This is a genomic window from Nocardia sienata NBRC 100364 (assembly GCF_001613205.1).
GTDB classification, from domain to species: domain Bacteria; phylum Actinomycetota; class Actinomycetes; order Mycobacteriales; family Mycobacteriaceae; genus Nocardia; species Nocardia sienata.
The window spans coordinates 1-83,044 of sequence record NZ_BDBX01000027.1 but is presented as its reverse complement, the minus strand read 5'-3'; the positions used below and the strand labels follow the sequence as shown (position 1 = coordinate 83,044).

Sequence of the window (83,044 nt, the reverse complement as noted above, 5' to 3'; positions counted from 1 at the left end):
GAGGCCGAAACGGCGAGACACCGGGGGGCCTCAACCCCGCGGCGCCGGAGGCGCCGCCAAAAAACACGGTAATGTGCGCACATGGGTTATCCGGAGGATGCGCTGGCGCCCGACGAAGAGTTGATCCTGCACACCCATCCGCATTGGAAGATGCTGTTCTGGCCCATCGTCACATTGATCGTGGTGACCGCGGTGGCCGGCTTCCTGGGCGGTCTGGTGTGGCGTACCGCCGACGAGTCGTGGCGGTCGATCCTGCTGCTGGTGGTGCTGGTGGTCTGGCTGTTGCTGCTGGCGTGGCGCAGTATCGCACCTATCGTGACCTGGAAATCCACTCATTTCATCGTCACCGATCGCCGGGTGCTGGCCCGCGAAGGTGTGCTGACCCACACCGGTATCGATATACCGATGAGCAGAATCTCGAGTGTCCAGTTCCGGCACGGCCTCGTCGACCGGCTGTTCGGCACCGGGGAACTGATCATCGGATCCTCGTCCGAGGAACCGCTGGAATACAGCGATATACCGGATGTGGAACAGGTGCACGCGCTGCTCTATCACCAGGTCTTCGAGGCGGCCCCCCGGTACGGCGGCTTCTGATCCCGGCGCCGCGGGCCGCTGCCCGGGCGTGAGGAGGCGGGTGCCGGGCCGGTGGACCGTAATCTTGTCGCATGACCGCCGTATTGCTGGGCGAAGACGACGAGGCCATCGCGGCGCCGCTCTCGCGGGCGCTGGGCCGCGAGGGATATTCGGTGACCGTGGAGAGCTTCGGTCCCGCGGTTTTGGACCGGGCGCTGGAAGGGCACCATGATCTGCTGATCCTCGATCTCGGGTTGCCGGGAATGGATGGGCTGGAGGTGTGCCGGCAGGTGCGGGCCCGCGGCGCCGAGATGGCGGTGCTGATGCTGACCGCCCGCACCGACGAAGTCGATTTCGTGGTGGGGCTGGACGCAGGCGCCGACGACTATGTCGGGAAACCCTTCCGCTTGGCCGAACTGCTGGCCCGGGTCCGCGCGCTGCTGCGACGCAGCGGTATCGGCGACGACACCGTGGAGGTCGGCGGGATCCGCCTGGAACCGGCGGCACGGCGGGTGCTGGTCAACGGGGTGGAGGTCGGGCTGGCGAACAAGGAGTACGAGCTGCTCAAGGTACTGATCGATCGGGCCGGTCAGGTGGTGCCCCGGGAGACGATCCTGCGCGAGGTCTGGGGTGATGCCGAACTGCGCGGATCCAAGACCTTGGATATGCATATGTCCTGGTTACGGCGCAAGATCGGCGACGAGGGCCCGATGGCGGAACGGCGGATCGTCACTGTGCGCGGTGTCGGTTTCCGGCTGAACACCGACTGACGTGCGGCGGCGGATCCTACGGTCGATGCTGACCGTACTGATGCTGACCACTGTCGTGCTCGGGGTGCCGCTCACGTACACGGCGTGGCTGTGGGTGGAGGACATCACCCGCAACGAACTGCGCAGCCGGCTGGAACTGATCTCCGCGGAGGTCATCGGCCAGGAGCACGGCAGCGGGGTGATCCGGGGCGGATTGGAGCTGGACACTGTTCAGCCGCTGGTGCCCGAGGGCGGACGGCTCACCGTCGTATATCCGGCGCCGGAGGATACGGCGGTGAAGGTCGAGATCGGGGCCGAGACGGTGACCGACCCGCTGGTGGAGTCGCTGTCTATGGGTACCGATGTCTCGCTGCGACTAGAGGTGCCCGCGACCCCGATGGAGGCCCGGCAGCGGCAGGCGGTGGCCGGGGTGGCGCTGGCCGTGGCGGTCTCGCTGGGCGCGGCGATCACGGTCGCCATCGTCACCGCGCGACGCGTCGCCGACCCCATACGTGATGTGGCCGCCCGGGCCGCCCGGCTCGCCATGGGTGATTTCCGCCCGGATCCGCGCCGCCACGGTATCGCCGAACTGGACCGGGTCTCCGATGTGCTCGATTCGGCGACCGTCGAGATCGCGGGCCGGCTGCAACGCGAGCACGCGCTGGTCGCCGATGTGTCCCATCAGCTGCGCAGCCGGCTGACCGCGGTCCGGTTGCGGCTGGACGAACTGTCCGCGCACACCGATCCGGCGGTGGTGCACGAGGCGGAGGAGGCCATGGCCCAGGTCGACCGGCTGACCGAGGCCATCGACGATCTGGTCCGGGCCTCGCGCGACGAGGACGCCACCGACCGCGATCCGGTACCGGTGATGGACGAACTGCGCGGCATCGTGACCGAGTGGACGCATCCGTTCCGGGAGGCCGGCCGCACCCTGTACCTGACCGGTGACGAATCGCTGCGCGCGCCCATGTCCGGGTCCCGGCTGCGGGAGGCGGTGACAGTGCTGGTCGACAACGCGCTGATGCACGGTGGCGGCACCTGCACGGTGTCGGTGCGCACCGTGCGCCCGGGACAGGATCGCGAACCGCTGGTATGTGTGCAGGTCGCCGACGAAGGCGAGGGGGTCAGCGACGAGCTGGCGCCGCATATCTTCGATCGTGGTTTCTCCGGGGCGGGATCCACCGGTGTGGGACTGGCGCTGGCGCGGGCCCTGATAGAGGCCGACGGCGGCCGGTTGGAGTTGCAGCGGCGGCGGCCCGCGCTGTTCGCGGTGTTCCTCGGCAAACCGCTGGCCGCGCGAGTGGAGACCCGGGTGGTGGGGGAGCCGCGCTGATCGGTCGCGGCGGTGAACTCAGCGTCCGAGAGTGCGCCGGTCGTGCTCCTCTTCCACATACTCTTCGAGCTGTTCGAGCATCTCGTCGACCTCGTCGGGGAAGACCCAGCGCCGCATCGCCCAGTACCGGAACGCCATCTGCAGCAGATTGCCGATGAGGTAGGCGCTGATGAAGTCGGCGATATTCTCCACCATGAAGCTGACCGTGGGCTGGTGCAGCTGGAAGACGTAGCGGGAGATGTACAGCGGCGCCATGCTCAGCACCACACCCACGCCGCTGACCGCGAAGAACAGCAGTGCCTCGTGATGACGTTCCCGGCCGCCGCGGTTCTTGAACGACCACTCCCGGTTCAGGATGTAGGAGGCGATGACCGCGACGACACCCGCGATGATCTTCGCGGTGACCGGCTTCTCCTCCAGCACCGTCCACTTCAGGATGTAGAAGATGCCGCTGTCGATAACGAACGTGGTCGCCCCGACAATGGCGAACTTGATGAGCTCGCGCTGGCGGTAGGCGATCTCCTGAAGAGATTGCGGCAGGACGCTGACCACGTCGTCGACGAATGACACAAGTCCGGAGCATACCGCCAGCTGCCGTTCGCGCAGGACGTGACAGTATTGACCGACGTGAACGCACGTAGTTTCGACCCTGCCGCGATGCCGACCGTCGCCATGATCGGTGGCGGGCAGCTGGCGCGGATGACGCATCAGGCGGCCATCGAGCTGGGCCAGCGGCTCCGGGTGCTCGCCGAACGGCCGGACGACCCGGCGGCCCAGGTGAGCCCCGATGTGGTGCTCGGCAGCCATTCCGACCTCGGCGCGTTGCGCCGGGCCGCGACCGGCGCGCACGCGCTCACCTTCGATCACGAGCATGTGCCCACCGAGCACCTCGAGGCGCTGGTCGCGGAGGGGGTGAATGTGCTCCCGCCGCCGCACGCGTTGCGTTTCGCCCAGGACAAACTGGCCATGCGCACGGAACTGTCCGCACGCGGGTTGCCCGTGCCCGCCTTCACCGTGGTCGAGTCCGAGGCCGCGGCGGTGGGCTTCGGCGAAGAACACGGCTGGCCGATCGTGCTCAAGGCGATTCGTGGCGGTTACGACGGGCGCGGCGTGTGGATGCCCGAGGACGCCGATGCCGCGGCGAAGATCACCGCCGAGCAGCTCGGCGCGGGGGTGCAACTGCTGGCCGAGGTGCGGGTCCCGCTGAAACGTGAGCTGTCGGCCATGGTGGCGCGCTCGCCGTACGGTCAGGCCGCGACCTGGCCGGTGGTGGAGACGGTGCAGCGGCACGGTCAGTGCGCCGTGGTGATCGCTCCGGCGCCCGATCTCGACGAGGAGCTGGCCGCCGAGGCCGAGGAGCTCGCGCTGCGGCTGGCCGCGGATCTCGGGGTGGTGGGCGCGATGGCGGTCGAACTGTTCGAGACCACCGACGGAACCCTGCTGATCAACGAGCTGGCCATGCGCCCGCACAACTCCGGGCACTGGGGGATGGACGGCGCCCGCACCGGCCAGTTCGAACAGCATCTGCGCGCCGTACTCGACTACCCGCTCGGCGATACCCGCCCGCTCGCGCCGGTGACGGTGATGGCGAATATCCTCGGGGCGCCCGAGGCGCCGGCCATGTCGATGGACGAACGCCTGCACCACCTCTTCGCCCGGATGCCGGACGCCAAGGTGCACCTGTACGGCAAGGGCGAACGCCCGGACCGCAAGATCGGGCATGTGAACGTGCTCGGCGACGATGTCGCGGTGGTACGGGAACGAGCCGAGCGCGCGGCGCACTGGATGTCGCACGCGGTATGGACCGATGGATGGGACCCGCATGAGTGACGTGGTGGAAGGCAGTGTTCCGGGCTCCCCGGCGGTCGGATTGATCATGGGCAGCGATTCCGACTGGCCCACGATGGAGGCCGCCGCCGAGGCGCTGGCCGAGTTCGGGATCCGGTTCGAGGTGGGTGTGGTGTCCGCGCACCGGACCCCGCAACGCATGCTCGACTACGCCCGCGGCGCGGCCGGCCGGGGTCTGCGGGTGCTCATCGCCGGGGCCGGCGGTGCCGCGCACCTCCCGGGCATGGTCGCCTCGGCGACCCCACTGCCGGTGATCGGCGTGCCGGTCGCGCTGAAGTACCTCGACGGTATGGATTCGCTGCTCTCGATCGTTCAGATGCCCGCCGGAGTTCCGGTGGCCACCGTGTCGATCGGTGGCGCCCGCAACGCGGGCCTGCTGGCCGCCCGGATTCTCGGCGCGCACGATACGGCGCTGCGCGAGCGTATGGAACAGTTCCAGGCCGGTCTCGAGACGATGGTGCTGGAGAAGGACGAGGCGCTGCGCGCGCGTCTGCTGGGCTGATCGCGCTTCCCGGGGACGGCCGCGGTCTCACCGTTCCCGGGAAGTGCCGTCCATCTGCTCGGCCTACGATCCTTGCCGGTGTACAGGGTCGACAATCAGGCGGTTTCCGTGGCGGAGTTCCCGTTCGCCGCGGTGACCGCGAACGAACTGTTCTTCGCCGAGCGTGACGAGCGCTACCGCCGGTTGCACGAATGGCCGCAGGCTTCCTACGCGCACCGGTCGGGTCTGCGGATGATCTGGAAGTACGACGACGTCCGCGAGGTCCTCGCCGCCGGGAAACCGGGAATATCCCGGGGCAATTCGCTGGAGCCGCTGGTCGGGTATCCGCGCATCGCCGCGACGCCGCGAGCGCTACCGCATCTGTTCCGGCATCTCATCCCGTTGCCCGCGAAGGCGACCGCCGATCTGGCCGACGAGCCCCTGCACGACCGGGTGTGGAACACCATGGCCGGTCCGGCCGGTCATTTCACGATCCGGGCCGCCGACCGGCCGCAGCACCTCGCGGCGATGACCGAGCATTTCCATGCCGCCCTCGCCGCCACCACGCCGTCCGGGCCGACGCTGGACGTGACCGCGCTGTCCATCGCCTATGCCACGCGGGTGACCGGTTCCGCGGTGGGCCTGCCGCCCGAAGTGTGGCCGCGGGTCGCCGTGTGGAGCGGGGCCCAGTCGGGGTTGCTGGGCCGATCGATGCGCGGCCGGGAACTCGCCGGCGCGGTGGCGGCGCTCGGGCAGTTGTTCACCGTCAGCGGGCGCGCTGTCGACCACGGTCTGCGCGGCGACACGGCCGGTTTCGCGACCCGCCTGCGCGATGCGGGGATCCCGCGCCGGGTGGCGGTTTCGGCGGTGGCGAATTCGCTGGCGGCCGGCGTACACACGGTGAGCGGCAGTATCCAGCAGGGCCTCCAGCGACTACTGCACGACCCGGACAGGGAATGGTGGCAGCTGCTGGCCGAACCGCGGACCGCCGCCGATGTGGCGGTCAAGGTACTCCAGCTGGATCCGGGGCTGGTGGCCTGGAAGCGGCGTATCGAGCGTCCGGTCGTGCTGACCAGTGGCACCGAATTACCCGCGGGACCGGTGCTGGCCATGTTCGCGGCGGCCAATCGCGATCCGGCGGCTTTCCCGGACTGCACGAGTCTGCGAAGGGGTGGGAAACTACCACTGACCTTCGGATTCGGCGCGCATATCTGTCCCGGTAAGCAACTCGCGACGCTCGCGGTGGAGGTCTTCCTTCACCAGCTGTACCTTCTGGCTCCACGGACGCGGCCGGTCGAGAGCGACCCGCCATCACCGCGCAGTGCGGACCTGCTGTTCAGCGGAGCCGACCTCCATATCGCACTCGACGGACGACTCTGAGGCCGTCGCCGCCCCGCTCGCTACGGTGTGGCCATGGACAACGAGGAAACCGCCCGCCGAGTCGGTGGCGCCGAGCTCGTCCGTTTCCGGCTCGGTGTCGTGGACGAGGCATTGCGTCTGTTCGCGGATCAGGGTTACGAGGCGACCTCGGTGGACGAGATCGCCGAGGCCGCCGGGATATCGCGGCGTACGTTCTTCCGGCAGTTCCGGTCCAAGGAAGATGTGATCTTCGCCGACCACGAGGCCCAACTGGCCGCTGCGCAGGAATACCTGCAGCAGGCGCGGCTCGATCCGTGGGACGCGGTCTGTGAGGCGGCGGTCGGGGTTTTCGAGCGGTTCACCCGCTGGCGTGATATCGCCGAGCGGCGGTATCGGGTGGTGCGCCGGGTCCCGGCACTGCGGGACAGAGAGATCGTGACCGTCTTCCGGTACGAGCGCCTGTTCACCGATTACCTGCGCGAGCAGCTGCCCGATTCCCCCGACCTCGCGCGCGTACAGTTCGCGGCCGCGGTGACCGCCACCCACAACTATCTGCTGCGTCGGATGATCCGCGGCGAATCGGCGGCGGGTCCGGGTGATCTGCGGACCGCGCTCGGCGAGATCCCCCGGGGGGGCCGGCGGCCCGGCGGTGAGGACGATCTCGTCCTCGCCGTGTTCCGCCGGGACCTACCCGTACGGCATGTCGCCGAACTGCTGCGGCAGCGGCTGGGTACTTTGGCGGAAGCGCCCATCGACTGACACTGAGTGCCATGATGGGGCGAGAGGGTTTGAGTTAGCTCGCGCTATACTGGGCCGAGTAGTTGACACTGAGTGCCGATTATTGGCACAACCCCGTACGCAACAGGAGTGAACCCAATGGCGGGAAACCCGGATTTCGATCTGTTCAAGCTGGCGGACTTCCACGATGAGCTGCGTTCGGCCATCCGTGCCCTGTGCGAGAAGGAGATCGCCCCGTACGCCAAGGACGTCGACGAGCACGCCCGGTTCCCCGAGGAAGCCCTCTCCGCGCTCAACGCCGCCGGCTTCAACGCCGTGCACGTCCCCGAGGCCTACGGCGGCCAGGGCGCCGATTCCGTGGCCACCTGCATCGTCATCGAAGAGGTCGCCCGCGTCTGCGGTTCCTCTTCGCTGATCCCGGCCGTGAACAAGCTCGGCACCATGGGCATGATCCTCAACGGCTCCGAGGAACTCAAGCAGAAGGTGCTCGCCGATATCGTCGAGGGCGAAATGGCCTCCTACGCGCTGTCCGAGCGGGAGGCCGGCTCGGACGCGGGCAGTATGCGCACCCGCGCCCGCCAGGAGGGCGACGATTGGATCATCAACGGATCCAAGTGCTGGATCACCAACGGTGGCAAATCCTCCTGGTACACCGTCATGGCCGTCACCGACCCCGACAAGGGCGCCAACGGCATCTCCGCGTTCCTGGTGCACAAGGACGATGAAGGCTTCGTCGTGGGCCCGCTCGAGCACAAGCTCGGCATCAAGGGCTCCCCGACCGCCGAACTGTACTTCGAGAACTGCAGGATCCCCGGCGACCGCATCATCGGCGAACCCGGCACCGGCTTCAAGACCGCCCTGCAGACCCTCGACCACACCCGCCCCACCATCGGCGCGCAGGCGGTCGGCCTGGCCCAGGGCGCCCTGGACGCCGCACTGGCCTACACCAAGGACCGCAAACAGTTCGGCAAGTCCATCGCCGACTTCCAGAACACCCAGTTCATGCTGGCCGATATGGCGATGAAGATCGAAGCCGCCCGGCTGATGGTCTACACCTCCGCGGCCCGGGCCGAGCGCGGCGAATCGAACCTGGGCTTCATCTCGGCCGCCGCCAAATGCTTTGCCTCCGACGTGGCGATGGAGGTGACCACCAACGCGGTGCAGCTGTTCGGTGGGGCCGGCTACACCACCGATTTCCCGGTGGAGCGCATGATGCGCGACGCCAAGATCACCCAGATCTACGAGGGCACCAACCAGATCCAGCGGGTGGTCATGTCCCGCGCCCTGCTCAAGGGGTAATTCTCTCCGGACCACCGTGACCGACCGGCGGCCTGAGAGCGATTCTCAGGCCGCCGGTCGGCCGTTGGACGGTCCATACCGTACGAACACGTCGAGCGCGCCTACCCACGGAATAAGCTTCGCTCACACTTGGCTCCGACGCCCCTACGCGAGCAGTCCGGCGCATTGCCCGGATTCGCGCAGTCCAGGGCTGGACCGCGTCAAAGTGTCGAAACCGTAGATCGGCCGATCCAGTGTTGCTCGCCCGCACTAGGCCGTACGCTCTCGAGACAGAAACCGACTGTGGAGGGGGCGGATGGCATCGTGGTTGCGGCATAGCGACAGGACAGGTTCAGGTCGGCAGGTTGGGATCGTGGTTCGTGAATATCGTCTGGCGAAAGGGCTGAACCAGGCTGCGGTTGCCGACGCTTTGGGCATCACCCAGCAGTTTCTCAGCCAAGTTGAAACCGGTGTCCGGAAAGTTACTCTCGATCAGCGCCGGGAATTCATGCGTGTGCTTGGAATACCTGCGGAAGAACTCGGTCTGGCCGGACGATGTCGCAGTGGTTCCGCGCTGAACGAGATGAGCACGGCGGTTTCGTCGAGCCGGGGCCGGTGGCGAATGCAGCGCCATTGGCTCAACCGTCATCGGGCTGAGCTTGGAAGCCTTGCTGCGCAGTGGCATGTCGACGAGAACCGGGTGCTCAGGACGACGCTCATTACGGGTGACGGCTGGCTGGCCGACCATCCCTCGGAGTTGCAGTCGTTGCGGCTGCGGCTGGACGAACGCCCGCAGGCCGTGCAGATCACCGGCGAGGAGCCGGAGACTCTGCCGGTCCGGCCGCTTCGCATCCCGACCATGTCATTCGAGACCTATTCCTCGGCGGTGAAGCACCTCGACCCACCTCAGCTGTTCGAATCACGGCCCAGTTATCGGTACCTCGGCGGTTCGATGTCCTCTCGGACAATGGACTTCGGGCTGGCTGCATACTTCGACAAGCTCGATGTATCCGAAGCGCTCGCACACGAAATCGCTGCAGCGACGATGAACGATCCCGACCTGACAACCGCCGAGCTCCGCGGGAAGCTGCCGTTTCGTGAGTTGATCGGCGATCCTTTCGATACGGCCCGCCGGGCGATCATTCCAGCGATCACGACATTGACGCTGCGTCTGCGGCGGTACCCGGCCGAGCCCACGTTTCTGCTGCACTGGCGTGACCCTGCACGCGTGGCTACTGCTGCCGGGGTGTACGACCTCATACCCGCCGGCGAATTCCAGCCTTCAGGGGTCGCCCTGTGGGACAGGACCAACGACTTCTCACTGTGGCGCAATATTGTCCGTGAGTTCTCGGAGGAGTTGTTGGGGCGACCCGAACACGACGGTAGCCGTAGTTCACCGATCGACTACCTTCGCTGGCCCCTGTACGAGCAACTCAGCGACGCCAGGCAGCGAGGCAGACTGAGCGCGTTCGTGCTCGGGCTGGGACTGGATGCCCTCACCTTGGCTGCGACGATCTTGACGGTGGTCGTCATCGACGACGACCTCTTCGAAGATGTTTTCGGCGCAACCGTGCGATTCAACGAGGAAGGGGAAGTGGTCGCAATTGGCGAGAGTTCTGCGGCCGAGGGCCTCCCATTCAATGAATCGACAATCGATCGGCTGCTCGACACCGAACCGCTCGCCGCGCCGGGAGCCGCCTGTCTGGCGCTCGCGTGGGAGCATCGGCACAGTCTGATCGGCTGAGATCGAACATCAGGAGTACGAGATGGGCGGCGATCCACGCACACTGACAACTAGCGAATGCGCGTGGATGGATACACGCAACTACCTCCGCGAACATCGGGCCGACCTGGACGCCGCAGCCGCGCGCACCTACCCCGCACTGCACCGTGTCGCCGACTCGGCGCTCCTGGCACGGGAGGACTGGGTTCCTGCCGCTCCGATTCGCCTGGAAGACGTGAGGACGGTGCTGGAAGTATCGACGATATCGGAGGCTGCGGGTATCGAGCCGTCACTGAGCGCCGCCCTGCCGGTGCGCGAGACAGGCGATCCGTACACCAGTTATGCCGAGGCTGTCGGTGAGCTGGTCGCGCCGGCGGTGTTCGAGAATCGGCCGACGTTTCGGCTCGTCCACGCCGACCTCGTCGCCGAGACCCCCTCGATGCGATTCGGCCTGGGTTCGTATTTCGATAGCATCAATATCGGGGAGGCCGCGGCGCACGAATTCGCCCTGGCTGCGCACGGCCATGGTGAGCTATCCGGGGTCCGAGCGGCGATCACCGACCCCTGCGATCCGACACAACGGCCGATCAACCTGGCCGTCAGCACTGTCACCATCCGTCGCGACCCGGACACAGGCGGTAAATCGTTCTTGCTGCATTGGCGCGATCCCCGCAAGGTCGGTCACGCAGGCGGGATGTACCAGGTTGTCCCGGTAGGAATCTTCCAACCGTCCGGTTACGCCGAGTGGAATATCGGCAATGATTTCTCACTGTGGCACAACATGGTTCGTGAGTATGCCGAAGAGTTGGGCGGCGCCGACGAAGACCACGGCAGCGAAATTGCTCCGATAGATTATGAGACCTGGGAGTTCGCGACACGCTTCGATGAGGCTCGGCGGGACGGCTCCGTCGCGGCATACTGCCTCGGCCTCGGTGTCGACCCGCTGAGCTTCGCGACCGATCTGCTCACCGCTGTCATCATCGAGGCGCCTGTTTTCGACGACCTCTTCGGTAGTGCTCTGGGTAGCAACGCCGAGGGGCGCATCCTCGAATGGCAGCCGTTCACTGCTGAACATGTGCAGAGCGTCGTCGACGGGCATCCAGTGCAGGCCGCCGGTATTGCCGCGCTGCGGCAGGCTGTCTCGCTGCTGGGCTGACCGGTACAACTGCCTGTTGTACAGCAGGCAGTTGTTAGCGCCGGCGTCCGTCCCGGCGCGACGCTACGGGCGTGAAATCCAGCGACGATTTGCGATTGGTCAGTGGCGCCTCCGATGTCGGCAAAGGTGCGCGCTCGCGGCCACGGTCCGACCGCGCGACCTCGGCGCCCGGTGTTTATTTGAGCAGCTCAGAGGTGCCGGAGTTGAGTCCGGTCGGTGAGTTGCCCAAGGCGATCGGAGTGATTCGGCGTCAGGTGATCGGCCGCGGTGCCGATATCCGCGCGCTCGCCGGGCGCCACGGCCATCGGCTGGTGCACAGCGTGGTTCTCGACACCGGGCCGCTGGTTTCGGCTTTGGTGATCGCGCAGCATGTTTACGAGCACAACGCCCTCGCCGTGGTTGTGCCCGGGTTCGAGCATGCCGACCCGGTGCGACATGTCATCACCGACCTGGCTGCGCTCATCACTCCTGTGTGTGTCTACCCGCGCGGCTACCGGTGGGAGCTGCCCCAGCTGGGAGATCAACAATGAGCTGGGCCGATACCGCCTTGGTGCTACTGGCGCTCGGTCTTATAGCGCTGACCATCGTCTGGTACCGACCATAGCCGGACGAGCTGTCCGCGGGAACGTGCGTCGTCACCGGCTTTGATCCGGCCTCGACTCGGCTCGAACTCACGACGACTCTCCTCGGTCTCGATCGGTTCGGGCTCGCGCCGCCAGGAGGTCCGCGGTGAGCCGGGCGAGGCGGCGGGCATTGCCGGGATCGAGTGAGGGAAGCGAGAGGTCCAGGGTGCGGCCACGGTCCACGGCGGTGATTGGTGCCGCGGGCGGGTTGTCGATGAAGCCGTGTAGGGGGCGGATTGATTCACGTACAGGGCGTGCGGCGAGTACGGAGAGGGAACGGATGGCGGTTCTGGTGAGGAAACCGAGCGGGGAGAGGTCGCCGCTCCTGGTGAAACCCGGGTGGTAGAGGACGACCTTGATCTTGTCGCCGTGCTCCTCGGCAAATGACACACCGAGGAGATCGTTGGCCCGCCCGGCTTGTAACTGGGCGCCGACCACGCTGTAGCCGCGAGTGAGGTGGGGATCGTCCCAATGGACCGCCCCCTTCTGCACACCGACCCCGGCAATACTGACGATCACCGGTCGAGCCGCGCGTGCCAGCAGCGGAACCAGTTCGTGCGAGAACAGATACCGGCTGAGGTAATACAGCGCGAAGGTGTGCTCGAAACCCTCAGCGGTCTGGACACGTTTCCGTGAGGTGCGGTTCGCGAAGAGCAGGAGCGCGTCCAGGGTGTCGTAGGCCGCGCCGATCTCGCCGACCACCCGTTCCACCTCCGTGACCGAACTCAGGTCGGCGCGGATGAAGCGGAGGCGGTCCGCGTCCGCACCGGCCGAGGCGGTGAGTTGTTTGCCTTTGGCCGGGTTGCTGCCGATCGCCACGACCCGGTCTCCTCGGGCGAGGCGTTCCAGGGCGATCGCGCGACCCATGCCGTCTGTGCCGCCGCTGATAAGAATGGTTCTGGACATCACACCTCCGTGGACCCGACTGCTGTACTCATCCTCGGCAGCGGCCACCGGATGCGAAAGAAGGCACTTTTATGTCCGGTCCGCACACGGATGTGCCCTCCATCGTCGCCGCCGCGCTCCCCGCGCCGGTGCCGGTGGCGGAGTACGAGGCCTGCCCGGTGTCGGGGCTGATCAGTCGGATCGGCGACAAATGGGTTCTGCTGGTGATCACGCTGCTGGCCGAACGCCGCTACCGCTACAACGAACTGCACCGATCGATCGAGGGCATCAGTCAGCGCATGCTGACCCGGACCCTGCGCGCGCTGGAGGACGACGGGCTGATCGATCGCGTGGTGTACCCGACGGTTCCGCCGGCCGTGGAGTACGGGCTCACTCAGCTGGGTGAAACGCTGCTGGTCCCGCTTTCGGCGCTCGCCGATTGGGCCGTGGACCATGCCGCCGATATCACCGCCGCGCGCTCGGACCGTCCCGGAGGACGTACGGCCGGCACGCCCGGGAAAGGGTGATCGCGCCCGGCCCGGCCCGGCTCGCGGCAGGCCGTGACGGTAGCTCCGGGTATGAACTACGCGAACACTCGGACATGCGCGTGGGAACGGGATCCTGATTTGTCCGCCGGGCGACCGGAACGGGTGGGGTGGAGATCCCACTCCGAGTCGGATTCGCGAGGGGCACAGGGGCTGCGCGCTCGGCCTCACCAGCCGGTTCGGTACGGCGGTCTACATCAGGTGCGGCGCATGAACGCCACCAAGCAGCACTCCTTCGTGTCCGTGCTGCCGACGCTCCGTTCGACCACGCTGACCAGCTCCCACCCCTGAGATTCGAGCAGTTCGATGCCATCGAGCAGTTGGACGATCGGATCGAAGATGGCGGGCATGTTGTCCCCCAGCTTGCGGAACTCCACACGCGGAGGCGAACTCAGTGCCAGGTTCCGGCGCGGATAGGACCGCAGGTCCACCGCGCCGTTCAGTACGGCGATCACGCTGAAAATCGGCCCAGGTGCTGGAGCATTCACGCCTCCATCATCCTGAACGCCAGGCAGTTTCGACGCCATCCGGACCCGCGGTGCGCTCGACCGCCTCATAACCGTGAACAGGGAACACCGCGCGAGTCCGCTGGGAGCGTAGCCGAATCGGCTCCGGTTCGGCGGACAACCGCCACCGACCGGGTGACTCCCCAGGTGATGAACCCGGCCAGCGCGTAGAGCGCACCGGTCAGGCAGGAAGCCTGCCATCCCCACGTCGTGTAGGCCCAGGTCGTCGTGAGCGCGCCCAGGGCCGAGCCGAGGGAGTAGAACGCCATATAGGCGCCGATGACGCTGCCGGTGCGGTCCGGGTGCGCTGTGGTCAGCAGGTGCTGGCTGCTGACGTGTACGGCCTGAACGGCGAAGTCGAGCGCGACGATGCCGATGACGAGCAGCCACAATGTCGGTTCGGTCCGGGCGATCAGGAGCCAGGAAGCGGCCAGTAGTACGAGTGACCAGCCGGTGACCGATTGTGCGCGACCGGAATCGGCCCAGCGGCCGGCCCGGGCGGCTCCGGCGGCTCCGGCGAGCCCGGCCAGGCCGAAGAGTCCGATCTCGGTAGTGCCGAACGCCCAGGGTTGCGCCCCGAGCGGTAAAGCCAGGCCGTTCCACAGGGTTCCGAACGAGGCGAAGGCGAAGAAGGCGATGACGCCCCGGCCGAGGAGTAGCGGGTCTTCCGCGGCCGACCGACCCATGGATTTCAGTACCTGCGGGTAGCGGCCGCCGGATGGCCTGGGGTCGGACCGGAGTGTCGTCCGAACCGTGACCGCGAGTGCGGCGCAGGCCGCGGCGAGCAGGATATAGACGGCGCGCCAGCCGATGGTGTCGCCCAGGAGCCCGGCCAGTACGCGGACTCCGAGAATACCGATCACCACGCCCGAGGTGACCGCGCCGATGTTGCGCCCCCGCTCGTGTGGTGCGGAGATCGCCGCGACGTAGGCGACGGTGACCTGGACGACGACCGCGAACAGGCCGGCCGTCGCCAGCCCTGCCACGGCGATGATCCCGTTCGGCGCGACCGCCGCGGTCGCGGCTCCGGCGCCGGTGAGCAGCAGGTGGCCGGTGATGAGCCGCCGGCGATCCAGTATGTCGCCGAGCGGTACCAGCAGGACCAGGCCCACGAAGTATCCGATCTGCCCGGCCGCGACCAGCCGGCCCAGCGACTCCGGCGCCAGTCCCAGTTCGGCACCGGCCTTTTCGAGAACCGGCTGGATCGCGTAGATCGTGGACACCGCCATGGCGCACACCATGGCCAGGACGAGCCGCTGTGTCTTCGCGACCACCATAACCGCCTCCAATTGGTAGCAATATGCAACCATTCAACGGTATGGCAAAATGGTTTCGAAATGCAACCGAAGGGGCGAGGTGGAGCGATGGATCTCGGCACCGACCGCGAGTGGACCGACCCCACCTGTCCGGTGGCCCGGACGGTCGACCTGGTCGGCGATCGATGGAGCCTGCTCATCGTCCGGGACGCCATGGACGGCGCGGCGTCGTTCACCGAGTTCCGGCAGCGGCTCGGAATCGCCCGCAATATCCTCGCCGACCGGCTTCGCCGGCTCGTCGACAACGGAATCCTGGCCACCAGCACGGCCCCCGGCGGAAAGCGGCACGTCTACGAGCTGACCGCCGCGGGTAAAGATCTGTTCACGACCATCGTGGCGCTGCGGCAGTGGGGTGAGCGCTACGCGTTCACCGCCGGTGAGGCCCGGTCGACACTGACCGACCTCGCCGGGAACGAACTCGCCGAACTCGCCCCGCGCACCCGGGCCGGCCACGAGATCGGTGCGGACACTTCGCGGGTGCGACACCCGGTGACCTGAGCGGGGCCGGCCGGCCTCGACGCGGTGATCACCCGCAACCCGGGATCCGGTTCAGCGCGAAGGTCGACGGCAATCACGGCGCCATCCTGTACAAGGACTTCCGTGCCGTCGCCCGCGCAGTGTGCGGGACCCGGGAGGGAACGGTTCGCGGACCCGGTGACTGCCGCGATGTTCAGGGAACCGGTGCGGTGCGGAGGGCTTCGAGGATCCGGCGCAGGGAGGCCAGGGTGTCGGACAAGGCGCCGGGGTCGGGGGAGGTGGCGAGCCAGAGGGCGGCTTCGTTCATGGCGCCGGACAGCAGGTGGGTGAGCGGCGGTATGGGCTGGGCCGGGATGACACCAGCGGCAACCAGCGTGGTGAGAGCTTCTTCGAGGTGGCGGGCGGAGGCGGATTCGTCCATGGCGCGCCATTCCTGCCAGCCGAGGACCGCGGGGCCGTCGATCAGCATGATGCGCTGGATCTCGGGGGTGGTGCAGATGGTCAGGAAGGTTTCGCAGCCGGTGACGAGCTGGGGCCACGGGTCCGATTCGGTGTCCGCGGCGGCGGCGACGCGGTCGCCGACCTCGGCTTGCACGTCCTGCAGGACCGCACGGAACAGTGTGAGTTTGCTGTCGAAGTTGTGGTAGAGCGCGCCTTTGGTTACGCCTGCCGCGGTGACGATCTCCGAAAGCCCAACGGCGGCATAGCCTTTAGCGGCAAAGAGCTTCCTGCTCTGGTGTAGCAGCGTCGCGCGGGTCTGTTCCCGCTGCTGGGTGCGCAGCGATCCGGTCATCGCGAACCTTCCGTTGACATACCGACGGTATGCGACCTAGCCTAGTTCGCATACCGTTGGTATGCGAAATTCGGCGCGAAAGAGGCAGGTATGGCACTCGGCAGCTTCTACCCGGTCATCGGCACCACCCGGATCGCGCAGTCGCGCGATTTCTACACCCGCTGGTTCGGATTCGAGATCACTTTCGCGGCGGACTGGTACGTCAGCCTGCGGCGGACCGAAGGCGAGCGGTACTACGAGCTGGCACTGCTCGACCCCACCCACCCGACCGTCCCCGCGGGCTACCGCAAACCGGTTCAGGGCCTGCTGCTGAACTTCGAGGTCGCCGATGTCGACGCGGAATGGGAACGCCTGGTCGTGCGGGGCGGATTGCGGGCCGAACTCGATATCCGCTCGGAGGATTTCGGGCAGCGGCATTTCCTCGTCGCGGACCCGAGCGGCGTACTGATCGATGTGATCACCGAGATACCGCCCACCGGCGAATACGCCGGGCAGTTCGCCGTCGGGTCGGTGCCGGTCTGATGCTCGGTTCCTGTCGCGATCCGGGCGCGGCTCGGCGGAATCGGCCCGCCGGTGTTGCCGGATGGGCGCACAATGGACCGGATGACATTCGGTGGTGCGCAGTTCGACGACCCGGACGAGCTCCGGTCGCGGCTGCGGCACGTCTATTGGATCGGCGGGGGGAGCGGCGCCGGGAAGTCGGCCGTCGCGACCGCTGTCGCTGCCCGGCACGGTCTGCGGGTGTACTCGACCGATGACGCCATGGCCGATCACGCGCGGCGCAGCACGCCCGGCGATGCGCCGTATCTGTTGGAGTTCCTGGCCATGAGCATGGACGAGCGCTGGGTGCACCGGACCCCGGAGACAATGTTCGAGACGTTCCACTGGTTCCGGGGTGAGGGTTTCGGTGCCATCGTCGACGACCTGCTCGGCATCCCCGAACGTACCGTCGCCGAAGGGTTTCGCCTGCTGCCGCACCTGGTCGCGCCGCTGCTGACCGAGCCCACCCGGGCGGTCTGGCTGCTGCCGTCCCCACGATTCCGCCGCAACGTCTTCGCCGGTCGCGGCTGGGATATCCCACGCCGGACGAGCGACCCCGCCCGCGCCCGACGCAACCTCCTGCGCCGCGACGAAATGTTCACCGACCACGTGCGTACGGAAGCGGCTCGGCTCGGCCTGCCCGTGCTCGAGGTCGACGGATCGATGACGGAGCGGGACGCGGCGAACCGGGTGGCACATGCGTTCGGCCTGTGACCCGCTGCGGCGTTTTCAGATCCGGCCGAGATCGATCTCCACAGGGAACGGGGCGGAAACCTCGATCACTCCGGTGAACATCTCGCCGGTCCGGTACGACCCGGTCGCCGGATCGAGAATGTAGGTGTAGATCAGCGGGACTCCGGGGGCGGCCTGTTCGATCCGCCAGTAGAACGCGATACCCGCACGGGCATACTGTTCGACTTTCACTATGCGGTCAGTGGTTTCGGAACCGGGCGAGACGACTTCGGCCACCAGCAGCACGTGTTCGGGTCGGGTCGGCGTGATATCGATCGTGTTCGCGCGGTACACCACCACATCCGGGCGTCGATTGTTGAGCGGTACGTCCCGGAGCCGGACATCGAAATCGGTATCAGCGTTCCAGTCGGGTCCGGCCGCCTCGTCCAGCGCGTTCGCCAGGACGCGGGCCAAGCGGTTGTGCCGCTTGGACGCGCTCGGGGCTCACGGCAACCATCCCGTCCACGATCTCGATCCCGGCGCACTGCTCCTCGGTCCAGGAGTCGTACTCCTCCGGTGTGATCTGCTCGTGCATCCACGCGGGGGCTATCGTCTCGGTGATCATGACGCTGTTCCTCCCGGACACTTGTCGAGCGGGTTCGATACCGCTGAATGGAGTTTACTTCGTCGACCCGTGCCGGAGCCTGTTCGTTCCGTTGGTGTAACCGGTAAGAGTGCTCTCCTCCCCCATCGGATCACCTGACACACTAGTATCTTATTATGTTAAGTATGGGATCTCGGGTGGTGAAGCGGGCGTACAAGTACCGCTTCTACCCGACCCCTGGACAGGCCGAGCAGTTGGCGAAAACGTTCGGATGCGTCCGTTTCGTCTACAACCGGGCACTCGCAGAACGGTCCCAGGCGTGGACGCTCGAAAAGCGTCGTGTCACATACGTGGATACCGCGAGAGCGCTCACCACCTGGAAGCGGCATGCCGAGACCGAATGGTTGGGCGAAGTTTCCAACGTCGCGCTTCAGCAGTCGCTTCGCCACTTGCAGGGCGCGTTCGACAGATTCTGGCGCAAGCAAACTGCCTACCCGAAGTTCAAAAAGAAGGGCCGCTCGAAAGATTCGGCCACCTACATGGCCAACGCGTTCTCATACCGGGATGGGCGGATCAAGCTCGCCAAACAAGCCGAACCGTTGGATATCCGATGGTCCCGCCCGTTGCCGGAGGACGCGCAGCCCTCGCAGGTGACAGTGTCGAAGGATTCGTCGGGCCGCTACCATATTTCGATCCTGGTAGAGGTGACAATCAGTGAGCACGCCCCTGCAGACGCCACGGTGGGTGTGGACGCGGGTATCACTTCTCTGTACACCTTCTCGACTGGGGAAAAGGTTTCCAATCCTCGACACGAAAAGAAAGATCGCGCCCGGTTGGCGAAAGCGCAGAGGGTGCTGGCGAAGAAACAGAAAGGCTCGGCGAACCGCGCCAAAGCACGTTTGAAGGTCGCGCGGGTTCACGCCCGTATCGCAGATCGGCGCCGTGACCACCTGCACAAGCTCTCGACTCGACTGGTGCGCGAAAACCAAGTGATCGCCATCGAGGACCTGAGCGTGCGGAACATGGTCCGCAACCGGACACTGGCGCGTGCGATCTCGGACGCATCATGGTCGGAGTTCCGGTCGATGCTGGAGTACAAGGCCGACTGGTACGGGAGGACGGTCGTCGCGATCGACCGGTTCTATCCGTCATCCAAGACGTGCTCGGTCTGCGGCCGGGTCAATGATTCGATGCCGCTACATGTCCGCGACTGGCACTGCCCATGTGGCGCTGTCCACGATCGGGACACGAACGCCGCGAAGAACATACTGGCCGCCGGGCTGGCGGTCTCAGCCTGCGGAGATGGTGTGAGACCGCCTCGCAGCTGATGCGAGGAGGCAACCGTCACTGAAACAGGAAAACCCAACCGTGAGGTTGGAATCCCCCGCCTTCAGGCGTGGGGAGGAAGTCAAGGATCATGTACGCCGTGAGCGATACCGATCTTGTGGACGTGACGATCAGCGGACCCGACGAAGAATGGCTGGCGGAATTCACCCACCGGCTCGTCACGGATCGGTTGGCGGCGTGCGGAAACATCTTCCCGGATGTGCGATCGATCTACCGGTGGGAGGGCGCGGTGGAGGACGCCTCCGAGGCCGTTGTCGTACTGCACACCAGGGCCTCGCTGGTGCCCGCGATCGTCGAACGCGCCAACTCCGAACACCCCGACGAGGTCCCCCAGGTCGTCGCGGTGCCGGTGGCGGGGGTGAACCCCGCCTACGGTCAGTGGATCCTGGACGAGACCGCGAGCTGACCACCGCTGTACCCGCGCCCGGTACCCCGGGCGCGGTCTCCGGCATCCGGGCTCAGCGGTACACCAGGTCGGCGTATTCCGGATGAGCGCCGATGTAATCGTCGACGTACCAGCAGGTGGCCGCGACCGCGAAGCCGGCGTCGCGGGTCTCGTCCAGTGCGTACTTCACCACCTGCGCGGCCACACCCCGCCCCCGGAACTCGGGGAAGGTGATGGTGTGGTGGAAGTTGCGGACCTTCGGCGACTCCGTTTCCGCGTAGTCGGCATAGCCCGCGAGGGTCCCGTCCAGGTAGATCTCGAAGCGGGTGTCGTCGGCGTTGTGTCGCAGTTCGGTACTCACCTTCGGTGAAACGGCGGGCCCGGTCCGGTTTGTTCCGGTGTTCACAGGACAGCGCCGGGGTTGAGGATGCCGTGTGGGTCGAGGGCCGTTTTGATCCGCCTGGTCAGGTCCATCACCTCGGGGCCCAGCTGATCCGGGAGCCAGGCCTTCTTGAGGCGGCCCACACCGTGTTCGCCGGTGATGGTGCCGCCGAGGGCGATGGCCAATTCCATGATCTCGCCGAAGGCGCGGTGCGCGCGTTCGGTCTCGTCCGGATCGGACGGATCGTGCACGATCAGCGGATGGGTGTTGCCGTCACCGGCGTGCGCGATCACCGACACCGTGACGGCGTTGCGCCCGGCGATCTCGGAGATACCGGTCACCAGATCGCCGAGCCGGGGCAGTGGTACCCCGACATCCTCGAGCAGTAGCGGGCCGAGCCGTTCGACCGCGGGGATCGCATAACGGCGGGCGGCGGTGAACGCTTCGCCCTCCTCCGGGTCGGCGGTGTGGAACGCCTCGGTGGCCCCGGCGGCCCGGCAGGCCTCGAGCATGATCCGGGCCTCCTGCGCGGCGTGGTCGCCGGGTGCGTCGGAGCGGGCCACCAGCAGGGCGGCGGCGTCGCGGTCCAGGCCCATGCGCAGCTCGTCCTCCACCGCGTTGATGGCGACGGAGTCCATGAACTCCAGCATGGCCGGGCGCAGTGCGCCGGTGACGGCGAGGATCGCCTCGGTGGCCGCGGTGAGTGTGGCGAAGGAGGCGACCACGGTGCTCTGCACCGGCTGAGCGGGCAGCAGCCGCAGGGTGAGTTCGGTGATGACGCCGAGAGTGCCCTCGCTGCCGACGAACATCTTGGTCAGCGACAGCCCGGCCGAATCCTTCAGCCGCGGACCGCCCAGCCGGACCGCGGTGCCGTCGGCGAGCACGACCTCCATACCCAGGACGTAGTCGGTGGTCACGCCGTATTTCACACAGCACAGACCACCTGCGTTGGTGGCGGCGTTACCGCCGATCGAGCACATCTCGAACGACGAGGGGTCGGGGGGATACCACAGCCCGTGTTCGGCGACCGCCCGCTTGACCTCGGCGTTGAGCAATCCGGGGCCGACGACTGCTGTCCGGGTGACCGGGTCGATGGCGATTTCGCGCATCCGCTCGGTGCTCAGCACGATGCCCCCGTCCACCGCGGTGGCCCCGCCGGACAGACCGGAACCGGCGCCGCGCGGGACCACCGGGATCCGGTGCTCGTCGGCCCAGCGCAGCGTCGCGCACACATCGGCGGTTGCGGTGGCGCGGACCACGGCAAGCGGGGTTCCCGCCGCCGGGTCCTTCGCCCAGTCCTGCCGGTATCCGGCGAGGACATCTGCATCGGTGAGCACCGTGCCGGCGGGTAGGAGATCGATAAGTTCACGCAGGTCCACGCCCCAACGCTAACCGCTCGCGGCCCGGATGGGGTCCCGTCCGGGCAGACGGGACCCCGGCGATCACAGTCCGTGGCCGCGGGCGCCGTTCACCGACTGCGCGAGCTCGGCCTCCGCGGCTCCCGCGAAACCGTCGCGCGCGGCGGCGACCGCGGTATCGAATTCCTCCTCCACCAGATCGGCATTGATCTGCGCACCGGCCATCGCGCCGGCCGCGGAGGCCGCGCCCACCTGTGCGGACAGATCGGTGACGTTCCCGGCGGCCCAGACCCCCGGTACCTCGGTGCGGCCGGTGGTATCGCACGGGATGTACCGGCCGAATCCGGCCGGATGCTCGGTGTCCGCCAGACCCAGGCCGGCCAGGAATCCGGAGCGGGCGACCATCCGCGTACCCACGGCGACGACCTCCCGGGCGACGACGGTGCCGTCGGCGAGCCGGATGCCGGTGATCCGGTCGTCGGTGATCTCGATTCCGGCCACCTCGCCCGGCACTACGCGGACCCCGCGCGCGGCGAGCCGCTGCGCCACTTCCGGTGTGGGGTCGGGCTGATCGTGGGTGAAGTAGACGACATCGTCGCTGAGCTGGCGGAACAACTGAACCTGGTGCACGGAGATCGGCCCGCGGCTCAGCACGGCGATCGCCCGGTCGCGCACCTCCCAGCCGTGGCAGTACGGGCAGTGCAGTACATCGCGACCCCAGCGTTCCCGCAGGCCCGGGATTGCGGGCAGTTCGTCGGTCAACCCCGTGGTCACCAGCAGCCGCCGCGCCCGGACCGCTCGGCCGTCGGCGAGCGTGATCGTGAAACGGTCACCGTCGCGGACCGCGCCGGTGATCTCCCCGGACACCACCCGGCCGCCGTAGCGGCGGACTTCGGCGCGGCCGGTCGCGAGTAGTTCGGCCGGCGGCATACCGTCGCGCGCCAGCAGTCCGTGCACACCTTCGGCGGGAGCGTTGCGCGGATGTCCCGCGTCGATCACCACCACGCTGCGCCGCGACCGGGCCAGCATGAGCGCCCCGTTCAGTCCGGCCGCCCCGCCGCCTGCCACCACCACGTCGTAGTCGTTGCCCAATTCATCGGTCACCGTGACCACCTCCTCGGCGCCGACTATCCGCACCTTCGGATTGATTGGCAAACAATTTTGCTGCAATAGCAACTCGGTGCAGTGGGGCCGGATTGCGGCATCCATCCGGAAAACCGTGTCCGGACTGCACGTTTGCCGTGCGCACACCTGCCGGACACCTGGTCCTGGGAGGCTGGCGGCGTGCAGGACCTCGCGACGAACGCCGATATGTGGGAGATCCGCTTCGCCCGCTGGTGCCGGGCGGTGGTCGCGCGCCTGCCGTGGGGCCTGGACCGCTGCGTCGCCCCCACCTTCCTCGGTTTCGCGCTGATCAACGGTTTCACCTTCGGGGTCGACCTGCTGATCCTCACCGGGATGCGCAGCGGACTCGGGTTACCGGGATGGTTGTCGGTCTCGGTCGGCTACGTCTGTGCGTTCGCGCTGGCGTTCTATCTCAACCGGCGGCTGAACTTCCGCTCCCACGCGCCGGCGGGACGGCAGGCGGTGTTCTACACGGTCGTCGTGGTGTTCAACTACCTCGCCTTCATCTTGGGCGTCGGCGCCGGGCTGGCCGCACTGGGCGTGCAGTACCACCTGTCGCGGGTGCTGGCCGGGGCGTGCGAGGCGGTGTACATGTACTCGGCCATGCGCTGGGTGGTCTTCCGGCGCCGCTGACCGCCGGTCAACCCGTGTACACCCGGGTTTCGTCCCCGTCGCGGACCACGACATCGGCATCGGTGAGCGCCCAGTGCGGGGTGCCGGCCGCCCGGAGGCGGTCGGCGAGGGCATTGCCCGTCCGTTCGGGATCGGTGGGAGAGTCCAGATGCGGCACTATCGGACGATCTATCACGCCGAGCCCCGTCCAGATCGGGTCGATACCACAGGTCGGCCGTACCTCGGCGGGGTCGTCGGCGGTCTCCAGACCGTGCAGGTCCGGGCTCAGTACACAGGCGCCCGCGCTGTAACCCGCGTAGACGACCGAATCCGCCGCCAGCATTTCCGGGATCACCAGGTCCGCACCGCTGCGTGCGAACTGGGCGCGCAGGACGAAGGTGTTGCCCCCGCGGACCCAGAGGACGGGGAACCGCGCCAGCCGCCGGCGCAACTCCTCCGGGCGCCCGGCGTATTCGCGCAGATCGACCTCCTCGGGCCGGAAGCCGAGTGCGCGCAATGGGGCCAGTTCGCTGGTCAGCGCGGCGGCACGGCCCCGGGGCCAGGAGTCGAAGGCATTGGCGATCACCGCGATCGGGCCCGGCTCCCCGGCCAGCGCGGCGAAGAGGTCGTAATGAGCGCCGAACCGGTAGCTCGCCAGGAACAGCCGCATCTCAGATGGTGAACGCCAGATTCCGGACCACCTGCCGGCCCAGATCCGCGTCCCCGTGGAAGGTGATCCGGTCCAGTGCCGAGTCGGCGTCCACCCGGCCGCCACCGAGCCGAACCAGCAGACCGGAGTCCAGTTCCAGTGTCACGGTGGGTTCGGAGGCGGGTGTGTCCACATAGCGGGCCCGATCGCCGACCTCGATGTGCAGGGTCCGCGCGAGCGGACCGGTGAGTGCCAGGGTGATGAGTGAACCGGCCGGCGCCTTACCGCGTTTCGCGATCACCCGGGGCAGCGACTGCGCGAATTCGGCGAAGGCGAGTTCACCCCGTGGACCGCCCTCGTCGACCCGTTTGCCCAGCGCGTCGGCGATATCGAGTTCGTGCATCCAGCAGTCGAACAACCGCACCCGCATGAACCGCGCGTAGGGCACCTCGCCGATCGGTGACGGTGACGGCGCCGACCACGCCGCATCGTCCATGGCGGCGAGCGCGGCCCGGCGGCGGCTGATCACTTCGCGGTACAGGCCGAGCAGTTCGGCACCCGGGCGGGGGCGCAGCCGCTGCACCCAGACCTCGTTGAGGGCGCCGATCTCGTTCCGTACGTGCGGGAGGGTCTTCACATCGATATCGGGCGCCTGTGGATCACGCGCCGGCGGCTTGTCCCCGAGCAGCAGCGACTCGGTGCCGATCACATGGCTCAGCACATCGAACACGGTCCACCCCGGCAGCGGCGAGGGCGTCCGCCACTGTTCCTCGTCGAGGTCGGCGACCAGTTCGGCGAGGGCGTCGAACTGGTCGGACAAATGCGCGGTGAGTTCGGGACGGTCGAGTGTGTCGGTCATTCGGTTCTCCTTCGAAGCCGGTACATGCGATCCGCGGCGGAGGGATCGCATCGCCGGCAGTGCCTTGGCCGGCTGATCGAAATTCTTGCGGACTCGCCCGGAATCAGACCGGGTCTCCGTCGGATCCGGGCCGCGCGTCCAGGGCGGCCAGGTCCGCGCGGAGGGCGGCGGCGACGCGGTCGGGCTCGTGCGAGCGGCGCAGCACGAGTCCGGTCGCGAACCGGAACTTGTCGCCGTGGCTGCGGGGGATCACATGCAGATGGACGTGCGCGACCGTCTGAAACGCGGCCTTGCCATCGTTGATCAGCAGATTCGCGCCGTCGGCGGCGAACCCGGGCCCCTGTACCGCCCGGGCGACGCGATGGCCGACCCGGAACATATCCACTCCGGTCTCGGCATCGAGTTCGGATAGATCGGTGGCATGACGCTTCGGGATCACCAGCGTGTGCCCGCGGGTGATCGGCCGGATATCCAGGAACGCGGTCACCGTATCGTCCTCGTACACCCGATGGGCCGGTGCGGTACCGGCCACGATCCCGCAGAAAACGCAGTCGTTCACACGGCGCACTCTACGGCGTAAGGGCGCCGCGGGTCCCGGAGTGGGCGTCGACTTGGCAAACTTTTCAAACTGTTGAGCATGCTTCGGCGGAAATATCCCGCTATCAGGCTTTACCGATGTGAAGACATACGGTTGTCTACACGGAATGTGACGGGCATCTCAGCTAATCTCACTGCGGCCGATGTACGGTTGCCAGGATTTCGGGCGGTGGTGTCCCAGGACACCTCCGCCCGGCGCCGTTGATCGGCGGCCGAAACAGCAGGAGAGGGAAGCACAGTGGAGACAACGCAGGCCGTGAGCGATTCGTCGCCGCGCGGGGCGCGTGTCGGTGTCGTTCGCGAATCCGCCGCGGGCGAGCGGCGGGTCGCCTTGGTTCCGAAGATCATTCCCACGCTGGTGAAGCAGGGCGTGGAGGTCGTGGTCGAGGCCGGAGCCGGAGCGGGCGCGCTCATTCCCGATACCGCATACACCGAAGCCGGCGCGAAGATCGGTGACCCCTGGTCGGCCGACGTGGTCGTCAAGGTGGCCCCGCCCAGCGGTGCCGAGGTGGGCAAACTGTCCTCGGGGCAGACGCTCATCGGATTCCTCGCCCCCCGCAACGCCGACAACCAGATCGACGCGCTGAAGAAGGCCGGAGTGCAGGCCTTCGCGGTGGAGGCCATTCCGCGGATCTCGCGCGCCCAGGTGATGGACGCGCTCTCCTCGCAGGCCAATGTCGCCGGGTACAAAGCGGTACTGCTGGCGGCCTCGGAATCGACCCGCTTCTTCCCGATGCTCACCACCGCCGCCGGCACCGTGAAACCGGCGACCGTACTGGTGCTCGGCGTCGGTGTGGCCGGCCTGCAGGCGCTGGCCACCGCGAAGCGCCTGGGCGGCCGGACCACCGGCTACGACGTGCGCCCCGAGGTCGCCGACCAGGTGCGTTCGGTCGGCGCCCAGTGGCTCGATCTCGGGATCGACGCCGCCGGTGAGGGCGGCTACGCCCGCGAACTCACCGACGAGGAGAAGGACAGACAGCAGCAGGCGCTCGAGGACGCCATCAAGGGTTTCGACGTGGTGATCACCACCGCGCTCGTACCCGGTCGTCCGGCGCCGCGGCTGGTGACCGCGGGCGCGGTGGCCGGTATGAAACCGGGCAGCGTCATCGTGGATCTCGCCGGGGAGACCGGCGGCAACTGCGAACTCACCGAACCAGGGCAGACCGTGGTGAAGCACGAGGTGACGATCTGCTCGCCGCTGAACCTGCCCGCCACGATGCCCGAGCACGCCAGTGAGCTGTACTCGAAGAACATCGCCGCGCTGCTGGAACTGATGCTCGCCGAGGGCGAACTGAAACCCGATTTCTCCGATCAGGTACTGGCCGATTCCTGCGTCACCCGTGACGCCGAACCGACGACGAAGGCGCAGTGATGTACACCGAACTGCTGGCGAATATCGCGATTCTGGTGCTGTCCGGTTTCGTGGGTTTCGCGGTGATCTCCAAGGTCCCCAATACCCTGCACACGCCGCTGATGTCGGGTACCAACGCCATCCACGGCATCGTGGTGCTGGGCGCGCTGGTCACCCTCGGGCGGATGGAGGACCCGTCGCTCGGGGTGCAGGTCATCCTGTTCGTAGCCGTGGTGTTCGGAACGCTCAACGTGATCGGCGGTTTCGTGGTCACCGACCGGATGCTGGGCATGTTCAAAGGCAAGAAGCCCACCGCGGGTGCCGAGAAGGCAGGTAAGTGACCCATGGACAATCTGGTCGATATCCTCTACATCCTGTCCTTCGCCCTGTTCATCTACGGTCTGATGGGGCTGACCGGCCCGAAGACCGCGGTCCGGGGCAACTGGATCGCGGCGGCCGGTATGGCGATCGCGGTGATCGCCACCCTGATCGCCGTCCGTGACACCACGAACTGGATCCTGATCGTCGCGGGCCTCGTCGTCGGCGTGGTGCTGGGCGTGCCGCCCGCCCGCTACACCAAGATGACCGCGATGCCCCAGCTGGTGGCGGCGTTCAACGGCGTCGGCGGCGGAACGGTCGCCCTCATCGCCTGGGCCGAATTCATCGACACCACCGGCTTCTCGGCCTTCCATCACGGCGAGGAACCGACGGCGCACATCATCGTGGGTTCGCTGTTCGCCGCGATCATCGGCTCGGTCTCGTTCTGGGGTTCGCTGATCGCGTTCGGGAAGCTGCAGGAGATCCTGCCCGGCCGCCCGATCGGTCTCGGCAAACTGCAGCAGGTGGTGAATCTGCTGCTGCTGGTGGCCGCGATCGCGGCGGCGGTCGTCATCGGGCTCGGCGCGTCCGACGGCGGCGTCTCGCAGTGGTGGATGGTCGGCCTGCTGCTGGCCGCCGGTGTGCTGGGCCTGATGGTGGTGCTGCCGATCGGTGGCGCCGATATGCCCGTGGTGATCTCGCTGCTCAACGCGCTCACCGGCCTCTCCGCCGCGGCGGCCGGTCTGGCGTTGAACAACACCGCGATGATCGTGGCCGGCATGATCGTCGGCGCGTCCGGCACCATCCTGACCAATCTGATGGCCAAGGCCATGAACCGGTCCATCCCGGCCATCGTGGCGGGCGGCTTCGGTGGCGGCGGCGCGGTCGCCGCCTCCGGTGGCGGCGAGCAGAAACAGGCCAAGGCCACCTCGGCGGCCGACGCGGCGATCCAGATGGCCTACGCCAACCAGGTGATCGTGGTGCCCGGCTACGGTATGGCCGTCGCCCAGGCCCAGCACGCGGTGAAGGAGATGGCGGGACTGCTCGAAGCCAAGGGCGTCGAGGTCAAATACGCCATCCATCCGGTCGCGGGGCGGATGCCCGGGCATATGAACGTGCTGCTGGCCGAGGCCGAGGTGTCCTACGACGCCATGAAGGAAATGGACGATATCAACGGCGAATTCGGCCGCACCGATGTCGCCCTGGTCATCGGCGCCAACGATGTCACCAACCCGGCCGCCCGCGAGGATTCGGCCAGCCCGATCTACGGTATGCCGGTCCTCAATGTCGACCAGGCCAAATCGGTGATCGTGCTGAAGCGTTCGATGAACAGCGGTTTCGCCGGTATCGACAATCCGCTGTTCTACTCCGACCACACGTCCATGCTCTTCGGCGATGCGAAGAAGTCGGTCGGTGCGGTCACCGAGGAACTGAAAGCGCTGTAGCCCGTTCGAGCGCAGTGTCGGCCCCGGTGGCGGGCTCGGTTGTCCGGATCGAGCCCGCACCGGGGCCGCCTGGGCTGTTACCGTCGGTGGATGACGGATCTGGGCGTGAAACTGCTGCGGAACCGGTGGTTGGTTCGTTCGCCCATCTGGGCGTTCCGCGCTCGACTGGGTTTCCTGTTCGGTGGCCGGCTGCTGTTGCTGGAACATATCGGCCGCACCTCCGGCCGGCCGCGATACGTGGCATTGGAGACGGTGGACCGGCCGGACACCGATACCGTGGTGATCGCTTCGGGGTTCGGTGAGACCGCCCAGTGGTACCGGAACCTGCTGGCCGAGCCGCAATGCCGGATCAGTATCGGCACTCGTTACCGAGCACCAGCGGTGGCGCGCGTCCTGGACCGGGAAGCGGCGGCCGCGGTACTGGACGGCTATCGGATCAGGCATCCGAAGGCGTACCGGAAACTGAGCGCGATCATCGAAGGAGCCACCGGCCGCGATATCGGTACCGTGCCGCTGGTCGAGTTGTCGCTGCGCTCCTGAGTTCTCCGGCGCGGTCGCGGAATACGGTTCGCGGAAAACGGGTGGACGCCGTCGTGGCGGCGGGCAGATCATGGTCGGCGATGCCCGAACGCAACGAACCCCTGCGCTTGATCGAATTCGACAGCACCGCCGCCGAACCCGCCGATGCCCTCCCGTGGTCGGCCGTTCTCGATTCCTATTCCACCCCGCGTGACCTGCTGGACATGCTGGCGCTCAGCCTCTTCGGCCGCGGCGTGCAGCCTTTCTACCGGAAGAGACAACTGGAGCGGGTGCGGGTGGATGCCCCGCTGCGCCCGCCGGGCTCGGTGATCGCGCGCCAGGTGGTCGAAGTCGATTCGTTGTCGATTCTCGTGCTCGGGAAGGACTGGGCACTGCGGGCCGATCGGTGGGCGGACAGATCGGCCACCGTGGAAGTGACCGCGATCAGCGACGAATTGGCCGAACGCATAGTCGCGGAAGCGACTCGCGACGCCGAAGAGGCGATGCCCGCCGATCTGACCGCGGTGAAGATGGGTTTCTGGCACCAGGGCGACCGCGGGGCGACCCGGCGGGTCCTCACCGTCACCACGCCGGAGTGGCCGGAGATCCGCGGGAACTACAGCTCCGGTGTGGCCGGCGCCCTGGACCGCCTGATGGCGCTACGCCCGGACGATATTCGCGGGCGGCTGCTCCTGTTGCACGGTCCGCCCGGCACCGGCAAGACCACCGCACTGCGGGCGCTGGCCAGATCATGGTCGCAGTGGTGCCAGGCCGATTGTGTACTCGATCCCGAGATGTTGTTCGCCAAGCCCGGGTATCTGATGCGTGCGGCCATGGGAGCCGAGGGTGAGGACGAGCAAGCCGACCGCTGGCGGTTGCTGATCCTGGAGGATTGCGATGAGCTCATTCACGCGGAGGCGAAAAGCTCCTCGGGACAGGGCCTTTCCCGGCTGCTGAACCTCACCGACGGGATGCTGGGCCAGAGTCGCGATGTGCTGGTGGCGATCAGCACCAACGAGGATCTGTCGCGACTGCACCCCGCGGTCACCCGGCCCGGCCGCTGCCTGGCCCAGTTGGAGATCGGGAAGCTGTCGGCCGCCGAAGCCCGGACCTGGTTGGGCGACCACCCCGCCGCCGGTTCCGCTACGGAGGCGACGCTCGCGGAGCTGGTCGCGCTCCGCGAGGGTCAGGGCGATATCGCGGTCACCGCGGCTGCTCCCGATACCGGGATGTATCTGTAGTTCCGCGAAAGATCCTGGGTCGAGAGCCGGCCGAAAGGTTGAGCCGGTGCCCCGGCCAGAGCTCGGATAGTGAGCTCTGGCCGGCGCGCGGTGCGATGTCGGCCCCGGTCGGCGGCAGGTGACTTCGGCGGGCCGATCAGATCTCGGGTGGCGCGACGTAGGTGAAGGCGCCGGTCCCGGTAGCGCTCCCACCGCTGGTGGTGACGACCACGTCCACCGCGCCGGCGGCTCCCGCCGGCGTCACCGCCGTGACCTGTGTATCGGATATGACAGTGAATGCCGCCGGTACGCCGCCGAAGGTAACCGATTGGGTGGTGGTCAGCGCAGTGCCGGGAATGGACACCGACGTCCCACCGGCAGTCGGTCCGGCGGCGGGGGAGGGCGTCCCGATCGTGGGTACCGCGACGTAGGTGTAGGCGACTCCGTTGCTGGTGCCACCTACGGTGGTGACCGTGATCGGCACAGTGCCGGTCCCGGCCGGCGCGACCGCCGTGATCTGCGTGCCGGAGACGACGGTGAACGAGGTCGCCGGTGTGGCCCCGAAGGTGACCGCGGTGGCTCCGGCGAGGCCGGCCCCGACAAGGGTGACCGTGGTGCCGCCCGCCACCGGCCCCGCGGCGGGGCTGACCGACATCAGCGCCGGAACCGCGACGTAGGTGTACATCAGCCCGTTGCTGGTGCCTCCCGCGGTGGTGGCGGTGACCAGGACCGTCCCCGTGCCGGGTGGTGCGGTGGCGGTGATCTGGGTGGCGGAGTTCACGGTGAAACTCGTTGCGGGCGTGGCGCCGAAGGATACCGCGGTGGCGCCGCCGAGGTTGGTTCCGGTGAGCGTCACCGTGGTGCCACCCGCGGCCGGCCCCGAACTCGGACTGAGGGAGGTCAATGCCGGCGCCGCGACATAGGTGTAGGACGCGCCGTTGCTGGTGCCTCCCGGGGTGGTGACGGTGACCTGCACTGTTCCCGTGCCGGGTGGTGCGGTGGCGGTGATCTGGGTGGCGGAGTTCACGGTGAAACTCGTTGCGGGGGTGGCGCCGAAGGACACCGCGGTGGCGCCGGTGAGGTTGGTTCCGGTGAGCGTCACCGAAGTGCCGCCGGTGGTGGGCCCTTGGGTGGGGCTGATGCCGGTCAGCGTCGGGACGGCGGCGTAGGTGTAGGGCAGCCCGTTGCTGGTGCCGGCCCCGGTGCTGACGGTGACCTGTACGGTCCCGGTGCCGGGTGGGGCGATCGCGGTGATCTGGGTGCTGGAGTCGATCGTGAATGTGGTCGCCGTGGTGCCGAAGCGCACGGCCGTGACCACACCGACGAACCCGGTGCCGGTCAGCGTGACGCTGTTGAGCCCGGCCGCCGGTCCTTGATTCGGGTTGACGGAGGTGAGCGTGGGGACCACGACGTAGGTGTAGGACGCGCCGTTGCTGGTGCCACCTCCTGTGGTGACGGTGACCTGCACTGTTCCGGTACCGGCCGGTGCGGTCGCGGTGATCTGGGTGGCGGAGTTCACGGTGAAGCTCGTGGCGGGTGTGGCGCCGAACGAGACCGCGGTGGCGCCGGTGAAGTTGGTTCCGGTGAGCGTCACCGCAGTGCCGCCGGTGGTGGGTCCCTGGGTGGGGCTGATGCTCGTCAGCGTCGGGACGGCGGCGTAGGTGTAGGGCAGCCCGTTGCTGGTGCCGGCCGGTGTGACGGTGACCTGTACGGTCCCGGTGCCGGGTGGGGCGATCGCGGTGATCTGGGTGCTGGAGTCGATCGTGAATGTGGTCGCCGTGGTGCCGAAGCGCACGGCCGTGACGATACCGACGAACCCGGTGCCGGTCAGCGTGACATTGTTGAGTCCGGACGCGGGGCCCGAAGTCGGCGACAGAGAGGTCAGGGTGGGGGCCATGGGATGGTCCTTTCAGAACGGGGCGGAGGAGCCCCCGTCCGGCCGGGATCAGGGGCGGATTGTGTGCCGAGGGTGCCGGTCCCGGGCAGAGCCGCGACTGCTCTGCCCGGGTCCGGCGGGATGATCCGGGCCGGGTACGGCCCGGATGCCCGGTCAGATACCGGGTCCGGCGACGTAGGTGAACGCACCTGTCGCGGTGACGGTGCCGCCGGCGGTGGTGACATCGATATCGACGGCACCGGCGGTCCCCGGTGGCGTGACCGCCACGAGAGCCGTATCGGAGAGGACGTTGAACGGCGCGAGGTTACCGTCGAATTCGACCGACTCGGTGGTGGTCAGGTTGGTGCCGGGAATGGTCACCGCGGTGCCACCGGATGCCGGACCGGAAGTCGGGCTCGGAGTGCCGAGGGTCGGCGCGTCCACGTAGGTGTACGAAAGGCCGTTGCTGACCCCACCCGCGGTGGTGACGGTGACCCCGACCGAACCTGCCGCCGCGCCCGCGGGCACGGTCACAGTCAGCACACCGTCGTTCACCACTGTCGGCGTCGCGGAATTGCCGCCGAACGACACGGAAGTCGCTGTGGCCAAACCGCTTCCGGTGAGAGTGACCGTATTACCACCGGCGGTGGCTCCCGTGACAGGAGACAGGCTCGACTTGAACGGCGGGCCGATGTAGAAGAACGACAGGGGGTTGCTGGTTCCGCCCGGGGTGGTGACGGTCACCCCGACCGTGCCGGCCCCCGAGGGGGAGGTAACCGTGACCGAGGTGGGCGTATTGGCCGTGATCGTGGCCAACTTGGTGCCGAAGCGTACGGCCGTCGCGCCACCGAGATTCGTCCCGGTGATGGTGACGGTGGTACCGCCCGCGGTCGATCCCTGATTCGGAGAGATGGGCATGATGCTGTCTTTCTGATAGATGTGTTCGATGGGCACGACCGACCGACGCCGGGCGGCCCGATGCCGCCGAGCGGAGTTGTCGCGCTGGAAGTTGTGTTCGAATCGCCCCCCTGCCGCGTATTCGGCTTGCGGCGGGCGCAGACGGGCACGCTGCCCTGACAGGGCCGGCGTCCGAACGTCACCGGGAAATGCCGGCGGGAGGATCACACCACCCTGGCGATGGCTCTGACCACAATGGTGGCCTCGCCGGTGGCTTGGTCGGCGAACGGCGAAGCGGTACACCGTTGCCGGTGACGTAAATGCGTTCTGCACAGGCGCGCCGCCGGTTTCGGCCGGCTGCCCAACATGTGATTACGAATGGTCCATATTTCCCCTCTTATTAATGAGTCGGAAACAATCCACTCGCAAAGATACGTCTCCCGAACTTCGAGTGCAACAGTGGATTTCGGAACATCTGTCCAGGTCAAGGCTGTCGATCAACTCGATGTGGGGCTCTTTTTTCACCAACCGTGACGGAATTTCCGCGAATTCCGGAAGCGTTTGCTCATGAATTCCGGGGATGTTTTCCCACGAAATTCGACGCCGGTGAAAAGAGTACCGATTCGTTGGTTTTCCGCGCCCGCGGGCACGCGGTCATCAGTTGCGCGCGAGAAGTTTTCACAACAAGCGACGGGTGGACGACTGCGGTGCCGCGGCCGACCGCCACACGCCTGTTTCGGTGAGGTGGAGAACGGGCCGGATCAGCGAGGTGTGTCGGTGGGTGCGCTCGGCCGGGAATGAGCCCGGCGATAGCTTCGGGATCCGGTCCGGACGATCGTGCCACCGAAGGTGAGCCGGTCGATGATGGCGGCACGCAACCGGGCGTCCGGGAAGATCTCCGACCAGTTGGCGATATCCCGGTTGGACGCGATCGCGACCGACTTCTTCTCTTCCCGTTCGGTCAGTACCTGGAACAGTAGTTCGGCACCGTGTCGACCCAGCTCGGTGTAGCCGAGTTCGTCGATACAGAGCAGATCGACCCCCCGGTAGCGGCCGATGGCCCGGGAGAGTCGTCGCCCGTCGGCGGCTTCGGCCAGCTTGTTGACCAGTCCGGCGGCCAAGGTGTACCGGACCCGATAGCCGGCTCTCGCCGCCTCGGTGCCCAGCGCGATCAGCAGATGGGATTTCCCGGTGCCGGAATCGCCGATCAGGCACAGTGGCAGGCCGTTTCGTACCCAATCGAGTTCGGCCAGGGTGCGCACGACCCCCGGATCGATATCGGGGTTGGCGTCGAAATCGAAGTCTTGCAAAGATTTCGCGAGAGGAAAGCCGGCTGCTCCGACCAGTCGTTCGGTACGGCCGCGGGTCGTCGTCGGTTCGGTCTGCAGTTGCGGTCTGCGTTCGCGGATGTAGGCGCTGACCCGTTGATACGACACATTCGTCATCCCCCGCTCGGTCAGCAAGCGCTGATATATCCGAGTGGCCGTGAGGCGTTGCCGGGGAGGGCCGTTCAGATCGGCGCGCAGCAGCTCGTCGATGAACGGCTTGTAGGGATCCAGCTTCTGTGGCCGCGGGGGGTACTCTTTGCGCGGCTCGGGTAATACAGACTCCGTCGCCCGCGCCACCGTGCGCCACCCGACACCGTACTTGCGCTCGATGGCACGTTTGGACAGGCCGGCACGAAGGTCCTGCCGGATCGCTGCGTACAGTTCGACTTTCGACATATCCGGCATCGGCACCTCCCCTCGCCACTACTTATTCCATGTCTACATGATAGGTGCGTCCTGTTACATCCCCTGTGATCGCCGAATGAAGGGCAGGGCTGTCGATTCCGGTGCGCAACCGCTGTCGGCAATGATGAGCAGTGCGGCGGTGGCGGAAACTCCGACCGGCCTCATCCGGGTGCTCCGACGGCTGTGCCGAACAGCGCCGTAGAGGCATCGCACTTCCCTGCAGCGGGCGGCCCGGCGCCGTCGTGGGCCCGGCGCCGCGGCTATCGTTTGCCGAATGGATGCGTTGGCCGGGCTGCTGGAGGGCCCGAGGGCGCGCGGCGCCTTCTTGCTGCGGTCGTTGCTCAGTCCGCCGTGGTCGCTGCGCATCCAGGACGAGTCGCCGTTGACGCTGGCCGCGGTGATCCGGGGTCACGCGTGGGTTCTCCCCGAGGGCGGCGGCCGGTATCGGATGGGCGCCGGGGATGTGGCGGTGTTCCGGGGACCGCAGCCCTATACCGTCGCCGACGACCCCGCCACCGAGCCGCAGATCCTGATCAATCCGGGGCAGATCACCACCACGGTGGACGGTGAGGTGCTCTGCGAGACGATGAGCCTGGGTGTGCGGCAGTGGGGTAACGATCCCGCCGGGGAAACCGTTCTGGTCACGGGGTCCTACGAGCAGGCCGGTGCGGTGAGCCGGCGCCTGCTGCGTGCTCTGCCGCAAACCCTGGTGGTGCCGCGCGGACGATCCGACGAGCGGGTGCTGAGCCTGCTGGTGGAGGAGACGGTGAAGGATCGGCCCGCGCAGAGCGCGGTGCTGGACCGGTTGCTGGACCTGCTGCTCATCGCGACCCTGCGCACCTGGTTCGCCGGTAACGAGGCGCCGCCCTGGTATCACGCCTACAGCGACCCGGTGGTCGGCAAGGCGTTGCGGCTGCTGCAGCACAATCCCGCGCACGGCTGGACGGTGGCCGATCTGGCCCGGGAAGTGGGGTCCTCCCGGGCGGCGTTGGCCAGGCGGTTCACCGAACTGGTCGGTGAACCGCCGATGGCCTTCCTCACCGAGTGGCGGCTGGATCTGGCCGCCGATCTGCTGCAGGGCACCGACGAGACGGTAGAGGCCGTCGCCCGCCGGGTCGGGTACGGCAGCGCCTTCGCGTTGAGCACCGCGTTCAAACGGCAGTTCGGGGTGAGCCCCCGCGATCACCGGCTCGGCGCCGCGGCTGCCGCGGTGCCCACGGCCGGCTGACCCCGGTATCGTCGGCCGGGTGACCAAGCAGTATCCGGTGCTCTGGCCGGTGCCCACCCGCTGGGCCGACAACGACCACTACGGGCACGTGAACAACGTGACCTACTACGCCTACTTCGATACCGCGGTCAACGCCTGGCTGATCGACGCGACAGGCACCGATATCCGGGAACTGCCCGCCATCGGGATCGTGGCGGAGACGTCCTGCCGCTTCCACGCTTCGCTGAGCTTTCCCGATCTGCTGCGTGTGGGTCTGCGGATCGCCCGCCTCGGCCGCTCCAGCATCACCTACGACCTCGCCATCTTCCGGGAAGCGGGCGACGATCTCGAGCTCGCCGCCACCGGGACTTTCGTCCACGTCTACGTGGACGCGGAAACCCGTAAGCCGGTCGAGATTCCCGAGGTGATCCGCAAGGCCGCCGCGGTCCTGGTCACCGACGCCACCGAGTAGTAGCCGGGAACCGGCTCCCGGGAGCGTCCGGAAACCACCTCTTTCGGGCCGCCCGCGAATTGCCCTCGGGCACTTGCGGTCACCTCTGGTGTGGCGCGCAGGGCGTTGCCCTGTGTTCCGCCGAACCCCTGCCGGGGCGGGCGTGCGGGTGCGTACGGTTCTGCGGCGGGACTGCCGGATCCGGTCTCGAGCAGGCGATAACCGTGTTACTGTCGTGCCGCGCCGCGCTGCCCAGGAGATGCGAGAGCAGCGCGGCAGGGTGGTCGAGGTGTCTCCTCGATCGCACGGAAGGGCAGGCCTGTGCAGGTAGTCATCGGTGGTCGAGCGGGTGTCGGGAATTCCGGTGGCGACAGGTCGCCGCGGCGGATCCGGCCGGTGCCCGGCGACGGCCGGCGGATCCGGCCGACCGCACTTCCCCGGGCCGCGACCGGTGTTCTCCGGTGCGCGCGAACGGGACCTCTTTCGGTATGCCCGTGGTGTCCGCCTGCGCGCGGAACGCGGGAGCCGACGGTGTAGTTCGATAGAACGGAATGGCAGATATGGCAGTGCGATTCGCTGTTTCCGGCGACTTCGGAGCCGATTCCACTCGCTCGGCCGCCCGCTGGGCGGACAATCCCGGGCGCCGGTCGATCCGCAATCGTGCCGCGATCGTGGCGCCCACCGTCGCCGACGCGGTGGACTGCCTGGGCGGTTGGATATTCGATCGAACCGCGGCGGGTTGCGAGACCGTTGTGCTCTTACCGGACCCCGGCGATACCCGGGCGTTGGACATCCTGGGCGCGAAGGCGATCGAACTCGGTGCGGTGCCGACCCGTGCGGGATGGTCCGCCGAACTCGACGTCCTCGCCGTGGCCGCGGATATGTACCTGGCCACGGACCGGTTCCGCGACGAGTCCCTGGCACGGCGAGATCCTTTGCCCCGGCAGACCTACCTGTGGGGACGCGCCCCGGTGGTCGAATTCGGGGACCGGTTCGCGCTGGTGAGCACTCATCGGGTGAGCCTGGCGGGACAGGCGTTCAAACGAGTGGCATCGGATGCGGCCGGGGTGGCACCCGGACCGCAGTCGGCCGCCGAGACGCTGTGGGCGGACCTCGGCCGGCGGTAGCGAGGGCCGCGCGACCGGTCTTCAGGGCCGGGCGAGCGTCAACCACCCAGTGCCGGGCGGGCGTCAACCACCCGTCGCGCGGGTGGTGTCGCAGCACATGCGCCGGCGCCGGCTACCGGGTGGGCCGTCCGGCACCGGGGAGTCCGCCGCTGTCGGCGCCGGAACCGTACGGCTCGCCGACACCGGGACCGAACAGCGAGAACAGCGAGAAATCCAGGGTCGGTGCGCCCGATTGCGCCGCCGTCGCCGGTCGCTGTGTCGCCAGTTGGGTGTTGTCGCTGGTCAAACGATGCATCACGCGTTCCAGCGAGGACAGGATGGTGGGGACGTCGGCCGTGCCGTCGACCAGCCGGCCGACCATCGCGTAGCACAGATTGATCATGACCAGCGCGATATCGGTGACGTAGTCGCGGTCCAGCCCGGCCAGTAGATGCGCGGCGGCGGGCAGGACGGCCTCGAAGCCCTGGCGGTCCAGCCGGTGCCCACCCGCGGTGGCGCGGGCGCGGAAGAAGGCCAGTGCCATGCGCGGACTCTGCTCCCACGGCTGGAACACTTGCCGGATCAAGCGCATCAACCCGTCGGCCAGCGGCTCCTCCCGCGGATGCAGAGCCAGTTCGTCGTAGGAATGGGTGGCCATCCACGCCGCCACCGCGGCCACGATCAGCTCGTCGCGACTGCTGTAGAGGCCGTAGATCGTGGTGAGTGAGACCCGGGCCCGTTTGGCCACTGTGCGCAACTGCACCGCGTCGTAGCCGTCGGCTTCGATGATCTCGACCACGGAATCGAGGATTCGCGCCGCCGTGTCCACCTCACCGGGCCCGTTCACCGAGTTATGGTAACCCGGCATTTCACGGCGACTCCCGCGCGATCACCACCTGTGACAGGCCGTATCGGGCGGGTCCGGCCGCCCGATACGTCGGCCGGGCGGGACCTCGGGCCGGGCGGCACCGTCGGCCCGGCGTGCTCGGGTGGCGCTACTGGGAGCCGGGGTTCTCCAGCGCGTGCTGGAAGCGGCGCATACCGCGGATCCAGCGGTCGTAGTCCGAACCCTTGTGCTGGTACATCGTCAGCACTTCCGGATGCGGCAGGATCAGGAACTGTCCGGCCGCCACTCCGGCCAGCACCGTATCGGCGACTTCTTCCGGAGTGAGCACCGCTCCCGCGGATTTCACGGCGTTGATGGCCAGCCGCCCGGCGGCCTCGTTGTCCGGCGGGATCATTCCCTCGCGCAGCAGCGCCGTGTCCACGCCCATCGGGCAGACGCAGCTGACCCGAACGCCTTTGTCGCCGTAGGTGATCGACAGCCATTCCGCGAAACCCACCGCGGCGTGCTTGGACACCGAGTACGGCGCGGAACCCAGCTGGGTGAGCAGTCCGGCCGCCGAAGCGGTGCTCACGAAATAGCCCGTACCGCGCGCCAGCCAGCCGGGGACGAGCAGGCGGGCGGCTCGGATATGGGCCATGGTGTTGATCTCCAGTGCGGCCGCCCACTGCGCGTCGGTGCTGTCCAGCCCGGCACCGCCGCCGATCCCGGCATTGGCGAAGTACAGGTCCACGGGGCCGAAGGCGGATTCCGCGGTATCGATCAGCCGCTGGATCACCGTGGGATCGGCGGCGTCCCCATCGGCGGCGACGGCGCTGTCGCCGATCTCTCCGGCCACCTGTTGCGCGGTGACCGGATCGAGATCCGCCACGACGACTCGGGCCCCGTGGTCGGCCAGCCGTCGTGCCAGTGCCGCGCCTATACCGGATCCGCCGCCGGTGACGACTGCGGTCCGGCCGGAGAAGGTGTCCGCTACTGTGCCTGATAGCTCCATGCCGGCACCTTAGCGGTTACATGCGACATTTACCCATATATGTCGCTTAATCGGATCGGCGCCCGTCGGCCGGGCGTGACTGCTCGGCGAGCCGGCGCAACAGCGGCGCGGTACGCGGTCCCACCGATTCCTGCATCACCAGCGCCATATTCGTGCGGACGACCCCGGGAATCTTCAGAATCTGCCCGGTGATCCGGTAGAGGTCGTCGGCGTCGCGAGCCACCACCCGAACTGTGAGGTCGGTGGGGCCGGTCATACCGCACACCTCGGTCACCTCCGGGATCCCGGCCAGCTCGCCGACCACCGCTTCCAGCCGGTGCTGGTCCACCACCACTGCGACGAAGGCCGACAGCCGGTAGCCCAGCGCCCGCAACTCGACCCGGCGTTCGAAGCTGCCCAGCACGCCGGTGGCTTCCCAGCGGGTGAGCCGCGCCTGCACGGTGTTACGGGACAGTCCGAGCCGGGCGGCCAGTTCGACACCGGTGGCCCGGGGGTTGGCGATCAATTCGAGCAACAGGCGCGCATCGGTGGCGTCGACCACCGCATCGGAAGTCTCCGGACTGGTCATATGACGCAGTATGACAGGATTCGTGGCGGTAAAACCGTGCATTCTGATCAGTTGTCGGATCAAGGCTTGCGCAGATCGCTTAATCGTGGATGCTATGTGTTACAGGCCACATAAGCGCGTGACCCGCGTGAGGAGGCGAGGCCGATGCCCGGCACAACCGAGTATCCGGTGCAGTTGATCCAGCCCGACGGCGCTCGGGTGCACCATCCCGAATATCAGGCCCTGGTCGCCGATATCGGACCCGGTGAACTGCGTCGGCTCTATGAAGACCTGGTGGTCACCCGGCGGATCGATACCGAGGCCGTCGCGCTGGCCCGGCAGGGTCAACTCGGCCTCTGGGCGCCGTGCCAGGGCCAGGAGGCGGCCCAGGTGGGGTCGGCCCACGCACTGCACCCCGACGACTATGTGTTCGGTAGCTATCGGGAGAGCGCCGTCGCTTATTGCCGCGGTGTGCGGCCGAGTGCCATGACCGCGATGTGGCGGGGCGTCTCGCATTCCGCCGGGGATCCGGCGGTGGCCAATATGGCCAACCCGGCGATCGTGGTCGGCGCCCAGGCGTTGCACGCCACCGGTTATGCCTATGCGGCCCACCTCGACGGCGCCGAGATCGCGACCGTCACGTACTTCGGCGACGGCGCCACCAGCCAAGGGGATATCGCCGAAGCACTGACCTTCGCCGCGAGCTGGAGCGCGCCGGTGGTGTTCTTCTGCCAGAACAATCACTGGGCGATCAGTGAGCCGGTGCAGTTGCAGAGCGCGACACCGATCGCCCAGCGCGCGATCGGTTACGGCATCCCCGCGATCCGGGTGGACGGCAACGATGTGCTGGCCGTCCTGGCTGTCACCAGGCAGGCGGTCGCCCGCGCCCGCAGCGGAGGCGGCCCCTCGTTCGTCGAGGCGATCACCTACCGCATGGGTCCGCATACGACCGCCGACGACCCCACCCGCTACCGCACCGCGGCCGAGACCGAGGAGTGGGCGCGGCGCGACCCCATCCTGCGGATGCGACTGCTGCTGGAACGCGAAGGCCTGCTCGACGCCGAGACCCGGCACCGAGTGCAGGAACGCGCCGACGAGGTCGCCCACCAGATGCGCACCGAGACCCTCACCATGGCCGACCCCGAGCCGGCGGAACTCTTCGAGCACGTCTACGCGACCGGGCACCGGGGCCTCGACGAGCAGCGCCGGGACTATCTCGCCTACCTGGCCGACGACCCGGCCGGGGCGCTCGTCACCGTCGCGCCCACTTCGCGCGAGGAAGGAGTCCGCTCATGATCACCACCTTCGCCGCGGCGCTCAACGCCGGGCTGCGCAGCGCGCTCGAGGACGATCCGAAAGTGGTGCTGATGGGCGAGGACATCGGCCGCCTCGGTGGGGTTTTCCGGGTCACCGACGCGCTGCAGAAGGATTTCGGTGAACGTCGCGTGATCGATACCCCGCTGGCGGAGTCGGGGATCATCGGTACCGCGTTCGGGATGGCGCTGCGCGGCTACCGGCCGGTGTGCGAGATCCAGTTCGACGGGTTCGTGTATCCGGCGTTCGACCAGATCGTCTCCCAGGTCGCCAAGATCCACTACCGGACCCGGGGCGCGGTGCGGGCGCCGTTGACCATCCGCATCCCGTTCGGGGGCGGCATCGGCTCGGTCGAGCATCATTCGGAATCACCTGAGGCGTATTTCGCGCACACCGCGGGGTTGCGGGTGGTGGCACCGAGTAATCCGGCCGACGCCTTCACCATGATCCGGCAGGCGATCGCCCTGGACGACCCGGTGATCTTCTTCGAACCCAAGCGCCGGTACTGGGACAAGGCCGAGTTCGATCCGGCCGCCGAACCCGACCTGCCGCTGGACCGGGCCCGGGTGTGCGTGCGCGGGACCGATGCCACCGTGGTCGCCTACGGCGGCACTGTCGCCACCGCGCTGGCCGCCGCGAAGGCGGGCGCCGAGGAAGGGATCTCGCTGGAGGTCGTGGATCTGCGGAGCCTGGCACCGCTGGACGTGGACACCGTCGCCGAGTCGGTGGACCGGACGGGCCGGCTCATCGTGGTGCACGAAGCGTCGCGCACCGGCGGTGTCGGCGCCGAGATCGCCGCCCGGATCACCGAGCGGTGCTTCTACCGGCTCGAGGCGCCGGTACTGCGGGTCGCCGGGTTCGATATCCCCTACCCTCCGGCTAAGCTCGAGAAGCATCATCTGCCCGACCCGGATCGGATCCTGGAGGCGGTCGATCGAACGCTTGCCGCCTGAAGTGTGATCCCGCCCTGATGCCAGCCGGAGGTGCCCGAAACCGTGGACGACGACGCCCGCGCCGACGAAGGTCGTGCCGCAGATACCGGCGAGATCCTGGAGTTCCGTCTCCCGGATCTCGGCGAAGGACTCACCGATGCCGAATTCCAGAACTGGACGGTGGCGGTGGGCGACGAAATCACGTTGAACCAGACCATCGCCGAGGTCGAGACCGCGAAAGCGGTGGTCGCGTTACCGTCCCCATTCGCGGGGACCGTCGTGGAACTGCTCGCCGAACCCGGCGAAACCATCGACGTCGGTGCGCCGCTACTCCGGATACGCACGGCCGCAGCGGAATCGGGTGCCGAGGGGCGCCCCTCGGTGCTGGTCGGTTACGGGCCGTCGGAAGAGCGTCCCTCGCGGCGGCGCGGTGGGCAGCGCTCCGGCGGTGCGGCGGCACCGCCTACGGAGGCATCCGGGGGTAACGGGATGTCCTACGAGAGCGGCGTCATCGGTGGATCACCCGGCGCGGCGGCCCGGACGGTGGCGGAGCCGCCGGCACGCGGTGGTGAACCCGTACGCGCAGGCACGGCCGAATCGCAACGGGTGGCCGCGACTCCGGGAGCCCGCAAACTGGCCCGGGAGCTGGGCATAGACCTGTGGTACGTGGCCGGTTCCGGACCGGACGGGGCTGTCACCGTCGCGGACGTCCGTGGCGCGGTACCGGTTTCCGAACCCGATACACGCGAGCGCGGGACCGGTGACGAGGTAGCGACCGCCGGGCAACGGGCCGCCGGGTCGGTCCGGGAGGAGCGCACGCCGATCGCCGGGGTCCGCAAGCGGACCGCGGAAGCCATGGTGACCAGTGCGCGCACGATCCCCCAGGCCGACACCTCGATCACCGTGGACGTCACGGCCTCGCTAGAACTGCTGGAACATCTGCGCGCCACCCGATCCTTCGAAGGAATCACCCCGACCCTGCTCGCGCTGGTGGCGAAATCGGTACTCGCCGCGCTGGCCGAATTCCCCGTGCTCAACACCTTCTGGGACGAGGCGAACGCGGAGATCGTCACGCGGCACTACGTCAATCTGGGTATCGCGGTGGCCGCCCCGCGCGGGCTGCTGGTGCCCAATATCAAGGACGCCCAGACCCTGAGCCTGCGGGAGCTGTGCCGTGAAATCGGGTGGCTGGCCCGGACCGCGCGCGACGGCCGGGCGGGGCCGGCCGATCTGCGCGGTGGCACCTTCACCATCTCCAATGTCGGCGTATTCGGCGTGGAATCCGGTACTCCGCTGGTCAATCCAGGGGAGGCCGCGATCCTGTGTCTGGGGTCGGTGGTGAAACGACCGTGGGTCTTCCGCGACGAATTGACGATCCGCTCGGTGGCGACACTGACGCTGAGTTTCGATCATCGGATGATCGACGGTGAGGCGGCGGCCCGCTTCCTGGTAACCGTTGCCGGCCTGCTGGAGGATCCGCTGACCCTGCTCGCCCGGATCTGACACCGGATTTCGCCGCGAATATCGGCGTATGCGTGGACTTCGCGGACCGCCCGCGCGTACCGTGGCGAAATCTGTTCCAGACCCTTGGACGAGGAGCTGCGTTGAACGCGGTATTGATCTCGGCTGAAGAACTCCGGGAATCGACAGAGAAGGATCTGCGCCTGCTGGATGTGCGCTGGCAACTCGGCGATCCCGACGGGCCGCAGCATTATCAGAACGGTCATATACCCGGAGCGGTGTTCGTCGACCTGGATACCGAACTCGCCGCCCTGCCCTCACCCGCCCACGGTCGGCATCCGCTCCCGGACCCGGGCCGGCTGCAGAAATGCGCCCGCAGCTGGGGTCTGTGCACAGGCGATCCCGTGGTGGTCTACGACGCGATCGGCGGGATGTCCGCGGCGCGGGCGTGGTGGTTGCTGCGCTGGGCGGGTATCGCCGATGTACGGATCCTGGACGGCGGGCTCCCGGCCTGGACCCGGTCCGGCGGCGAACTGGCCACCGGGGTGGAACCCGATCCGGCGCCCGGGGATATCGAATTGCGACCGGGCCGGCTGCCGGTGATAGACGCCGACGCGGTCGCCCGCTGGGAGGGGGTCCTGCTGGATGCCCGCGCGGCCGAGCGCTACCGCGGCGAACAGGAACACCTCGATCCCCGAGCCGGGCACATACCCGGCGCGATCAGCGCGCCGAGTAGCGAGAATCTGGATCAGGACGGCTGTTTTCTTCCCGAAGACCTGCTGCGCGAGCGGTTCGGTGAAATCGGGGAGGCCCCGGTCGCGGTGTACTGCGGTTCGGGCGTCACGGCCGCGCACGCGATCGCGGCGCTGGCCGTGGTGGGAGTACAGGCCGCGCTCTATCCGGGCTCCTGGTCGCAGTGGGCACACGATCCGAAGCGGCCGGTGGCCACGGGCGTGTAGGCGGGGTGATCATCCGCAGGTCGCCGCGACCCGGCGCAGCGCCGAGTGATCGGCGGCGGTGATCGGAAGCCCGTAGCGCAGCGCGACCGTGAGGTAGCGGCCCGCGTAGTAGCAGTGCCCGGCCCGGGACGGCGGTAGCCAGTCCGCGGGTGTGCTGTCGCTCTTGTCGGTATTGGCGGCGTCGTCGGTGGCCTGCAGGTTGTAATCGACATCGTTGGCGAACCGGATCCGCTGCGCGGCCGGCCACCCGGCCGCCCCGAGATCCCAGGCCGCGGCCAGCGGGTAGATGTGGTCGATCGGTATCCGCCGGGCGTTCTCCTTGCCGAACACGATGAGGGCACCGGTGTAGGGGTCGGCCAGCGTGCCCGACTGCACGACGCACCGGTGACTGCCGGGCCGGTAGCCGACTCCGGTGAGCTGGCGCGCGAGCACATTGTTGCGGGTATCGCAGCCGTCCCGGCCGCCGGGGCCGTCGTGATCGTCGGACCAGGCGGGGCCGAAAACGCACCCCTGCCCGGCCCCGCAGCCGCGTTCGTATCCGCCCGGATGTGGGCGTTGCGGCACCACCCGGACCGCGCCGAGCAACTGTTCGAGTTGCGCCCGTCCCGGACTGCCCGGTGCGGGCCGCTGTCCGGTGACCGCCGCGCACCCGGTACCCGAAGCCAGTAGCAGAAAGGCGGCGCACAGAGCGGTGACCGCGTGAATCGTCCCCCGTGTCATCACGGATACCGGTATACCGGAACCCTCCGACAGCTACCGGGGTCTCGGAGTCAGAGCCAGGCGCGGGCCAGCAGTTCGTCGTTGTCGACCCGGTTGCTGCGGGGCGGGAAGCGCGTGGCGACCAGGGAATCGATATGTACTCCGTCGTGACCGATCACCCAGGACCCGCCACTGTCGGTACATTCGGCGATCTTGGCGAAGGCGGTGAGAAGGAAGGTGACCGCTTCTTCTGGCACGGCCGTATGGGCCAGTCGCTGCGACTCCCCGGGCCGGGACAGGTCCAGCCATACCCCGCACTGTCCGTCGAGCCGCATGCCGACGATCTTGTCGGCATTCACGAAGGTGAACTTGCGTCGTTCCCACGGGGTCGTCGGCGTGTAGCTCTGCTCGAGAACCTGGAGCAGAATCGTCATACTGCTGCCCTCCGCTTTTCGATGGCACCGCGGTGCCGGGATGCCGCTGTGTGATGGGACCGCTGTTCGCGGGCCAGGCTGCGCCGGACACCGCGCGTGGCCGCCGGAGGCAGCCCGAGCCGCCCGGCGGGGCTGCGCTCGGCGGGTATCGATATCAGCGGTGACCAGCGGATATTTCCCAGTATGTGCCGTCGCGGGGGATAAATCCAGGGACAGCAGGGGTGCGCCGGGCCGGTGTCGCGTGCGCCCGCCCGGGCCGCGAGACGCCGAGGTGGGGGAGACCGTGCGCGGGCTGTCGCACCCGGCTGATTTGATGGGGTCATGTTGCACGGACTGTGGTCGCCCGGTTCCGGGCTGCTGCTGTGGCGTGCCCCCGGCAGCGCGGACGAGCCGCCCGTGCCGGGGCTGCTCGGGTCGGTACTGGCCGAATCGCGGTTCCGGCACCGGGTCGAGGTGCTCGTGGTGGACGACGCCGGCACCCGCGGGGAGACCGTGCGGGCGCACGCGCTCGCCCCGGGGCCGGCCGCCGCCGCGCTACGGCAGCGGTTGCCGGCCGGTGCCGTGGCCGGGGATCTGCGCTTGCTGTCTCATATCGCCCACGGGATCGAACGCTGGGTGCGGGCCGGCGCGGTGGTCCCCGAACTCCGGCGTGACGACGGTGAATGGTGGGCGCGCTGGCAGTTGTCCGGAGGGTCGGGCCAGCGTGCCTGGCTCGCCGAACTCGCCGCCCTGCTACCGCCGGCGCTGCGGGTCGCCGGGCCGCCCGGCGATGTGCTCGACGATATGGTCACCGAACTCACCGATCCGATGGTGCGGGAACTGATCGCGGTGGACCCGCACCCGCATCCGCTGGTGCACGGTCTGCGCACGGATGTTCCCGTGGAGACCGGCAGCCATCAGGCGGCCGAGGTGCTGCGGCAGTGGCGGGACAGCCGCGCCCGCGACGAGACCGGACTGGTCCTGCGCCTGCGCGAACCCGACGGGGAGTTCGCCGATACTGCGGAGGCGTCCGCGCTGTGGCGGCTCGAGGTCTGCCTGCGGGTCGACGGGGCGGCACCGCGGCCGATCCCGGTGCCCGGCGCGGCCGACGAGGTTCGGCTGGGTCTGGAATGGCTGGGCCGGGCGCAGCGCGCCTATCCCCGGCTGCGCGATGTCCCGGGTGATCCGCACAGTCTCGATCTGCTGCTGCCGACCGAGGTGGTGGCCGATCTGGTCGCCCACGGGTCGCAGGCGCTGTCGGCCGCGGGTATCCCGCTGCTGCTGCCCCGGGCCTGGAACATCACCGAGCCGAGCCTGCGGCTGCGGGTCGAGGGTGCCGCGGTACCCGCCGCCGAGAGCACGGTGGGGCTGGACGGGCTGGTCGGCTACCGGTGGGAGCTGGCACTCGGCGACACCGTGCTGTCCCAGGACGAGATGCGGCGATTGATCACCGCCCAGTCCGATCTGGTGCGCCTGCGCGGCGAATGGGTGCAGGCCGATCACACCGTTCTCGCGGCCGCCGCGAAATTCGTGGCCCTGCACCAGGGGGACAACGAGATAACCCTCTCCGATCTGATCGGCGAGATCAGCCGGAGCGGGGCCGGGAGTGTGCCGCTGACCGAGGTCACGGCGAGCGGCTGGCCCGCCGCGCTGTTCGACCCCGGCCGCCCGGTGGATCCGGTGCCCGTGCCCGGACGGTTGAAGGCGCAGCTGCGTCCCTACCAGGAACGCGGCCTGGCCTGGCTGGCGACCATGAACCGGCTCGGCTGCGGTGCGGTCCTCGCCGACGATATGGGTCTGGGTAAGACGGTCCAGGTCCTGGCCCTGCTGCTGCACGAACGCGAGGGCGATCGCGCGCCCGGGCCGACCGTGCTGGTGTGCCCTATGTCGGTGGTCGGCAACTGGCAGCGCGAAGCCGAACGGTTCGCGCCCGATCTGCGTGTCCTGGTACATCACGGCACCGGACGCGCGCAGGGGCGCGATCTCGACGCCGCGGTGGCCGGGGCGGACCTGGTGGTCACCACCTACGCGCTGCTCGCTCGTGATGTCGCCGACCTGTCCCGGCAGCAGTGGGAACGAGTGGTGCTCGACGAGGCCCAGCACATCAAGAACGCGGTGACCCGGCAGGCCCGGGCCGCCCGGGCGCTGCCCGCCCGGCATCGGCTGGCGCTCACCGGTACGCCGGTGGAGAATCGGCTCGAAGAGCTTCGCTCGATCTTCGATTTCGCGATACCGAGACTACTGGGCAGCCCGCAGACCTTCCGGGCTCGCTTCGCCGTACCGATCGAGCGGGAGAACGACGAGAACGCGGTGACCCGGCTGCGCACCGTGACCTCCCCGTTCCTATTGCGCCGCGTGAAAACCGACCCCGCCGTGATCAGCGATCTGCCGGACAAACTCGAGATGACCGTCCGGGCCAACCTCACCGTCGAACAGGCCGCCCTGTATCAGGCGGTGGTCGAGGATATGCTCGACAAACTGCGCGATGCCAAGGGAATGGCCCGCAAAGGGGCGGTGCTCGGCGCGCTCACCCGGCTGAAGCAGGTCTGCAATCACCCCGCGCATTTCCTCGGCGACTCCTCGGCGGTGCTGCGGCGCGGCGCCCACCGATCCGGCAAGCTGGCGCTGGTCGAGGATGTGCTCGACGCCGTCCTGGCCGAAGGGGAGAAGGCGCTGCTGTTCACGCAGTTCCGCGAGTTCGGCGAGCTCATCGCCCCCTACCTCGCCGAACGGTTCGGTGGGGAGATTCCGTTCCTGCACGGCGGCGTCGCCAAGAAACGACGTGACGGGATGGTCGCGGCGTTCCAGGGTGCCGGGGGGCCGCCGATCATGCTGCTCTCGCTAAAGGCCGGGGGTACCGGGTTGAACCTGACCGCCGCCAATCATGTCGTGCATCTCGATCGCTGGTGGAATCCGGCCGTGGAGAACCAGGCCACCGACCGCGCGTTCCGGATCGGGCAGCGCCGGGCGGTGCAGGTGCGCAAACTGGTCTGCGTCGACACCATCGAGGAACGTATCGACGAGATGATCACGGGCAAGAGCGAACTCGCCGATCTGGCGGTCGGGGTCGGTGAGAACTGGATCACCGAACTCGGCAACGACGACCTGGCCCGGCTGTTCACTCTCGGCGCCGAGGCGGTGGGTGAGTGATGGCCGACTTCAGCGAGTTCGGTAGGCGCCGGCCCGTTTCCGGTGGCGTCGGCGCGCGCAGCCGGCGCGGCGCCTTCGCCCGTACCTTCTGGGGCAAGAGCTTCCTGGAGGTGGTCGAGCGGCTCGCCGAACCCGGCCGGCTGGCCCGGGGCCGAACATATGCCCGGGCGGGGCAGGTGGTGAGTTACCGGATCGAGCCCGGTGTCGTGGCCGCCGAGGTGCAGGGCAGCCAGCCGCGCCCGTTCGCCACGACCTGCGATATCCGGCGCCTGCGCCACGAGGAGGTGGAGCTGCTGGTCGAGCTGATCCGGGGCTCGCCCGGCATGCTCGCCCGCGTGGTCTCCGGTGATCTGCCCCGCGAACTCGCACCCCACCTGCTCCCGGAGACCGCGGCCGATATCGATTTCGGCTGCACCTGCCCGGATCCCGGGTGGCCGTGTAAACACGCGGTCGCCCTCGCCTGCCTGCTCGCCGAACGCTTCGACGACCACCCGCGGGATCTGCTGACCCTGCGCGGGCTGAGCCTGGACACCCTGATCAGCGGGGTCGAGGCCGCGGCACCGGAGGGGGAGGAATGCGCCGATCCCTACGGCGAGAGCCTGCAACTGCCCGCCCTGCCGGCGCCGGAAATCCGGCCCGCCCCCGACGACCTCGATCCGGCGTTGCTGCGACGGGCCCTGCGCATGCTGTCCGCGGACGAGTCGACGGCAGCCGAGGCGGGGCGGGCCCTGGTGACCGTGTACTCGGCGCTGACCGGCCGCTAGCGCACCCCGGTTCTCCCGGTGTCCACCACGAGTTCAGCGGGATACGTTGTAATGCGCGGTGTTCGAATCCTGAGGAGGGCAGTGGTGGATCCGTCCGGCTGTGTCGTGCTGGTACCGGTGGGCGGGCAGATCGAGCCGGGATGTGCCGAGGGCCTGCTGGAGCTGGAACGGCGCGGCTACCCCGTATGGCGGGTGCACGGATTCGCCGCCATCGACCAGGGCCGCAGCCAGATCGCCACCGACGCGCTGGCCCAGGGGTTCGACGAACTGATGTGGATCGATTCGGATATCCGTTTCGACCCGGATTCGGTGGAGCTGCTGCGGGCCCATGACCTGCCGCTCGTCTCGGGGATCTATCCCAAGAAGGGACTGCGGGAATTGGCGTGCAGCCTGCTGCCCGAGACCGAACGGATCTATTTCGGTCAGGGCGGCGGACTGCTCGAGATCAGGTACGCGGCCGGCGGTTTCCTGCTGACCCGCCGTGAGGTCTACGAGAAGATGGCCGAGCACGAAGAGCTGCCGGTCTGCAATCGGCGGTTCGGGCGCGGCACCGTCCCGTACTTCCTGCCCCTACTGCTCCCCGAGGACGACGGCGACCACTGGTATCTGGGCGAGGACTACGCGTTCTGCGAGCGCGCCCGCCGGTCCGGGTTCGATATCCTCGCCGATACCCGTATCCGCCTGGAGCACATCGGTAGGCACGGGTACACCTGGGAGGATGCCGGGAGCTCACGGCACCGGTACGCCACCTACACCTTCCACGTCACCTAGGCCGTATTTCCCGAGGCTTGGCCGGGCGGCCACAGGTCCTTCGCGATGGCGCGGCCGGCCCGGCCAGGACGAAATCACCGGCGTCCCTTCGGCCGCGCCGACACGCGGCCCGGCCGGTGGTGAGCGGAACCGCGGCCGGGAGTCCTCGCCATAGCACGGAAACGCGGTCGGCCGCCGATGCCCCGAAGCCGGGCCGGGGCCGGGGCGAGCAGCGTTCAGCCGAGGTCGGCCGCGGAGGGCACCACGGTGCCGTAGATATCGGCGATGGTCGCCAGCGCACTGTGGTGCAGCTGGGTTGCCGAGACCTCGGCCACGGAAGTCTTCAGGGAGCGCGTGGCGCACGCGTCGGCTACGACAGTGGGCTTGTTCCCGCGCAGGAAGGCGCCTTCGGTAGTGAAGGTGACACACATATGGGTCATGAATCCGGCAATGACGACCTGCTTGTTTCCGGCCGCGTCGACGTGTGCGGCGAGATCGGTGTCCACGAACGCGTTCGGCGCGGTCTTGACCACGACCGGTTCTCCGTCGACCGGGGCGACCTCCGGATGGATCCGGCCGATCTCCTCCTCGATGTCGTAGGCGGATCCCGCGCCGCCGTTGTGGACGATATGAACGACCGGCGCCCCGGCGGCCCGGGCCTGCGCGAGGAGGCCGGCGGCCGCGTTCAGTGCGGACTCCCACCCGTCGAGCTCCATCACACCGCGGGTGTAGGTGTTCTGGTAGTCGACGAGCAGCAGGGTGGCCTCGGCCAGGGTGGCCGGGGTCTGGTCGAAGCCGTTGAGCTCACGCAACGTGGTGGCCATCGAGGTCGTCCTTTCACGAGGTCCCGCCGGATTTCCGGCGCGTCTTCCACGTTAGGAACGGGACGATATGTCGGCAATGTCATGTAACCTGCAGAAACCGACATTCGTCGGGTGTGGATCCGGAGGACGAAGTAGTGATCGAACGGTTCATCGTCGTCGTCTTGTTCGATGGTGTCGACCTGCTGGACGTGACCGGGCCGCCCGAAGTGTTCTCCCTGCTGCAACGGGAGATCGACGAACCCACCGGCTATCGCGTCGTGCTCGCCGCCGAGACGCCGGAGCCGGTGGCGACCTCCGCCGGCGTGCGGGTGCTCCCGGATGTCACCTTCGACGAGATCTCCGGCCGGAGTATCGACACTCTGATCGTGCCGGGGGCGGTCGAGGCCGACGCCCGGCGGCAGGTGCGCGCGGTGGCCGATCCGGTGGTCGTGGACTGGGTGCGCCGATCGGCCGGTCGCGCCCGGCGAGTGGCCTCGGTGTGTGTCGGCGCGCATATCCTCGCGCATGCCGGCCTGCTGGACGGCAGGCGCGCCACCACGCACTGGTCGACCGCCGGCCAGCTCGCCGCCGAACATCCGGCGGTCACGGTGGACGCCGACCCGATCTTCATCCGCGACGGTGACGTATGGACCGGCGCCGGGCTCACCGCGTGCCTGGATCTGACCCTCGCCCTGGTAGCGGAGGATTTCGGTCGCGAGCCGGCGATGCGGGTGGCCCGGCAGCTGGTGATGTACCTGCAGCGCCCCAGCGGGCAGAGCCAGTTCAGCGTCTCCCTCGATCCGGTATCGACCACGCGCCGCATCGACGACCTGCGACACCACATCGCGCGCAATATTTCCCGGCCACTCACCGTCGCGGCCCTCGCCGCCCACGCCCATATCGGCGAACGGCAACTCACCCGCCTCTTCAAAGCCGAATTGGGTATGACACCGGCCGCCTACATCGACGCCGCCCGAGTCGAAGTCGCCCGCAACCGTCTGGAGACCACCGACGACACACTCGACCGTGTGGCCGGCGAATGTGGTTTCGGGACAACCGATACGCTCACTCGCGCCTTCCGGCGCTCTCTCGGTATCACCCCGGCCGCTTACCGGGACCGATTCCGGGTCCGCGCAGGGCTTCCGTAAGCGCTCGGCCCACCGCCGATATTCCGGATACGTGCTTGCGCGGTCCGCCGACGCGAGGACACGATCTGCGCGCCGCCCGAGATCAATCCAGTCGGTACACCCGCTGCGCGTTGACACGGAACGCCTTGTCCAAGAGCTCCGCATCGCCGAGATGTTCGGCCAGCACCGTCGCCACCGCTTCGGCACTGCCGGTGATGGAGGTGATCGGCCGGTCGACCGGGAAGTTCGATCCCCAGACGAGGCGTTCGACGCCGAAGACGTCGGCCGCATGCCGCAGCAGCGGGCCGATCCGGTCGGCGAGCCGGGCCACCGGTGTCGGATGACCGGGCCGGGGCACCGGGTGCCCCAGGATCGGCATCATCAGCCCGCTGACCTTGGCCACCACATTCGGGAATTCGGCCAGCGCGGCGATATCGGCGCGCCAGCGTTCGAATATCGCGGTGCGTTGCCGGGCGTCATTACCGGTGTACTTGCCGATCGGCCCGAAGATCCCCGCCGGAGTGCCGAGGTGGTTCAGCACGATCGTCGCTTCGGGGTAGCGCCGGGCCACCGCGGTCAGCTCCGGTAGCTGGTTCGAGTACACCCAGGCCTCGAAGATCAGGTCGCGGTCGACCAGTGCGGCGAAGCCGTCGAGGAAGGCGTTGCTGCGCAGGGCGCCCGGATCGGTGGTGAAACTGCGGATACCCGCGTCCGGATGGTGGGCGACCATGCTGCGCACGCCGCGTACCAGGGGTGAGGCGGATAGATGCGCGTCGAGCAGCTCGGCGAATCCCGGGTCACCGGGGTATCCGCTCGCGCTCACCGCGGCGAGCGCTGGGGTGTCCACCCCGAACGGCAGAGCGGTGACCCAGCGGGTCTCCTCGACCTTGGGCCCGGTCCACTCGACCTCGATGTGCACCACCGATTCGACCGGCAGGTCACCGGCGTCGGCCCGGTAGTCGGCGGGCAGGTACGGCGCCAGATAGGCCGAGGGTTCGCCGATGAACTCCCGGTCCTTACGCGGTGCGAGACGTACCGCGAGCGGGAGCGGGACCGGGACGGCGCGCAACAATTTCGCCGTACGGCTGAACTCGCGCGCGGTGGTGAACGGGTCCCACTGGTGGATGTGTGCGTCGATGATCCGGATATCGCCGATGTCCATTGCGCTCCGGCACCTCCTGCGATCGTCTGCGGTCTGGTCGCCGAGCCTAGCGCGTGACCAGGGCCCGGTGGCGCGGATCGGCTCGCGCCGGACGAGTCGGCGGATCCGGCGTCATACTGGGTTTGTGGCCGAACAGGATTCGGCGCCGCGGGCGCCGGTGTCGGGAGCCGATACGGTTCCCGACCGCGTCGTGACGGAGAAATCCGCGCCGGCCGCCGCGCCCCGCCCGGTCGGCGGCCCGGTGGTGGCACCGCAGAGTGCCGGTGTGGCGGCGCCGGAACCCGGTCGTGCGCCCGCCGCGCTTCGCGATCTGGTCGAGCAGGGTGTGCTCGACGAAACCCAGCTGACCGCAGTGGTCACCGCGCTGAAGCAGGAACGGCCGCGGCCCACGCCGGCCCGGTTGCTGGCCGAGATCGCGGCCTATGCCGGGGCGGGCCTGCTGCTGAGCGGACTGGTGCTGATCCTGGTGGAGTCCTGGGACGATATGGCGAAACTCGGCCGGTTCGTCCTGTTCGCGCTGGTCGCTCTCGGTCTGATAGTGGCCGGTGTGGCGACGGCGGGCGGGCGCTCGGTGTTGTTGCGCGCGGCGTGGCGGTCGGTACCCGATACCGGGCACACCGCGCGGACCCGGCTCGCGGTGGTCCTGTTCATGCTCGCGGCGGCGAGTGTGGCCGCGGCCGCGGGGTCGGTTTTCGACAACGGGGAGGCCGGCGGCGATACCACCTGGGTCTATGCCGCGGGTGCGGGACTGCTGGCCGCGGCCGCCGGGTATGCCGCGCTGCCGTCGCTACTCGGCCTGCTGGTGTGTACCGCATTCAGCGTGGCGCTGGTCGTGGGCGTGCTGAACGAGGTGTTCGATCTCGACGACAGCTGGGTCGGCGGCGGGGTACTGGTGCTGGGTATCGGCTGGCTGGGTCTCACCCGAGCCCGCGTGGTGCTCGAGTTGTGGGCCGGGTATCTGGCGGGCGTGGTCCTGGCGGTGGCGGGGGCGCAGACCGTCGACGCGTTCGACGGGAGGTGGCCGGCCTACGCGCTCACGGCCGTGGTCGCCGTGGTGTGCTTCGGGGTCTATGCCACCGATCGGTCCTGGGTGCTGGTTCTCGGTGGCGCCGCCGCGCTGACGCTGGCGGCGGTGGAGGCGGTCGCGGACTGGACCGGGGAGTCGGCCGGTGCTTCCGGAGCGATCCTGGTGATCGGCGCGGTGGTGCTGGGGATCGGCAGTTATCTGCTGGCGCGGTCCACGAAAACCGCCGGTTAGCCGGGCGCACGAGGAGCCCCGCGGGCCCGGGCGGGGCATTTGCGGTGGGCTCTGGTTTCGGCCGGGGGCCGGGTGTATCGTTTTGCTTGGACGTCCAACTATTGGAAGCCCGCAAAACGATCTTCGTGTGACGGACGGCCGCAGTGCCGCGCCCGCCACCCCGACACGAGGCAGGGAATCGCATGGTTCGAGAACTCACCCATTTCATCGGCGGGCAGCACGTCCCCGGGACCTCCGGCCGGTTCGGCGATGTCTACGACCCGAATATCGGCGAGGTGCAAGCCCGGGTGCCGCTGGCGAGCCGGGCCGAGGTCGAGGCCGTCATCGCGAATGCCGAGGCCGCGCAGCCGGCGTGGGCCGCGACCAACCCGCAGCGCCGGGCCCGCGTGCTGATGAAGTTCTTGACCCTGGTCAACGATGAGATCGACTCGCTGGCCGCACTGCTGTCCAGTGAGCACGGCAAGACCATCCCCGACGCCAAGGGCGATATCCAGCGCGGCCTGGAGGTCATCGAATTCGCCGTCGGTATACCGCATCTGCTCAAGGGCGAGTACACCGAGAGCGCGGGCACCGGGATCGATGTCTACTCGATGCGCCAGCCGCTGGGTGTGGTCGCCGGGATCACCCCGTTCAACTTCCCGGCCATGATTCCGCTGTGGAAGGCCGGTCCCGCACTGGCCACCGGTAACGCCTTCGTACTCAAGCCCTCCGAACGCGACCCGTCGGTACCGCTGCGGCTGGCCGAACTGTTTCTCGAAGCCGGACTGCCCGAGGGCGTGTTCAACGTGGTCAACGGCGACAAGGAGGCCGTCGACACGATCCTGCACGATCCGCGCATCAAGGCCGTCGGCTTCGTCGGGTCCACCCCGATCGCTCAGTACATCTACGAAACCGCCACCGCGAACGGTAAACGCGCCCAGTGCTTCGGCGGCGCCAAGAACCACGCCATCGTCATGCCCGACGCCGATCTCGATGATGTCGCCGATCAGCTCATCGGCGCGGGCTACGGTTCGGCCGGTGAACGCTGCATGGCGATCTCGGTGGCCGTGCCGGTGGGCGAGGAGACCGCGGACCGGCTGGTGGAGAAGCTCACCGAGCGGGTGCACAAGCTCAATGTCGGCAAATCCGATGATCCGGGCGCGGACTACGGGCCGCTGGTCGGGCTCGACGGTGTGGACCGGGTGAAGAAGTACATCCAGCAGGGCATCGACGAGGGCGCCGAACTGGTGGTCGACGGCCGAGACCTCACCGTCGAGGGCGCGGAGAACGGGTACTTCGTCGGCGCGACCCTGTTCGACCGGGTCGGCAAGGAGATGTCCATCTACAAGGAGGAGATCTTCGGCCCGGTGCTCAGTGTCGTACGCGCCGCGGACTACGAGGAAGGCCTGCGGCTGGCCAACGACCACGAATACGGCAACGGCGTGGCGATCTTCACCCGCGACGGTGACACGGCCCGTGATTTCGCGGCCCGCGTCCAGGTCGGCATGGTCGGTATCAATGTTCCGATTCCGGTACCGATCGCGTACTACACCTTCGGCGGCTGGAAGCGGTCCGGGTTCGGTGACCTGAACCAGCACGGCCCGGATTCGATCCGCTTCTACACCAAGACCAAGACGGTGACCCAGCGCTGGCCCGCGGGATTGAAGGAGAGCAACAGCTTCGTCATCCCGACGATGGAATGACGGCCGTGTTCACGCTCGACGAAGACGAGCGGGCCATCCGCGACACCGCCCGGGAATTCGCCGACGAATACCTGGCGCCGCACGCCGTGGAATGGGACCAGAACAAACACTTCCCGGTGGATGTGCTGCGGAAATCGGGTGCGGTCGGGCTCGGCGGCATCTATGTGGGTGAGGAGTTCGGTGGGTCCGGGCTGCGCCGGCTGGACGCGGTGCGGATCTTCGAGCAGCTCGCCACCGGATGCCCCACCGTGGCGGCCTATATCTCGATCCACAATATGGCGGCCTGGATGATCGACGCCTACGGCGACGACGACCAGCGCCGGCAGTGGCTGCCCGGGCTGACGGCAATGGAACAGCTGGCCAGTTACGCGCTCACCGAACCCGGTGTGGGATCCGATGCCGCCGCCCTCACCACCCGCGCGGTACGCGACGGTGACGATTACGTGGTCAACGGGTCCAAGCAGTTCATCTCGGGCGCGGGGAGCAACGACCTGTACGTGATGATGGTCCGCACCCAGGACACCGGGGCACGGGGTATCTCGACGCTGGTCATCCCCGCCGATACCCCCGGCCTCGAGGTCGGGCCCAACGAGAAGAAGATGGGCTGGAACGCCCAGCCCACCCGGCAGGTGATCCTCACCGACGCGCGGGTGCCGGTGGTCAACCGGCTCGGCGCCGAGGGCGACGGATTCCGGATCGCCATGAACGGGCTCAACGGCGGGCGGCTCAATATCGCCGCGTGCTCGGTGGGCGGGGCGCAGGCCGCGCTCGAGAGAACCGTGCCCTACCTGGCCCAGCGCAAGGCGTTCGGCGCTCCGCTGCTGAAGAATCAGGCATTGCAGTTCGAGCTGGCCGATATGCGGACCGAACTCGAAGCCGCCCGGACCCTGCTGTGGCGGGCCGCGGCGGCGCTGGACGCGGATGCCCCGGACAAGGTCGAACTCTGCGCCATGGCCAAACGGTTCGCCACCGACGCCGGTTTCGAGGTCGCCAACGCCGCCCTGCAACTGCACGGCGGATACGGTTACCTGGCCGAATACGGCCTGGAGAAGATCGTCCGGGACCTGCGGGTGCACCAGATCCTGGAGGGCACCAACGAGATCATGCGGATGGTCGTCGCCCGGTCGATGACAGCGTCCGTGGCGGGTGTGTCGTGATCGGCGGACACCCGGCGGCGAGCGCGAAAGGAAATGAATGAGCGACGAACCCGAAGTCCTGGTCGAACAGCGCGGCGGCCTGGGCCTTATCACCCTGAACCGGCCCAAGGCCATCAACGCACTCAACCACGCGATGACGCTCACCATCACCGAGCGGTTGCGGGCCTGGGCCACCGACGATTCGGTGCGGACGGTGGCCATCACCGGCGCCGGTGAGCGGGGCCTGTGCGCGGGCGGCGATATCGTCGCCATCCACCACGACGCCAAGGAACAGCAGGCGGCGGGGCACGTGGGCGCGGCGGCGGATTCGGCGACCGGGAAGTTCTGGCGTGACGAGTACATTCTCAACGCGCTCATCGGCCGCTATCCGAAGCCGTATGTCGCGGTGATGGACGGGATCGTGATGGGCGGCGGGGTCGGTCTGTCGGCGCACGGCAGTCACCGGATCGTCACCGAACGGTCGAAGGTCGGCATGCCCGAGGTCGGTATCGGATTCATCCCCGATGTCGGCGGTACCTACCTGCTGTCCCGGGCGCCGGGTGAACTGGGCACGCATATCGCGCTCACCACCGCGCGGCTCGGAGCCGGCGATGCCGTCGCCACCGGTTTCGCGGACTACTACGTACCCGCCGACCAGATCCCGGCGCTGCTGACCACCCTGGAGACCGAGGCCGCGGATGTCGCCATCGCGAAATTCGCCACCGAGGCACCGAAATCGGCACTGGTCGCGCAGCGCGACTGGATCGATGCCTGCTACAGCGCCGATAGCGTCGCCGAGATCGTGGCCCGCCTGCAGGCCCACGAATCACCGGAGGCGAACAAGGCCGCCACCGACGTGCTGGGTAAATCGCCGGTCGCGCTGCAGGTGACGTTGCGGTCGCTGCGTTCGGCGAAGGGCACCGGCAGCCTGGAAGCGGTGCTCAACGAGGAGTACCGGGTATCGATCGCCTCGCTGGCCTCGCACGACCTGGTCGAGGGCATTCGTGCCCAGGTGGTCGACAAGGACCGCAACCCGCAGTGGTCGCCCGCCACCCTGTCCGATGTGACCGCCGCGCAGGTCGACGGATATTTCGCCGAACTCGGTGCGCGGGAACTGGGTTTGACGATTCCGGAGGACAAGCAATGAGCAAGACGATCGGCTTCCTCGGCCTCGGCCATATGGGCGGCCCGATGGCGGCCAACCTGGTCAAGGCCGGGTACGACGTACACGCGTTCGACCCCTCGCCCGCGGCGCAGGAACAGGCCCGCGCCGACGGGGTCGCCCTGGTGGACACCGGCGTCGCCGCGGCCACCGGGCGCGACATCGTTATCACCATGCTCACCAACGGCAAACTGGTGCGCGATGTGTACGCCGAACTGCTGCCCGTCGCGAATCCGGGCACGCTGTTCATCGACTGTTCGACCATCGATGTGGCCGACGCCCGGGCCGCGGCCGAGGCCGCGTCGGCGGCCGGGCACCGGGCCCTGGATGCGCCGGTCTCCGGCGGTGTCTCCGGCGCGGCCGCCGGAACGCTGACCTTCATGGTGGGCGGCGCGGACACCGATTTCGCCGAGGCGCTGCCGGTGCTCGAGGTGATGGGTGCCAAGGTGGTGCACACCGGGGCCGCCGGGAACGGGCAGGCGGCCAAGATCTGCAACAACATGCTCCTCGGCATCTCCATGATCGGGTTGTCGGAGGCACTGGTGCTGGGTGAGAAGCTGGGCCTGAGCCATCAGGCGTTCTTCGATGTCGTCTCCACCGCTTCGGGCCAGAGCTGGGCGCTCACCACCTACTGCCCGGTACCGGGTCCGGTGCCGACCAGCCCGGCGAACAACGACTACAAGCCGGGGTTCGCCACCGCGCTGATGAACAAGGACCTCGGCCTGGCGGTGGAGGCATTGCGCGCCAACGGGGTCGAGGGCCGGATCGGACAGCTCGCCGCGGATATCTACCGCGAGTTCAACGAGGGTTCCGGCGACCGGGACTTCTCGGCCATCATCACCGATGTCCGGGAGCGTAGCGGGGGTTCGAACGCCGCGCAGTGAGAGCCGGGCTCAACCGCTCGGATAGACCGAATCCGGTCCCACCGGCTGTGGTGGGGCCGGATTTCGCAGAAGCCCACCATCATCATCACGCTGTGCCGGCCGGCCATCGAGATAGCGCCGGCCTGGCTGGTCCCCCACCGCCGCCCGCGGTGGGGGCCGCCGCGATCGTCTCGACCCGGTCGGCGCTCTGGTCCCCCAAGTGGGCGCGACCGGGCAAAACCACCTCGCCGCCGGTGGTGACCCGCGCGGTATCGTCGGCGATATTCATAACCGTTTCGACCAGAGGATGTGCTGTGACCGACTTCGAGACGATTCTGCTGGAGCGCAAGGACAAGGTCGGCCTCATCACGCTGAACCGGCCCAAGGCGCTGAACGCGCTCAACGCGCAGGTCCTCGATGATGTGATCGCCGCTCTCGACGAACTCGAACGCGACGACGAGATCGGCGCGGTGGTGATCACCGGTTCGGAGCGGGCCTTCGCCGCCGGCGCGGATATCAAGGAGATGCAGCCGAAGTCCTACATGGACATGTTCATGGACGACTATTTCGCCCGCTGGGAGCGGCTGGCCCAGTTCCGCAAGCCGACCATCGCGGCGGTCGCCGGTTACGCGCTGGGCGGCGGTTGTGAGCTCGCCATGATCTGCGACATCCTGATCGCCGCGGATACTGCCAAGTTCGGCCAGCCCGAGATCAAACTCGGCGTCATCCCCGGTATCGGAGGTTCGCAACGGCTGACCCGGGCGGTCGGTAAGGCCAAGGCCATGGACCTGGTGCTCACCGGCCGCAATATGGATGCCGAGGAGGCCGAGCGCGCCGGTCTGGTGGCGCGGATCGTGCCCGCCGCCGAACTGCTGGACACCGCGCTGGAGGTCGGCGCCACCATCGCGTCGATGTCGCTGCCGGTGGCCATGATCGCCAAGGAGGCGGTGAACCGCTCCTTCGAGACCACGCTGGGCGAGGGGCTGCGGTTCGAGCGGCGCGTGTTCCATTCGCTGTTCGCGACCGCGGACCAGTCCGAGGGGATGGCGGCGTTCGTGGACAAGCGGCCCGCGAAGTTCACAAACCGCTGATCGTGCGGTGCGCGGCCCGGGTCCGGTTCAGGGCGCGGGCGGCGCGTCCAGGATGTCGGTGGGGACGTAATTGCTCCGGGTGGGTTGCGCTGCCCCGTTCTGCGCTGTGAGCAGCCCGGCCACGGTCGCGCCCAGCCCGATCGTCACCGCCGCGGCCGCGTAGACCTTGCGCCGCCCCACGACGGGCGGGGCCAGCGGCACCACCTGACCGCCCGCCCGGATATGCGCGGTGCGGATACCGGCGGCGGGTCTTTCGGCCGCGAACAGTAGCGCGCCCCGCGCCGAGACGTACTCCGGTTCGGAATCGCACACCACGGGTAGGTCCAGCAGCTCGGTCAGGCGGGTGCGCAGGGCCGGATTGCGGGCGCACCCGCCGAGCAGGGCCACCGCGTCCGGCGCCGCCTCGGTCTGCTCGGCCACCCGGTGTACCAGAGTGGCGGCCGACTGCACCGCGTCCGCGCAGAGTTCGGCGAGGTCACTGCGAGTGATCACCGCGCGTTCGGCGGTATCGGGGTCGGCGGCGGTCACCACGCGAGCGCTGCTCAGCGCTTCGCGGTACCGGCGCGCCGCCGTTTCGTCGGTGTACACACCGGCGGAGTCCAGCCATTCGCACAGCAGTTCGTTGTAGCCGTCGCCGCCCAGCCCTGGACAGTGGGCCCCGGCCAGTACGGTGTCGGTGCGGCAGTCGATCTGGGTGAGGGTCAACCCGGAGGAGCCCAGGTCGAACAGGGAGACCACCCCGGTCGTCGGCAGTTTCTCGGTGAATCTGAGGTAGCGCAGCTGTGCCAGCGGCTCGTCCACCAGCGTGACCCGACCGGTGCCGAGGGCGTCGCCCACCACTTCGGCCTGCTCCCGGTTGTGGCAGGTCACCGCGGTTCCGGTGATGTACTCGTCGCGCCGGTCGGCGGCGCCGTACATACGGCGGATCGCGATGAGCGCCGGTTCGGCCACCGAAGCGCGGGCCGGGCGGGGGATATGGCACCGATCGATCGGCGGCAGGTGCGGTTGATCCGAATGGGTGAGCACCGCACGCGCACCTGAGGCGCCTACTGATACCCCGAGAACCAGCACCATAAACATATGGTGCGCCGCGGGTCGGTCGTTGCCAAGCCGAACCACGGAGAAATGTGCTGAGCGGGTGCCTGGCTGTCAGGCGTTCGCTGCCGAGCCGGCCCGGCAAACATCCGATACGCCCTGTTCCGGGCCGGGTTTGCCGGCCCCGGTCCGGCCGGCGGTCAGGGTTCGGCCCAGCGGGCCGGTTCCTCGCCGGTGTCGAAGTCTCCCGCGGTGTGGCGGAACTCGGCGAGCAACTGCAGCAGCGTTCGCAACCGGTCGGGCGGTAGTTCCGGCCGCGCGAAGACGCGCTCGTTCAGGTAGCCGGTGGCCTCGGCGACGAGAGCCCTTCCCGCATCGGTGATCTCGATCAAAGTGGCCCGCCGGTCGTTGGGGTGCGGTACCCGGTTCACCAGCCCCGCCGCCTCCAGCCGGTCGACCGAGTTGGTGACACTGGTCGGATGCACCTGCAACCGCGCGCTGGCCACCGCCATCGGCAGCGCGCCGGTGGCACTGAAGTTCAGCAATTGCAGCAGTTCGTAGCGCGAGAAGGTCAAGCCGGTCGGGCGCAGGGCTTCGTCGACGCGCGCCATGACGATCTGCTGGGCGCGAACCAGTGAGGTCACCGCGGCCATCCCGTCGGCGACCGCACCCCATCCGTGGCCGACCCATTGGCGGTGGGCCTCCTGGATCGGGTCGAGGGGTAGCGGGCGGGGGCGAGACATGTGTTCGATCATTGCACGGCACCTCGCCGGTGAGCCGCGTCGTGGGCGCTCCCCGGTGGCAGGTGTCCTCCGCGCCGCTGACGGCCCGGGCGCTGTCACCGATTGAGATCCGGCTGAGCGCAACTGTGTGCCGCGCGGCGGTGGCGAGCCATGATCATGGAGTCACGCGGGCGTGGCTGAGTGGTTCAGGCAACGGTCTGCAAAGCCGTTCACGCGGGTTCGATTCCCGCCGCTCGCTCGGTATGCCGGGCCGGGATCGTGCGCGATCCCGGCCCGGGGTCGCGCATGGACCGGGGGTCACGGTCGGTCAGGCGAGGCCCGAGAAGTCCCGTAGTACAACATGATTGCGATCGGCGAAGGTGCCGAGTGTGTACTCGGGGAGCAGGCCGAAGTATTCGGCGCGGGTCAGCGTGCTCCAGCGCCGGGACTCCGGGGTGCGGGTCTTGTAGAAGTTGATCGTGTAACCACCCTCGTAGATCCGTAGCAGGCTGTAGCCGCCGGGATACTCCTTGACCGCGCCGACCTCCAGGAATTCCACCGCGCACGCGGTATCCGGCCGGGTGCGGCGGGTGCGATGGGTATGGCCGCTGTGCTGTAAGAAGACCCCGGGCGCGTTCTCGTACAACCGCTGCAACCGCAGCGCGGTCTCGCGATCGAGTACGAAACCGGGTCCTGCCGTATTGGTGAGCCCGGACTCCACGGTGACCGGATGATGACCGAAAACGACTGTGGGGCGATCGGGTTCGATGCGCAGGAGTTCGGCGACCCGGTCGAACTGTGCGGCGTCGAGAACCCCGCCCGCGCCGTCGAGTGCGCTGGTGTCCAGGCCGAGGATGCGCAGACCGCCGAGTTCGTGTTCGACCACCTGTTGCCGGACCCCGAAAACTTCGGCCCAGCAATCCCGGTGGTCCGTGGCGCCGGGAACCGTCGGGCAGTCGGCGTACTCCTCGCCTGTGTGCGGGCGGTCGTGGTTTCCGCGTACGGCGAGGTAATCCTGACCGTCGATGCCCCAGCGGTCCAGCCGGGCACGTACCGCGCGCACCTGCGCGGGTGTGGCCTCGGCGGTCAGGTCACCGGCCAGCAGGAGTAGTTCCGCGCCGCGATCGGGGCGGCGCAGATCGTCCAGGACGGCGTCGAACATGATCTGCGGATAGGGCGGCAGACCCGGCTCCTGGCGTATCCCGGGCGGCAGGCCGCCCACCACCAGACCGCTCACCGTTTCTCCGTAATGGATGTCGTTGGCGAGGGCCAGGGTTCGCAGCAGCCGCCCCGGTGGCGGGATCAGGGTGGTGAACGTCGCGGTGGTTTCCGGTGTGCCCGGCGCCCCGGTGGCGACCGAGAGCGCGGGTGTGGCCCGCACCCCGGCCGAGCGCGCCTCGAACCGGTAGGCGCGGCCCGGTTCCAGCCCCTCGATCTGCGCGTAGTGGAACGGGGTGGGGTTCTCGGAAGCCCACACCGGCCGGAGCGGACGGGAGCTGTCCGCCGGGCCGAGCAGTAGCTCGCCGTCGGTGGGCACCGGGATCGCGCCGCCGGGGTCGCGGCTGGTCCAGGTGAGCACGGCGGCGGTATCGGTGACCGTGACGACTTCCAGATCGGTCGCCCGCGCCGGGCCGGCCGCCGCCGCCCGGCCGGCACCGGAGAATCCGGCGGCGGGCAGCAGCGCAGCGAGGCCGAGCATGCCCAGCACGCTGCGGCGTGAGGGCTCGCAGCAGCTCATCGGCGCCCGCCGTCGATCATTTCGGGTCGCTGTCGGAGGAGGAACAGACCCGCCACCGGCCGTTCTCTTTCACGAGGCTCTCTTCGGAGGTGTCGTCCATCTCCTCGTCCTCACCCCCACCCGGTGCGGACAGGCTGAACTTGCCCTTGATCTCGGCTTTCGCGCGGTCACCGGTCACGACGACCTTGTCGACCGAGTCGATCTCGACCGTGAATCCGAGCTTCTCGGCCTCGGTTTTCTCCGAGTCGGACATGGCATCGAATTCGTCGCGGTCGGCTTTGCAGGCCAGCTGGGTGGCGGCCGCGAATCCGTCGTCGCTGAGCGTGCCGTAGAACTCGCGCAGCGAGGCCTTGATCTGCTGGTCGTCGGAGGACAGCGGGGTACGTCCCTGCACGGTCAGCACCACCACGGCGGCGATGGCGGCGACGACCACGGCCACGGCCGCCACCGTGCCCACGATGAGAGCGGTGCGCCGCTTTCGCGGGCGCGGGTTGCCGTCGGGCGGCTGCGGACCGGTCGCGGGCGGGCCTGCCGGTGGCTGAGTCAAAACAATCTCCGTTCCGGGGGATTTTCCCGCACATTACGACAAGTCCCGCATCGAAGTTCGCTTCGGCAGGTCACCTGGGCCGAGTTCTCCGCGCGCGCAAACGGCGACGGTGCTCCTACACTCCTATCGGCGGTATCCGGCAATGCGTGGAGGTTTGTTCTATGTCCGGTCGTGGTGTCCATCTATGCGGCAGTGTGCCGCTCTCCGACGCCGCGGAGGTCTTCGCGCAGGTCGCTAACCGTCTGGGTGGGCATATCACCCGAGTGCCCGACGGTGAGACCGGAGAGCGTGACAACTTTGTGGTGTGGCAGCTGCCCAGGCTGCAGGCGCACCCCGGCCTCGTCACCGTGCCGCCGCCGAGCCCGGAATACGGACCGAGCGAGCGGGTGCAACCGGCCCCCGGCATCGACGCGGCGACAATTGATTTCGGCACGCTCGGGTATGCACAGGCCGCCCGCGCGTCATGGCGGGTGTTCGAACAACTGCGCGCGCAGGGGGTGCTCCGGCCGGGCGTCCGATTCCAGGTCGGTCTGCCGACCCCGATCTCGGTGATCGGCGCGTTCGTCGCGGGCCCCCAAGCGGAACTGGAGATCCGCTACGAGGCAGCTGTCCTTGCCGAATTGGATCAGATCACCTCGGCGATTCCCCATGAGGATCTGGCGATTCAATGGGACGCGCCCGTCGAATTCGCTCTGTTCGAAGGTGTCTTCCCGTGTTGGTTCGGCGACGACTATCCCGCCCGGCTGGGCGGCGTCATCGAGCGGCTCGCCCGTCTCGGTGATGCGGTTCCCGCCGGCGTGGAGCTGGGCTATCACCTCTGTTACGGCGATTTCGGTCATCGGCATTTCGTCGAACCCGCCGATACCTCGAAACTTGTCGATGTGGCTTCCGGTGTGGCCACCGCGCTGAAGCGGCCGCTGAACTGGGTCCACCTGCCTGTCCCGAAAGAGCGCACCGACGCCGCGTATTTCGCCCCGCTCGAGGGCCTGGCGACAGCACCGGAGACAACCCTCTTCTTGGGCCTGGTGCACGCCTCCGACGGTTTCGACGGTGCTCGCCGCCGCATCAAGGCCGCGGCAGAGTTCGTGCCGGAGTTCGGAATCGCCACCGAATGCGGGATGGGTCGCCGCCCGGCCGGTCAGATCCCGGAACTGCTCGATCTGCACGCCCGCCTCGCGAACGCGTTGGACTGAGCCGGACCCATCCGAGGGCCCGCTCCGGTGTTCGATCACAGCCGCGACAGCTGCGCGTGTCGATCAGGAATCGAGAAGCTCTGCCGGGCGCGCCGGCGCTAACGTCGACACCGGCCAGGTGGCCCAGCGCGGTGCGCCGAAGCGCATCGCGATCCGGATGACCGACTGGAGGTAGGCAGATGGCAGGGAATCAGGGGCAGGGCCGCCCCGACGCCACAGCGGGCGGCCCGCTGCGGAAGCTCTCGCTGTGGTTCCAGCGCACGATGAACGTCCGCACGACCGGCTGGATCCGCCGCAAAGGTGGCAGGTATCTGGGCATGGATATGTTGATCCTGCACACCACGGGCCGCCGCACCGGGCAGCCACGCGAAACCCCGATCACCTGGTTCGCCGACGGCGAGGACGCCTGGCTGGTGGTCGCCTCGGGCGGCGGCGACCGCAACCCGGACTGGTACGCCAACCTGGTCGCGCATCCGGAGAACGTCGCGGTGGAACTGCACGGCCGCGCCGCCGTACCGGTGACGCCCCAGCGTCTCGACGGTGACGCGCGGGCACAGGCATGGCAGCACATCACCGCCACCCAGCCCCGCTACGACAAGTATCAGCGCAAATCCGATCGCGAATACCCGGTGGTCCGGTTGACGCCGCGCTGACCGCGCCCGCGCGCCCAGCGGTGATGCCGGTACCGGCACGAAAGCGTGCCGGTACCCGTCGCCTGTGCCATGCGTCAACGCGGGGTTGACGATCAAAATATCGTCAACTATTAGTTGACGGCATGTGGACGGTAGCGAAGTCCGAGGAGCGGTAATGGTCGATGTCGAGAACGTTGCACGACACCCCAGCGGCTCCCGGACGAAACGAGTGGTGATCGTGGGTGCCGGAATCGCCGGGCTGGCGGCGGCCCTGCGAATGCAAGCCGAAGACTGGGATGTCGTCGTGCTCGAACGAGCTCCGGCGCGGCGCAGCAGCGGCTACCTGCTGAACCTGCACGGGCCCGGATACGACGCCGTCGAGCGGCTCGGCCTGGTGCCCACGCTCGCTGCGCGCGATATCGGGTTCTTCACCTCGGTGCTCGTTCACGCCGACGGCCGGGAGAAGTTCACCGTTCCCGCCGCCGTCGCGCAGGCCGCGGTCGGAGACCGGGCGCTGAGCCTCTTCCGTGGCGATCTGGAGTCGGCGCTCTACGACGCGGTGGCCGAGCACGCCGATATCCGATTCGGCACCACGGTGCGGGCGGTGACCCAGGATCCCCACGCCGTCGAGATCACCCTGAGCGATGGCACACGCCTGCGGGCCGACCTGCTCATCGGCGCCGACGGTGTGCACTCCCGGGTCCGTGAACTCGTCTTCGGCCCCGAATCCGACTATCTGGTGCAGCTGAACCACATGGTGGGCGCCTTTCCGCTCGACACCGTGCCCGAGCACGTCGCCGAAGGTGTCGGCACGACCTTTCTCGGACCCCGGCGCACCGCCGCGGTGATGAACCTGGGACCGGGCCGTTCCTCGGCGTTCTTCACCTACCGCAGCCCCGACCCGGCGGCCGAGCTGACCCGCGGCGCCGCACCGGCGCTCACCGCGGCGTTCGGCGATCTCGGACGCGGGGTAGCCGACGCTCTCCGGCAGCTCACTGCCGACCCGGCCGACGCCTACTTCGACTCGGTCGGCCAGATCGTCATCGACCGGTGGAGTAGCGGCCGGGTCGTACTCCTGGGCGATGCCGCCTGGTGTGTCACAGTTTTCGCCGGCTACGGCGCGGCCCTGGCCCTCGACGGCGCCGACCGGCTCGGCGCCGCCCTCGCGGCCCACGGCGACGACTTCTCCACCGCACTCGCCGCCTGGGAGCAATCATTGCGCCCGGAGGTCCGTAAGCGGCAAGCTCTCGCCCGCAAGGGTATGAGCCGATTCGCCCCACCCACTCGTGCGCATGTCTGGGCCGGGGATCTCATGTTGCGCGCCATCCGGCTCCCCGGTATCCGCGGCCTCGTCCAGCGCTCGATTCAGCGCGCGAACAACTAGTCGCCGACCGATGGCGACGGTGGGCTGCCTGTTCCGGCCGGCCGGACATGCACGCGGAAAAGGTCGGATCGCTACCGGGAGGCGAGGTGCGGACCCGCGGCGTATGCCGACCGAAAGTGGAGGAAATCGCCGTTTGCCTGTTTCCGGTCGCGGGGGTGCGGTAAGCGGCGAATGAGTCGGGGGCCAGTAGAGAATCTGTAGCGAAGGAGATGACAACGATGGGTTCGATGGAGATGCTCCAGCGGATGTTGGCGATGATGTTCGGGATGATGCCCGGACTCGGCCCCGGCCTGTGACGACAGGAGCGGGCAATGTGCCGCCCGCCGGTGATCTCGTCGGCGGGCGGTTCCCGGCGGAGAATCCATCTCGCTACACAGGGGAGGCGACCAGGGCGTATCGGCGCCCCGCCGCGGGTTCGTCCACCCGCATCCGTAGGACGGTGGAGCGGGCGAAGATTTCGGTCGAGGTGGTGCCACCGCATGCCACTCGGCAGGAATCGAACCTGCGGTCTTCTGCTCCGCAGGCAGGTCAGAACCGTATTTCGCTGTCTTCGGCCGGACGATGATGGTCGGTTACCTCGCGATTCGGTATCTCGTCGTATGCCTGTCTTCGTGGTACTTGTGACATTGACGTGACACCCGGCACCTCGGCGCGAAGCGCTTCTCCGCTGTCAGTACCGGACCCTGAGCTGCAGAGATCGGACGTATCTAGACGTTTTGGTCACCATAGCGCGACTTGAACCAGGCCACTTGCTCGGCACTTGTCGACGATGAGACGGCAGACACGTCACCGAGATGTGCACCGCCACGACGACGCTTTCCCTCCCCACGAGACCGGCACACTGTGACGGAGACCTGAGAAGCAGGTTGCCAGTGCAGGGTGTGGGCCGGATTGTAGGGATGCGGGATGTCCTCCGTGTGCACGCCGCGCTTGGCCAGCAGTCGCGCCAGTTTGTCGAAGCGAAGATGGCGGTCGAAGCGGCCGTACCGATCGTGAATTACCTTGTTGACAGTGCTGCCGCCGTAGGAAAGTCGATGAACTTGCAGGGTGAAGTGGTGCCCTTTCCAGGGGCTGTCGCGTGATTCCCGGAACCAGAAGAACTCAACCAATCCGTAGTCGCGCCACATGCTCTGGTGGTCCAGGGAGTTCTCGGCAAAGTTGGAGCCCAGGATGGCGGTGACCTGGTCGGGAGTGTCCGTCGGCTTGGCGCCGAGGACCGTTCCGGACGTGATCACGTCCATGTAGAACTCAAGGGAATACGGTGTCACTGGTTCTTCCTCGAGAGGCTGAGGTGGCCGATATCGTCCAACTCAGAGTAGGTACCGGTATGCCACGAAGATCCATCGGACAGGCCCGAGGTCGACCAAGCCGCCACTCGAATGGCCGGGCTGAATGGTGGCGTGCACACACTTCTCGGTTTCGAAAATCAACCATCTCGGATCGGAAGCGAGTGGTGCCGGCGTGCCGCCGACGCGCCGGTGGGGCCGCCGGCGTAGCCAGGTCCCGCCGGCGCGTGGCGGCGGCGCGCCGGCGCCGGCGCTCTTGATCCTATATAGCTGAATTCGGCAGCCGATCGCGCTGGGAACCGGAATCGTCGGTGCGGACGTTGGGGGAGTCCGGCGGGCTCGTCGGCGTCAGGCGGCGGACAAGCTCCAGTTGGGGGAGGCGTACCAGGACGGGGACTATGTCGGTCAAAAAGGCGGGTGTCCGGCATATCAGGCTGCATGATGCCCGTCACACCTGCGGGACGACGATGCATCTCCGGAAGGTCCCGATGGCCGTGATGGCAGCATGGCCGGGTCACGCCGACGCGAGCGTGACAGCGAGGATCTACACCCATTCGCAGGACGAGGCACTGCGGGCGGCTGCGAAGACTTTGGGTGAGGTTGTGACAACTCGTGACACTCAGGCTCGCTGACGCCAGGAACGAGAAAGGCCCCCGACCAGAACCCAGCTGGTCGGGGGCCTTCCTCGTGCGTGCCCTCGGCAGGAATCGAACCTGCGGCCTTCTGCTCCGGAGGCAGACGCTCTATCCCCTGAGCTACGAGGGCGGGGATCCACCCGGTGCGACCGGGAGCCGGTCGATCGGGCGGACCACAGCGTATCGCATCATCGCCGATGCGGCCAAAACGAGTGGTGGCGGTTCAGTTCAGGGGCAGCGGCCGGCCGCCGCGAGCGGCGAGCATATCGGTGATGAGCCGGGCCTCACCCTGCTGCGCGGCGAGCATCTGCCCGGCCAGAATGCCGATCTCGCCGGTTCCGGCGTGTTCGGCGCCGTATTCGAGCATGGGGACCCCGCCCTCGTGGTGGCGCAGCATGAGTTGCAGGAACAGCACATCGAGATCGGTGCCGCGCGCGTCGCGCAGCCGCCGGATGTCCTCGGTGCTCGCCATACCCGGCATCGCGGCCACGGCTCCGGACCCGTGTGTCCCCGATCCGTGGTCGTGACCCTCACTGTGCTGGTCCCCACCGTGGCCGGTGTCGTGCATCCAGCCCATATAGCCGTCCGTGCCGCGCGCCGGGGCGCCCCACATCTGCAGCCAGCCCTGCATCCGTCCGATCTGGCTCTGCTGGGTGGTGAGGATGTCGTAGGCGAGGCGCTGCACCGCGGGATCGGCCGAACCCAGCAGCGCGATCCCCGACATCTCGACCGCCTGGGTGTGGTGGGCCGACATGTCCTGGGCGAAGCCGATATCGACCGGGCCCGGCTCGGGCCCGCCGGATCCGTCCGGCGAGAACAGCACACCCGCGCCGAACCCGACCACGAGCAGCGCGATCGCGGCGACTATCAGCAGCGGAGTGCGCTGGTCGCGCAGCTGCGCGCGGAAGCCGGACTCGGTGCGGGGTCCGGCCTCGGAGGTTTCCGTTTCCGGCATTACGAGCCGGCTCCGGGAGCCTGCTGGTCGGACGCGGTACCAGGAGCCTGCTGGTCGGGTACCGCGCCGGGGGCCTGCTGGCCCGGCAGGGTGCCGGGCATCCCCGGGATCGCCGGGATACCACCGGGCAGCCCGCCGCCGGGCATTCCCAGACCGCCGAGTTCGCTCTGGTCGGGCTGCAGGCCGGCACCGTCCATCGGCACGGCGTCGGGGCCCGGTTCGCTCGGGTCGTAGGGCGGCGGGTTCTGGGTGTCGAAGGCGACCGTCGCGCAGTCCGCGCCGACCTCGGGGTAGGCGAAGTTGTTCAGCCGCAGCGCGGTGATGAACTGACCGATCCGCTCGTCGTCGGCACTGTTCACCGTGAGCTGATGCCCCCACGACTGCAGCGAGACGGGTGCTTCCTGGCCCGGGTGCGGCGACATGAGCATGTACTGCTCACCCTCGACCTTCTTCCTCAGCGTGTCGATCCCGGACTGGTCGACCTTGTCGGGGTTGTAGGTGATCCACACCGCGCCGTGTTCCAGCGAGTGCACTGCGTTCTCGTCGCGCAGCGCCTTGTCGTAGACGGTTCCCATGCAGTTGGCCCAGGAGGAATCGTGCGGGCCGCCGAACGGCGGGGTCTGGTCGTAGGCCACCCGTTGGGTCGCGTCGACGTGCAGACCGGCCGGGTACTCCTTCTTCACCACGCCCTCGATCTGGTCGGAGGGGTCTTTCTGCTGCTCGGAGGGGGTGAATTTCTCCAGGGCGGCCTTCTCCTGGTACTTGGGCACCAGGTTCACCGCCAGGGCCGCGATCAGTCCGACGAGCACCACGACCGCGCCGATGGTGAGCCACGGGATTCGCTGGCCGATCGGCGTTTTGCCCTTGTTCCTGCTGCTGCTCGCGCGCGCCCCCGCGACTTTGCCCGCCGCCTTCACGGCCTTGGCCGATTTGGCGCTCGTCCTGTTCGGCATACCGGTCCCAGTTCTTTCCACGTCGATGGACAGTGCCGAGCTGCGGTGCCCACTCGCGGCGCGCACCCACTCGGACCATAGGATAGAGACTCGTGACTCCAGCCGACCTTGCAGATCTCCTTCACGCCACCGCGGCGAAGGTCCTCGCCGAACGTGGACTGGATGCCGCGGTGCTGCCCGACACGGTCGATGTGGAGCGTCCCCGGAATCCGGAGCACGGTGACTACAGCACCAATGTAGCGATGAAGGTCGCGAAGAAAGCCGGGACCAACCCGCGGGATCTGGCCGGCTGGCTGGCCGAGGCGCTGAGCGATACCGAGGCCGTCGCCGCCGCGGAGGTCGCCGGGCCCGGCTTCCTCAACATCAGGGTCGCCGCGTCCGCGCAGGGTGCGGTGCTCGAGCAGGTGCGTGCGGCAGGGGCGGCCTACGGCACCGCGAACGCGCTCGCCGGTACGAAGATCAATCTGGAATTCGTCTCCGCCAACCCGACCGGTCCGGTGCACCTGGGCGGGACCCGTTGGGCGGCGGTGGGCGACGCGCTGGGCCGGATCCTGGCCGCGCAGGGTGCCGAGGTCACCCGCGAGTACTACTTCAACGATCACGGCGCGCAGATCACCCGGTTCGCCGAATCGCTGGTCGCCGCCGCCACGGGCGCGCCGACCCCGGAGAACGGGTACGCGGGCGCCTATATCGGCGAGATCGCCGACCGGATCGTCGCCGACCATCCCGGCGCGGCCGAACTCGAACCGGAAAAACGACTGGAATTGTTCCGCGCCGAGGGCGTGGAACTGATGTTCGCGCACATCAAGCAAACGCTGCACGAATTCGGCACCGATTTCGATGTGTACTTCAACGAGAGCTCGCTGTTCGCCTCGGGCGCGGTCGAACGCGCGGTGGATACGCTGAAGAATTCCGGTGACCTGTATTCGAAGGACGGCGCCTGGTGGATCGCCAGCTCCGAATACGGTGACGATCAGGACCGTGTGGTAATCAAGAGCGACGGGAACGCCGCCTATATCGCCGGCGATATCGCCTATCTGCAGGACAAACGGTCGCGTGGTTTCGATCTGTGCATCTATATGCTCGGCGCCGACCATCACGGCTACATCGGCCGGTTGAAGGCCGCGGCCGCCGCGTTCGGTGACGACCCCGACAGCGTCGAGGTGCTCATCGGCCAGATGGTGAACCTACTGCGCGACGGTGTGGCGGTGCGGATGAGCAAACGCGCGGGCACCGTGGTCACGCTCGACGATCTGGTGGAGGCCATCGGCGTCGACGCCGCCCGCTACTCGCTGGTGCGCAGCTCGGTGAACTCGAGCATCGATATCGACCTGGACCTGTGGGCCAAACAGGACAGCGTGAACCCGGTGTACTACGTGCAGTACGCGCACGCCCGCGCCGCGTCCATCGCGCGCAATGCCGCCGAATTCGAATACGACACGGTGACACCGGATTTCGCCCTGCTCGACTCCGAGTTCGAAGGCGCGCTCATCCGCACCATCGGCGAATTCCCGCGGGTGGTGGCGAGTGCGGCGACCCTGCGGGAACCGCACCGCATCGCGCGATACCTGGAGGAACTGGCCGGCGCCTACCACCCGTTCCAGACCAACAAGGCCCTGCGGGTACTGCCGCTGGGCGACGAGCCCGTATCGCCGGTCAACGCCGCCCGCCTGGTGCTGGTGAACGCGACCCGGCAGGTGCTGGCCAACGGCCTGGCCCTGCTCGGCGTCACCGCTCCGGAGCGGATGTGACCGCGCCCGGTAATCGCATCGACCGACTGTTCCGGCAGTGGACGAGGAAGGAAGACCGATGAGTGTCCATCCCGCCGGGCCCCGGCATGCCGAGATCCCGCACGCCCCGAATCTGCCGGAGCGCCCGGCCGATCCGCGGCAGCTGATCGACCTGCCCGCGCAGGTGTGGCCGCGCAACGCCACCCGCGGCGCCGACGATGTGGTCCGGCTGGCGGGGGTGCCGGTCACCGAACTCGCCGAGAAGTTCGGCACGCCGCTGTTCGTGGTGGACGAGGACGATTTCCGGTCCCGCTGCCGCGATATGGTGCGCGCGTTCGGGCCGAATTCGCGAGTCCACTACGCCTCCAAGGCTTTTCTGTGTGGCGAGATCGCGCGCTGGATCCGCGACGAAGGTCTGTCGCTGGACGTGTGTTCCGGCGGTGAACTCGCTGTCGCGCTGCACGCGGGCTTCCCGGCCGAGCGCATCGCCCTGCACGGCAACAACAAATCGGTGGCCGAACTCGAGGCCGCGGTGGCGGCGGGTGTGGGTCATGTGGTGGTCGACTCGCTGATCGAGATCGAGCGGCTCGAAGCCGTCGCCGGTGCCGCCGGAGTCGTCCAGGACGTCCTGGTCCGGGTCACCGTCGGTGTGGAGGCGCACACCCACGAATACATCTCCACCGCGCACGAGGACCAGAAATTCGGTTTCTCCATTTCCGGCGGCGACGCCATGGAAGCGCTGGCGCGGGTGTTCGAGGCCGATAATCTGCGGTTGGTCGGGTTGCACAGCCATATCGGCTCGCAGATCTTCGAAATCGACGGTTTCGAAATCGCCGCCCGCCGGATGCTGAGACTGTTGCGCGACGCCGTCGACAAATTCGGCGTCGAACGCACCTCGCAGATATCGCTGCTCGATCTGGGCGGTGGTCTGGGTATCTCCTACCTGCCCTCCGACGATCCGCCGCCGCTGGACATGTTCGCCGAGAAACTCGGCGCGCTGGTCGCTCACGAGGCCGAAGCCGCCGGGCTACCTGTCCCGCGTATCGCTGTGGAACCGGGACGTGCCATCGCCGGCCCCGGTACCGTGACCCTCTACGAAGTCGGCACCATCAAGGACGTCTCGCTCGACGGTGGCCTGCGCCGCCGCTACGTCAGCGTGGACGGCGGGATGAGCGACAATATCCGGCCCGCGCTCTACCAGGCCGACTACCACTGCCAGCTGGTGTCCCGGGGTTCCGAGGCTCCGCCGGTCGTCGCCCGCGTTGTCGGAAAACACTGTGAGAGCGGGGATATCATCATCCGTGACACCTGGATACCGGCCGATGCGGGCCCGGGGGACCTCATCGCGGTGGCCGGCACCGGTGCCTACTGCTATTCCATGTCGAGCCGGTACAACATGCTGACCCGTCCCGCCGTCGTCGCCGTGAGCGACGGCACGGCCCGGTTGATCCTGCGCCGGGAAACGGTCGAGGACCTGCTCGGTCTGGAGGTCTGAATGGACGCGACGAAAGGGGCGAGCATGCCAGAGGGGGCCGAGGTGGTACCGGGTCGATGGGGGCCGGACCGCCCGATCGGTATCGCGGTACTGGGGATGGGCAATGTGGGTAGCGAGGTCGTGCGGATCCTGCGTGAGCACGCCGACGATCTACAGTCCCGGGTCGGCGCGCCGCTGACCCTGCGTGGAGTCGCGGTGCGCAGCCTCGACCGCGACCGCGGACTGCCCGCCGAACTGGTCACCACCGATGCCGAAGCGCTGGTCGCCCGGCCCGACGTCGACCTGGTGGTCGAGGTGATCGGTGGTATCGATCCGGCCCGCAAACTCATCCTGGCCGCGCTCAACGCCGGGAAGTCCGTGGTCACCGCCAACAAGGCGCTGCTGGCCGATTACACCGGCGAACTGGCCGCCGCCGCGGAACGCAGCCGCGCCGACCTGTACTTCGAGGCCGCGGTGGCCGGTGCCATCCCGGTGGTGCGGCCGCTCATCCAGTCGCTGTCCGGCGACCGGGTGAACCGGGTGGTCGGCATCGTGAACGGCACCACCAACTTCATCCTCTCGGCGATGGACGAGACGGGTGCCGACTACGGTGAGACCCTCGCCGAAGCGACCCGCCTCGGCTACGCCGAAGCCGACCCAACCGCCGACGTCGAGGGCTACGACGCTGCCGCGAAAGCGGCGATCCTGGCCTCGCTGGCCTTCCACACCCGGGTGACGGCAGCCGACGTCTACCGGCAGGGCATCGCCACGATCACCGCCGAGGACCTGGAAACCGCGTCCGCGCTGGACTGCACCGTCAAACTGCTGGCCATCTGCGAGCGGGTCCCGGCGGGCGCGGGCGAACCCACCCCGGCCGAGGGCGGCAAGGACCGGGTGTCGGTGCGCGTCTATCCGGCGCTCATCCCGCGCAAACATCCGCTGGCCGCGGTGACCGGAGCGTTCAACGCGGTGGTCGTGGAGGCCGAGAACGCCGGGCGGCTCATGTTCTACGGGCAGGGCGCCGGTGGGGCGCCGACTGCCTCGGCTGTCCTCGGTGACCTGGTCATGGCCGCCCGCAATAAATTTTTCGGTGGCCGGGCGCCCGGCGAATCGGTCTATGCTGAGCTTCCGATCGCGCCGATCGGCGACACCCCGACGCGCTATCACGTGAATCTGAAGGTCGAAGACCGTCCCGGCGTACTGGCGCGGGTGGCGGGCGAATTCTCCCACCACGGAGTGAGTATTTCGACTGTCCGGCAGGAGGGTCACGACGACAAGGCGCGACTGGTGGTCGTGACCCACCTCGCGACCGAGGCGGCTCTGTCGGAGACCGTCGCCGCGCTGTCGGATATGGAATCCGTCACATCTGTCACCAGCGTTCTGAGATTGGAAGGCACCGAGGAATGACAACAGCATCGCGCAGCGATTCCGTCAGGGGCGGCGGTGGGGCGACGGGTGGGCCAACAGCATCGCGCAGCGATTCCGTCAGGGGCGGTGCGACAGGTGGGCCCACCGTCGGCGTCGCACCGCAGGCCGGAGTGCACTCCCGCTGGCCCGGGCTCATCGCTGCCTACCGCGACCGGCTCGCGGGCGCGGCCGACTGGGAACCGGTCACCCTCTTCGAAGGCGGGACCCCGCTGGTCCCCGCGCCGCGTCTGTCGCAGCTCACGGGCTGCGAGGTGTACTTGAAGGTCGAGGGCGCCAATCCGACGGGTTCGTTCAAGGACCGCGGGATGACCATGGCCATGACCGATGCCAAATACCGCGGTCAGCAGGCGGTCTTGTGCGCCTCCACCGGTAACACCTCGGCTTCGGCCGCCGCCTACGCCACCCGCGCGGGGATGACCTGCGCGGTGCTCATCCCGCAGGGCAAGATCGCCATGGGCAAACTGGCCCAGGCCGTGATGCTCGGCGCGAAGGTCATCCAGGTCGAGGGCAATTTCGACGACTGCCTGGAACTGGCCCGCAAGGTCACCTCGGACTTCCCGTCCATCGGCCTGGTGAACTCGGTGAACCCGGCGCGGATCGAGGGGCAGAAAACCGCCTCCTTCGAAATCTGCGATGTGCTCGGCCGGGCCCCCGATGTACACGCGCTGCCGGTGGGCAACGCCGGCAACATCACCGCCTACTGGCGGGGTTACCGCGAATACCGGGCCGACGGCGTGACCGAAACGCTGCCCCGCATGCTGGGCGTCCAGGCGGCCGGGGCGGCCCCGCTGGTCAACGGCGCCCCGGTCAGCCACCCGGAAACCATCGCGACCGCCATTCGGATCGGCGCGCCCGCCTCCTGGAACGGCGCCGTGGCGGCCAAGGAGGAATCCGGCGGCGCGTTCCGCGCGGCCACCGACGAGGAGATCCTGCACGCGTACCGTCTGGTCGCTGCCGAAGAGGGTGTTTTCGTGGAGCCCGCGTCGGCGGCGAGCGTCGCCGGTGTGCTGGCCGCCCACGCCGAGGGCTGGCTGGAGCCCGGACAGACGGTGGTCTGCACGGTCACCGGAAACGGGCTCAAGGACCCCGATACCGCCCTGCTCGGCATGCCCGAGGTACAGGCCATCCAGGTCGACCCGGTCGCCGTGGCCGCACGACTCGAACTGGCCTGACGGTGGATACGCGCGAAAGCCGGCTTGTGGCTCCGACCCTGCCGGCCGGTATCACGGTCTCGGTCCGGGTGCCGGCATCCACCGCGAATCTGGGTCCCGGTTTCGATTCGCTGGGGATGGCCCTGGGGATCTACGACGAGATCGAGGTGCGCAGTACCGATTCCGGCCTGAACATCCGGATGGAGGGCGAAGGCGCCGACGAGGTGGCCTGGGGGCCAAACCATCTGGTGGTACGGGCGATCGAACGCGGGCTGGAATCGGCCGGTATCTGGGCCGACGGCCTGGACGTGCTGTGCCGGAACGCGATTCCGCATTCCCGCGGACTGGGTTCCTCCGCCTCGGCTGTGGTCGGCGGGCTGGCCGCCGGGCGGGCGCTGGCCGCGCGATTCGATTCGTCTCTGGCGGTGGATACCGATCAATTGGTGCAGCTCGCCTCGGAATTCGAAGGCCACCCCGATAACGCCGCCGCCAGTGTGCTCGGTGGAATCGTCGTGTCCTGGACCGAGACGGGCCCCGGCCCGGATACCGATATCGGCGCGCCGCAACGCCTCTACCGGGCGGTCCGCCTCGACGCGCATCCCACGGTACATCCGGTCGTCCTGGTTCCCGACGAGCGCTCCTCCACCGCGCAGACCCGCGGGTTGCTGCCCGAACAGGTACCGCACCGGGACGCGGCGTTCAACGTGAGCCGGGCCGCGCTGGCGGTCGTCGCGCTGACCCAGCGCCCGGATCTGCTGCTCCCGGCCACCGCGGATCGGTTGCACCAGACCCAGCGCGCCCCCGCGCTACCGCTGACCACCGCGTGGATCCAGCGGCTGCGTGATGCCGGCATCGCGGCCATGGTCTCGGGCGCCGGGCCCACCGTGCTCGCCCTTCTGACCTGTCCTTTCCCCGAAGAGCTACGGCTGTCGGCGGCCGCGGACGGGCTCCGGGTGATCGAACCGGGCATCGCGGAGGGCGTGCAGATCGGCTGACGGGCGCGTCCGCCTTGCCGACCCTCGTACTTGCCCGCTATCCTGGGCAAGTCCGTACATCGCGCGCATCAGACGCCGGTGCTTCATCAGGGCAATCGCTCCAGCAGGCTCCAGGCTCGAGCCCTCATGCCATGGGGGTGCCGCGCAGCCGCTCAACTGGAATGATCTCTTCCACCTTTTCCAGCGGTGGCGAAGCACCCGGTCCCGGAGGGGCAGGCGATACGGCTACAAATCCGAGTCCGGCAGCGAGATCGGGCTACGGAACGAACCCTCGACACAGCACACGGCCATCGAGGGAAGGAAAGGATCTCCGTGACAGATACGGACCTGCTCGCGACACCCGGGGTGGTATCCGACTCCGAACCCTCGGGCAACCGCGAAAGTGACTCCGGACAGATTTCTTCGAAGATGAGCGAGAACACCGACATCGGATCGGGGCTGACTGGAATGTTGTTGCCGCAGTTGCGCGCACTGGCAGGGGAACTCGGAATTCGAGGCACCTCCGGTATGCGCAAGGGTGATCTCATCGCCGCCATCAAGGAAAACCAGGCCGGCAGACCCGCCGCCGCGGAGCGCAGCACCCGCGCGAAGGCTGCCAAAGAACGTAAAACCGCAGACCAGCCTGCCGAGGCCGGGACCGCGGCGCCTGCCGTCGAGGCCGCGCCCGCCGCCGCGTCGGCTCCGGCGGTCGAAGCGCCCGCCGCCGATACCGTGGCGAAGAAGGATTCCGCGGCCGCGGACAAGGGCAAGCCCGAGCAGGCCGCCACCAACGGCTCGGCGACCGCCAACGGCACCGCCGGCACCGCCGCGGATACCGAGTCCGGCGCCCGGACCGAAGGCAGAGCCGACAACAAGCCGGCCGAGGGCGCCGAGGATACGGGCCGTGATGCCGGCCAGCGTGGCCGCGGCCGCCAGCGTCGTGGCCGCGACCAGCAGCCCAAGAACGGCGAGCCCGCCGGTGAGGATGCCAAGCAGCAGGACGGCACGAAGCACGAGGGCGCCAAGCAGGACGGCAAAGACGGTAAGGACGGCGAGCAGGGCGAACGCCGTCGCGACCGCAACCAGGGCCAGCAGGGCCAGGGTGGCGATCAGCGCGGCTCCGGCAACCGGGGCGGCGGCGATCGAGGTGGCGACGACGAGGAAGGCGGCCGTGGCCGCCGTGGCCGCCGGTTCCGTGAGCGTCGCCGGGGTCGCGACCGCGACGGTGGCGGCGGTGAAGCGCGCGAGCCCGAGATCCGCGAGGACGACGTGCTCCAGCCGGTCGCGGGCATCCTCGACGTGCTGGACAACTACGCGTTTGTGCGTACCTCCGGCTACCTGGCCGGACCGAACGACGTCTACGTCTCGATGAACCTGGTCCGCAAGAACGGCCTGCGCCGCGGTGACGCGATCACCGGTGCGGTCCGCGCGCCGCGCGACGGGGAACAGAGCAACCAGCGGCAGAAGTTCGATCCGCTGGTGCGGCTGGACACCGTCAACGGCGCCGAAATCGATTCGGCCAAGCGCCGCCCCGATTTCAACAAACTGACCCCGCTGTACCCGAACCAGCGGCTGCGCCTGGAAACCCAGCAGAACAAGCTGACCACCCGGGTGATCGACCTGATCATGCCGATCGGTAAGGGCCAGCGTGCGCTGATCGTGTCCCCGCCGAAGGCCGGTAAGACCACGATCATGCAGGACATCGCCAACGCGATCGCGATCAACAACCCCGAGTGCTACCTCATGGTGGTGCTGGTCGACGAACGTCCCGAAGAAGTCACCGATATGCAGCGTTCGGTGAAGGGCGAGGTCATCGCCTCGACCTTCGACCGGCCGCCGTCCGACCACACCTCGGTCGCCGAACTGGCCATCGAGCGGGCCAAGCGCTTGGTCGAGATGGGCAAGGACGTCGTGGTGCTGCTCGACTCGATCACCCGTCTGGGCCGCGCGTACAACAACTCCTCGCCAGCCTCCGGGCGCATCCTGTCCGGTGGTGTCGACTCCACCGCGCTGTACCCGCCCAAGCGCTTCCTCGGCGCGGCGCGCAATATCGAGAACGGTGGATCGCTCACCATCATCGCCACCGCGATGGTGGAAACCGGTTCGACCGGTGACACGGTGATCTTCGAGGAGTTCAAGGGCACCGGTAACGCCGAGCTCAAACTGGACCGCAAGATCGCCGAGCGGCGCGTGTTCCCCGCGGTGGACGTCAACCCGTCCGGCACCCGTAAGGACGAGCTGCTGCTCAACCCGGACGAGGCGGCGGTCCTGCACAAGCTGCGTCGCGTCCTGTCGGGTCTGGACTCCCACCAGGCCATCGACCTGCTGATCGACCGCCTGCGCAAGAGCAAGAACAACCTCGAGTTCCTGATGCAGGTCTCCAAGACAGCACCGGGTGCGCTGGACGAATAGCTGTGTTCATGGCGGCGCCTGCGGTGCCGCGGGGTCGAGGCCCCCTCGGTCTCGCCGTTCAGGCCTCGAGACTCGCGGCTTCGCCGCATGCGCTTCGAGGCCTGAACGGCGAGACGGGCCGCGACCCTTCGGGGGCCTCGCTGAACTCGGCACCGAGCGGGTCGACCTTCCGAGAAGGTCGACCCGCTGGTCGTTTCTCGGGTGAGGCCGCGACGGTTGTTCGTTTCCCGGCAAGCCTGTCCCGGCACACGCAGCAATTGAAGAGGCCGGGCCGCCGTGACAGCTCCCAGGCCGCCCGGTCGTGGATGCGACGGCGCGCAGGTGCCGGACGTCCCGAGCGTCCCGTGGAGTATGCGAGCGGCACCCGGTCCGGCGCGTTGCCGGATCATCGACGTTCCGGCGACCGTCTCGGGCCGAATCCGGGCAAGGCTCGGATACACGAGCAACGAGGGCGCGCGGAACAAATCCCGGGGTGGGGGCGTTGCAGCAGGCATCGGTGGCTCTGGCATACTTGGCCGCCGTGCGTCTGCGATTCGCGCAGGCAATCCCGCCTGAAGTCGGTTCCGGTTCACGTTCGGCGCAGACGCCCGAGCGACCCGGCGACCAATATCGAGAGGACACCCATGAAGGCAGGAATTCACCCGACCTACGTCGACACCACGGTGGTCTGCGGTTGCGGTAATACCTTCCAGACCCGCTCCACCAAGGAATCGGGACACATCACCGTCGAGGTCTGCTCGCAGTGCCACCCGTTCTACACCGGCAAGCAGAAGATCCTGGACACCGGTGGTCGCGTGGCCCGCTTCGAGGCCCGCTACGGCAAGCGTGCCAAGAAGGAAGCCGACGCCAAGTAGCTTTCTCGCCAACGCCCGGTCCTGCCCAGTCGCAGGCCGGGCGTTGGTGTTTTCTGCCCACCCCTCCCCGCGTCGTCCTTTCGAGTAGGAGCCACGTTCATGGCCGAGAAAACCGCACCGTCCGCGATCGACGATGTGCTGGCCGAATACGCCGGACTGGAAACCCAGCTGGCAGACCCGGCCCTGCACAACGACCCGGACGCCGCGCGACGGGTCGGGAAGCGGTTCGCCGAACTGGCACCGGTGATGACCACCTACAAGAAACTCTCCGCCACCCGCGACGACCTCGAAGCCGCCCGGGAACTGGCCGCCGACGATTCGGCATTCGCCGCCGAGGTCCCCGGCCTCGAAGAACAGCTCGAAGAACTCGAGAAACAACTCGCTGATCTACTCGCCCCCCGCGACCCGCACGACGGTGACGATGTGGTGCTGGAAGTGAAATCCGGTGAAGGCGGCGAAGAGTCGGCGCTGTTCGCCGCCGACCTGGCCCGCATGTACGTCCGCTACGCCGAACGCCGCGGCTGGAAGGTCGAGATCCTCGACGCCGCCGTCTCCGACCTCGGCGGCTACAAAGAGGCGACACTGTCCATCAAGAGCCGCGACGCCGCCCGCGACGGGGTGTGGTCGCGCTTCAAGTTCGAAGGCGGTGTGCACCGCGTGCAGCGGGTGCCGGTCACCGAATCGCAGGGTCGAGTCCACACCTCGGCCGCCGGTGTCCTCATCTATCCCGAACCCGACGAAGTCGAAGAGGTACAGATCGACGAGAGCGATCTGCGTATCGACGTCTACCGCTCCTCCGGCAAGGGGGGCCAGGGCGTCAACACCACCGACTCGGCGGTCCGCATCACCCACCTGCCCTCCGGAATCGTCGTCACCTGCCAGAACGAACGTTCGCAGCTACAGAACAAAGCCCGGGCCATGCAGGTCCTGGCCGCGCGCCTGCAGGCCCTGGCCGAAGAGCAGGCCGAACAGGAAGCCGCGGAGGGCCGCGCCGGGCAGATCCGCACGGTCGACCGCTCCGAACGCATCCGCACCTACAACTTCCCGGAGAACCGCATCGCCGACCACCGCATCGGCTACAAGGCCCACAACCTGGACGCGGTCCTCAACGGCGAAATGGACGCCCTCCTGGACGCCCTGGCCACCGCCGACCGCGCCGCCCGAATGGCCGAGTAGCTGTGTTTATCGGCGGCG

80 protein-coding genes, 2 tRNA genes and 1 pseudogene are annotated in these 83,044 nt (G+C 68.1%); 53 read left to right on the top strand and 30 right to left on the bottom strand.

What is annotated here, in order from left to right; translation table 11 throughout:
• The first annotated feature begins 81 nt into the window (after positions 1 to 81).
• The 3 genes from NS4_RS16285 to NS4_RS16275 all read left to right on the top strand — a co-directional run bounded on the left by NS4_RS16285 (position 82) and on the right by NS4_RS16275 (position 2,655).
• Positions 82 to 594, top strand: coding sequence for a PH domain-containing protein (locus NS4_RS16285; RefSeq protein WP_063060378.1), 513 nt, complete (start codon positions 82 to 84; stop codon positions 592 to 594).
• A gap of 71 nt (positions 595 to 665) precedes the next feature.
• The gene (locus NS4_RS16280; protein WP_030522487.1) at positions 666 to 1,343 is read left to right on the top strand and encodes a response regulator transcription factor; all 678 of its coding nucleotides are present in this window, start codon (positions 666 to 668) and stop codon (positions 1,341 to 1,343) included.
• Between the two features lies 1 nt (position 1,344).
• A complete protein-coding gene (locus tag NS4_RS16275) occupies positions 1,345 to 2,655 on the top strand; it encodes a sensor histidine kinase (RefSeq protein ID WP_063060377.1) in 1,311 nt (436 codons plus the stop codon).
• A gap of 18 nt (positions 2,656 to 2,673) precedes the next feature.
• Here NS4_RS16275 and NS4_RS16270 read toward each other — a convergent pair whose 3' ends face one another.
• The gene (locus NS4_RS16270) at positions 2,674 to 3,225 is read right to left on the bottom strand and encodes a GtrA family protein (protein WP_063060376.1); all 552 of its coding nucleotides are present in this window, start codon (positions 3,223 to 3,225) and stop codon (positions 2,674 to 2,676) included.
• An 87-nt stretch (positions 3,226 to 3,312) separates the two neighbouring features.
• On the opposite strand from NS4_RS16270, the gene NS4_RS16265 reads away from it, so the two are divergent.
• From NS4_RS16265 to NS4_RS33405, 8 genes are all read left to right on the top strand, one after another.
• Positions 3,313 to 4,485, top strand: coding sequence for a 5-(carboxyamino)imidazole ribonucleotide synthase (locus tag NS4_RS16265; protein ID WP_084487352.1), 1,173 nt, complete (start codon positions 3,313 to 3,315; stop codon positions 4,483 to 4,485).
• The gene (gene purE, locus NS4_RS16260) at positions 4,478 to 5,005 is read left to right on the top strand and encodes a 5-(carboxyamino)imidazole ribonucleotide mutase (protein WP_157106080.1); all 528 of its coding nucleotides are present in this window, start codon (positions 4,478 to 4,480) and stop codon (positions 5,003 to 5,005) included. The genes NS4_RS16265 and purE overlap by 8 nt, the downstream gene beginning before the upstream one ends.
• 78 nt (positions 5,006 to 5,083) lie before the next feature.
• The gene (locus tag NS4_RS16255) at positions 5,084 to 6,364 is read left to right on the top strand and encodes a cytochrome P450 family protein (protein ID WP_063060373.1); all 1,281 of its coding nucleotides are present in this window, start codon (positions 5,084 to 5,086) and stop codon (positions 6,362 to 6,364) included.
• Positions 6,365 to 6,397: 33 nt separating this feature from the next.
• A complete protein-coding gene (locus NS4_RS16250) occupies positions 6,398 to 7,102 on the top strand; it encodes a TetR family transcriptional regulator (protein WP_063060372.1) in 705 nt (234 codons plus the stop codon).
• A 117-nt stretch (positions 7,103 to 7,219) separates the two neighbouring features.
• Positions 7,220 to 8,380, top strand: coding sequence for an acyl-CoA dehydrogenase (locus tag NS4_RS16245; RefSeq protein ID WP_063060371.1), 1,161 nt, complete (start codon positions 7,220 to 7,222; stop codon positions 8,378 to 8,380).
• Positions 8,381 to 8,732: 352 nt separating this feature from the next.
• The gene (locus NS4_RS16235; protein ID WP_169811769.1) at positions 8,733 to 10,103 is read left to right on the top strand and encodes a helix-turn-helix transcriptional regulator; all 1,371 of its coding nucleotides are present in this window, start codon (positions 8,733 to 8,735) and stop codon (positions 10,101 to 10,103) included.
• 67 nt (positions 10,104 to 10,170) lie between these two features.
• Complete coding sequence (locus tag NS4_RS16230; protein ID WP_063060368.1) at positions 10,171 to 11,238, top strand: hypothetical protein; 1,068 nt, start codon at positions 10,171 to 10,173, stop codon at positions 11,236 to 11,238.
• 179 nt (positions 11,239 to 11,417) lie between these two features.
• A complete protein-coding gene (locus NS4_RS33405) occupies positions 11,418 to 11,768 on the top strand; it encodes a hypothetical protein (RefSeq protein WP_245665449.1) in 351 nt (116 codons plus the stop codon).
• A 141-nt stretch (positions 11,769 to 11,909) separates the two neighbouring features.
• On the opposite strand, the gene NS4_RS16220 is transcribed toward NS4_RS33405, so the two are convergent.
• A complete protein-coding gene (locus NS4_RS16220; RefSeq protein ID WP_063060394.1) occupies positions 11,910 to 12,767 on the bottom strand; it encodes an SDR family NAD(P)-dependent oxidoreductase in 858 nt (285 codons plus the stop codon).
• 71 nt (positions 12,768 to 12,838) lie between these two features.
• Between NS4_RS16220 and NS4_RS16215 the strand changes: the two genes are divergently transcribed.
• On the top strand, positions 12,839 to 13,273 hold the full coding sequence (locus NS4_RS16215; protein WP_063060366.1) for a winged helix-turn-helix transcriptional regulator: 435 nt from the start codon (positions 12,839 to 12,841) through the stop codon (positions 13,271 to 13,273).
• A 215-nt stretch (positions 13,274 to 13,488) separates the two neighbouring features.
• Here NS4_RS16215 and NS4_RS16210 read toward each other — a convergent pair whose 3' ends face one another.
• Positions 13,489 to 13,746, bottom strand: coding sequence for a hypothetical protein (locus NS4_RS16210; RefSeq protein ID WP_063060365.1), 258 nt, complete (start codon positions 13,744 to 13,746; stop codon positions 13,489 to 13,491).
• Positions 13,747 to 13,844: 98 nt separating this feature from the next.
• Positions 13,845 to 15,074, bottom strand: a complete 1,230-nt coding sequence (locus NS4_RS16205) for an MFS transporter (protein ID WP_063060364.1) — start codon at positions 15,072 to 15,074, stop codon at positions 13,845 to 13,847.
• An 87-nt stretch (positions 15,075 to 15,161) separates the two neighbouring features.
• On the opposite strand from NS4_RS16205, the gene NS4_RS16200 reads away from it, so the two are divergent.
• Complete coding sequence (locus tag NS4_RS16200; protein ID WP_084487348.1) at positions 15,162 to 15,611, top strand: winged helix-turn-helix transcriptional regulator; 450 nt, start codon at positions 15,162 to 15,164, stop codon at positions 15,609 to 15,611.
• A 172-nt stretch (positions 15,612 to 15,783) separates the two neighbouring features.
• Here the strand turns inward: NS4_RS16200 and NS4_RS16195 are convergent, their stop codons facing one another.
• Positions 15,784 to 16,383, bottom strand: a complete 600-nt coding sequence (locus tag NS4_RS16195) for a TetR/AcrR family transcriptional regulator (RefSeq protein ID WP_063060362.1) — start codon at positions 16,381 to 16,383, stop codon at positions 15,784 to 15,786.
• Between the two features lie 90 nt (positions 16,384 to 16,473).
• On the opposite strand from NS4_RS16195, the gene NS4_RS16190 reads away from it, so the two are divergent.
• A complete protein-coding gene (locus NS4_RS16190) occupies positions 16,474 to 16,905 on the top strand; it encodes a VOC family protein (RefSeq protein ID WP_063060361.1) in 432 nt (143 codons plus the stop codon).
• An 81-nt stretch (positions 16,906 to 16,986) separates the two neighbouring features.
• Positions 16,987 to 17,637: a hypothetical protein gene (locus NS4_RS16185; RefSeq protein ID WP_063060393.1), complete on the top strand. Its 651-nt coding sequence runs from the start codon at positions 16,987 to 16,989 to the stop codon at positions 17,635 to 17,637.
• 15 nt (positions 17,638 to 17,652) lie between these two features.
• Here NS4_RS16185 and NS4_RS16180 read toward each other — a convergent pair.
• Positions 17,653 to 18,075 (bottom strand): annotated as a pseudogene (locus NS4_RS16180) (Uma2 family endonuclease); the annotation flags it as partial.
• A gap of 309 nt (positions 18,076 to 18,384) precedes the next feature.
• On the opposite strand from NS4_RS16180, the gene NS4_RS16175 reads away from it, so the two are divergent.
• Together NS4_RS16175 and cutA are read left to right on the top strand one after the other, a co-directional pair.
• On the top strand, positions 18,385 to 19,527 hold the full coding sequence (locus NS4_RS16175) for an RNA-guided endonuclease InsQ/TnpB family protein (RefSeq protein WP_063060360.1): 1,143 nt from the start codon (positions 18,385 to 18,387) through the stop codon (positions 19,525 to 19,527).
• Between the two features lie 98 nt (positions 19,528 to 19,625).
• Positions 19,626 to 19,952 carry a divalent-cation tolerance protein CutA gene (gene cutA / locus NS4_RS16170; RefSeq protein ID WP_245665448.1) on the top strand — a complete coding sequence of 109 codons (327 nt, stop codon included), beginning with the start codon at positions 19,626 to 19,628 and terminating at the stop codon, positions 19,950 to 19,952.
• Between the two features lie 52 nt (positions 19,953 to 20,004).
• Here cutA and NS4_RS16165 read toward each other — a convergent pair whose 3' ends face one another.
• From NS4_RS16165 to NS4_RS16155, 3 genes are all read right to left on the bottom strand, one after another.
• On the bottom strand, positions 20,005 to 20,292 hold the full coding sequence (locus NS4_RS16165; RefSeq protein WP_063060392.1) for a GNAT family N-acetyltransferase: 288 nt from the start codon (positions 20,290 to 20,292) through the stop codon (positions 20,005 to 20,007).
• Positions 20,293 to 20,333: 41 nt separating this feature from the next.
• Positions 20,334 to 21,692, bottom strand: a complete 1,359-nt coding sequence (locus NS4_RS16160; protein WP_063060358.1) for an FAD-binding oxidoreductase — start codon at positions 21,690 to 21,692, stop codon at positions 20,334 to 20,336.
• A 63-nt stretch (positions 21,693 to 21,755) separates the two neighbouring features.
• Positions 21,756 to 22,820, bottom strand: coding sequence for an NAD(P)/FAD-dependent oxidoreductase (locus NS4_RS16155; RefSeq protein WP_245665451.1), 1,065 nt, complete (start codon positions 22,818 to 22,820; stop codon positions 21,756 to 21,758).
• Positions 22,821 to 22,982: 162 nt separating this feature from the next.
• On the opposite strand from NS4_RS16155, the gene NS4_RS16150 reads away from it, so the two are divergent.
• On the top strand, positions 22,983 to 23,429 hold the full coding sequence (locus NS4_RS16150; RefSeq protein ID WP_063060390.1) for a GtrA family protein: 447 nt from the start codon (positions 22,983 to 22,985) through the stop codon (positions 23,427 to 23,429).
• A gap of 7 nt (positions 23,430 to 23,436) precedes the next feature.
• On the opposite strand, the gene NS4_RS16145 is transcribed toward NS4_RS16150, so the two are convergent.
• The 3 genes from NS4_RS16145 to NS4_RS16135 all read right to left on the bottom strand — a co-directional run bounded on the left by NS4_RS16145 (position 23,437) and on the right by NS4_RS16135 (position 25,475).
• Positions 23,437 to 24,078, bottom strand: a complete 642-nt coding sequence (locus NS4_RS16145) for a Type 1 glutamine amidotransferase-like domain-containing protein (RefSeq protein WP_063060357.1) — start codon at positions 24,076 to 24,078, stop codon at positions 23,437 to 23,439.
• 1 nt (position 24,079) lies between these two features.
• Entirely contained in the window at positions 24,080 to 24,916 is an 837-nt protein-coding gene (locus NS4_RS16140) for a maleylpyruvate isomerase family mycothiol-dependent enzyme (protein ID WP_063060356.1), read from the bottom strand.
• 103 nt (positions 24,917 to 25,019) lie between these two features.
• Positions 25,020 to 25,475, bottom strand: coding sequence for an HIT family protein (locus NS4_RS16135; RefSeq protein ID WP_063060355.1), 456 nt, complete (start codon positions 25,473 to 25,475; stop codon positions 25,020 to 25,022).
• A gap of 276 nt (positions 25,476 to 25,751) precedes the next feature.
• Between NS4_RS16135 and NS4_RS16130 the strand changes: the two genes are divergently transcribed.
• From NS4_RS16130 to NS4_RS16110, 5 genes are all read left to right on the top strand, one after another.
• Positions 25,752 to 26,885: a Re/Si-specific NAD(P)(+) transhydrogenase subunit alpha gene (locus tag NS4_RS16130; protein ID WP_063060354.1), complete on the top strand. Its 1,134-nt coding sequence runs from the start codon at positions 25,752 to 25,754 to the stop codon at positions 26,883 to 26,885.
• The gene (locus NS4_RS16125) at positions 26,885 to 27,205 is read left to right on the top strand and encodes an NAD(P) transhydrogenase subunit alpha part 2 (RefSeq protein ID WP_063060353.1); all 321 of its coding nucleotides are present in this window, start codon (positions 26,885 to 26,887) and stop codon (positions 27,203 to 27,205) included. The genes NS4_RS16130 and NS4_RS16125 overlap by 1 nt, the downstream gene beginning before the upstream one ends.
• 3 nt (positions 27,206 to 27,208) lie before the next feature.
• Positions 27,209 to 28,627, top strand: a complete 1,419-nt coding sequence (locus NS4_RS16120; protein WP_063060352.1) for an NAD(P)(+) transhydrogenase (Re/Si-specific) subunit beta — start codon at positions 27,209 to 27,211, stop codon at positions 28,625 to 28,627.
• Positions 28,628 to 28,717: 90 nt separating this feature from the next.
• A complete protein-coding gene (locus NS4_RS16115; protein WP_063060351.1) occupies positions 28,718 to 29,167 on the top strand; it encodes a nitroreductase family deazaflavin-dependent oxidoreductase in 450 nt (149 codons plus the stop codon).
• 80 nt (positions 29,168 to 29,247) lie between these two features.
• Positions 29,248 to 30,387, top strand: coding sequence for a DUF5925 domain-containing protein (locus tag NS4_RS16110; protein ID WP_063060389.1), 1,140 nt, complete (start codon positions 29,248 to 29,250; stop codon positions 30,385 to 30,387).
• 136 nt (positions 30,388 to 30,523) lie between these two features.
• Here NS4_RS16110 and NS4_RS16105 read toward each other — a convergent pair whose 3' ends face one another.
• From NS4_RS16105 to istB, 3 genes are all read right to left on the bottom strand, one after another.
• A complete protein-coding gene (locus tag NS4_RS16105) occupies positions 30,524 to 32,263 on the bottom strand; it encodes a beta strand repeat-containing protein (protein WP_063060350.1) in 1,740 nt (579 codons plus the stop codon).
• A 153-nt stretch (positions 32,264 to 32,416) separates the two neighbouring features.
• Positions 32,417 to 33,160, bottom strand: coding sequence for an IPT/TIG domain-containing protein (locus NS4_RS16100; protein WP_063060388.1), 744 nt, complete (start codon positions 33,158 to 33,160; stop codon positions 32,417 to 32,419).
• A 740-nt stretch (positions 33,161 to 33,900) separates the two neighbouring features.
• Positions 33,901 to 34,863 carry an IS21-like element helper ATPase IstB gene (gene istB, locus NS4_RS33650; protein ID WP_281219158.1) on the bottom strand — a complete coding sequence of 321 codons (963 nt, stop codon included), beginning with the start codon at positions 34,861 to 34,863 and terminating at the stop codon, positions 33,901 to 33,903.
• A gap of 283 nt (positions 34,864 to 35,146) precedes the next feature.
• Here istB and NS4_RS16090 point away from each other — a divergent pair, with 283 nt between their 5' ends.
• From NS4_RS16090 to NS4_RS16080, 3 genes are all read left to right on the top strand, one after another.
• Positions 35,147 to 36,100 (top strand): AraC family transcriptional regulator, encoded by a 954-nt coding sequence (locus NS4_RS16090; RefSeq protein WP_063060349.1) that lies wholly within the window; start codon positions 35,147 to 35,149, stop codon positions 36,098 to 36,100.
• Between the two features lie 19 nt (positions 36,101 to 36,119).
• Complete coding sequence (locus NS4_RS16085) at positions 36,120 to 36,551, top strand: acyl-CoA thioesterase (protein WP_157106079.1); 432 nt, start codon at positions 36,120 to 36,122, stop codon at positions 36,549 to 36,551.
• Positions 36,552 to 37,090: 539 nt separating this feature from the next.
• The gene (locus NS4_RS16080; RefSeq protein ID WP_063060347.1) at positions 37,091 to 37,657 is read left to right on the top strand and encodes a hypothetical protein; all 567 of its coding nucleotides are present in this window, start codon (positions 37,091 to 37,093) and stop codon (positions 37,655 to 37,657) included.
• 112 nt (positions 37,658 to 37,769) lie between these two features.
• Here the strand turns inward: NS4_RS16080 and NS4_RS16075 are convergent, their stop codons facing one another.
• The 3 genes from NS4_RS16075 to NS4_RS16065 all read right to left on the bottom strand — a co-directional run bounded on the left by NS4_RS16075 (position 37,770) and on the right by NS4_RS16065 (position 40,042).
• Complete coding sequence (locus NS4_RS16075) at positions 37,770 to 38,483, bottom strand: TetR/AcrR family transcriptional regulator (RefSeq protein ID WP_084487356.1); 714 nt, start codon at positions 38,481 to 38,483, stop codon at positions 37,770 to 37,772.
• 148 nt (positions 38,484 to 38,631) lie between these two features.
• Complete coding sequence (locus NS4_RS16070; protein WP_063060346.1) at positions 38,632 to 39,474, bottom strand: SDR family oxidoreductase; 843 nt, start codon at positions 39,472 to 39,474, stop codon at positions 38,632 to 38,634.
• A 46-nt stretch (positions 39,475 to 39,520) separates the two neighbouring features.
• A complete protein-coding gene (locus NS4_RS16065; RefSeq protein WP_063060345.1) occupies positions 39,521 to 40,042 on the bottom strand; it encodes an Lrp/AsnC family transcriptional regulator in 522 nt (173 codons plus the stop codon).
• Positions 40,043 to 40,186: 144 nt separating this feature from the next.
• Between NS4_RS16065 and pdhA the strand changes: the two genes are divergently transcribed.
• The 4 genes from pdhA to NS4_RS16045 all read left to right on the top strand — a co-directional run bounded on the left by pdhA (position 40,187) and on the right by NS4_RS16045 (position 44,687).
• A complete protein-coding gene (pdhA, locus tag NS4_RS16060; RefSeq protein WP_063060344.1) occupies positions 40,187 to 41,317 on the top strand; it encodes a pyruvate dehydrogenase (acetyl-transferring) E1 component subunit alpha in 1,131 nt (376 codons plus the stop codon).
• A complete protein-coding gene (locus tag NS4_RS16055) occupies positions 41,314 to 42,288 on the top strand; it encodes an alpha-ketoacid dehydrogenase subunit beta (RefSeq protein ID WP_063060343.1) in 975 nt (324 codons plus the stop codon). Before pdhA ends, NS4_RS16055 begins: the two co-directional genes overlap by 4 nt.
• Before the next feature lie 42 nt (positions 42,289 to 42,330).
• Positions 42,331 to 43,770 (top strand): dihydrolipoamide acetyltransferase family protein, encoded by a 1,440-nt coding sequence (locus NS4_RS16050; protein ID WP_245665447.1) that lies wholly within the window; start codon positions 42,331 to 42,333, stop codon positions 43,768 to 43,770.
• A gap of 101 nt (positions 43,771 to 43,871) precedes the next feature.
• Positions 43,872 to 44,687, top strand: coding sequence for a sulfurtransferase (locus NS4_RS16045; RefSeq protein WP_063060342.1), 816 nt, complete (start codon positions 43,872 to 43,874; stop codon positions 44,685 to 44,687).
• A gap of 9 nt (positions 44,688 to 44,696) precedes the next feature.
• Here the strand turns inward: NS4_RS16045 and NS4_RS16040 are convergent, their stop codons facing one another.
• Positions 44,697 to 45,407, bottom strand: a complete 711-nt coding sequence (locus tag NS4_RS16040; protein WP_084487346.1) for an HNH endonuclease family protein — start codon at positions 45,405 to 45,407, stop codon at positions 44,697 to 44,699.
• A 50-nt stretch (positions 45,408 to 45,457) separates the two neighbouring features.
• Entirely contained in the window at positions 45,458 to 45,820 is a 363-nt protein-coding gene (locus NS4_RS16035; RefSeq protein WP_063060341.1) for a hypothetical protein, read from the bottom strand.
• Between the two features lie 321 nt (positions 45,821 to 46,141).
• Here NS4_RS16035 and NS4_RS16030 point away from each other — a divergent pair, with 321 nt between their 5' ends.
• From NS4_RS16030 to NS4_RS16020, 3 genes are all read left to right on the top strand, one after another.
• On the top strand, positions 46,142 to 48,949 hold the full coding sequence (locus NS4_RS16030; protein ID WP_063060340.1) for a DEAD/DEAH box helicase: 2,808 nt from the start codon (positions 46,142 to 46,144) through the stop codon (positions 48,947 to 48,949).
• Positions 48,949 to 49,713 (top strand): SWIM zinc finger family protein, encoded by a 765-nt coding sequence (locus NS4_RS16025; RefSeq protein WP_063060339.1) that lies wholly within the window; start codon positions 48,949 to 48,951, stop codon positions 49,711 to 49,713. Before NS4_RS16030 ends, NS4_RS16025 begins: the two co-directional genes overlap by 1 nt.
• An 81-nt stretch (positions 49,714 to 49,794) precedes the next feature.
• Positions 49,795 to 50,484 (top strand): hypothetical protein, encoded by a 690-nt coding sequence (locus NS4_RS16020; protein WP_245665445.1) that lies wholly within the window; start codon positions 49,795 to 49,797, stop codon positions 50,482 to 50,484.
• Between the two features lie 215 nt (positions 50,485 to 50,699).
• Here the strand turns inward: NS4_RS16020 and NS4_RS16015 are convergent, their stop codons facing one another.
• A complete protein-coding gene (locus tag NS4_RS16015; protein ID WP_063060338.1) occupies positions 50,700 to 51,287 on the bottom strand; it encodes a cysteine hydrolase family protein in 588 nt (195 codons plus the stop codon).
• Positions 51,288 to 51,421: 134 nt separating this feature from the next.
• Here NS4_RS16015 and NS4_RS16010 point away from each other — a divergent pair, with 134 nt between their 5' ends.
• Positions 51,422 to 52,414, top strand: coding sequence for a GlxA family transcriptional regulator (locus NS4_RS16010; RefSeq protein WP_063060384.1), 993 nt, complete (start codon positions 51,422 to 51,424; stop codon positions 52,412 to 52,414).
• A gap of 82 nt (positions 52,415 to 52,496) precedes the next feature.
• On the opposite strand, the gene NS4_RS16005 is transcribed toward NS4_RS16010, so the two are convergent.
• Positions 52,497 to 53,555 (bottom strand): amidohydrolase family protein, encoded by a 1,059-nt coding sequence (locus NS4_RS16005; protein WP_063060337.1) that lies wholly within the window; start codon positions 53,553 to 53,555, stop codon positions 52,497 to 52,499.
• Positions 53,556 to 53,679: 124 nt separating this feature from the next.
• Between NS4_RS16005 and NS4_RS16000 the strand changes: the two genes are divergently transcribed.
• The 6 genes from NS4_RS16000 to NS4_RS15970 all read left to right on the top strand — a co-directional run bounded on the left by NS4_RS16000 (position 53,680) and on the right by NS4_RS15970 (position 60,747).
• On the top strand, positions 53,680 to 54,813 hold the full coding sequence (locus NS4_RS16000) for a DUF2157 domain-containing protein (protein ID WP_063060336.1): 1,134 nt from the start codon (positions 53,680 to 53,682) through the stop codon (positions 54,811 to 54,813).
• A gap of 182 nt (positions 54,814 to 54,995) precedes the next feature.
• Positions 54,996 to 56,495 carry a CoA-acylating methylmalonate-semialdehyde dehydrogenase gene (locus NS4_RS15995; RefSeq protein ID WP_063060335.1) on the top strand — a complete coding sequence of 500 codons (1,500 nt, stop codon included), beginning with the start codon at positions 54,996 to 54,998 and terminating at the stop codon, positions 56,493 to 56,495.
• Between the two features lie 5 nt (positions 56,496 to 56,500).
• Complete coding sequence (locus NS4_RS15990) at positions 56,501 to 57,652, top strand: acyl-CoA dehydrogenase family protein (protein ID WP_063060383.1); 1,152 nt, start codon at positions 56,501 to 56,503, stop codon at positions 57,650 to 57,652.
• Between the two features lie 37 nt (positions 57,653 to 57,689).
• Entirely contained in the window at positions 57,690 to 58,778 is a 1,089-nt protein-coding gene (locus NS4_RS15985; RefSeq protein WP_063060334.1) for an enoyl-CoA hydratase/isomerase family protein, read from the top strand.
• Positions 58,775 to 59,677 carry a 3-hydroxyisobutyrate dehydrogenase gene (gene mmsB / locus NS4_RS15980; protein ID WP_063060333.1) on the top strand — a complete coding sequence of 301 codons (903 nt, stop codon included), beginning with the start codon at positions 58,775 to 58,777 and terminating at the stop codon, positions 59,675 to 59,677. The genes NS4_RS15985 and mmsB overlap by 4 nt, the downstream gene beginning before the upstream one ends.
• A 293-nt stretch (positions 59,678 to 59,970) precedes the next feature.
• Positions 59,971 to 60,747, top strand: coding sequence for an enoyl-CoA hydratase (locus NS4_RS15970; protein WP_063060331.1), 777 nt, complete (start codon positions 59,971 to 59,973; stop codon positions 60,745 to 60,747).
• A gap of 27 nt (positions 60,748 to 60,774) precedes the next feature.
• On the opposite strand, the gene NS4_RS15965 is transcribed toward NS4_RS15970, so the two are convergent.
• Together NS4_RS15965 and NS4_RS15960 are read right to left on the bottom strand one after the other, a co-directional pair.
• On the bottom strand, positions 60,775 to 61,773 hold the full coding sequence (locus NS4_RS15965; RefSeq protein ID WP_157106077.1) for a DUF7159 family protein: 999 nt from the start codon (positions 61,771 to 61,773) through the stop codon (positions 60,775 to 60,777).
• 209 nt (positions 61,774 to 61,982) lie between these two features.
• Positions 61,983 to 62,525 (bottom strand): MarR family winged helix-turn-helix transcriptional regulator, encoded by a 543-nt coding sequence (locus NS4_RS15960; RefSeq protein ID WP_063060382.1) that lies wholly within the window; start codon positions 62,523 to 62,525, stop codon positions 61,983 to 61,985.
• Positions 62,526 to 62,691: 166 nt separating this feature from the next.
• Here NS4_RS15960 and NS4_RS15955 point away from each other — a divergent pair.
• Positions 62,692 to 62,763, top strand: a tRNA-Cys gene (locus NS4_RS15955).
• Positions 62,764 to 62,832: 69 nt separating this feature from the next.
• Here the strand turns inward: NS4_RS15955 and NS4_RS15950 are convergent.
• Both NS4_RS15950 and NS4_RS15945 read right to left on the bottom strand, forming a co-directional pair.
• Positions 62,833 to 64,203, bottom strand: a complete 1,371-nt coding sequence (locus NS4_RS15950; protein ID WP_245665441.1) for a metallophosphoesterase — start codon at positions 64,201 to 64,203, stop codon at positions 62,833 to 62,835.
• A gap of 55 nt (positions 64,204 to 64,258) precedes the next feature.
• Complete coding sequence (locus NS4_RS15945; protein WP_157106076.1) at positions 64,259 to 64,789, bottom strand: Rv0361 family membrane protein; 531 nt, start codon at positions 64,787 to 64,789, stop codon at positions 64,259 to 64,261.
• Positions 64,790 to 64,950: 161 nt separating this feature from the next.
• Here NS4_RS15945 and NS4_RS15940 point away from each other — a divergent pair, with 161 nt between their 5' ends.
• The 3 genes from NS4_RS15940 to NS4_RS15930 all read left to right on the top strand — a co-directional run bounded on the left by NS4_RS15940 (position 64,951) and on the right by NS4_RS15930 (position 67,998).
• Positions 64,951 to 65,982 carry a hypothetical protein gene (locus tag NS4_RS15940; protein WP_063060327.1) on the top strand — a complete coding sequence of 344 codons (1,032 nt, stop codon included), beginning with the start codon at positions 64,951 to 64,953 and terminating at the stop codon, positions 65,980 to 65,982.
• A gap of 179 nt (positions 65,983 to 66,161) precedes the next feature.
• The gene (locus NS4_RS15935) at positions 66,162 to 66,635 is read left to right on the top strand and encodes a nitroreductase family deazaflavin-dependent oxidoreductase (protein WP_063060326.1); all 474 of its coding nucleotides are present in this window, start codon (positions 66,162 to 66,164) and stop codon (positions 66,633 to 66,635) included.
• A 154-nt stretch (positions 66,636 to 66,789) separates the two neighbouring features.
• A complete protein-coding gene (locus tag NS4_RS15930; protein WP_063060325.1) occupies positions 66,790 to 67,998 on the top strand; it encodes an FAD-dependent oxidoreductase in 1,209 nt (402 codons plus the stop codon).
• A gap of 707 nt (positions 67,999 to 68,705) precedes the next feature.
• On the opposite strand, the gene NS4_RS15925 is transcribed toward NS4_RS15930, so the two are convergent.
• Positions 68,706 to 69,266: a hypothetical protein gene (locus NS4_RS15925; RefSeq protein ID WP_063060324.1), complete on the bottom strand. Its 561-nt coding sequence runs from the start codon at positions 69,264 to 69,266 to the stop codon at positions 68,706 to 68,708.
• A gap of 416 nt (positions 69,267 to 69,682) precedes the next feature.
• On the opposite strand from NS4_RS15925, the gene NS4_RS15920 reads away from it, so the two are divergent.
• Positions 69,683 to 69,916 carry a tyrosine-type recombinase/integrase gene (locus NS4_RS15920; protein ID WP_369690214.1) on the top strand — a complete coding sequence of 78 codons (234 nt, stop codon included), beginning with the start codon at positions 69,683 to 69,685 and terminating at the stop codon, positions 69,914 to 69,916.
• 60 nt (positions 69,917 to 69,976) lie between these two features.
• Here the strand turns inward: NS4_RS15920 and NS4_RS15915 are convergent.
• The 3 genes from NS4_RS15915 to NS4_RS15905 form a co-directional block, all read right to left on the bottom strand.
• Positions 69,977 to 70,049 (bottom strand) — tRNA-Arg (locus NS4_RS15915).
• A gap of 93 nt (positions 70,050 to 70,142) precedes the next feature.
• Complete coding sequence (locus tag NS4_RS15910; RefSeq protein WP_084487344.1) at positions 70,143 to 70,874, bottom strand: DUF305 domain-containing protein; 732 nt, start codon at positions 70,872 to 70,874, stop codon at positions 70,143 to 70,145.
• Positions 70,874 to 71,827 carry a thioredoxin-like domain-containing protein gene (locus NS4_RS15905; protein ID WP_063060322.1) on the bottom strand — a complete coding sequence of 318 codons (954 nt, stop codon included), beginning with the start codon at positions 71,825 to 71,827 and terminating at the stop codon, positions 70,874 to 70,876. The genes NS4_RS15910 and NS4_RS15905 overlap by 1 nt, the downstream gene beginning before the upstream one ends.
• 92 nt (positions 71,828 to 71,919) lie before the next feature.
• Between NS4_RS15905 and argS the strand changes: the two genes are divergently transcribed.
• From argS to prfA, 8 genes are all read left to right on the top strand, one after another.
• Positions 71,920 to 73,578 carry an arginine--tRNA ligase gene (gene argS / locus NS4_RS15900; protein ID WP_063060321.1) on the top strand — a complete coding sequence of 553 codons (1,659 nt, stop codon included), beginning with the start codon at positions 71,920 to 71,922 and terminating at the stop codon, positions 73,576 to 73,578.
• Between the two features lie 58 nt (positions 73,579 to 73,636).
• Entirely contained in the window at positions 73,637 to 75,052 is a 1,416-nt protein-coding gene (gene lysA, locus NS4_RS15895) for a diaminopimelate decarboxylase (protein WP_063060320.1), read from the top strand.
• A gap of 24 nt (positions 75,053 to 75,076) precedes the next feature.
• The gene (locus tag NS4_RS15890; RefSeq protein WP_063060380.1) at positions 75,077 to 76,438 is read left to right on the top strand and encodes a homoserine dehydrogenase; all 1,362 of its coding nucleotides are present in this window, start codon (positions 75,077 to 75,079) and stop codon (positions 76,436 to 76,438) included.
• A gap of 131 nt (positions 76,439 to 76,569) precedes the next feature.
• Positions 76,570 to 77,631, top strand: a complete 1,062-nt coding sequence (gene thrC / locus NS4_RS15885) for a threonine synthase (RefSeq protein ID WP_063060319.1) — start codon at positions 76,570 to 76,572, stop codon at positions 77,629 to 77,631.
• Between the two features lie 26 nt (positions 77,632 to 77,657).
• Positions 77,658 to 78,605 (top strand): homoserine kinase, encoded by a 948-nt coding sequence (gene thrB / locus NS4_RS15880; protein WP_063060379.1) that lies wholly within the window; start codon positions 77,658 to 77,660, stop codon positions 78,603 to 78,605.
• Between the two features lie 312 nt (positions 78,606 to 78,917).
• A complete protein-coding gene (rho, locus tag NS4_RS15875; protein WP_063060318.1) occupies positions 78,918 to 80,996 on the top strand; it encodes a transcription termination factor Rho in 2,079 nt (692 codons plus the stop codon).
• Between the two features lie 623 nt (positions 80,997 to 81,619).
• The gene (gene rpmE / locus NS4_RS15870; protein WP_030522405.1) at positions 81,620 to 81,850 is read left to right on the top strand and encodes a 50S ribosomal protein L31; all 231 of its coding nucleotides are present in this window, start codon (positions 81,620 to 81,622) and stop codon (positions 81,848 to 81,850) included.
• 99 nt (positions 81,851 to 81,949) lie between these two features.
• Positions 81,950 to 83,026, top strand: coding sequence for a peptide chain release factor 1 (gene prfA, locus NS4_RS15865; RefSeq protein WP_063060317.1), 1,077 nt, complete (start codon positions 81,950 to 81,952; stop codon positions 83,024 to 83,026).
• Positions 83,027 to 83,044 lie beyond the last annotated feature (18 nt).

Excerpts from the sequence above, each read along its gene's own strand:
- NS4_RS15910 (WP_084487344.1), bottom strand. The coding sequence starts at position 70,874 with ATGCCGGAAACGGAAACCTCCGAGGCCGGACCCCGCACCGAGTCCGGC.
- NS4_RS16080 (WP_063060347.1), top strand. The coding sequence starts at position 37,091 with ATGGCAGTGCGATTCGCTGTTTCCGGCGACTTCGGAGCCGATTCCACT.
- NS4_RS16190 (WP_063060361.1), top strand. The coding sequence starts at position 16,474 with ATGGCACTCGGCAGCTTCTACCCGGTCATCGGCACCACCCGGATCGCG.
- NS4_RS16055 (WP_063060343.1), top strand. The coding sequence starts at position 41,314 with ATGATCACCACCTTCGCCGCGGCGCTCAACGCCGGGCTGCGCAGCGCG.
- NS4_RS16145 (WP_063060357.1), bottom strand. The coding sequence starts at position 24,078 with ATGCGGCTGTTCCTGGCGAGCTACCGGTTCGGCGCTCATTACGACCTC.
- NS4_RS16105 (WP_063060350.1), bottom strand. The coding sequence starts at position 32,263 with ATGGCCCCCACCCTGACCTCTCTGTCGCCGACTTCGGGCCCCGCGTCC.
- NS4_RS16280 (WP_030522487.1), top strand. The coding sequence starts at position 666 with ATGACCGCCGTATTGCTGGGCGAAGACGACGAGGCCATCGCGGCGCCG.
- NS4_RS16175 (WP_063060360.1), top strand. The coding sequence starts at position 18,385 with ATGGGATCTCGGGTGGTGAAGCGGGCGTACAAGTACCGCTTCTACCCG.
- mmsB (WP_063060333.1), top strand. The coding sequence starts at position 58,775 with ATGAGCAAGACGATCGGCTTCCTCGGCCTCGGCCATATGGGCGGCCCG.
- NS4_RS15935 (WP_063060326.1), top strand. The coding sequence starts at position 66,162 with ATGGCAGGGAATCAGGGGCAGGGCCGCCCCGACGCCACAGCGGGCGGC.
- rpmE (WP_030522405.1), top strand. The coding sequence starts at position 81,620 with ATGAAGGCAGGAATTCACCCGACCTACGTCGACACCACGGTGGTCTGC.
- NS4_RS16040 (WP_084487346.1), bottom strand. The coding sequence starts at position 45,407 with ATGACACGGGGGACGATTCACGCGGTCACCGCTCTGTGCGCCGCCTTT.
- NS4_RS15920 (WP_369690214.1), top strand. The coding sequence starts at position 69,683 with ATGTCGGTCAAAAAGGCGGGTGTCCGGCATATCAGGCTGCATGATGCC.
- NS4_RS16065 (WP_063060345.1), bottom strand. The coding sequence starts at position 40,042 with ATGACCAGTCCGGAGACTTCCGATGCGGTGGTCGACGCCACCGATGCG.
- NS4_RS15995 (WP_063060335.1), top strand. The coding sequence starts at position 54,996 with ATGGTTCGAGAACTCACCCATTTCATCGGCGGGCAGCACGTCCCCGGG.
- NS4_RS16230 (WP_063060368.1), top strand. The coding sequence starts at position 10,171 with ATGGATACACGCAACTACCTCCGCGAACATCGGGCCGACCTGGACGCC.
- NS4_RS16025 (WP_063060339.1), top strand. The coding sequence starts at position 48,949 with ATGGCCGACTTCAGCGAGTTCGGTAGGCGCCGGCCCGTTTCCGGTGGC.
- NS4_RS15940 (WP_063060327.1), top strand. The coding sequence starts at position 64,951 with ATGTCCGGTCGTGGTGTCCATCTATGCGGCAGTGTGCCGCTCTCCGAC.
- NS4_RS16090 (WP_063060349.1), top strand. The coding sequence starts at position 35,147 with ATGGATGCGTTGGCCGGGCTGCTGGAGGGCCCGAGGGCGCGCGGCGCC.
- NS4_RS16030 (WP_063060340.1), top strand. The coding sequence starts at position 46,142 with ATGTTGCACGGACTGTGGTCGCCCGGTTCCGGGCTGCTGCTGTGGCGT.
- pdhA (WP_063060344.1), top strand. The coding sequence starts at position 40,187 with ATGCCCGGCACAACCGAGTATCCGGTGCAGTTGATCCAGCCCGACGGC.
- NS4_RS16265 (WP_084487352.1), top strand. The coding sequence starts at position 3,313 with ATGCCGACCGTCGCCATGATCGGTGGCGGGCAGCTGGCGCGGATGACG.
- NS4_RS16125 (WP_063060353.1), top strand. The coding sequence starts at position 26,885 with ATGTACACCGAACTGCTGGCGAATATCGCGATTCTGGTGCTGTCCGGT.
- NS4_RS15960 (WP_063060382.1), bottom strand. The coding sequence starts at position 62,525 with ATGTCTCGCCCCCGCCCGCTACCCCTCGACCCGATCCAGGAGGCCCAC.
- NS4_RS16200 (WP_084487348.1), top strand. The coding sequence starts at position 15,162 with ATGGATCTCGGCACCGACCGCGAGTGGACCGACCCCACCTGTCCGGTG.
- NS4_RS16120 (WP_063060352.1), top strand. The coding sequence starts at position 27,209 with ATGGACAATCTGGTCGATATCCTCTACATCCTGTCCTTCGCCCTGTTC.
- prfA (WP_063060317.1), top strand. The coding sequence starts at position 81,950 with ATGGCCGAGAAAACCGCACCGTCCGCGATCGACGATGTGCTGGCCGAA.
- NS4_RS16115 (WP_063060351.1), top strand. The coding sequence starts at position 28,718 with ATGACGGATCTGGGCGTGAAACTGCTGCGGAACCGGTGGTTGGTTCGT.
- NS4_RS16250 (WP_063060372.1), top strand. The coding sequence starts at position 6,398 with ATGGACAACGAGGAAACCGCCCGCCGAGTCGGTGGCGCCGAGCTCGTC.
- NS4_RS15890 (WP_063060380.1), top strand. The coding sequence starts at position 75,077 with ATGCCAGAGGGGGCCGAGGTGGTACCGGGTCGATGGGGGCCGGACCGC.
- NS4_RS16220 (WP_063060394.1), bottom strand. The coding sequence starts at position 12,767 with ATGTCCAGAACCATTCTTATCAGCGGCGGCACAGACGGCATGGGTCGC.
- lysA (WP_063060320.1), top strand. The coding sequence starts at position 73,637 with ATGAGTGTCCATCCCGCCGGGCCCCGGCATGCCGAGATCCCGCACGCC.
- NS4_RS16245 (WP_063060371.1), top strand. The coding sequence starts at position 7,220 with ATGGCGGGAAACCCGGATTTCGATCTGTTCAAGCTGGCGGACTTCCAC.
- NS4_RS16185 (WP_063060393.1), top strand. The coding sequence starts at position 16,987 with ATGACATTCGGTGGTGCGCAGTTCGACGACCCGGACGAGCTCCGGTCG.
- NS4_RS16205 (WP_063060364.1), bottom strand. The coding sequence starts at position 15,074 with ATGGTGGTCGCGAAGACACAGCGGCTCGTCCTGGCCATGGTGTGCGCC.
- NS4_RS16215 (WP_063060366.1), top strand. The coding sequence starts at position 12,839 with ATGTCCGGTCCGCACACGGATGTGCCCTCCATCGTCGCCGCCGCGCTC.
- NS4_RS16110 (WP_063060389.1), top strand. The coding sequence starts at position 29,248 with ATGCCCGAACGCAACGAACCCCTGCGCTTGATCGAATTCGACAGCACC.
- NS4_RS16150 (WP_063060390.1), top strand. The coding sequence starts at position 22,983 with ATGTGGGAGATCCGCTTCGCCCGCTGGTGCCGGGCGGTGGTCGCGCGC.
- NS4_RS16035 (WP_063060341.1), bottom strand. The coding sequence starts at position 45,820 with ATGACGATTCTGCTCCAGGTTCTCGAGCAGAGCTACACGCCGACGACC.
- NS4_RS15950 (WP_245665441.1), bottom strand. The coding sequence starts at position 64,203 with ATGCTCGGCCTCGCTGCGCTGCTGCCCGCCGCCGGATTCTCCGGTGCC.
- NS4_RS16070 (WP_063060346.1), bottom strand. The coding sequence starts at position 39,474 with ATGGAGCTATCAGGCACAGTAGCGGACACCTTCTCCGGCCGGACCGCA.
- NS4_RS15905 (WP_063060322.1), bottom strand. The coding sequence starts at position 71,827 with ATGCCGAACAGGACGAGCGCCAAATCGGCCAAGGCCGTGAAGGCGGCG.
- istB (WP_281219158.1), bottom strand. The coding sequence starts at position 34,863 with ATGTCGAAAGTCGAACTGTACGCAGCGATCCGGCAGGACCTTCGTGCC.
- purE (WP_157106080.1), top strand. The coding sequence starts at position 4,478 with ATGAGTGACGTGGTGGAAGGCAGTGTTCCGGGCTCCCCGGCGGTCGGA.
- NS4_RS15985 (WP_063060334.1), top strand. The coding sequence starts at position 57,690 with ATGAGCGACGAACCCGAAGTCCTGGTCGAACAGCGCGGCGGCCTGGGC.
- NS4_RS16195 (WP_063060362.1), bottom strand. The coding sequence starts at position 16,383 with ATGACCGGATCGCTGCGCACCCAGCAGCGGGAACAGACCCGCGCGACG.
- NS4_RS16100 (WP_063060388.1), bottom strand. The coding sequence starts at position 33,160 with ATGCCCATCTCTCCGAATCAGGGATCGACCGCGGGCGGTACCACCGTC.
- NS4_RS16140 (WP_063060356.1), bottom strand. The coding sequence starts at position 24,916 with ATGACCGACACACTCGACCGTCCCGAACTCACCGCGCATTTGTCCGAC.
- NS4_RS16285 (WP_063060378.1), top strand. The coding sequence starts at position 82 with ATGGGTTATCCGGAGGATGCGCTGGCGCCCGACGAAGAGTTGATCCTG.
- NS4_RS16015 (WP_063060338.1), bottom strand. The coding sequence starts at position 51,287 with ATGGCCACCACGTTGCGTGAGCTCAACGGCTTCGACCAGACCCCGGCC.
- NS4_RS16005 (WP_063060337.1), bottom strand. The coding sequence starts at position 53,555 with ATGGACATCGGCGATATCCGGATCATCGACGCACACATCCACCAGTGG.
- NS4_RS15930 (WP_063060325.1), top strand. The coding sequence starts at position 66,790 with ATGGTCGATGTCGAGAACGTTGCACGACACCCCAGCGGCTCCCGGACG.